Here is a 110,653-nt window from a genome sequence, read left to right on the forward strand (position 1 = left end):
GTTTGGAGACGGCCATCATCCTCATCGCCTTTGTGGTGGTGGCCTCGGTGTTCGCCTATACGGTGCTGTCGGCGGGCATCTTCTCGTCCGAGCGGGGCAAGGAGGCGGTGCACGCCGGCCTCAAGCAGGCGCGGGGCTCTCTGGAGATAGTGGGCGGTGTGATCGCAACCGCACATTCTACCGCCACCACGCCCTATGTCCGGACAATCAGTTTCACGGTGTCTAACGCACTGGGCGGGGAGCCCATTGATTTCACGGAGCCTGCCACCACCAGCCCCCAGCAGAGCGCCCATGTAGTGGTCGTCCGCTATGTAGATCAGAAAGAGGTGGTGCACAACCTCTACTGGAAAAGACAGTCCCTGGGGAAGGACGATGGGGATACCCTGTTGGAGCCGGGGGAGAAGTTCCTGGTTAGGGTATTTTTGGAGCCTCCCTCCGAGGCAATCGGTTGGCGCCCTTTGACCAACCGTCTCGAAGCCAGTCAAAAATTTAGCCTGCACGTGATGAGTCCCACGGGTGCCACCCTGGTCATTGAACGCATGACGCCAGCCCGGTTAGACTACGTGATGGACCTGAACTAGGCCTTGCTGGCCCGTCGTGGGGGGCTGTTCCCAGGGGCATCCCGGGGACAGCCCCCTAGTCACACCTGGGGAGGCCCACTATGCCCAAGAGCCTGGAAGACCTGGAAAACGAGATGCGCATCCTCAAGAGTGAGGTCCAGCAGGCCCTCCTGGACATCCGGGAGTTCCTGCTGACCTATGTGGAAAACCCCTTCCCCGCCGGGGGAGGGCGGGAGCGCTCCGCATCGGGTGGGGTGCTCTCCTCCCTTACCCAGGGGGCTAACGGTTTTTCCGCCGAGGGGAAGCACGCCGAAACCCCGTCATCGGTCAGCGGGCCCGGAGGGGGTGGGAGTGGCCCAGTCAGTGGGGGAACGGCCTCTGTGTCTGGATCGACGGGGATACAGGCTCCTCCAGCTGGAAGCGTGGCGCCCGGAGAAGTAGGAAACAGTTCGCCGAAGGCGGGAACGGTGTCCGTGCCCGTGTCATCGGAAACACAGAGACCTTCGGGCGCAACGACAGAGCAGGATTGGCGTCCCACTGGCCCGTCTGCACCCCGCGGGGGCTCGCACGGTTCTAATGACCATGACCAGGAGCCCCCGAACACGGCGGCTCGTCCCCGGGGGGCCTCACACCAGGCGTCCTCGGCGGCCCGTTACCAGCATCCCCCTCACCCTGAAGTTGAACCTGACGCGGAGGAAAAGGGTTCTATCCAGCCCCATGCTGCTCCCGACCTGGCCACCATCGCCTTGCTGGCCCCATGGGTGGAGAAGGGACAACGTCAAGTGGGGCGACAAGCCTTGCACAAGGTGGTCAACCTGTACGCCGATTTGGGGGGCCTTTCCCCCCGGGTGCAGAAGGCTATGGACCACCTGCTGGCCTTGAGCGACGGGGCCGAGGACGGGTCTGGCAAGCCTTCTCTGCGCCAATGCCTGCGCCTGTTAGCCGATCTGGATGCCCTGCTTCAGCGCGCCCGGCGGGATGCGACGGGGGCCGCGCTGTTGGCCGCCTACCTGTGCAACGGCTCCGAGGACGATACGACCTGACCTGGCTAACGTTCCCCTCCCCGTGGAAGGCTGGGAAAACGCTTCCCAGCCTCTTTCTTTGTAGATGATCCCCTAGACCGGAGGGGCCGTGTTGTGGCCCGCGCCAGGTCCCTGGCTGGATGCCTTACCGTCGGACCAGGGAGGCGACCTCACGGGCCAGGCGTGCCAAGGTGTGGATGTCCACCTCTTCCAGATCGGCGGCCAAAGCCTCTATCTCCGTATCCACGGCCTTATCCGAGGTGAAGAGGGCCCGCAGGTCGTCTGACAGGCCATTGCCGTTCTGTTGCGGTGGTTGAGCCGGGGGTGGACCGTCACTTTGAGGGGTGGGGGAAACACCACTGGGGGGATTGGGAGAGGGAGGGGATACCTCAACGGGTGGGGGGGATGCCGAAGGCACTTCGGCCGGAGCGACAGGACCCGCCCCGCTCTGCAGCCAGGGCATGGTGGCGGCCAAGGGATCGTCCCCTGCTTGAGGGGCGGGTTGCTCTGCCCGTGCCTCTAGGGGTGGATCCCCTGCCGAGGGTGGGCTACCTTTGCCCGAGCGAGGGGAGCGGCGCGAAAAGAGGCCCATACTGCACCTCCTGAGCGAATGGTGTGGTAAAGGATTGGGCGATGGTCTGCATGGCTTCGTGCTAAGAGAAAGAGGGAATGGAGCCCATAATCATGTGAGCCAGAACGGGACTGGCGATGAGGGCGGCACCCGAGGCGGCCAAAGTCAGGGATAGGGGAAACAAGAGACGGAAGGGGTATCCCCCATCGGCCAGGTGGGGGGCCAGGGCATTGACGATGGACAGGGCGATGACCACCGGCCCCGTCAGCATTTCCAGCAGGCGCATATGCGCGAAACTCAAGCTGAAAAAGGAGGTGAGGTTGATGTTGCTCTGGCCGGCCATGTCCGGCAGGCTTACTTTTTGCACCATCTCTCCGAAGGCCGAGACGATGGCGACGACGAAGGTGAGGAGGAAAGCCACAGTGGTGTGGAGGGCAAGGGTCAGCCAGGCGAAGGTGCGGGTGGTGAGTTTGCGCTTCTCCCGCAGGAAGGCGGTCTTCATCGCTAATAGGGCGGTGCGGGCCCCCACCTCCTCCGGCTCGCCCCCCATGCTGATGCCGTCTAGGAAGATGCGCACACTCCGGCGCATCAGTTCGCTTCCCGTTTCGGTCACCAGTTTCTCCCAACATAGTTCGGGAGCGGCCCCAGCCTGAAGGCGCAGGTAAAGGCGGCGCACCGCCGAGGCCAGATGCGGCAGGGCACGCAGGTCGATGCGCCCCAAGGCCTCGGAGACGGTGGTGCCGATAGCGGTGGCGGTAGCCCCTACCACGCGCAGGAACACGGCCGTCTCCCGGTCCAGTTTGGTGATGCGGGCATCGTATCTGCTGGCCAGGACGCCGACAAGCAAAAAGGCCAGGGCCACCGCCAGCAGTATCCAGCCTAGGGGCACTCCCAGCATTCCCAGAAGGGAGGCGACGATAAGGGCCCCCGGGACAAGGGTGAAGGCGGCCCTGCGTGTGCCCCGCTGGCTCGGCAGGCCCTGGGGGCCGGCGATGAAGCGTCTCTCGCTGGGGGTGGAGCGGAAGATAATCCACACCCCCAGGCCGCACAAGGCCACCGTCAACCCCACTAGCCCCAGGATAACCCCCACGCCCAGGTCGTAGATGATGGTGGAGATGACCGCCACGATAATCACCAGCACTGCCGACACCACCAGGGCGGCATAAGCGTCGGTCCACTTGCGGAGGGTCTCCAGTTTGCTTTCATACTCGTTGCTGTAGGCTTCGGCGTAGATACGGGCCTCCCGCTCCAGGAAATCCGCCTCAGGCTCGCCGGAGGTGAGGGCTCCCGCCAGGCGCAGAAAGAGGCTTTTGACGATGTCCCGCTTGCTCTTCTCCCCCACGATGCGACATGCTTCGGCATACTCATAGTTCAGGTTACCGACCAGGTGCTCTATCTCCGCGAAGTAGACGGCCGTGGAGACAGGCAAGCGGGCGGCGTGAGCGAAGATCTGGGAGCGGGGGATGCCCGCTGCCGAAATGGCCGAGAGGTAGGTCAGGTGATGGAGCAGGTCAAAGCCCAAAAGCCCGTCAGCCGAGGGCTCCTGGGGCTTGGCCGATGTTTTAGAAGAGGCCCTCCCGGCGCGCCTGCGTAAGGATACGGAAAAGGTCATAGTAGCCCTTGACCCCTTTCTCTTTGTGCAGTTTCTCCAGAACGCGGGCCCGGCGCTCAAGGAGGTTGTAAATCTCCCACTTGCGGTTGCCCACCAGTCCGCGGCGCATCGCCACCTTCTGCTCCAGAAGGAAACTGTTTTTATCCCCGACGAACTCAAAGGCGTCGCGCACCGGGTCCCAACGGAATACCTCCACGAAGGAGAAGGTGTTGGAGGGGGGGTCGTAGCCTACGATTTCGCTGATACTCAGTGCCCGTCGGCCGGTTTTGCCGTTGGGGAGGCGCACGGCGCTCATGATGACCACAGCGTTCAGGTTGTCGATGTAGGTCTTGGGGATGTTGATGGGGTGGCCGGTCAGGCGCTGAATGAGGCGCTCCACGGTGGAGGCGTGGAAGGTGGCCATCACTGCGTGGCCGGTCTGCATGGCTTGGAAGGCGATGGCTCCCTCCTCGCCGCGAATCTCGCCGATCATAATCAGGTTGGGGCGCTGGCGCAGGGCGGCCTTGAGCAGGTCCATCATAGTTACGGCCGCCCCCTTCTCGCCGGCACGGGGTGCTTTCGCCACTTCCCGCACCCAGTTCTGATGGGGCACCTGGATTTCGGGGGTGTCCTCAATGGTAACGATTTTGGCGTCCGGGGGCACAAAGATGGTAATGGCATTCAAAGCGGTGGTCTTGCCCGAGGCCGTTTCACCCGAGACGAAGATGTTCATCCCCTCCTCCAGGAGGATGGAGAGGTAGGCGGCCATGCGGTAGTCCATAGTGCCGAACTCAATGAGTTCAAAGATGCTTAGGGGAGTTTCGTTGAACTTGCGAATGGTGAAGTTGCTCCCTCGTTGGGACACCTCGCGGCCATAGACGATGTTCACACGGGAGCCGTCGGGGAGGGTGGCGTCCACAATGGGGTTGCGCAAGGTCACGGGGCGCTTTATCTGCTCGGACAGGCGCAAAACGAACTTGTCCAGTTGCTCGTGGGTGGCGAAATGGATGGTGCTCTTCATACTCTTGAAGATTTTATGCTCCAAGAACACATACCCCAGCCCACTGCAACTAATGTCTTCTATGTATTTGTCAGAGATCATGGGTTGGAGGACGCCTAATCCCACTTTGTCCCGCACCATCAGGTAGCGGACAGCGGCGAATTGCTGGGGGGTAAGGGTAACTTTGCCGTTCTCCTCCCGACGGCGCAAAAAGAACCATCCTTTGGGGCGTGTCTGGCTTGTTTTGGAGCCATTCCCCACCTGACAAACCTCATCCAGGGCCGACAGCAAGGCCTGGGTCTTTTCTTCGGGGGTCTTGGCGGCAGCGAACTTCTCCGCCTTATCCAGCAGGCGCGCCTCAACGGCAGGCAGCACCTCGTCTAGGCGCACGGCGAAGAGGGGTTCTACAGGGATGTACAGGGAGCGCTCCTCTTTAGGAGCGGTAAGCACATGGATGAACACCTCCTCGGAGACGGGGTAGAGGAGGTTATAGGGCTTCATATCCCCCAGTTTGCGGGAGAGGGTGGCATAGTACCGGGGGACCCCCAGTTGTCCTGTGGGGAGAGCGTGGATGTAGCGGAGCAGGTGCGTATTCTTCCGGCACTGCTCTTGCACCTCGGGTGTGAGGGAGCGGAACAGGGGGCACTCAAAGAGGTGCTCCTCCGTTTCGGGGGCGTGCGTGGGAATGGCGACGCTGTGGGTGGTCATAAGCTTCCCTTATGCTTTGGCCTTGGTGAAGGGGATGATGCGCATACCCCAGCCCGGTTCCACATCAAAACTGATGATGTTGCCGGTGGTTTGCTCGGCACCCCGCACTTTGGAAGCCACCAGCACTCGCACCACCCGCTCCCCCAGGTTTTCAATTCCCAAATGCAAATGGGCATCACAGAGGGAACTGATGCGCACCAGAAGGCTTTCACTGAAGGCGTGGGAGTGGGCAGCCACGACGATGCTGGTTCCGTCATTGCAGATGCTTTTACATTCCTCAAAGAAGGCGATGACCTCCTCGGGGGCGGAGTGAACGACGAAGGAGGTGATGGAATCTATGGCCACCAGGTCCCTTTTCCGCTGGGCGCGGAGAGCGGTGAGGAGGTCTTGGAGGGTGCGCTCCCAGCGAATCTTGCCCTGCATGGCTTTGATGGGGTAAACCTTCAGTTTCCCCAAGAGAAGGTAGTCCGTAACATCTTGATTGAGGCTTTGCATCTGACGCACCAGGCTCTTGACCGTGTTCTCCGTGGTCAGCAGGGTAACGGTGAAGCCCCCTTTGAGGGAGCCCCAAAGCATCTGCTGGATGAGCACCGACTTGCCCGAATCCGATTGCCCCTCCACCAGCACGAGCGAGCCGGTGGGAATGCCCCCGCCTAACTTCTTATCTATCTCCGGGTTACCAGTGGAGATGATGCGTTGGCCTTTGAGTGCGGTGGGTGCCATTAGCAGCCTCCTTGGGCAACGGTGTGGTGCGCGGCGTGCACACCCTGCCAGGGGATTTTGAAGTGTCGTCCCCTAGCATAGGGGGTGTAGGCACGCATATCGGACGGCGACTGCCACCTCCCATTAGTCGCAGCGCGGGTCTATCCCGGTGAAGAAGGTGGACACCGCCACCCCGTTGGCAGTCGCCACGACGACCTGGTTGGCGCTGGTAGTGTTTGCACTTGGGGACAAACGGAACTGCAGCTTCACCTCCTCTAGGGGGTCCAAAAGGGTGGGTTGAAAACGCTCGGGGATAGCGTTCTCCTGGTGGATGTAGATGCCCTCCACCGTCCACTGGTTGTTGCCAAGATAGGGGCCGGGGGTATAAACCAAGCGCTTTTGGTGGTAGGTGCCGGCGGTGTCGTAATACTGTACGAACACATCCCATCGGGGGAAGTGGAAGAGGGGCACCTCCCCCGTGTTCTTCAGCACCACATATACCTGGTGCCCCGTGCTGGAGGTGCATACCGCCCCCAGCCGGCTCCGCACGGTCTGGGCCATACGGGTCTGTTCCCTTTCCCAAGCATCGGCCAGTCGGTGCAGAGAGGCGAGGGCACTGTGGCCCACAAAGGCCACGCTGGCCAGCAGAAGGGCGATGCTGACCAGGCTTGTTATGGCGCTGACCATGCCGCACGGCCCCTAGTAGCTGAACCATTGCTCCGCGTGGGCTCCTGTGGGCGTGATGACCTTGACCAAATATGTGCCCGAGGGTTGGGGCTCGGCGAAATGAATGGAGATCTTGAGGGTAGCCATGCTTTTCCATTCGGTGTCGTTTTCCAGGGTGTAGGACCAGCTGGGGAATGCCCCGCCCGCATCGCCCACATAGGGGACGCGCAGGAAGGAGCCGGGCCTGCCGTAGAACACATCCACGTCGGTGATGCCCAGAATGCGACTACTCCCCACATTCTTCACCCAGAGCGTTACATCAAAGAGGCCGTCGCCGTCGGTGTCCTGCCACGTGCCGCCGGAGTCCAGTTCCCCTGTGGCGAACACAATGCTGATGTGGGTTTCAATGCGCTCGTTCATCTGTTGCGCCACATTGATGATGGCGTTGCCTCCCCGCACAACCGCAGGGTACACACTACGCATCACCACTAAGGTGGCAATGACGCCAGCAATGATCAGCAGAACAGTGCTGATGGCTTTGTCCATGCCTTATTGCTCCAGGCGACGCCATCACGGTGATGCCTCACAGAAGGCCCTCTAGCACAGCACATGCCCTGGCTCCAGGCGTGTCCATCCGTGGGGGAACGCCTTCTGGTAGGTGCGTAGGTTCTCCACAGCCACCTGTGCCAAGGCGCGATAGCGCGCAGGATGGCTGCGCAGGTAGTGCTGCAGAACATCCACCGGGATGGCGACGGCCTGCACGTCCCCGAGGGCTGTTACGGTGGCCGGATGAGGAGCACCGTCCACCAGGGAAAGGAGGCCGATGTCGGCTCCGGGTCCCAAGAAATGTACAAAAGCCCAGAAGTCTCGGGAGCCGGGCACGGGCACCTCCATCACGGCGGCGGCTCTGCCTTCGGTCAGGAAGAGCACAGCATCCACAGGGCTACCTTGCTGCACCACAACGGTCTCCATAGGGCAACGCAGCCAGTGGGCGCGGGCCAGCAGATGCTCCAACTCCTTGCTGGAGATGGAGCGCAGGAGCCTATTGGTGCGCAAAACGCGCCATCTGTGCTCCTCGTATGACTGGGAAGGAGAGTGCTGGAGGAAACCGTCGGTGGCCGGCGGTGCGGGACGGGCCTTATGCATCAGCAGTGCTCCTCTGATGACGCTGATTCCAGGATGCCCAGGAGGTAGTTGACAGAAGGAGAGGGCATCCCCTTACCTGTTCCGTCGTTATCCTTCAAAGAGGGGTGGGGAAGTCCTGGGTAGCCGAGAAGGGCAAGACCTACAAGCCCAGTAAGGTAAAGCCTGTGGTGGGGGGATGGCGGAATTGGGCGCAGTTGAACCCAGCCGCCACACTCCCTCTGGTTCTTGCCTGGACGCGGTTAGTGTGCTAAGCTGGCGGTGATGGCCACAACCCCACAATCCTTTTTCGCCCGTCTGGAGTCCTGCGCCCAGGCTCATCGCAGCCTTCTGTGCATCGGCCTAGACCCTGATCCGGCTTCGCTCCCCATACCTGACCTCACGGCCTTTCTGACGGGAGTGATAGAAGCCACTCAAGACCTGGTGGCTGCCTATAAGCCCAACCTGGCCTTTTATGAAGGGCTAGGGGCCGAGGGCTGGAAGGCCTTGGAGGCGGTGCGTCGGGCCATTCCCCCGTCCATACCCGTGATCGCCGATGCCAAGAGGGGGGATATCGCCTCCAGCGCCCGGTGGTATGCCCGTGCCCTCTTTGATGTATGGGGTTTTGACGCCGTTACCGTGAACCCCTACTTGGGCCAGGACAGCGTTGAGCCATTCCTGACATACGCGGATCGGGGCGTGTATCTGCTCTGCCGCACTTCCAATCCCGGTGCCCGAGATCTGCAGGACTTGGTGTTCACCTCGCCGTACGGTGGCGAGAGCCTCCCCCTTTATCAATGGGTTGCGCTATGCGCCCAGGCGTGGAACACCTATGGCAATGTGGGCCTTGTGATGGGGGCCACCTACCCCGAGGAGATGGCCCAGGTGCGTGCCCTCTGTCCTACCCTTCCCTTATTGGTGCCCGGTGTGGGTACCCAGGGCGGACAGGTGGAGCAAGTGGTGCAGAAAGGCTTGGCCATTCACGGTCTGGGGATGATCATCAACGTGTCGCGGGCTGTGCTGTATCCTGGGGGCAGCGGGAGTTCGTGGCAGGAAAGGGTGCGTCAGGCGGCGCAGGCATGGCGGGAACGCATCACTTCTGCTTTGGAAAAAGCAGGGCGGGGGTGGGGGGATGCGCCCTCCCCTTGATATCCGAGTGGGGGATGTGCTGGTGTTGCGCAAACCCCACCCCTGTGGGGGAAGCGCCTGGGAGGTCTACCGAGTGGGGGCGGATATCGGCCTGCGCTGTCAAACCTGTGGGCGGCGGGTGGTGCTCCCTCGTTTTCGGGTGGAGGGTCGGGTGAAACACCTCCTGCGCCCTGCTCCAGGAAAGCCTGTGCCTACCCCGCGTGAGGGTGAAAAAGGGGGTAGTTAGCTAGGGTATCTGGGTGCCAGCAAGGGGGCTTGCATACCACGGGCAAAGGCAGTATACTGCGCCCGATTGCTCCCCGGCAGAGAGGCGGGGAGTGCGGGCACGGTGCGGTTGCCCGGCAAACACCAATGGGGCAGGAGTAGGTCTCGGCCCAACACCCTCAGGAGGAGTAGCGTGCCATTTGCGGACAAGACCCTGACCTGTCGGGACTGCGGGAACCAGTTCGTTTTCACGGCGGGCGAGCAACAGTTTTACCAGGCGCACGGGCTTCTGCACGAGCCGGCCCGCTGTCCCCCCTGCCGGGCGGCGCGCCGGCAGAGCCGCGCCACGAGCGGGAACTCGGTTGAGGGCAACCCCGTGCCCCGTCGCACCTTCCCGGCCATCTGTGCCCAGTGCGGTCAGGAGACCCAGGTGCCCTTCCAACCCCGGCAGGGACGCCCCGTATATTGTAGCTCGTGCTTTGCTAACCTGCGAGGGACGCGCTAGACCCTGTGCCCATTGGGTTAGTAGGGCGTATCCCGCTCCGCCCTTTTGGCCTCCCGCCTGTGGGGCATCCTGGGGCCTAGGGTGTTCTGATGCTGCTTGGTGATGCGGCGGGCTTGGGGTCAGCCTTTTGCTGGGCCTGGGGAGGGGTGATCGGCCGCCTCTTGGCCCGCCGCCTCGGGGTTGTGGCCACCACCGGGTTCCGCTCCACTTTGGCGGCCATTCTCGCCTTCGGGGTCGCCTTCGGGTTGGGACGGGGAGAAGCCCTCCTGCATCTGCCCCTGGTGCCTTTGGCGGTGCTCCTGGGGTCTACCCTAGTCATGCTCATGGGGGAGACGAGCTTCCTCACAGGCCTGAAAGTGGACTATGCCTCCCGAGTGTTTGCCGTCGCCTCCAGCGGGTACATCTTCATCAGCCTGCTCCTGTCGGCTTTCCTCACCCCGGAGCGCCTCCATTGGGCTACTGCCATAGGCGGTGTGCTGGTGGCAGGGGGAATAGGCCTTCTGTTCAGCCCTGGGGAGTTCCGGTCCTTTTTACGCGGCATGCATCTCGGGGGGTTGGGCTATGGGCTAGGTGCGGCGCTCTTTTGGGCCATCGGGAGCCTGGGTGCCAACTGGGCGGTGGACTGGGTGGATGTGTTCCTGGCCCACGCCCTGCGGATGGCCCTCATCGGCCTGCTCCTGGTGCCCTTCTCCGTGCGTCAGCAAGGGTCGTTCTCCCGCCTGCTGGCCGACCGGGTGAGCCTGGGCCTGCTGGGGGCGGGTGCTGTGGCGGCCTATGGCTCGGGCCTGCTTTTCCTGGTGGCCCTGCGCTATACAAGTTTGGGGAATGCGGTGGTGCTCAGTTCCGTAGCGCCCATCTTCGTGGTTCCCATAGCCCGTTGGGTGGGGCGGGAGCGGGTCACCTGGAGGTTGGTGGTGGGGGTGGTAACCACCGTGGTGGGGGTGTGGGTGGCACTGGTACCTGCCCTGTAGGGTCAACCGATGGCACCTACCCGTGCTCCGGTGTAGAATAAAAACAGGGTTTCCAGCGGAGGGGGTATGGCAGGCCATTCCAAGTGGGCACAAATCAAGCATCAGAAGATGGCGGCCGACGCCCGACGGGGCCAGTTATTTACCAAACTCGCCCGGGAGATCACCATCGCCGCCCGCCAAGGAGGCGGGGATGTGCAAACCAACCCCCGCCTACGCCTGGCGGTGGAACGGGCACGGGAAGCCAATATGCCCATGGAAAACATCCAGCGGGCCATCCGTCGGGGCACGGGCCAGGGGGAGGAGCAGACCCGCCTGGAGGAGGTGGTCTACGAGGGGTATGGGCCGGGGGGGATAGCCATCCTGGTGCAGGCGGTAACTGAGAACCGTAACCGCACCGTTTCGGAGATTCGTTCGGTGCTGGAGCGGGGTGGAGGGAAGATGGGGGGCGTGGGGTCGGTCTCCTGGCTCTTTGAGCAGAAGGGTGTGCTGACCCTGGAGGAGCCCAACCCCCGGCGGGCGGAGAGCATCGCCCTGGAGGCCATTGACCTGGGTGCCGAGGACTTCGTTTTGGACGGCAGTTTCCTGGAGGTGCGGTGCCCCCCCGAGCGCTTTGAAGCCCTGCGTAAAGCCCTAGAGGAGAAGGGCATTACCTTCGCCTCGGCCGAGTTGGCCTTGGTGCCCAAGACGACAGTGCCCCTGGACCCCGCCACTAGTGAGCAGGTCGTCCGCCTCCTGGACCGCCTGGAGGACCTGGACGATGTACAAAAGGTCTATACCAATGCCGATTTCCCCAACGAGGTGCTGGAAGGCTACCGTGCGGCCTAGGGGGTGAGGTGTGCGGGTCCTGGGGATTGACCCAGGCACTCTGCGGTTGGGCTATGCCCTGGTGGAGGCCCAGGGGGACACGGTGCGCCTGGAGACCTGCGGTATCCTGACTGCTCCGCGGCGCGCTCCGTTGCCGCGGCGGTTGTCGGCTCTGTATCGTGCCCTGGTGGAGACCACTGAGCGCCTGTCCCCCCATGTGGTGGCGATAGAGGAGCCTTTCGTGCCCCGACGGGAGCAGGCCGTGGCGGTGCGCACCGCCATCGCCGTCGGGCAGGCCCAGGGGATCGCCTTCCTCGCCGCCGATGGTTTGCCGTTAGCCACCTACGCCCCCGCAGTGGTGAAGCAGGTGGTGGCCGGTCACGGGCGGGCTAGCAAGGGCGAAGTGGCCGAAGCGGTGCGGGTGGTGTTGGGATTGTCGGCCTCTCCTGCCTCTCTAGACAGCGTGGATGCCATTGCTATCGCCCTGTGCCATTGCATCCTGGTCCAGGGGCGGGAACGCCTGGGGGTGGCCCCGTGATTCGGGCGGTGCGGGGGAAACTGGAGGCGATCGGTCAGGATACGGTGGTGGTGCAAGTCGGCCCCGTGAGCCTGGAGGTGGGAGTGCCAGCCTCGGTCATTCCCACCCTGGGGCCTGTAGGCTCCGTGGTATGTCTGTACACCACTTTGTTCGTGCGGGACGAACGGCCTGTTCTGTTCGGTTTTCCGACCGAGGAGGGGAGGCGTCTTTTTGAATTGCTTCTAACGGTGAACGGGATTGGCCCGCGCCTGGGGATGGCTCTTCTCGGCCACTTATCCCCCCAGGAGATCAGCCGCGCCATCATACGGGGGGATGTGGATGCCCTGGCGCAAGCCCCCGGCGTGGGACGGAAAACGGCATCCCGCATCGTATTGGAGTTGCGGGAGAGGCTGGCCAAAAGTCTGTCCCCTGTCCCTGTTGACCTCTCTGACCAGCAGGACCTGGTTTCAGCTCTGCTGGCCCTGGGCTATTCCCGTGCGGAGGCCCAGGAGGCTCTGCGGGCCGTTCCCCAAAGCCCGGCCCTTCCCTTGGAGGAGCGTCTCCGCCGTGCCTTGGAGCATCTGGCACACAAGACCTCCTCGTGATAGGCTGGGAACATTGTCCACTGGTATACTGCTTCTAAACAGCAGGGCAGAGCCATGAGTAGCCCGGAACAGCTCCTCGCCTTGTTGGACGACGCGGCCCATCGCGCTGCGTGCGACCCTTCGGGTTTTTGGACACGTATCGCCTCTCTGCCGGACCAGATAGCCCAGGCGCGGGAGGCGGTGGGGGAGGTGGTGCTCTCCCGGGCGGTGCGGGCGAGCACGCGCATTCTGGTGGTGGGGATGGGGGGGTCGGCTATCGGGGGGGATCTTCTAGCCAGCCTGGCGGAGGCGCGCGGGGGGCCCCAGGTGGTGGTGTGGCGGGACTTCGGCCTGCCCGCGTGGGTGGACCAGCACACCCTTGTGGTCATCAGCACTTATTCCGGGGAGACGGCCGAGACCCTTTCTGCCTTCCAGAAGGCTTTGGGCAAGGGTCTGCCTATCGTGGTGATCACCTCAGGGGGGCGGGCAGCCCAGTGGGCGGTCCAGCATCGGATCCCCCTTCTGCGCATCCCCTACAAAGGGGAACCGCGCACGGCGGTGGGGTGGCTGTTCTTCGGTCTTTTGGCACTTCTGGAGCGTGCGGGGCTGTTCCCGGGCATTCCCGCCTCCCACTGGGGCGAGACCCTGGACCTGCTGCACACACAGACGCAGGCTCTCGCCTGTGCTACCCCGGCATCCCAGAACAGGGCCAAAATCCTGGCGGCCAGCCTCTACGGGAAAGTGCCGTTGGTCTGGGGAGGAGGGTTCCTGAAGGGAGTTGCCCACCGCTGGAAGACCCAGGTCAACGAGAACGCCAAACTGCCCGCTTTCGCGGAAACCATTCCCGAGATCTTCCACAACGCGGTGGAGGGAATGGCAGGCGGGCTGGAGCACTGGGGAGTGCTGGTGCTGGCGTCGGTCTTGTTGGACCCCGAGCATCAGCGCCGCGTGGAGGCGTTGGTGGACCTGTTAACAAGGCGGGGGATATGGTGCCAACGGATAGAGGGGCAGGGGGAAAGCATGCTCACGCAAGTGGCCGGTTTGCTGTTCCTGGGGGATTGGACGAGTTATTACCTCGCCCTCCTTTACGGACGAGACCCGGCACCCGTGCCCACCATCACCGCTTTGCGCCAACAGCTAGGGGTCTAGTGCCCGGTTACACGGTGGGCACAGCCAGGCACAGGCTCCATCCTATTGAGGCTCCGCTTTATTCCCCGAACCCCCGGGTTTCTGAGGGTTGCGCTTGAGAAAGCCTGGGACGAGGATCGGCCCTGTTGTCCTTTCCTCCCGAAAAGCATCGGTGATGGGATGAGACCGAAAGCCTTACGCAGCAGATTTGGCTGCTTTTCCACTCTTGGGGGGCTAGCCTGTCCCTTCCAGTTTGCCGGGGTTGAGGATGCCCTGGGGATCCAATGCCTTTTTGATGTGGCGGAACACCTGCTGCCCCTGACCCCACTCCCGTGGGAGCAGATGGGCCAACTTGATGCCGACGCCATGGCAATATTCCATAGTCCCCCCCAAGTCTTGCGCCAGAGCCAGGAGGGTGTCCACTAGGGAGGCGATTGTAGTCGGCTCGGCTTGCGGGTGGGCATCGGCACTGAACAGGACGGAGAAAAACTCGGGTCGCCCCCAAAGGGACCACTCCCGCACCACTACCGGGTAGCGCTGCAGGATGGCCTGGGCCTGACGACGGTATTCGGGGACACGCCCCGCCGGGATGGCCGTGTGCAGGTAGTCCATACGCCAGGGGCGAGGGCGGCGTTGGGAGGGGGGACGGGCCAGCACCTCTTGGCGGTAGCGCTCGGCGGAGCGGTGGCGTTGGGCCCAAAAGGTTTGGGCACGGGCACGGCCTAAGTCTTGCCCTCCTGCGGCGGTGCAAATGCGTCGTGCCCGCTGGCTTGCCCCCCGGGCCTCCTCCAGGCACCCCTCAAAGCCCAGGTACAGGAGCACCTCCGAGTGCCCCTCGTTCCAGCACTCCTGGGAGAAGTCCAGCACCGAGGGACGCAGGCCCAGGTGGAACATCTCCATCACCGCGCTATATCCCGCCTCGAAGGAGGGGAATCCCCACGCCATCAGGATGCGCTTTTCGGGGGTAGGGAAAACTTCAATGGTTGCTTGCGTGATGACCCCCAGTGTGCCTTCGGTGCCGATGAACAGGGCGTTGAAGTCCAAAGCGAGGTGTTTGGGGATAGGGCGGGTCTCCAAGACCTCCCCTGTAGCGAGGACGACTTGCAAGGCTCGCACCTGGGCGCCCATGGGGCCATAGCGCCCGGCCAGGTAGCCCACCCCATTAGTGGCGATGGCCCCACCCAGGGTGGCGATGGGCTGGCTCCAGGGGTCGTGGCCCAGGAACAGCCCATACGGTGTGAGGGCTGTGTCCAAATCGCCTAAAAGGATGCCCGCCTCGGCGCGCACCAGGTGGCTCTCCTTGTCCACCTCCAGGATGCGGGCCATGCCCTTCATATCCAAGGCGATGCCCCCCTGCACTGGCACCACTCCGCCCATGACACCCGTTCCACCTCCGAAGGGCACCACCGGCACATCCCGCTGGCTGGCCCATGCCAGGAGGATGCGCACCTGCTCCACCGTGGTGGGGCGCACCACCACTTGGGGGCGCCGCTCTAGGAGCGGGGCGGCGTGGAAGGCACGCCACGCCCCCAAGGCGTCCCCACTGTGGGCAAGGATATCCTCCCCGTCGGTGGAGACGCATGACGCCCCCAGCAAGGCGGTCAGGTCCCGTGCCAAAGAGTCGCGGACGGACATAGGACACCTCAGGCGCAAGGGGTGCTACTGAACGGGACGCCAGCGGGTGCCCTGGGGAGTATCCTCCAGGACGATACCCAAGTCCAGGAGGCGAGAGCGAATACGGTCAGCCAGAGCATACTGGCGTGTTTTGCGAAGTTCGCCGCGCACCTCTACCAGCAGGTCAATAAAGGGGCGGGCGGTCAGATCGGTTTTGACGGGCTCCCGCAGGGTCAGGCCCAGGGTGCCAGCCAACTGGCGCAAGGTCTCTATGCCGTGCACTACCGAGGCCCCCCCTTCGCGGGCGCGGTTGAGTTCCCGCGCCAGGTCGAACAGGACGGCCAAGGCTTGGGGGGTATTCAGGTCGTCATCCATGGCCTGGGTGAAGCGCTGGACAAAGGGAGTGGGGTCAAAGGGGGGGCCATCGGCGGGGCCAGGGCCTTCCCGTAGGGCAGCCCGCAGGCGCTCCACGGCGCGCTCGGAGGAGGCCACACCCTCCTCGCTCCAGGTGAGCGGGGAGCGGTAGTGGGAGGAGAGGAAGAACATCCGCAAAGCATCGGGGGAGAAGCGCGCCAACGCTTCTTTGATGGTTACCAAGTTGCCCAACGATTTGCTCATTTTGTCCAGGCCCAGGCGTAACAGGCCGTTGTGCACCCACCAGCGCACAAAGGGCTCCTTCCCCGTGTAGGCCTCCGACTGGGCGATCTCGTTTTCGTGGTGGGGGAAGATCAGGTCTTGCCCACCCCCGTGGATGTCCAGGGTCTCCCCTAGGTAGCGCAAGGACATAGCGGAGCATTCGATATGCCAGCCCGGGCGTCCCTTGCCCCAAGGGCTATCCCACCAGGGCTCCCCGGGTTTAGCGGCTTTCCACAGGGCGAAGTCCATAGGGTGTTCCTTGCCCGCTTCAGGCTCCACCCGTGCCCCTGCCATCATCCCCTCTAGGGTGCGGTGGCTCAGTTTACCGTAGTTCTTGGCCGTCAACACTCGGAAATACACATCCCCTTGCGACTCGTAGGCGTGCCCCTTCTGTATGAGGCGCTGAATCATTTCAATCATCAGGCCGATGCTTTCTGTGGCGCGGGGGTATATGTGCGCCCGTTGGACATTTAGGGCGTCCATATCCTCAAAGTACTCGGCGATGTAGCGGTCGGCCAGTTCCTGTGTGGTCAGGCCCTCCCGCTGGGCCCGCTGGATGATTTTGTCATCTATATCGGTGAAGTTTTGGACATGGCGGACCTTCCAGCCCCGGGCCTCCAGCCAGCGGCGGAGCACATCAAAGTAGACATAAGACATCGCGTGGCCCACATGGGACGGGCTATAGGGGGTGATGCCACACACGTACATCTTGACTTCCCCTTCCAGGGGGGCGAAGTCGCGTTTTTGGGCGGTTAGGGTATCGTAGAGCCTCATACCTGCTCCTCTAGCAGGGCTACAGCATAGGCAGCGATGGCCTCCTGCTGGCCGAGGGGACCAAGCCCTTCAGCGGTCTTGGCTTTGATGCTCACGTGCTGGACGGGCACACCTAAGGAGTGTGCCAACTTCTGGCGCATGGCGTCAAGGAAGGGGCGCAGGTGGGGGCGTTCGGCGATAAGGGTGCAGTCCAGGTTGCCCAGCCGATAGCCCTGGCGGTGGAGCATCTGCATCACCTGGGCCAGAAGCCCCAGGCTGTGGGCATCTTTGTAGCGCGGGTCGGTGGGGGGGAAGTGGGTGCCAATATCGCCCAGGGCGGCGGCCCCCAGGAGGGCGTCGATGATAGCGTGGGTAAGGGCGTCCCCGTCGCTGTGGCCCAGGAGCCCCCTGGGGAAAGGGATTTCCACACCACCCAGCACCAGCCGCCTCCCCTCCACCAGGCGGTGGATGTCCCAGCCGAAGCCGATACGCGTCCTCATCCCGAGGGCTCCTGCGCCGAGGCTTTGCGGGCACGCAGGACGGCCTCAGCCAAGGGAATGTCCTCCACGGTGGTTACCTTGAGGTTCCCATAGTCCCCCAGGACAACCTTGACGGGCACACCCATCTTTTCCACCATCGTGGCGTCGTCGGTAACCGTCTCGTGCACCTGTTGGTGCGCCTTCTCCAAGAGGGCGCGGCGGAACACCTGGGGCGTCTGCACCATCCACAAGCGCTCCCGCGGGAGGGTCTCCACCACCCACAGGTCGGCGTTGACCATTTTGACGGTGTCCTTGGCAGGGACGGCCGCGATGGCGGCACCGGTGGTGGTGGCGGCACCCAGTGCCCTCTCCACGAGGTCGGGTGTCAGGCAAGGGCGGGCGGCATCGTGGACGACGATCCATTGGCACCGGGTGGGGAGGGCCTGTAAACCGTGGCGCACCGAGTCCTGCCGCCGGGCACCCCCCATACAGACCCCCTGCACTTTTGCCCATCGCCCACTGCGGAGCAAGGCGGTTCCCTGCGCCAAGTTATCGGCGCTGAGGACTACCACCACCGTGTCCACGGAGGGGGCGCTCTGCAAGGCGTCTAACACCCAGGCCAAGGCGGGTTGTCCGCCGAGGGGGACGAAGACCTTGTCTACCCCGCCCATGCGCTGGCTCTGACCTGCGCCCACCACAATAGCCCCTACAGCCTCACCCTGAAACATCTGCTCCCCTGCTCTGGGCTTCCCGGGGCTGTGCAAACAGAATACGCCCCGAGGCCGTCTGATGGGTGCGCATCACCACCACATCCACAAACTGGTTGATGTAGCGTTGGCCCCCTTCAACAACCACCATTGTGCCGTCGTCCAAAAAACCTACCCCTTGCCCTGGCTCCCGGCCCTCCTGGATAAGGCGCACCTGGAGCACCTCCCCAGGCAGAATCGGGGGGTGTAAGGCGGCGGCCAGGTCGTTGATGTTGATAACGCTCAGCCCCTGCCCCTGAGCTAAACGGGCCAGGGTGCTGTCGGCGGTAAAAACCGTTGCCTTCAGGCGCTGGGCCAAGGCGAGAAAGCGGGCCTCACTGCGCTGGTCGGCAGGCCTGTTGGCGTCCACAACGGTCAAGGCGATGCGACGCTCACGGCGCAGGCGCGCCCACACCTCCAAGCCCCGACGCCCTCGTGTCCGGTGCACTGCGTCGTTTGAGGCGGCGGTGCGCCGCAACTCGTCCAGCACAAAACGGGGCACCGCCAGCGTCTCCTGGAGCACACCCGTTCCCACCAAAGAGGCGATGCGCCCGTCTATCAGGGCGCTGGCATCCAGGAGCACCACTCGTGGCGGTGTGCGCGACGCTTGGGCGAGGCGTTCCAACCGGGGGAAGGCTTCCAGGAGAGCCTTCTGCCGCGCCAGGGCGACCCAGGCTCCCGCTACCCCTAAGAGGAGAGTGATGGCTAGGGGCAAGTACACCCCCAAAGCCCCAGGCAGGCGTGCCAGGGCAGGGGTTGCCAGGGCACCCATAGCGAGGCCGAGGATACTTCCCAACAGACTCAGGAAAAGGGAAAGGGGTGGGGCGTGTATCAGCCAACGGATGCCCCGCAGGAGGATTCCCAGACCTATCCCAGCCCCCGCACCCCACACCAGGGGGGTAAGTCCCGACCACCACCCCACCACTAGGATACCAACGCCCGCCAGGAGCACCATACCCAGCCCTGTCCACCGCAGGGGACGCCTCCAGCGGACGGGCAGCTTCGGGCGGGGAGGGGCCAGTGCAGGGGTGCTCACATCCGTACCCTCAATCAGGGTGCGCTGTGGGACGGGAACAGTGCATCGGGGATTTGAGGCACCACTGGGAGGTGGTGGGGCATGAAGGACACCCCCATTCCCTCGCCGCGCGGAAGGTACTTACTCTGCCAAGCGCACACTAAGGATAGAGATGAGCAAAAACAGCACCACTAAAACGATGGTGAACTGGAACAACACCCGCTCCAGTCCCCGCCGCACCCGAAAAGTGGACTCCGCCGAAGCGAACAGGCCTGTGCCTTGGCCCCGCACCTGCAGGAGCACAGTGAGGATAAGCAGGACCGAGACCAAAATTTCAGCAATGGCTAGGGTCGTTTGCACATTCCCACTCCTGAAGAGGCGGATGGGGCAGAGGCGCTCTCCACCCCCCTAGGCTTATCATACCACTCTGCTCCGAAGCGTTCGAGGCCCCACCGTCTACACCTGCACCTGGCGATGGGGAATACGGCGTTTCTCAGCGCAGATAATGGCCTCCACGGCAGCCACCGCCTCGTCCACGCGCCCGTTCTCATTGAGGACCAGGTAGTCAAACAAGGGGAGAGAAGCCATCTCTTGGCGAGCGGTCTGCAGACGGCGTTGCAAGGCTTCCGGGGTATCCGCACCCCGCTGATACAGCCGGCGCTCCAGTTCCGCCAGGGAGGGGGGTGTAACGAAGATGAACACCGCCTGGGGCACCAGACGGCGCAGGGTGGCCGCCCCCTGCACATCCACCCGCATCAGCACATCCCGCCCCGCTTGCAGGGCCTGGCGCACCTGCTCCCGCGGCACCCCGTAGTAATGCCCATACACCTGCGCCCATTCCAGGAAGCCCTGTCGGGCGCGGATACGCTCAAACTCCTCCTGGGATAGGAAGAAGTAATCCACCCCCTCCTGCTCATGGGGCCGTTTGGGACGCGTGGTGGCTGTTACAACAAAGTGGTAGGGGCGCCCCAGTTCCCGCATGCGGGCCAGGATGGTGTCTTTGCCGGCTCCAGACGGGCCCGAGAGCACCACCAGGAGGGGTTTGGGTTGGTAACAGGTCTGCAGAAGGGTCTGGGCCAGGAAGTCGTCAGCCACGCCCCTGTGCTCCGGTCAGTAGCGCCAGGTGCTTCCAAAAAGTGGGATAGGAGACGGCGGCACACTCGGCCCCCAAGATGGTGGTCTCGCCGCGGGCCAGCAACCCCGCCACCGCCAATGCCATAGCAACCCGATGGTCGCCATAACTGCGGCACACCGCCCCCTTCAAGGGCCGCGGCCCGCGGATACGCATGCCGTCGGGCAGTTCCTCTATATCTGCCCCCATCCGTCGGAGCTCCCGTACCATCGTGGCGATACGGTCGGACTCCTTCACCCGCAGCTCCTGGGCATCCCGAATGAGGGTGGTGCCTCGGGCATAACAGGCCGCAACGGCCAAAACAGGGAGTTCGTCAATCAGACGGGGCACCAAAGCGCCCTTGACCTCTATAGCCTCAAGGGTGCTGGTGGAGACCGTGATGTCCGCCACCGGCTCGCCTCCCTCTTCCCGCAGGTTGGCCATCTCCAGGCGGGCACCCATCTGGCGCAGGGCGTCCAGGATGCCCGTGCGGGTGGGGTTGACCCCCACACCGTGCACGGTAATACGCCCCTGGGGATGGCAGGCCCCCGCCACGAGCCAGAAGGCCGCCGAGGAGATGTCCCCCGGCACGACCACATCTTTTGCGGTCAAAACACCCGGCTTCAGGCGCACGGTGAGGCCGTCCCGCAAAATGGCGGCCCCCATGACCTGGAACAGGCGCTCCGTATGGTCGCGGGTGGGGGCGGGCTCCACCACCACTGTCTCCCCCTGGGCGAAGAGGCCGGCCAGCAGGATGCACGATTTGACCTGGGCGCTGGCCACGGGCAGGGTGTAGATGATGCCTTGCAGATTGCCTCCCCGAATGGCCAGGGGGGCCAAGCTGTCGCCGTTGCGCCCCCAGATCTGTGCTCCCATAGCGCGGAGGGGGGTAATGACGCGATCCATAGGACGGGAGCGCAGGGAACGGTCGCCGGTGAGGATACTCAGGAACGGCTGGCCGGCCAGCACCCCTGCCAGCAGGCGCATCGTGGTGCCGCTGTTGCCGGCATTGAGCACATCGGCCGGCTCCTGCAGGGCGCCGGCGCGCCCCTGAATAGTCAAGGAGGTGGGGTCGGCCTTGTCTATCTCTACGCCTAGCGCCCCCAGGCACGCCAGGGTGGAGGCGCAGTCCTGGCCGGGGGCATAGTTGGTGATGCGTGCCGTGCCCCGAGCCAAGCCGTTGAAGATAGCGACCCGATGGGAAATAGATTTATCCCCTGGGGGGGTGATCTCACCCTCCAGGCGCAACGGGGGAGAAACAATCTGGCGCATATGTTATGGACGGCTTCCCGGATAGGGGGTCTTGTCCTTGCCTCGCTCCCGCTCCTGCAGTTCGCGCATCCGCTTGGCCAACCGTTCTCCCACGAACAGGGAGAGCATGGCATCCGAGGCGGTGGGGAGAGAAGGCCCCTCCTTTTGGCCAGGGGTTACCCCCGCCAACCATTTGGCCCGCTCCTGCCAGGCGGTGATGAACGCTTTCTCCAGGGCGTCGGGGGCGGTGGCGCTGTCCTTCACCAGATTGCGCAACTCGTATAGCCCTTTGATGAACTCGTCTAGCCAGTGCACGATACCGTCGCGGTTGGTGAGGCAGATATCCCGGTGCATTTGGGGGTCGCCCGAGGCTAGGCGGGTGATGTCGCGATAGCCAGTGGAGGCGACCTTGCTCATCTCCCGCCAACCGGGGCTGCGCGTGGTAACCCCCACCAGGGCTATAGAGAGCAAGAAGGGCAGGTGGCTCACCGCTGCCACATAGGAGTCGTGCTCGTAGGCGTCAATGAAGAAGGGGGTCGCCCCGATGGTTTCGGCCAAACCTGCCACACTCTTGACGGCATCGGGGTTGGCCCCCTTGCCGGGGATGATGCAATAGGGGACGCCCCTAAACAGGTCGGGGGTGGCGGCGTCGGGGCCGCTCTCCTCTTTCCCTCCCAGGGGATGCCCTCCCACGAAGGAGACGGTATCGGGCAACAATTCCTGGGCCCATTGGAGCACCTGGCCTTTGGTGCTCCCCGTGTCGGTGATGATGGTGCCGGGGGCGACACTGGCTGCGATGGTTTCCAGCACATCCCGAATGGCCATCACGGGGGTTGCGATGATGACCATCCGCGCCCCTTCAATGGTGGCGTGCAGGTTGTAATGCGTCTTGTCGACGGCCCCCCGTTTATGGGCGCGGGAGGCGTGGTGGGGGTCCTTATCGTGCCCCACAATTTCCACTTTGGGCAGTTTGGCCTGCTTCAGGGCCAGCCCCAGGGATGTGCCAATCAGCCCCAGGCCGATGATAGCGATACGCTCCACCGACTATCCCTCCTCGTCCCCACAGGTGTTTAGCCTTATGATAGCAGAAAGATGGGCGCGGGGGTATGATAGCCCCCAGGAGGGTGTGGTATGCTGGCCAAGCTCTGCACCAGCGCTGTGCTGGGACTGGACGGCCTGGTGGTATGGGTGGAAGTGGACATCGCCCCTGGGTTGCCCTCGTTCACTGTGGTGGGATTGGCCGACACGGCCGTGCAGGAGGCGCGCGAGAGGGTGCGGGCGGCCATCCGCAACTCGGGGTGCGAGTTCCCTCTGCGCCGGATCACTGTGAACCTGGCCCCTGCCGATTTGAAAAAGGAGGGGCCCTCCTATGACCTCCCCATTGCTGTGGGAATCCTGCTGGCTTCGGGGCAGGTGGGAGGGGCTGTGGACGGGATGGCCTTCCTGGGGGAACTGTCCCTGGATGGGAGCCTGCGTCGCACTGCCGGCGTCCTGCCCATGGTGGGGGTGTTAAAGGAGGCCGGTATCACCCGCGTGGTGGTGCCCCAGGAGGATGCCCGGGAGGCGGGCTTGGTGCCGGGGGTGGAGGTGCTGCCCGCCGCCAACTTGAGCCAGGTCGTCCGCCATCTGCGGGGGGAGCAACCGCTTCGTCCGTTTCACCCCACGGAGACGTATGCGTCTGGTGAGGCGGTTGCCCCGTCCGTGGATATGGCCCACATCAAGGGACAGGAGCACGCCAAGCGGGCTTTGGAAATTGCCGCGACGGGGGGCCACAACCTCCTGATGATCGGTCCCCCGGGAAGCGGCAAGACCCTTCTGGCTCGTGCGCTGGTGGGCATCCTCCCTCCCCTGACGCCCGAGGAAAGCCTGGAGTGCACACGCATTCACAGTGTCAGCGGGCTGCTGCCCCCCGACAAACCGTTGGTTACCCAGCGCCCTTTCCGCTCCCCCCATTACACCATCTCCCACGCCGGCATGGTGGGCGGGGGACGCTGGCCGCGCCCCGGCGAGATCACTTTGGCCCATCGGGGGGTGCTGTTCCTGGACGAGTTGCCCGAGTTCCCGGGTCACGTCTTAGAGGCGTTGCGGCAGCCTTTGGAGGACCGGGTGGTAACCATTAGCCGTGCCCAGGGGAGCGTGACCTTCCCTGCCAACTTCATGCTGGTGGCAGCCATGAACCCCTGCCCGTGTGGCTACGCAGGGGATGGGGCGCGGCCGTGCACCTGTCCCCCGGGGGCAATTGTGCGCTATCAGAGGCGTCTGTCAGGTCCCCTGCTAGACCGCATCGACCTCTTCGTAACGGTGCGTCGGGTGGATTACGAAAAACTGGTGGATCCGACGCCAGGGGAGGCCTCTGAGGTGATACGACGCCGTGTGGCTGAAGCACGGCGGGTGCAACAGGGACGTTATAAGGGCACATCCATGCTCACCAATGCAGACTTGGGGCCTGTGGATGTGTGGGCGATGGCGGACCCAGAGCCGGAGGCCCGCACCCTGCTGATGGCGGCGGCGCGCAAGGAGAACCTGACGGCGCGCGGGTTTCACCGCATATTGAAGGTGGCGCGCACCATTGCGGATCTCGCTGGGGCAGAGCGGGTGGGGTTGGTGCACATGGCCGAAGCCTTGCAGTATCGGCCGCGAGGATTAGGGTAGGCACCTGCCCTGTAGGTGCGGGATGTGAGAAGGCTTCTGGATCAGGATGCACAATATCTTGTCGGTGAGCGGGAAAGCCATTGGCAACAGAAACACTTGCCCCGCCGGGGATGACGGTTTCTGGGCAAGGGTTTCTAGGGTGCCACAGGAAAAACGCCCGATCAAGGATCGTGCACACATAGGGCCTGCCCGCACAGATCCGCTTTCACACTGGGCTGTAAAATGTAAAGACACCCTTCTCGGGTCTACGGGTGGGGTAGTGAGGCACGGGGAGAAGAGCAGAGGGTTTGACAGGGTGCCGTCTAAAGGCTATGAGGTGCACACCTATGAGGATAAGGGCTATGCGGAGGATGATGTTGCTTGGCCTTATCCTGATGCTTGTGCTCACTTGTGGGGCCATGGGTTGTGGGCGCGCCGCCCAACCTCCGCCTACTCCCACCCCCACGCCCGCGCCGGCGGTTGCCCCCGCGCCCGTGAAACGCTGGAGCGCTCCGCCCCCCATGCAGATCGACCCCTCCAAGCGCTACCAGGCTGTCATCACGACGACCGAGGGGGACATTGTGGTAGACCTGTTCCCCCAAGAGGCCCCCAAGACGGTCAATAACTTCGTGTTCCTGGCGCGCCAGGGGTTCTACGACGGGGTCAGGTTCCATCGTATCATTAGGGGGTTTATGATCCAGACAGGAGATCCCACCAGCACAGGCGCGGGCGGCCCCGGATATACCTTTGAGGACGAGCCTGTGCGTCGGGATTACACGCCGGGCATTGTGGCTATGGCCAACGCCGGTCCCAACACCAACGGAAGCCAGTTCTTCATTATGCATGGTTTCGCTCCCCTTCCCAAGGCTTACACCATTTTCGGCCAGGTGGTGCAGGGGATGGAGGTGGTGGACCGCATCGCCAATACACCCGTCACGGCTGGCCCCGGGGGTGAGGTGTCGCGCCCCCTGCGGGATGTGCGCATTGTAAGGATTACCATCCGCGAAGGATGAGAGAGGTGGCACGATGACCCCACAACAGGTGCGGCTCTATATACGCCCAGGCTGATTGCAGTGCAAGCGAACGAAAGAGTTTCTTTCGTCTAAAGGTGTCGCCTTTGAGGTGCGGGATGTGAAAAACGATCCCCAGGCACGTGAGGAGCTCATGCGCTTGGGCTATCGGAGGGTGCCCGTGACGGTGGTGGGCGACCAGGCGGTGGAGGGGTTCAACAAGGCGAAGTTGGAGCAGTTGTTGGGTTTGCGCCAGTAGACCCTTACCTTCCAGAATTCCGGGCAAGGCGTGGGGTGGATGGAAACGGTGCTGGGAGGGTGCGGGGGGAAATGCTCTCAAGTGTGTGTGGGGTGCTCTGTGCCCCCTGAGGGGGAGATACCCTTGATCACACCCACGTCTGTATCCTCTGACCTCCGATCGTCTGCGGGAAGGTGGTTTCGGTGCAGAACGGGGGTAACCTCTGACTGTGTGGCCCCCCGCTTGAAATGATGCTCCAGGTTCAGGGGCGCTCGCCCCGCATCCTAGGATTGAAGGGATTATGTGCGTTATATCCCTGTGGGGGGACGCAGCGCCAACCCCAGCAGGCGCTCGGCGGTGCGGGTGATGGCCTCCCAGCAAGGCGTGCACCACGGGCACCCGTCCTCCAGGGGATGGTAGCCCCCACGGCTCACCAGGTAGGCGCCGTCTTCTGCGACCACCACCGTCTCCTCATACCGCCGGGAGCATAAGCGGCACTGGGTGATGATAGTGTGGGTCATGTTCCCCCCGCTGGGCTAGCCCTAGCGTGCGACGGGGCGCCAACACCCGCTAGGAGCCACGCCCCCACTGCTTTGGGACTGCCCCCCATTCGGGGTGAGGGGATATCCCTAGAGGCCGTCCTCCCCGCCCTCCACCATATCCACCACCAAGGTCGTCCAGCCAAAGTCGTGGGCCCCCATACCTTTCCCCGTGAGGGGGTTGTAAAACTCACGGAAGCCCTCCCGCTCCACCAGGGCTACGGACTTTTCCGTGATGGCATCGGCCTCGTCTCGATAGCCGTGGCGACGGAGGGCTTTGACCAGGAACCAGTTGGTATTCATCCAAGTCGGCCCCCGCCACAGGAGCCAATCCATATCGGGGGCAAAGGAGGGTTCGGCCATGCTCACCGTGGGCAATGGATAGGGTGCCCAGAAGGCTTGGGGGTCTTTCACGTGGCGCTCGACCTGACGGCGCACGCGCTCCGGGGGAATGGAGGGGAGAATAAGGGGGAACAGTGCGGTAATGGTAAGGGTGCGCAAAGGTTTCTCTGCACGGCCCGCCAAGTCAAAATAGGCTTCGGTAGAGGGATCATAGCACTTTGTGAGAATGGCTTGCTCCACTCGCTGGGCCTGGGCCCGCCACTGCTCCGCCGCGCGGGATTCCCCCAAGGCGCGGTGCAGGTCAGCCACGGCGTAAAGGCCCTGGGCGTAGATAGCGTTGACCAGCACATCCTCCACTTCAAAACGCCCCCACTGCGCAGCGCGCCGTGCGGAGAACCTGAGCACCAGGTTCACCAGGTCGGTGAGGCGGTAGCGCCACTCCACCGCGGTGCGGCTGGGGGGACGGGGATTGCGGATGCCCAGCAAAGGGTCATAGGCGGGCTTGTGATCCAACCCCGATTCGTAGGGGGAGATGATGCTGATGAGGCCGTCGCCATCCGGGTCCCGCTCGCGGGCCAGCCAGCGGTAGTAGCGGTCCAGCGGGGGCACCATCTCCCGCAGGAATGCCCTATCTCCACTGCGCTGGAAAACCGTCTTCACGGCCTGGGCCAACACAGGAGGCTGGATGTAGCGGGTATGGCGGGGGCGCAGGGAGGGACTGCTTTGCAGGTATGCCCAGGGTTCTAGCAACCGCTTGGGCCCCCAGTAGAGCACATGCCCGATGAAACCGTCCCCCTCTTGCAAGGAGACCAGGGAGACCAGTTCGGCCTTGGCCTGCTCCAAGTCCCAATGGGAGAGGACGATGGCGTGGAAACAGGAGTCCCAGAACCACTGCCACCGATAACGGCCAGGGGAGGGGCAGGTGTAGCGATAAGTTCGGCGGGAGCGGCGGTCATAGCCCTGGCGGCGATTGGACAGGAGGAGGGCTTGGGCCTGCGAGCGTATGCGCCGATAGACTGCGTTCATGTGCCCTGCGGGTCAACTGCCTGCCCCCCTGGCGTTAGGGTATGCCCAACTCGGCTTTGATCTCTTGGACGGCTGTAACCATCACCCGCAACTTTGCCAGGGCCTCCTGGGTGGTGCGGGTCTTCAGTCCGCAATCGGGGTCAATCCATAGGCGCTCCGGCGGGAAAATTTCCAGGCCTTTCCGAATGCCCGCCTTGACTTGGTCCACCGTCTCAATGCGGTGGGTGTGCACATCAATCACCCCCATGGACAGGATTTTGTCTGTGGGGTGCTTGCGGAACAGTTCCAGGAGGTCATAGTTACTGTTGGCCATCTCCAAATCCAGGACGTGCACCGGCAAGCGGACCAGTTGGTCAAAGACGGCGGCGAAATCCCCATAGCACATATGGGTGATGACGATGCAATCCAGGCCCTTGGTCACGATCCCCAAGGCTCGGGAGGCCAGTTCCATCTCCTCGGGGCGTGTGGAGACGGCGGGTTCATCTATCTGGATGTATTTGGCGCCCGCCTTCACCAGGTCGAACGCCTCCTCCCGCACCACCTGGGCCATCGCCAGGACAAAGTCGGTGAAGGTGGGATAATACTCATTGAATGACCAATCGGCCATGGTGTAGGGGCCGGTGAGCATACCTTTGACGGGCTTGCTGGTAAGGCTTTGGGCGTACTGCCACCACTTGACGGTGATGGGGCCGCGCCGCCCCACAGGGCCAACGGCGATGGGTTTGCGGTAGTAGCGGTTGCCGTAGGAGCGCACCAGCCCGCTGATTTTGAACCCCTCCATGTTCTCGGAGAAATAGGTAACCATATCACCCCGGTATTGCTCCCCGTCCACCAGGATGTCCATGCCCAGGTCCTCCTGGGCGCGAATCCAGAAAGCGGTGGCCTCGCGCTCCAGGCGTTCCAGGTCCTCCAAGCTCATCTCGCCCCGGGCCACCTTATTGCGGGCCTGCTGAAGGGCCTCCGACTTGGGGTAACTGCCCACGGCGGTGGTGAGGAGCCCTCGGGTCATGCCAGCACCTCCTGGGCCTTGCGCGCCCCGTCCACCAGGCGCACCAGTTTCTCGTACGCCCGGTCACGAGGTAAGTATTCCAATCCACACGACGGCGACAGATAGAGGCGATCCAGCCCCACCAGGGGCTTTACCCGCCGCACACAGTCCACCACGTCGTCCACCGTTTCCAGTTTGGTGTTGCGGGCATCCACACACCCCAGCCCCAAAATCTTATCCGAGGGGAAGGAGCGGATGATCGTGTAGTTCGCCTTTCCCAGCACAAAGTCCAGACCAAACACCTGGAAAGGCAGGCGGAAGAAGTCGGGATACAGGCCGTTGAGATCACGAAACCATGTTTGCAGCGCCAACGGAACGGTAACACCCCGCGTCAAGCGTTGCATGGCCTTCTGGAAAAGGGGGAAGTCGTCCTTCCATTTGAGGATGGCGGGCTCATCCACTTGGATGAGGGGGGGATTCTCGGCCTGAAGGGTCAGGAGTTCCTGGTTAAGGATGTCGGCCAGGTGGAGCACAAAGGTCTCCAGATCAGGATAGGCGGGATACAGGGAGAGGCGGGCCAGGGTGTAAGGGCCGGTGACCACAGGTTTGACGGGCTTGGGGCTGTGCTGACGAGCAAACTGATAGTCACGGACGCTGATAGGGCCTTGCCACGACAGACGCTTTTCGGCTACGGGTTGGCGGTAGTAGGTGTTGGTATCAAAGTAGCGCACCAATCCGTTGATACTGAAGCCCCCAATGCGGCGGGCGAAGTAGGTTTGGCCATCCTCCCAGCGGATTTGGCCATCGGTGAGCAGGTCAATACCCGCCTGGGCCTGTTCCGCCAGCACCTCTTTGGTCACCTCGTCCTCAACCCGGTGCAACTCCTCCAGGGAGATTTTGCCCGCGTCGTAGTTGGCGATGGCGGTGCGTAGGTTGGGGGCGCGGCTGCGCCCGCCGATCTTCGGGTAGTGGCCCACCACAGTGGTCAGCACGCTTCCACCTCGCTGTGTAGAGATAGGGACAGCCCACGCGGGGCTTTTGCTATAGTAGCGGAAAAAGGCGTTTTTCCGCAACCGTCTCATCACGGCCGCAAAGGTGTGGGGGGCTTGGGCTTACGGTTGCATTGCCGACGCGCGCAGGGGATAATAGCGTCAACTCCTTTTCTGACAGTGTGGCAAGGGGGCTATGTGAGTAGCCAGGTGTGGATGACCATTGAGGACATCATCTTAGACCAGGACCGGAGGGGGGTGTCGGCTCTGCGCCCCTACCTCCCCCGCCACTTTTGCACCCAGGCAGCGGCCTTCATCCTGGCCCATCCGGGAACGGTTTTTCTTGCTACAGGCTTCTACATCGTGACGGCCGGCGCGCCGGAGACCGATGGCCCCCCGGGGGCAGTGGTGTTGGGGAACGCCTTGGAGGCGCTAGGCTATCGGGTGGTGTATGTCTCCGACAAGTATTGTGTGCCCATTCTGCGGGGGCTGGCGTCGCCGTCTGCACGAGTGGAGGAGTTCCCGATCACCACACCTCAGGAGAGCCAGGCCTTTGCCCAGCGCCTTCTGGAAACCTATCAGCCCGCACTGCTAATCTCCACCGAGCGGTGTAGTCTCACCCGCCAGGGTGTGTACCGCAATATGCGGGGGGTAGACATCACCCCCTACACGGCGCGCCTGGATTACCTGTTTTTGGCCCATCCCGCCAGCGTGGGAGTGGGGGACGGCGGTAACGAAATCGGGATGGGGAAGGTGGCCGAAATTATCCCCACTGTCCCCACGCTGCCGAAGGACCCCGCTGCCACACCCACCACCCACCTGGTCATCGCCAGCGTCTCCAACTGGGGGTGCTATGGGCTCGTGGGGGCATTGTCGGCTCTGGTGGGGCGCAACCTTTTGCCCACCCCGGAGGAGGAGATGGAGCGCATCCGGGCCACAGTGCGCCTGGGCGCCGTGGACGGCATAAGCGGTCGCCCTGAGCCGTCAGTGGACTCCTTCCCCTTAGAGGTGCATGGCCAAATTGTTCTCCGTTTGCACCGTCTGCTGGAGGCACGAGGGATGCCCCGCTAGGGGCTAGCGGGGTGTTTGCTCACCCGCCGTAGCCCGACGCAGGATGAAGGGCAGAGGCCCCCGGACCTCGCTATGGATAACCTGACGGGGGGCGATGACGACGATACCGACGCGCGGGCCTTGCGGGGTAGCAACCACCACAGGGTCGTCTACCGCTAGGTCCAGGTCGCGGGGGTCAACAAAGTGCACCGGCCCACTGCGCTCGAAACGGACACCCGCCACACGATAAAGGAGGAAAGGTGTTGCCACGCCTACCTCCCGGTGGGCGTAGATGCGGCGGCCGGCACAACCAGATGGGGTAAGTGGAGCATAGCGTACTCCAGGGCCAGGCTGGGGTTGACCTGAGCTTCCAAATGCATCCGTAAGGTCAAGATACACCGCACCCCTTGGGCGAAGGTTCTCCCCTCCCCAGTCTGGGCCAGGGCCTCCAGGAAACGGAGGGCGTCAGTGTTGACCACCCCCTGGGGGAAGCGCAGCCGCAAATACAGCAGGTCGCGCCACCATAAAGCCCACAGGTCGAGGGTGTCCAGCACCCATTGGCGGTCCCTGCGCCACCGCTCGGCCAACTGCTGGGCAAAGGCGAAGCGCTCCCGCAGGCTTGCCCCCGCCAGGCGGGCGAACTCCTCCAGCAGCCCCTCCCGCTCGGCTTGGGTGAGGGGGTGGGAATGGATAGTGTCCTGGTCGGAGACCTTTCCCAGGAACCGCAAGGCCCATCCCAGGCGTCCCTGGGCCAGGCGGGCGGCCAGGTGGGCCTCCTCAGCACTTGCCCCCCAGCGCTCCTGCAAGGCTTGCACCAGCGTCTCGGGGGCGAGCAGGCCCAAGCGCACCTCCCCGCATCGCGAGCGTAGGGTGGGCAGAAGGGCTTCAGTATTACACGAAAGGAGGAAGAACACAGTGGCGGAGGGCGGTTCTTCTAAGGTCTTGAGGAGGGCGTTGCTCGCCTCTTCGCTCAGGTGCTCTGCTCGGTCTATGATGATGGCCCGTAGGGCACCCAAGCGGGGGGTGAGGGTGCAAAGGGCCGTGAGACGGCGCACATCCTTGATAGAGATCTCCCTCCTCTGGGCGCCCTCCTGCACCCGTTTCACCTCCTCCTCATCCACAGGGTGGGTCAGGGAGAGGTAGAGGATGTCCGGGTGGGTTCGTGCCAGGGCCAGTCGACAGGAGGTGCACACGTCACAGGGCGGAGTGCCCAGACCTTCGTGGGGGCCGGAGCACTGGGCGGCGCGGGCGATCTCCCGTGCGAAGGTCTCCTTGCCGATGCCCGCTGGGCCCGTGATCAGATAGGCGTGGCCCAGAGAGCCCCGAGCCAAGGCGTGCTGGAACAGGGCCAGCGCCCGTTGGTGCCCGACCACCCGCCACATTCCCTCACGCCCTAAGGGAAGATGTCCAGGCTCATCATATCCTGGGGGGTCTCCCGACGGCGCATCAAACGCGCCGTTCCGTTGCGCACCAGCACCATCGCCGGCCGTCCGTTGAGGTTGTAGGTGCTGGCCATCGCCGGGGCATAGGCCCCTGCACAGGGCATGGCTATAAGGTCGCCCGGCTCCAGGCGCGGGAGCAGCACATCCCGCGCCAAGATGTCCCCGGACTCGCAGTATTTCCCCGCAATGGTAACGGGGGTATCGGGGGTCTGGAACAGTTTGGTGGCGGCCACAGCCTCGTATACCGCCCCATACAGGGCGGGGCGGATGTTGTCCCCCATGCCTCCGTCCACGGCCACATAGGTGCGCACACCGGGAATGACCTTCACCACGCCGACCCGATACAGGGCCACAGCGCTGGGGCCCACGATAGCCCGTCCGGGTTCCACCACAAGGCGAGGAAGGGGCAGAGCGTGGCGAGCGCAGGCTTCCCGTAGGGCTGCAGCGATGGCGCGGGCGTAGTCGGCTGGTGTGGGGGGCCTCTGCTGGCGTGTGTAGGCTATAGCAAAACCTCCCCCTGGACTGAACTCCTCCAGGGGGGCACCACTCTGGACGGCGAAGTCCACGGCGATGGCGATGGCCTGCACATAGGGCTCCACCTCAAAGATGGGGGAACCGAGGTGGAAGTGCAGGCCCTTCAGGGCCAGGTGGGGACTGGCCCGCGCGCGGCGCACCGCCTCTCGGGCCTGCCCGTCCACCAAGGGGAAGCCGAACTTGCTGTCCACCACCCCCGTGGTGGTGTGGGTGTGGGTATGCGGATCCACCCCAGGGGTAATGCGGAGGAGGATGGGTTGCACCCTTCCCCGCTCTGCCGCCAGGCGCTCCAGCAGAGCCAACTCCTGAAAGTTGTCCACCACAATGCGCCCGATGCGGTAGTCCAGGGCCTCCCGCAGTTCCTGGGGGGTCTTGTTATTGCCGTGGAAGTAGATGGTGTCGGGGGGAAACTCCACAGCCCGAGCCACGGCCAGTTCCCCCCCAGAGACCACATCCAATCCCAACCCCTCCTCCTGGAAGAGGCGGGCTAGGAGGGGGGTGATGTAGGCTTTACAGGCGTAAATCACCAGGGAGTTGGGGTAGGCCTCCTGGAAGGCGGTGCGGAAGGAGCGGCACTGGTGCCGCAGGGTCTCTTCGTCAAAGATGTAGAGGGGGGTGCCGAAGCGCTCGGCCAAATCTGCCACATCGCACCCGCCCACGGCAAGGTGGCCCGCGGGCGTGGCCTGGGCGGTCAGGGGGAAAATGTGGCGGAGGGGCTCTAAAGCGTTCATAGGCGCGCTCTTTAGGGAAGGGTCTCCAGAGGTTCCTCGCGGAACAAGAACAGGTTCTCGACGCGGGGGTCGCGCAGGGCCAATCCCTGATCGATCACCTGGTGCATGGGGATGGGGTAAATCGCAGTGCGGGAGAGGGCGCTGTCCACGCGGGTCTCCCGCAGGCGACGGGTGCCGTCCTCCAAGGTCTCCTCATAGGCGAACTCCCAGGCCAGCAGAAGCACCCGTACACCCAAGCCCTGGACTTTGCGCACCAGGGGCACGAAGTCGCCATCACAGGCGATAAGGGCGATGACATCTACCCGCCGCTGCACTGCCAGGTCATAGGCCTCCAAAGCCAACCACACATCAATGCCCGTCTCTCGGGGGCGCTCGCCGCGCTCCTCCCGTAAAAGATAGTGGGGGGTGATGCCTTCGTTGATGAGGACCTCATCGAACACCCGGTCGGAAAGGAGCCGGTTGCGCGCACTGGCGGTGGCGGCCGAAAACCGCCCCCGAAAGTAACGGGCTTCGGTGATCAGGCAGAAGTCCACCGGGACCCGCTCCCGCTGTGCCACCAGGTGTCGGATGAACTCCTGCAATCCTCGGAGGGAGATGCGGCTGCGGCGAGGGTGACCGAACTTGTAGTAGTTGGAGACCTCGGTGAAATATCCGCCGTCATAGAACACGGCGATGCGGGTGAAGGTGGTGCCGGCGCGACCGACAGGGCCTATGGGGGTGGGGCCTTCGGATGGGGGGAACTGGTTGCCCATAGCACCTCTTTTCTTTCCGTGTGTTGTCTGGGTAGATGGTATACACGAGTTAGCCTACGAGGCGGTAGGTGTCTCCCTGACGGGCGACGCGCCCCTCTTTCTCCAGTTTGATGAGATGGGTGCGCAGTTGGTTGCGGGCCAGGGTGTGCAAACGCGCTTCCAGTTCCGGGTAGATCTCCTCCCGCAGGGCTTCCAGGGTTTTGGGGGCGTTGCGTAAAGCCGAGAGGATTTGGGCCTCCCGCTCCAGACGGTGGTGCAGGAGTTCCTGGATTTTGGCCTTCGGGTTGCGCACCAGGGGGCCATGCCCAGGGCAGATGACGGTGGCGGGGTAGTCCAAGAGCCGACGCAAGGTGTGTAGATAGAGAGCCATGTCGCCTTCATCGGGGTTGATTACGGTGGTGCCCATCCCGAGGACAGTATCTCCCGTGAAGAGGGCTCCATCGGGACGCAGGAACACGCTCAGGCTGCCCAGGGTATGTCCCGGGGAGTGGATGAACTCCACCTCTTTACCCCCCAGGTCGAGGCGCTGGCCGTGGGCTGGGGTGTGGTGAACGCGGATGCTGACGCCCTGCTTTTCCAGGGCCTGGTCAATGGCAGGCTTCTCAGCCGGGGCGCTATAGATAGGTGCTCCCGTGGCTTGGGAGAGGGCGGCCGCTCCCCCCATATGGTCTGGATGGCGATGGGTAAGGATGAGGGCGATGAGAGGGGGCGGTTTGAGGGTCTGGATGTAGTCCAGGCGTGCCTGAATGTGCTCGGGCTGGTTCCAGCCGGTGTCCACCAGGGCGCTGGCGCGGGTGCCGACGATCAGGTAACTATTGGGAGGGAACAGACCGGGGCCTGGGCTCTGCCCCACAGTGATAGCGTGGACACCGGGCACGATCTCCATTGCTTCCTTACACACAAAGGTGTGGGGGTGCTCCGAGATATATGCCGTCTGCGCAATGCTCAAGAGACAGGAGGGCGTTTTGCGCCCAATTTTCTGCCCAGGAGGAGGCGTTACGCCGGCTAGACAGGGCTTAGCGCGCCGTTCACACCTTCCAGTGCATCCTCCCTTTTATTGTAATGGCCCTGGGGGAATGGTGCAAGGGGCATATGGGGACGCCCTAGCGCCCTTGCCCTGTCCCTGAAGTTGGGCTAGGATGGTGCCCAAGAAAGCGTATGACGACCTTTGGTCTCTCCACCCGGTTGGGTGAGGCCCTCCCGGTGCGGACTTTGACCACCGTGCTGGCCCTTGCGCTGGGCTGGGTGGTGCTCTACATGGATCGGACGACCCTGTCCCCCCTTTTGCCTGTCATCGGGAGGGAGTTCAGCCTGACGGGCACTCAGCAGGGGGCTATCGCCAGCGCCTACTTCTTCACCTATGTGGCGTTGCAGGTGCCGTCGGGTCTGCTGGGTGACCGCTTCGGCCTGAAACGGGTGCTGATGGTGATGTATACCCTGGCGGGATTGGGGATGGTCGGTGTGGGCCTATTTGCACGCTCGTATCTGCTGTTCATGGCGTTCATCATTGTGCACGCTATCGGGGCGGGGGCCTATTATTCCACATCCTATGGCATTACGGTGAGCAGTGTACCTCCCCAGCGGCGGGGGATGAGTAGTGCCATCGTAACGGTAGGGATGGCGTCGGGGTTGGCTTTGGGGCTATCCCTGTCGGGGGTGCTCTACCAAGCATGGGGAACGTGGCGTGCGCCCTTTTTGGTGTGGGGCATCTGCACGCTAGCGATGGTTCCCCTTTTTGCGCTGGCCGTCCAGGGTCAGAGGTTCACCCCGCCATCGCCCGGGGGTTTGGGGCGCGTGGTGCGCCATCGGGGTCTCGTGCTGTTGGGCATCGCCAACTTTTTTATCCTTTGGAGCCAATGGGTTACCCTTACCTGGGCACCCAGTTTCCTTTATCAGGAGCGGGGGCTGAACTTGCGCCAGGCGGGGCTGTATACGGCCGTGGTGGCCTTGCCGGGAGTGGTGGGGGCATTACTGTGGGGGCGTCTCTCGGACCGAATCGGTAGACGCCGTCTCTTGACCCTGTTGCTTCCATTCACGATGGCCAGCCTGGTGGGGGTCGCCCTTGTTCGGCACCCGGGCCTGCTGGCTCTGGCCTTGGGGGTATACGGCTTGACGGGGGCCTTGGCCCTGAACCCCCTGATGGTCGCCTGGGCGGGGGACATGGCTCTCAAGCGCTCGGACCTGGGGGTAGGCACGGCTATCGCCGGCCTTAACGCTCTGGCGGTGGGGAGTTCTATTGTGGCGCCAGTGGTGAGTGGACGCATTCTTGACATAACCCGTTCCTTGGAAGGGGCTTTTTTGTTGGGGGCTGTGTGGGTGGTGGTGGGATGGGCCATCCTGTGGATGGTGCCGGAGGAAAGGTCCCCAAAACCTGCAACACACTAAGCAAACACCAGGGTGCACAGGCGGTTTGAGCAGAGGTGTTGCAGTGAGATAATGGAAAGGGGCTGGCCTCTCGGTAGCCCCGACGCCCCGTGATGTCTGGCAGTCTGTGGGTGAGCATGGTGCCATGCTCTAGGAGAGAGATATGGACGGTTCCCGCTGGCCCGATGTGCGCCCCTGGCGGTGCTCCTTTTTCGGTGCGCCTATCTGCGAGGATCTGGAGCGCTTGGACGCACAAGTGGTTTTCATCGGCGTCCCCTTTGACCAGGGGACGACCAACCGCCCCGGGGCCCGGTTCGGCCCTCACGCCGTGCGGCAGGCCCGCGTCTACGACTATTTTTCTCTGTTCGAGCCGGAGCCCCCTCCCGCCGGGGGCCTGTATGAGGTGGACGTGGGCACCGAAATCCTCAAAGGCGTGACGATGGCCGACCTGGGGGATATCAATGTGGCCCCGTCCAACTGGGAGTTGGCTTTGGAGCGGCTGACACGGGTGGTGTCCCGTGTGATAGAGAAGGGGGCTTTCCCTGTGGTGGTGGGGGGCGACCATACCATCACTTTCCCCGTGGTGCGGGCTTTGGAGCGGTTTGCCCCCCTGGGCATTGTGCACCTGGATGCCCACTTGGACTATACCCACGACTACCAAGGGGTGCGCTACTACCACGGAAGCCCCATACGGCGGTGTGCGGAGTTGCCCTTCGTGGGGCCGATCAGCCACATTGGTATCCGAGCGGTGCGGCGCAAGCCCGTGGAGGAGGCGCGTCAGCGGGGAAACCTCATCATCTCTGCCGACCGCTTCCGCGCCCTGGGACCGAAGGGTGCCGCAGCCCTCGTGCCCTCTTCTGCTTTCCTTTACATCAGTTTGGATATTGATGTGCTTGACCCCGCTGTTGCCCCAGGCACGGGCACACCCGTGGTGGGGGGCTTGACCTACCTGGAGGTGCGGGATTTCCTGCGGGAGGTGGCGCGGAAAGGCAAGGTGGTGGGGTGCGATGTGGTAGAGGTGGCGCCGGAATACGACCACGCCCAAATCACAGCCCTGGCCGCCAGTCGGCTCATCGTGGACATCCTGGCGGCCGTTTTCCCACCTCACCCGCAACCGTAGGAGGGGCAGATGGCGTTGCGCACTGTGTGGCGTCCTCAGCGGGATGAGGTGGTGGCCGTTCACGGGGCGGTGGCTACCAAAGACCCCCTAGCCACGGAGGTGGGTCTGGAGGTGCTCAAGCAGGGGGGGAACGCCGTGGATGCGGCGGTGGCCGTGGGCTTCTGCCTGTGCGTGGTGGAGCCGATGATGACTTGCATCGCCGGGGTGGGGTATATGCTCATTGCCCTGCCCGGCCGGGGGGAGGAGGTGGTCATTGATTATGGTCCCCGCGCCCCTATGCGCGCACGTCCTGATATGTACCGCGTCCTGGGGGAGGCCCCCGCCCTTATTGGTCTGTACCAGGTAGAGGGGCGTGCCAACGAGGTGGGCTACCTCTCCATCGGCGTGCCTGGCACGGTGGCCGGTCTGTGCCTGGCCCACCGCCTTTACGGCTCTTTGCCCCTCCCCTTTTTGCTGGAGCCGGCTATCCACTACGCCGAGCAGGGTTTTGAAGTCAACTGGTATCTGGCTCTGTGCATTAGCAACGCTATGTCCGATTTCCAAGTGTCGCCCGCAGCCTGTGCCGTGTTCCTTCCCCGAGGGCGTCCTCCCATCAGTTCACCCAAGCCTGCCGAGCGCCTGGTGCAACGGGACCTGGCCGAAGTGCTCAAGGCCATCGCTCGCCACGGCTCCGACGCCTTCTACAAGGGCGATATCGCCGACGCCATTGAGCAGGATATGCGCGCCCACGGCGGGCTGATGACCCGCGCCGATTTGGAGCGCTATGAGGCGGTCGTGCGTGCCCCCTTGCGGGTTGCTTGGCGGGAAGTGGAGGTGCTTGCCCCCTGGGGGGCTAACGGCGCCATCACCGCGTTGGAGACCCTGAATATCTTGGAGAACTTTGACCTCAGGGCTTTGGGCCACAACACCATAGATTACCTGCACACCTACGCCGAGGCGGCGGGACACGCCTTCGCCGATCGTTACGCCTACCTGGGCGACCCGGAGGCGGTGGCGGTGCCTATGCGGGGCCTATTGTCGAAGGAGTATGCACGCCACATCAGTCAAACTCTCCGCCCCGACCGCACAGTGCTCCCCCTTCCCCCGGGACAGGTGCCCTGGGCCTATTACGACAGTCGTCCCCTCCATGACCCCTGGGCCTACGAGGGGCACCCGCGCCCGGCAACAGCGCCTGTCCCCTCGGCCCATGGCGGGGGCGATTGCACCACCCACTTCTGTATCGTGGATCGGGAGCGTAACCTGGTCTCCTGCACCCAGACGGCCGTCAGCTTGTTCGGTTCCAAAGTGGTTACCCCAGGGACGGGCATCCTGTGGAATAACGCCATGCTTTGGTTCAACCCCAAGCCGGGCACGGCCAACTCCGTCGCCCCGTGGAAGCGCCCCTTGGTGAACATGACGCCCCTTTTGGTGAAGCACGGGGGACGCCCCGTCATGGCCATCGGTGCACCAGGCGGGAGGCGCATCATTGACTGCAATACCCAGGTGTTCCTGAATATGGTGGCCTTCGGGATGGGGCCGCAGGAGGCGGTGGCCCAGCCCCGTGTAGATGTGAGCAGTGGGGAGGTGCTCCTGGACTCCCGTCTTGGGGAGGAGGTGGCCCAGGGCTTGCGCCAACGGGGACATCGGGTCGTGGTGGCCGAGGAGACCCCCGCCGATGTCAACTTCGCCACGCCCCTGGCCATCCAGGTGGATGTTCAGAACAACCTGGTGCGGGCGGGTGTGGATGTGTTCCGGCGCGCAGAAGCGATGGGGTACTAGCACCGTTGGGGGGAATAAACCTTACGAACGGCTCCCTCGCCCAGTAACCGGGAGCCAGGGAAGGAGCGGCATGGCCACATCTCCAGCCACACGGGAGGCCCTGATGGAATCCTTTGACCGGCGCGTGCAAGAGGCGATTCGTTGGTATGAGACATCGGCATCCACAGCTTCTGGGAAGGTGGGCACTTGGGGGCCTAAAGAGGTGCTGGCCCACTGTATCTTCTGGCATCAGGTTACCGCCGAAGGGATGGAATCGGTTGCCCGAAACGGACCTCCACGCCGCACCACCGCCCCAACCGATGATCTGAATGCGCAAGCTGTGGCTCAGCGGGCGGGGAAGACCCTAGCCGACCTGGTGGCCGAAGCGCGCCAGGTGCACCAGCGCCTCGTGCAGGCGGCGCGCTCCATCTCCAACTGGGACAGCATCGTTTTGGTGCGGGTGGATGGTACCACCCAAACCGTTCGCCAGCGCCTGGAGCGTATCCCCAACCACTGGTGGGAGCACATCGCCCAACTGGAGGGCAAGGCGAGTTAGGAGGCTGTATGTCCCGCATCCCTGACTTGCAGGAGAAATATGAGCGCCTCGACCGCAAACTGCCCATGAAGGGCGAGGAGGCCATAGACAGCGCCAGCCTTCTGGCCTTTGACTACGCGTATCCCGACCAGCCCGCTGAGGTGACCATTGAAACCGATGAGTTTACGGCGGTGTGCCCCTGGACGGGCCTCCCGGATTACGGCAAACTGACTATTACCTATGTGCCACGCTACGCATGCGTGGAACTTAAGTCCTTGAAGTACTACCTCCTGTCCTTTCGGGATGTGGGCATCGTTCAGGAGCACGCCGCCAATCGCATACTGCGCGACCTGGTGGCTCTGTGTCGGCCGCGCTGGATGCGGGTGCGCCTAGACTACAAGGTGCGCGGGGGCATCCACACCACCGTCACGGTGGAGTATCGGGAGCCAACCGCCTAGGCACGCTTCAGGCTGTGCACGGCGGGCAGCCACCTGTACCCATTCCCCTTGATGCTATGGGGTAGGAGACGATGCCCTCCTCTCCGCGCTTCCTAGTGGTGGCTGGGCTTTTCCTGACCGCCCTTATCACGGCCAACATCACCGCGGTGAAGTTATTCCAGGTGGCCTCGGTGTCCCTCCCCTGGGGGGGACAGGTGCTGGTGGTTCTGCCCGCGGGGGTGCTGGTGTTCCCCCTGAGTTACATCGTCAACGATGTGCTCACGGAGGTCTATGGCTACCGTAGCGCGCGGGCGGTCATCTGGCTGGGCTTTTTGTGCAATGGGGTGGCGGTGCTGTTCATCTGGCTCGGGGGCCTTTTGCCCCCCGCTCCCGGCTGGGAGGGGCAGGAGGCGTATCAACGCATCTTGGGCTATACGCCTCGCCTGGTGGCCGCGTCCTTCGCCGGCTACCTGGTGGGGGAACTGGCCAACGCGCGTGTGCTGGCGCGTCTGAAGGTGGCCACGCGGGGGCGGTGGCTGTGGTTTCGCACCATCACCTCCACCCTGGTGGGGCAGGGCCTGGACTCCCTGGTATTCATCACCATCGCCTTTGTGGGCACGGTGGGTGCGGGCCTGCTGGTGCAGATCGTCATCACCCAGTGGCTAGCCAAAAGCCTCTATGAGGCTCTAGCCACCCCCTTGACTTACCTGGTGGTGGGCTACATCAAACGCCGTGAAGGGGTGGACACCTACGACTACGGTCTTACCGTGAACCCGCTGCAGGTTCTGCGGGGGGGGCAAAAGTCTCCAGGTTCCCCCACCCGATAGCCCGTGTAACTTCTACGGCAATGAGGGGTGGTGTCCCCAAAGGCAGGTGGCGGTATTGGGGATACTTGTCCTGCAAAGCCGTTACGGCTGCGGAGTAGTCCTCCCCCTGTGTCTGCAGGGAGGCGTGCCCCAGAAGGAGCACATAGGCCAGCCGCTCCCAATCCTCATCCCAGTGGTCCACCAGAAAGGCCACGCGCGGGTTGGCGCGGATGTTGCGCACCCGCTTGAGGTCTAGAGGGTTGACCCGCTTGGGCTTGGTGTCCAGGGGGATGAACAGGCGTCGCCCTTGCACCACGAACACCACGGGCACCAGGTGGGGCTGGCCGTAAGCATCGGCTGTGGCCAAGAACCCTCTGCGGGCCGACGCTACCACCCGCCACAGGACGTCACCGTCCCCTAGAGGCCGAGATCCTCCAACCACTTCAGCACCAGGAGGTTGAACAGGTCCGGTTGGTCAATATTGGAGCCGTGCCCTGCTTTGGGGATGAACGAAAGAAAAGACCCCTTGATATGCTGGGCCATATAGTAGGATGCGGCAATGAAAGGCTTATCGCGGGTGCCGCACAGGATAAGTGTGGGGGCGGTGATTTTGTCTAGGGGGAGCATGGGGATGTTGGCCATCACTCGGCGGGCTACGTGGGCCAGCCCGATGGGGTTCAGGCGACGCATCACCTCTGGGGGCGTGTAGTAGTCGTCCACAGCGTAGGGGCTGCGCATGAAAGCCTCCATCCCCCCCGTCTCCAATAGACGTGCGCGCTCCTCGCACTCCGTGTTCCAGTCCGCCAGGCGTTGGGGGTTGCGGAAGCCGGGGCCCGTGTCCATCAGAATAAGGCTTTTGACCATCTCCGGGCGGGCCAAAGCGAACTCCATAGAGATGACACCCCCCAGGGAGAGACCCCCCACCACCGCCTCCCGCACCCCCAAGTAACGCAGGAGTTGGTACAAATCCTCTACGGCAATGCTTCGGGAATAGAGGGAGGGGTCGCGGGGTGCCTCGGTTTGACCGTGTCCGCGCATGTCGTAGATAATGAAGCGGTATTTTTGGGAAAGGGCGGGCACCTGGGGCTTCCAGGAGACTGTGGTGCCTGCATATCCGTGGGTAAATACCACGGGATATCCGCTTCCGTGCTCCTCATAGTAGAGGCGGATACCGTTGATGCTGGCGAAGGGCATGCGTCCTCCTTAGCCCGCACGGGGGCGGGGTGCGCTATCATACTACTCTGTAAGCTGTCGCCCAGCAAGGAGGAGTATGACCAGCCCGCGTTTTCGTGTGGTGCACTTGGGGCCGATGAACGATCGGCATGTGGTGGTGGAGAGGGAGGTGTTGAGTGCCATCGGAGCGGACTTGATCCCAGCGCCCCGTCCCCAAACCGAGGATGACATTTTGCGCCACGCTGGCGATGCCGACGCCATTATAGCTGTCACAGGGCCGTTCACCCGGCGGGTGTTGCACAACCTCAAGCGATGCAAGGTGGTGGTGCGCACCGGTGTAGGGGTGGACACCATTGACATCCCCGCTGCCACCGAGGCGGGTATTGCCATTGTGAATGTGCCGGACCTGTGGACACGGGAGGTGGCCACCCACGCGTTGGCCATGCTTCTGGCCCTTGCACGCCGACTGAAGGCACTCGACCAGGCGGTGCGGGAGAACCGCTGGCGCTCGGTTCTGGAGCCTCCCGTGCCCCACTTCTACGGCCAGACGGTGGGCATCGTGGGGTTAGGGCGCATCGGCCGTGCCTTCGCCCGACGGGCCAGGGGCTTTGAGTTCCGCATCATCGCCTACGACCCCTATATCCCCCGCTCGGTCTTTGACGAGGAGGGGGTGGAGCCTGTCGCCTTCCCCGACCTTCTGCGCCAGTCGGATTTCGTCACTATCCACACCCCCTTGACGCCCGAGACGCGCCATATGTTCAACGCTTCCACTCTGCGCCTGATGAAACCCAACGCCATCCTGGTGAACACCGCTCGGGGCGCCGTCATAGATGAAAAGGCCCTCATCCGCGCTTTGCAAGAGAGGTGGATCGCCGGGGCGGCGTTGGATGTGTTGGAGCAAGAGCCTCCCGCCCCCGACAACCCTCTGCTCCAGATGGACAATGTGCTCCTCTCCCCCCATGCGGCCTATTACTCGGACAAGGCGGTGGAGGGCTTGCCCCGCCGTTGTGCCGAAGAGGTGGCGCGGGTGTTGCAGGGGCGGATGCCTCTGCACCTGGTCAACCCTGCTGTGGGCGAGCGGTTAGCCCTGCGCCCATAGGAGGGCCTGTGCCCCCCACGTTAGAGGACATTGTCCGCCGACGCATTCAAGAGAAAGGGCCTATCCCCTTCGCCGAGTTCATGGAGATGGCCTTGTATCATCCCGCGGGTGGGTATTACCGGCGGGGGAAGGGGCGCGGGGCGAGAGGGGATTATTTCACCAGCCCCCAGGCTCATCCCGCTTTTGGGGCCCTTTTGGCTGTGCAAGTGTACCAGGTGTGGGAAGTGCTGGGGAGGCCGTCGCCTTTTGTGGTGGCGGAGCAGGGAGCGGGGGATGGCCTTTTGGCCCTCGCCTTTATGGACTTCGCTGAGCGCCTGACTGCCTCTTTTGCCCAAGCCCTGCGGTATGTGGCCATAGATCTGGACACCCCTCCCAGTCCTGACTGGGCACGGCAGAGGGGAGGGCAGCGCCTACGCAGCGCCGCGTTGCCTCTGCGGGGCGTGGTGGGGTGTCTCATAGCCAATGAGATGGTCGACGCCTTCCCGGTGCATCGCTGGCGTGTGAAGGGCGGGTCGCTGGAAGAGGCGTATGTGGCGCTCCGGGGGGACGGTCTGGGTGAGATGTGGGGGCCTCCGTCCACCCCTGCTCTGGAGGCGTGGGTGCGGGCTTTGGGGATCCCTCTTGTGGAGGGAACGGAGGGGGAGGCGTGCGTGCGGTTGCCAGCCTGGACAAGGGATCTGGCAACTGCCCTGGGACAGGGCTTGGCTATCATCATAGACTATGGGGGTATGCCAGCGGAGCTTTACCGCACGGGGCGTGGGGGCACCGTGAGGGCCTTCCGCCAGCACATGGCCACGGGCGATCTGTATCGGCATGTGGGCCAGCAGGACATCACCGCCTCGGTGGACTTTGCGTCCCTGGTGCGCTGTGCGCGGGAGGCAGGCTTGGAGGTGATGGGGTGGGTGCGTCAGAGGGTGTTCCTACGCAACTTGGGGTGGGATGCCTTGCGGCGCGCTCTTGTGGCGTCCCGTTTGCCCCCAGCCGAAGCCGAAGCCAACCGCTTCGGTCTGCAAGCCCTGGTGCAGGAGGAGGGGCTTGGGGGGTATGGAGTGCTCCTGCTGGGAAAAGGGGTGCCTTCGTTCCCCGTGTGGGGGGTAGATGGTCTATCCCCGGACGGGGTAACCCTCGTGCAGGGGGCATTGGCGGGTGGCGTTCCTCTGCTCACCCCTGCCCATGCCCCCCTGCTGCAGGGGCGCTACCCCCATCAGGCCGTTGGGGCGCAGGCGTTGGAGGTGTGGACACCGTCTTGCACCCGCCAGAGGGGCGCCGTATCATGAGCGTTGACGGTGAGGAGTGTGGGCCATGCAGGAGATGGTGATAGACAGCATCCGGGTCAGCCTGATGAACTACCAGCGGGTGGTCATTCTCAAAGAGAAGGGGGCGGACCGTTACCTGCCCATCTGGATTGGCCCTGCGGAGGCGGACTCCATCGCCATCAAGTTGCAGGATGTGCAGGTGCCCCGTCCCCTCACCCATGACCTTCTGCGCAACATTATTTACGCGCTCGGGGCGCGGGTGGCTTATATCGTGGTCAACGACCTGAAGGACGACACCTTCTACGCCAAAATCGTTTTGGAAGTGGATGGGAAGTCTTTGGACATCGATGCCCGTCCCAGCGATGCCATCGCCATTGCAGTGCGGGTGAACGCCCCCATCTATGCCGAGGAGTCGGTGCTGGAGAAGGCCGGCATCCCTGGCACGAAGGAGGGAGAGGCCGAGGGTGAGGTGCGTTCCAAAGGGGAGAAAGTGGAGAAAGTGACCGAGGAGGAGATGCGCAAACTGGGTGCCTTCAAGGAGTTCATTGAGGGCTTGAACCTGGAGGACCTGGGCAAGGGGAAGACCTCTTGACCCGAGGGGACACGGGCTCGACGAGTTCGGAGGGGGCGGGTGGTATTGACCTGCCCCCTCCCTCTGTGATAAACTGCACAAGCGTGGAGGAGGGGGTGTGGCCTGGTGGGTTCCTGCCCTGCGCGTTGCTGGGATAGGCTTCTATATAGCCCTTTCCATCGTGGGGGGAATCGGGGGGGGCTGGCTCCTAGATAAGTGGTTAGGGACAAAACCGTGGCTCACCTTGGGGGGAGTGGTGCTGGGGAGTGTGGTGGCCTTCTACGGGGTCTACCGGATGGTGGCACCCCTCCTCCGAAACGGTGCGCCCAAGAATTAGGGAGGACGACACTCCGTGGGTCGGGGCACACGCTGGCTGGTGCTAGCGGCCCTGGTGGTGGGGGCCCTGGGTCTGGGCGGTTTGCTGACCGGGGCCATCGGCTCCGCTTTCCTGGGGCGGGAGCCGTTGCTGCATCGTCCTCACGTGCACCTGGCGGCCGATATTTTGCCCTGGAGCATAGGCCCCTTCCCGCTACGGAACACCCTCCTCTCGGCGTGGTTGGCCACCCTGGTGATTGTGGTGCTGTTCGTTGGGGGGGCGCGCACGCTGAAGATGGTGCCTGGCCGGTGGCAGAACCTGATTGAGGTGTTCATTGAGAGCCTTTACCGCTTCATTGAGAGCGTCGTGGGCACTAAATACGCCCGCGCCTTCTTCCCCGTCATCGCCACTATATTCATCTTTGTGGCTTTCAACGCCTGGCTGGCCCTTCTGCCTATTTATCCCTCCCTGGGCTTCAAAGAGAAGGTGGTCAAAGAGGGGCACGTTGAGACGGTATTCGTCCCCCTTCTGCGCAGTGCGGGGACGGATCTGAATATGCCCCTGGCCCTTGCGCTGGTATCCTTCGTTTTTGTGGAGTTTTGGGGCTTCCGCGCCCTGGGTTTGGCGTACTTGGGGAAGTTCATCCGATTGGGCAACCTCCTACGGGGCAAGATTTTTCAGGGATTTGTGGATCTTTTCGTAGGTGTCTTGGAGCTGGCTAGCGAGTTCATTCGCATTGTGAGTTTTACTTTCCGTTTGTTTGGGAACATGACCGCTGGGGAAATTCTCCTCCTCGTGTCGGCCTTTTTGGTGAGTTTTGTGTTCTCCGTGCCCTTCTACGGGCTGGAAATCCTGGTAGGCTTTGTGCAGGCGCTGATCTTTGCCGGCCTGACCACGGTATTCGTGGCCCTGGCGGTGGCCGAGCATGGCGAAGGGGAGCATCATTAGGAGGGATATATGACGTTCGTTCTTTTCCTTACCTTCGGATTGGTGGTGTTGGCAGTGTTGGGGGCAATGCTGGCGGTAGTGTTCGCTTTGTACACTAAAGATTAGGGCCCCACGAAGGGCCACCACAAACATAACCAGGAGGTTCGCTCTATGCCTGAAGCACTCAGCCCCGAAGCGGTCAAGATGCTGGCGGCCGGTCTGGCTATCGGGTTAGGATTGTTGGGGCCGGGGTTGGGGATTGGCCTGCTGGGGGCGGCGGCCATGAACGCCCTGGGGCGCAACCCCGAAGCGCGGGGCGCTATCTTGACCAACATGATTTTGGCCATCGCCTTCGCCGAGGCTTTGGGCATCTACGCCCTTATCGTGGCGGTCATCCTCGCTATGGTGGCCTAGCAACCCGAGCGTTCGGTACATTCCTGCCCACCAGGAAGGAGCGGTATGGCCCAACTGGGGTTTGATATCCCCAGCCTCGTCGCATACCTGATTAACTTCTCCATCCTCCTGGCCATCCTGTACTTCTTTGTCTACAAGAGGGTGCTGGGGATGCTGGATGCCCGCTCCCAGCGTATTAAGGAGGCCATGGAGGAGGCGGAGCGGGTCAAAAAGGAATCGGCCCGCGCGCAGGAGGAGATGCAGAGGCAACTGGAGCAGGCCCGCCGGGAGAGTCAGGCTATCTTGGAGCAGGCCCGCCAGATGGCCGAGCGCTACCGGGAGGAGGAGCGTCAGCGCGCCCGCCAAGAGGTGGAGGCTACTTTGGAACGTGCCCGCCGTGAAATCCAGGCGGAACGGGATGCGGCCATTGAAGAGGTCCGCCGCCACTTCGCCGACCTTGCCGTCCGGGCGGCGGAGCGTGTCTTGGAGCGCAGTCTCGACCGGGAGGCGCACCGCCACCTGGTGGAGCGGGTGCTGGACGAGGCCGAAACCCTGCGGAGGACCTAGTCCGTGCCGGGACGCAGCCTTCCCTCCCCTAAACGGTATGCCCAAGCCGTCTGGGACATCGCCAGGGAGCAGGGCACGGTGGACACCTGGCGGAGGGATCTGCAGGCGATGGCCGAACTAGCCCGCCGCGAGGAGGTGGTGGCTTTTCTGGATAACCCCAGTATCCCCGTGGCGGAGCGAGTGGCTCTGGTGCGCCAGATGCTTCCCGACTTGGGGCCGTTGGCGTACAACCTGGGAGCACTCCTGGCGGAGCGGCAGGGCTTCCGCACTTTGCCCCTTCTTTTCCAGGAGTTTCAGCGCTTGGCCGACGAAGCGGAGGGTATCCTGCGGGTGGAGGTAACGGCAGGGGCACCCTTGACCGATAGCGACCAGCAAGACCTGGCCGAGCGCCTGGGGCGCACCCTGGGGAAACGGGTTGTCCTGTCGGTGCGCACTGACCCCTCCCTCCTGGGGGGTGTGGTGCTCCGCATCGGCGACCGGGTGCTGGACGGCAGTGTGCGGGGACGTCTCCAGGCCCTGCGCAAGACCCTGGTGGAGGTCGGGTAACACTTCGGCTGTGGAGGAAGCCCATGACCATCCGTGGACAGGATATCGTCAGCGTTCTGCGCCGACAAATTGAGGGCTACGAGGCCCGAGTGAGTATGGTGGAGGTGGGGACGGTGGTGGAGGTGGGAGACGGCATCGCCCGGGTGCACGGCCTGGCGGGATGCCGCTACAGCGAACTGGTGGAGTTCCCCGGCGGGACCCTGGGGATCGCCCTCAACTTGGAAGAGGATAGTGTGAGCGTCGTGCTCCTGGGGGGCGAGGCGGAGGTGAAAGAGGGAGACACCGCCCGCACCACCGGCCGCATCATTGAGGTGCCGGTGGGGGAGGCCCTCTTGGGGCGTGTGGTGGACGCCTTGGGCCGCCCCCTGGACGGCAAAGGCCCTATCAAGACCTCCCGCTTCCGCCCCGTGGAACGAGTCGCCCCCGATGTTACCAAGCGCAAGAGCGTGGACACCCCCGTCCAGACGGGCATCAAGGCCATTGACGCCATGATCCCCATCGGGCGCGGCCAGCGGGAGCTCATTATCGGCGACCGTTCCACAGGAAAGACTGCCCTGTGTCTGGACACCATCATCAACCAGAAGGGACAGGACCTCTACTGCATCTATGTGGCCATCGGTCAGAAGGCGGCTAAGGTAGCCCAGGTGGTGGGCATCCTAGAGCAGTATGGAGCCTTGGAGCATACCATCGTGGTGGTGGCCAGCGCCGCGGACTCCGCCGCCCTCCAATACCTGGCACCCTACGCCGGGTGCGCCATGGGCGAGGAGTTCATGGAGCAGGGCAAGGACGCCCTGGTGATCTACGACGATCTGACCAAGCACGCCTGGGCCTACCGCCAGTTGTCCCTGCTCCTGCGCCGGCCGGCGGGACGGGAGGCCTACCCAGGGGATGTGTTCTACCTGCACAGCCGCCTTTTGGAGCGCGCCGCCAAACTCCACCCCGACTATGTGCGGGAACTGGCCGCCCAGCAGGGAATCCATTTGCCCCCAGACCACAACCGAGGCTCCTTGACGGCCCTGCCCATTATTGAGACCCAGGCAGGGGACATCTCCGCTTACATCCCCACAAATGTCATCTCCATTACCGACGGGCAGATCTATCTGGAGACCGACCTGTTCAATGCGGGCATTCGCCCCGCCATCAACGTGGGGTTGTCGGTGTCCCGCGTGGGGGGGGCTGCCCAGACCCGCGCCATGAAGCGCGTCGCAGGACGCCTGCGCCTGGACCTGGCCCAGTACCGGGAGTTGGCCACCTTCGCCCAGTTCGGCACCGCCGACTTGGACCCCACCACCCGCCGCCAACTGGAGCGGGGCCAGCGCATCACCGAGGTGCTCAAACAGCCCCAGTTCCAGCCCGTCCCCTTGGAGCACGAGGTGATGGTGATTTACGCCGTAGTGAACGGCTACCTGGACGATGTGCCCATCCCCCAGGTGCAGCGGTGGGAGGCCGAGTTCCGCCGCTTCATGGACACCGCCCACCCCGAGGTGGGGCGCGCCATCCGAGAGAGTAAAGACCTGACCAAAGAGACCGAGGAGGCCCTCAAGAAGGCCATCACCGAGTTTAAGCAGGGCTTCAAGGCATAGGGGGCGGTATGGGGACACCGTTGGTGGTCCAATTGGTGGTAGTGTTGGCAATTATCGGGGCGGTGGCCCTTTTTGCAGCCGGCGTGGTGATGGGGAATACGGCCTTGGCCGCGGGGTCATTTGTTGGGGGGCGCTCCTGGCGGCTTTTTTCGTGTTCGCCCTCCGACGCTAACACGTGAACCCCAATGGAGCAGAAGATAACTTGGACGATGTTGATTGTCATGACCCTCGCCCTTTTAGGGTGCAGTCTCTTTATCTTGCTCTCCAAGACTTTTACGGCTGATAGAGAGAAGTGGGCCACTGGTGTGATCGGGGGCCTCATGGGCTTCTGGTTCAACGAGGCTCCCAGGGTGAAGAGGTAGCATGCCTACCCTACGGCAAATCCGCCGGCGCATCCGCAGTGTCCAGAACACGGCCAAGGTAACAAAGGCCATGGAGATGGTGGCCGCCGCCAAGATGCGGCGCGCTCAACAGGCCACCCTGGCTGGCCGCCCCTATGCCCAACGCATTTTGGAACTTCTGGGGCACCTGGCAGCCCAGCCAATGGAGGAGGAGAACATCCCTCCCCTCCTCCAGCGGCGGCCTGTGCAAAGGGTGGAACTGGTGCACATCACCCCCGACCGGGGTTTGTGTGGTGCGCTCCCCAGCAACCTCAACCGCACCGCGCTACGCTTTATGCTGGATCAGCAGGTGCCGGTGAGCGTCATCGCTGTGGGACGCAAGGGGCGGGACTTCATGGCCCGCTACGGGCGCGACCTGCGCGCCGTGTTCACCAACTTGGGCGACCGCCCTACCATCGCTGACCTGCGCCCCCTCCTACGCCTAGTGATAGATGACTTCACTTCCGGCTACGCCGATGCCGTTTACCTGGTGTATGCCCAGTTCGTGAATACCGTCGTGCAAAGGCCCGTGGTGCAACAACTGCTCCCCGTGGTGCCGGCCCGTCTGCCCCCCGGCACGACCGTGGGCTACATCTACGAGCCGCGCAGTCTAGAAGTGCTGGAGGCCCTCCTGCCCCGCTATGTGGAGATGGAGGTCTACCACGCCGTTCTGGAGAGTTTGGCCAGTGAGCATTCGGCCCGTATGGTGGCTATGCGCAACGCCACCGATAACGCCAAATCCCTGGTGCGGGAACTGACACTCCTGGCCAACAAGGTGCGCCAAGAGACCATCACCAAAGAGTTGCTGGACATTATCGGCGGCACGTTGGGGTTGAGGACCCGCTAAAGCCTCACCTGCCGCTTGAGGAACAAAGGAGGTGTCGCCATGGGGAAGGGAACCAAAGGGAGAGTGGTGCAGGTTATCGGCACGGTGGTGGATTGCGAGTTTCCCCCCGGGGACCTGCCGAAGGTGATGAATGCCCTGGAGGTAACCTTTGATGGGCGCAAACTGGTGCTGGAGGTCCAGCACCACATCGGGAACAACCGGGTGCGCTGCCTGGCCCTGGGGCCCACCGACGGCCTCGCCCGAGGGGTGGAGGTGGTGGACACCGGCGATGCTCTTAGGGTGCCGGTGGGGCGTGGGGCCCTGGGACGCCTGTTCAATGTGCTGGGGGAGCCTCTGGACGGTCTAGGCGAGGTGCGAGCCGAGGACTACTGGCCCATCCACCGCCCTCCTCCCCCCATCCAGGAGCAGCAGACCCGCACCGAGATGTTGGAGACGGGCCTGAAGGTCATTGACCTTATCACTCCCTTCACCAAGGGGGGCAAGATTGGGGCCTATGGCGGGGCAGGCGTGGGCAAGACCGTCATTATTATGGAACTGATTCACAACATCGCTACCTACCATAAGGGCTTCTCGGTGTTTGCGGGGGTGGGGGAGCGCTCCCGGGAGGGCAACGACCTGTGGTATGAGATGCGCGCCTCGGGGGTGCTGAAGAACGCTACCCTGGTATTTGGCCAGATGAACGAGCCTCCGGGGGTGCGCGCGCGGGTGGCCCTGACGGGCCTCACCATGGCCGAATACTTCCGGGATGTGGAGGGGCAGGATGTGCTCCTGTTCATTGACAACATCTACCGCTACATCCTGGCGGGGATGGAGGTGTCGGCTCTGCTGGGGCGCATGCCCTCGGCGGTGGGCTACCAGCCCACCTTGGCCACGGAGATGGGTGCCCTGGAGGAGCGCATCACCTCTACCAAGCGGGGGTCCATCACCTCCTTCCAAGCCATCTATGTCCCTGCCGACGACTATACAGACCCGGGCATTGTGGCCACCTTCGGCCACCTGGACGCTGTCATCGCCCTGGAGCGCTCTATCGCCGAGCAGGGCATCTACCCGGCGGTGGACCCCCTAACCTCCACCTCCCGCATTCTGGACCCGGCTATCGTGGGGCAGGAGCATTATGAGGTGGCGCGGGGTGTGCAGCGTGTCCTCCAGCGCTACAAGGACTTGCAGGACATCATCGCCATCCTGGGTGTGGAGGAGTTGTCGGAGGAGGACAAACTGACGGTAGCCCGCGCCCGCAAGATTCAGCGCTTCCTTTCCCAGCCCATGTTCGTGGCGGAGCCGTTTACGGGGCGCGAGGGGCGGTATGTGCCGGTGAAGGAGACAGTGCGGGGCTTCAAGGAGATCCTGGAGGGGAAGCACGACGACCTGCCCGAGCAGGCCTTCTATATGGTGGGCACCATTGAGGAGGCACGGGAGCAGGCCAAGAAGATGGGGGCGATCTAAGGGGGGTGGTCTATGCCCAAGATGCGTTTGGAGATTGTTACGGCCGAACGGGTGGTGTTTAGCGACGATGTGGACCTGGTGGTGGCCCCCGGGGTGGAGGGGGAACTTGGCATCCTCCCCCATCACGCTCCTCTGTTGACCATTCTCCAGCCCGGAGAAATTCGGGTGGTCAAGGAGGGTAAGGAGCAGTTTATGGCGGTGAGCGGGGGGTTTCTGGAGGTGCTGGGGAATAAGGTTACTATCCTGGCCGACGCCTGCGAATACGCCGAGGAGATTGACTTAGAGAGGGCTCGGCAGGCCATGGAGCGGGCCCAAAAGGCCCTGGCCACCCGTCAGGCTGATGTGGACCTGGCCCAGGCGCTGGCTGCCTTGCGCCGAGCCCAGGTGCGGATGGCTGTGGCGCGTCGGCGGCGTGCCGCTGGCGGACCACCCCCCGGTGCACCCCTGCCTGGGGCGGGCCCTTAGCGCTGCGGGGTTGTGGGGACCTTGTGGGACGCGCGGGCCTCGGCGGTCAGGTAGTAGGTCATGGCCTGGAGGGCCAGCACAGGGTCTATGGTCTGCACCCGCACGCCGGGGGGCACCTTAGGGGTAATGGGGGCGTAGTTCAGGATGGCCCGAATGCCCGCCTGCACGAGCAGGTCAATCACTTCTTGGGCCTGGTCCCGCGGCACCGCCACAATGGCTATCTGAATATCCTGCTGTTTCACTATGCGGGGGAGTTCGCTGATGGGCTGAACCATAAGTCCCCCGATGACTTGCCCAATCTGGCGGGGGTCGTTGTCTAGGGCCGCTACAATCCTGAAGCCCTCCGGGGCGAAGCCGGGATAACTAATAATGGCCCGCCCCAGCCGTCCCACACCGACCACGGCTACATACCAGTCTCTATCTAATCCCAAAATGCTCTGTAAGGCGGTCAAAAGGGTTTGCACATTGTATCCGCTCCCCTGTTTGCCGAAGCGTCCGAAGGCGCTAAGGTCTTTGCGGATTTGCGCAGGGGTGGTATGTAAACGCTCCCCCAAATCCCTGGAACTGACTACCTCTATTCGGCGCTGGGCCAGTTCCTTCAGCGCCCGCACATACAGGGGCAGGCGCTCCACCACCACTTCCGGCACTTCTAATCGTCCTTCTTGTTTGGGCATCCTTGTGCTCTCCCGTGTTCTATTGGCTTCTCTTCCCCTGTGCGCCCTGGGCGAAAGGTATAAGCAGGGATATTCCCCTGGGCAGATCCACATAGGGATCCCCAGGCAGGGGATTGTCTGCACTTATGATATCTGTCTCTAGGCGTGCGGTCAACGCAAATGCTCTGGGTGGGTTCTTTTTCTGTCGTTGACACCCCTTCAACCCCTCTGGTAGCCTGAGGACAGCGTGCCCCGATCCCCAGAAAGGAGACCCCTCACGATGGACTATCGGGAGGCGTTGCGCTATCTGCTGGGTTTAGCCGATTGGGAACGGGTCGCCGTTCCCCGCGGGCAGCGCCCTCGGTATGACCTCAGGCGGATGGACGCTTTGGTGGAGTACCTCGGCTCGCCGCATAAGGCTGTCCCCGCTATCCACATCACAGGCACCAAGGGCAAGGGGAGCACCTCGGCTATGCTGGCGAGCATTCTCACCGCTGCCGGCTATAAGGTGGGGTTGTATACCTCGCCCCACTTGCACACCTTCTGTGAGCGTATCCGCTTCGGCCTGGAGCCCATCGCCCCCGAAGCCTTCGCCCGCTTGGTGGAGAAGGTCCGCCCCGCCGCCGAGGCCCTGGCCCAGGAGGGCACCTGGGGACGGGTGACGACCTTTGAGTTCCTGACCGCTATGGCCTTCGTGGGCTTCCGCGACGCGGGGTGTGAGGTGCAGGTGGTGGAGGTAGGCTTGGGTGGTACCCTGGATGCTACCAACGTCATACCCCCACCGTTGGTGAGCGTGATCACCTCCATTAGCCTTGACCATACGCAGATTTTGGGAGATACGGTGGCCCTTATCGCCCGGGACAAAGCGGGGATTATTAAGCCGGGGAGCCACGCCGTAACAGCACCCCAGGCCGAGGCAGCTATGGAAGAAATCCGCCAGCGCGCCCAGGCCGTGGGGGCACCCCTCATCGAGGTGGGGGCGACCTATCGTTGGGTGCGGGGACCTTGGACACTGGAGGGCCAGCATTTCATCTTGGAAGGCCCTCAGGGGCGGCTGGAGGCATGGCTTCCTTTGCTGGGTGCATACCAGTTGGAGAATGCGGCGTGCGCCCTGGCCGCTATCCAGATTGTGCGCCAGAGGGGTCTTGTCATCCCCGATGCTGCTGTGGTGGAGGGGTTCCGGCGGGTGCGCTGGCCGGCCCGCATGGAGGTGTTACGGCGCCGCCCCTTGGTGGTGGCCGACGGGGCCCACAACCCCTATTCGGTGCAACGGCTGGTGGAGGCGGTGCAGGAGTATTTCGGCCCCCGTCGCGTGCTGGTGGTCTTTGGAGCCTCCTCGGATAAGGATATCGCGGGCATGGCCCAAGCCCTGGTGCCCTTGCGTCCCCTGGTGTTGGCTGCCCAGTCGCGCCACCCCCGCTCGTTAGAGGCGGACGCTTTGCGGAGGGTGTTGGAATCGCAGGGGCTGATGGTGGTGCATGGGGGACGGGTGCAGGATGCTCTGTCCCAAGCCCTGTTCCAGGCGGGGGAGGATGACCTGGTGCTGGCGACGGGCTCCCTGTTCGTGGCGGCCGAGGTGCGGGAGGCACTGTTGGGCATCGCGGCTGAGGTGTATCCCGAAATTCCTCCGGTGCGAGTGAGCGCCGAAGTTCGGTGAGGCGTGTGGGCACGGGACGGCCGCAGCGTGGGTTTCCCCACATAGGACCTTTTGCCAAAATGCAACAGGATTCAAGGAGATGGACAGTATGGACAGGCGACGGCGCGTGGTGATCACCGGGATGGGAGCGATGACGCCCTTGGGGCACTCGGTATCGGCCTTTTGGGAGGGGTTGGTGGCGGGGAAGTCCGGGGTGGGGCCCATTACCCTGTGTGATGCCTCCGAGTTCCCTTGCCGTATTGCCGGGGAGGTCAAAAACTTCAACCCGGACGAGTATATGGATCGGCGGGAGGCACGGCGCATGGCACGCTTTAGTCAACTGGCCGTGGCCGCCGCCTACCAGGCGGTGAAGGATGCGGGGTTAGACCTGTCCCGGGAGGATACCACCCGCTGTGGGGTGCTGTTGGGTAACGGCAACGGGGGCTTCCCCACCACTGAGGAGCAGTGTCGGATTCTCGTGGCCAAAGGGGGGATGCGGGTCTCACCCTTCTTTATCCCCATGATTCTGCCTAACATGGCAGCGGCCAATGTGAGCCGTCTCCTGGGCTTGCGGGGCTACACCAGCACCTGCATTACTGCGTGCGCCGCTTCCACCCAGGCCATCGGGGAAGCAGCAGAGGTCATTCGGCAAGGGCGCGCCGATGTGATGCTCACCGGGGGCACGGAGGCGGGCATTAGCCCCCTGGGGCTGGCCGGGTTCTGTGTGATGAAGGCCCTTACCACCCGCAACGAGGAGCCCGAGAAGGCCAGTAGGCCCTTTGACGCCCAGCGGGATGGCTTCGTGCCCGCGGAGGGGGCGGCTATCCTGGTGCTGGAGGCTCTGGAGCACGCTCAGCGGCGGGGTGCACGCATCTTGGCAGAGGTGGCCGGCTACGGAGTTACTTCGGACGCTTACCATTTGGTCCAGCCCGACGAGCAGGGGGATGGGGCTGCTCGGGCGATGCACTTGGCCCTGGCCGATGCGGGCGTTTCCCCCCAGGAGGTGGACTACATCAACGCCCACGGCACCTCCACGCCCTTGAACGACGCCCTGGAGACCCTGGCCATCAAGAAGGTCTTCGGGGAGTATGCCTATCGGGTGCCCATCAGTTCCACCAAGTCCATGGTGGGGCATGCATTGGGGGCATCGGGGGCCTTGGAGGCGGTGGCATCGGTGCAGACCATCCTTACAGGCATCATCCACCCCACCATCAACCTGGAGTTTCCCGACCCGGCCTGCGACCTGGATTATGTGCCCCGTGTGGCGCGGCACAAGGAGGTGCGGGTCGTGCTCTCCAACTCCTTTGGCTTCGGCGGGCAAAACGCCTGCGTCGTGTTCCGCCGGTGGGAGGGATAGCCCCCGGGGCGTTAGGCGGAGGAGGGGGAGGGGAGCATCTCCCCCAGGATCTGCTCCAAGGCCCTCGTATGGCTACAGGTGTTTTGCCTTTGGAAGAAGGGGCAGGTGCACGCCCAGCGCCCGGCATCGTAGGTCACGGTGTAGGTGTCGTGTTCGCCGCGGAAGGTGGCGGTGAACTGCTGAAAGGTTACCCGCTCCCGCTCCTGGGCATAGAGCCTGGCCTTTTCTATCTTGCTGATCAGGCTGGAGTGCATTCCGCCCCCTTGCAAGAGGATAAGGGTTTCCCCCACATCCTAATCCGCTTCCCAGGCGGGGGTCAACAGGGGAATCCGACCACTCCGCGGCAGCGCAGGGCGTCCAAGTCCTGGGGGGAAAGGCCCAGGTCCCCGCAGAGAACCTCGTGCGTGTGCTCGCCTAGGAGGGGAGGGCGGAAACGCACAGTGGGAGGGGTGGCCGTGAGGCGGGGCACCAGACCGGGGTAGAGGATGTCCTTGCCCAGTTCGGGGTGATGCACACGGATGAAGAAGCCCCGTTCCACTAGGTGGCGGTTCTCGGTGAGATCGCGCATAGTGCTAATGGGGTAAAGGATGATGCGGTATTTCAAGGCCCCTTCAAACAGTTCGGCCTTGGTTTTGCTCTTGAAGAAGCGGGCGATAGGCTCCTGGAGGAGGTCAATCTCCTCCTGGGGCATGAGGCGGATGTCTTGAGTCTCAAAGGGGTAGAGGACGAGGAAATCGGGGGCGGCTCCCTCCTCTTGCATCCAGCGCACCAAGTTGCGGGTGGACTCGCCGCCCACAGGGCCAGCGCCTATAGAGAAGCAGACATAACCGTCTTTGCACTCCCAGTTGAGGCGGAAGCGGGTGCCGGCGGCTCCGGCCAGTAAACGCTCGGCTCCCTGGCGGGTGATGTTCACCCGGTTCAGGTCCCAGGTCACGGTGGCGTTCATAAGCGACCAGATGACGCCTTGCTGGGCAGAGACATCCACCTGCTGCCCCTGGCCGGAGCGGTGGCGCTCCCACAGGGCTATAAGGGTGGCCACGGCGGCATCCCCCGCGGCGTGAAGATAGGCCTGGGGGAAACTGATGCGCAAAGGCGGGCGGTCTGGGTCGCCGGTGATGAACATCAAACCGCCCATGGCTTGGAGGACGATGTCCGGTGCCTGGGAGGAGGCATAAGGGCCGTCCTGGCCGAAGCCGGTGATGCGGGTGTAGATGAGGCGGGGGTTGAGGGCCGACAGGTCCGCATAGCCCAGGCCCCACTTTTCCATCGTGCCGGGAGGATAACTCTCCAGAAGGATATCCGCTCGGCTCACCAAGCGGCGCAGGAGGGCGCGCCCGTCAGCAGTGGTGATGTCCAGGGCGATGGCGCGCTTATTGAGGTTGTAAAACCAAAAGGTGAGGCTACGGTTGGGGTGGGGTGCCTGCCCATAAAAAGGGGGGCGACGACGAGCGGGGTCGCCGTGCAGGGGCTCCACTTTCACCACATCGGCGCCCATATCTCCCAGCAGGCGGCCAGCCAGGCTGGCGTGCTCGGTGGTCAAGTCCACCACGCGGTACGGAGCGAGAGGCATGTCCCTCACCATAGGCACCTCCTCCCCAAAGGGTGAACAATCGTGCGGAATCTGTCAAGAGGGTGGGGCGGATGTCCTATACCAAGAAGCGTAGGGGCTTCCGTTTCCCTTTTGAGCTAGCCCATTGCGTGGCGCCCCTCAAAGGCACGCTGGAGGGTGAGGGCGTCGGCGTATTCCACCTCGGCGCCGGCGGGCAGGCCACGAGCCAGGCGGGTGATGCGCAAGCCCAGGGGAGCCAGCAGGCGGTGCAGATACATGGCTGTCGCCTCCCCCTCCAGGGTGGGGTTCGTGGCGAGGATGACCTCTTGGATAGGGGCCGTCTTCACGCGTTCCACAAGTTCGCGGATCTTCAGGTCCTCGGGGCCGATACCCTCCAGGGGCGAGAGGGCCCCGTGGAGCACATGGTAGAGGCCCTTGTACACCCCGGTGCGTTCCAGGGCGAGCACATCCAGGGGTTGCTCCACCACGCAAAGAAGGGCGGTGTCCCGTTTAGGGTCGGTGCAGAGGGCGCAGGGGTTCTGGTCGGCCAGGTTCTGGCAGAGCGAGCACCAGACCACCTGCTCCTTGACGGCCAGGATGGCTTCGGCCAGGGCACGGGCCTCCTGGACGGGGATGCGCAGAAGGTGATAGGCGAGGCGCTGGGCGGTCTTGGGGCCAACGCCAGGCAGTTTGTTGAGCTCTTGGATAAGGCGGGCGATGGGTTGAGGGGTGGTGGAGGGGAGAGCGCGGTTGGTCATATCCTTCCGCTGTGCGTCAGCCCACTGTGGAGCGTCGTGGAACGGGCGTGCGTTGTGAGGTTGTGGTGGTGAAAAGGCGCTGTTGCATCCCCGCGCACGAAGGGAACATGTGCTAACACTCCTACGCTCATTATAGTCCGGGAATTTTGAGGCCCCCCGTTACCTGGCTGATGCGCTGGGCGGCCATCTCCTCGGCTTTCTGGAGGCCCTCGTTCACCGCTGCCTGCACCATCTCTTCCAGCAGGCTGGGGTCTTGGGGGTCCAAAGCGGAGGGATCTATGGTAACCTTCTGGATGCGCAGTTTGCCCGTTACCACCACCTTGACCGCTCCTCCACCTGCCGAGGCCTCCACGGTGGCTGTCTCTAGCTCCTCTTGCACCTTGGCCAGACGGGCTTGCATCTGTTGTAACTGTCGGAGCATATTGCGGTTCACGGCTTTTCCTCCTGTGGGGAGTCGGCGGGGTGCTCGCCCACGATGCGCCCTCCCAGTTGCAGGGCAGTGCGAAGTAGGTGGCCCTGGGGGCGGAGTGTGGAGGGGCTTTCCCCTTCCGCCAGTTCCAAACGCACTGTATAGGGGTGGCCGAAGATTTTGGCCACCGCCTCGTCCAAGGCGGCTTTACTGGCGGGATGTTCCAGTTCGTCTCGCAGGCGCTCCCAGTGCGTCCTGTGGCGGAAAAAGATGGTGAGGATGTCGCCTTCGAGCGTGTAGCGCTCGTAGCCGCGCAGGAGGGGGCCCAAGGGGAAGCGCTTGTTGCGCACACGCTCCAGGGCACGACACAGGTCGCGCCAGCGGGGATCGGCGCGTTCCGCAGATGGTGGGGGTGGTGGGGACGGGGATGCTGGGGTAAGTGGGGGCGGGCGCACGGGAGGGGTTGGGTACAGGGCGGGGGCAGAGGGCGGTGGTGTGGAACGGGGTGATGGGGAGGGGCTAACCGTCGGCGCAGGGGACGGCTCCGCCAGAACCTCTACCACCGCCAGTTCCAAGGGTAGGCTGGAGAAGGCGTCGCCGCGGAAGGTCACGCTCCCCAGTGCCCGCACCGCCCCCAGCAGACGCTCCCACGTCCAGGCAGACGCCAGAGAGCGTAGGGCCTCCACGGTTTCGGGGGGGACATCCTCCACAGGTGCGCCCGCCTTAAGGCGTAGGGTATTCTGCAGCAAAGTCATCACGACACGGTGGAAGGCACGGGGGTCGCCCTCGCTGGCGGCCACTCCCTGGGCAATAGCCGATAAAGCACCCGCAACATCCCCCTTACTGAGACTATGCAAAAGGGCGAGGGCAAAGGGGTTGTCCCGCAGGCCCAGAAGTTCTGCTACCTGTTGGGGGCCAATCTCGGGGCCATAGGTGGTAACCACCTGCTCCAAAAGGTTACAGGCATCCCGCAGGCTTCCCCGGGCGGCCGTGGCGAGAAGGTGCAGGGCCTCTGTCCCTATCTGCCACCCCTCCTGCTGGGCGATGTGGGCCAGGCGCTGGGCAACGGCCGAGGGGGATAGGCGGTGAAAGTCGTAGCGCTGACAGCGGGAGACCACGGTAGGGGGGAGGCGGTAGGCTTCGGTGGTGCATAGGATGAACAGCACATGGGGCGGAGGCTCCTCTAAGGTCTTCAGGAGGGCATTGAAGGCCTCGTGGGTGAGCATGTGGGCCTCGTCCAGGATGTACACCCGGTAGCGCCCGCTGCCTTGGCCCATAGTGAGCACTGCCTCGCGGATGGCGCGCACATCCTCAATGCCCCGATGGCTGGCGGCGTCCAGTTCCACCACCAGGAAGGGGTCGCCTTGCTCTACGGCCCGACACTGGGGGCAGGTGGTGCAGGGTTCCCCCTCCTGGGGGGCTTGGCAGTTGACCGCTTTGGCGAGGATGCGGGCGATGGTGGTCTTTCCCGTGCCCCGGGGGCCCGCAAACAGATAGGCGTGCACGATTTTGCCCTGAGCCACGGCGCGGCGCAGGGCCTGCACCGTCCATTCCTGCCCGACAACTTCACTGAAGCGGCGGGGGCGATACTTACGGTACAGGACGAGCCCTTGCGATGCCATGGTTACCCCCGCAGGGAAAGGCCCAGCATCTCCAGTGCTTGACGTTCCAACTTCTGCATGACGATCTCTTGGGCAGGCTCCTGATGGTCATAGCCTAGCAGGTGCAGGACTCCGTGAATGATGAGGTGGGCGACCTCTGCTTGCACCGGACGACCGGCCTGCTGTGCCTGGCGCACCGCTTGGGGATAGCAGAGAACCACCTCCCCCAGATGGCGTATGCCGGGGGGTTGGGGCCAGGGGGTTGGGTCGTAGGGGGGAGGCTCTCCCTCCCCTTCGTACGGGCCGGCGTGGGTAAAGGCGAAGGCGAGCACATCGGTCACCTCGTCCAGGCCCCGATAGGTGTGATTGAGCCGGCGCACCGTCTCGTCGTCGGCGATGACCACGTCGACGCTGGCTGCCCCCTCTTCGGGGTGGACGGCAAGGGCAGCCGAAACCACCTGGGTGAGCCACCACTTGGCAAGGCGGCGACGAAACGGGGGAAAGAGGGTAACGGATACCGTGTGCGTCTGCATACCTTCTCAGGCCAAGGTAACACACGGCAAGAAGGCCTTCAAGGAGCGGCTGTTACAGTGTGGGCAGGCGCCGCAGGTACTCTTCTGCGAAGCGCTGGGCTTCCCGCAGGTGGGCCTCATAGAGAGGACGCCACGGGGCAGGCATATGGGTGCGGAAGTAATCGGCTGTCAGGAGGGGGCCCTCTCGGAGGGGGGCGCACTCCACCGCATGCCCCAGGAACAGGGTGCTGGGCCCCGTGTCCAGGGTCGCTTCCACCCGGCAGTCAAAAAAGGCCAAAGCGTCCTTCAGAATGGGGCTGCCGGTGCGGCGCACCTCCCACTCGTCGGGGCGCAGTTTCTCCCCCTCCCGACGGGAGAAGAAGCCGAAGCGCCACACCAACTCCATTTGGTCGGTGCGTAACAAGTGGAGTGCGAAGGCCTTGCTGTGGAGAATGAGGTCATGGGTGAAGGCGCGTTTAGAGATGAGCACCAGGACACGGGGATACGCCGGGGTAAGGGAGGCGCGCAGGGCGGAGTTGGAGATCATGGCGTTGGGGATGCCCTCCCAGGCGCTGGTAACCACCACCACGGGCGATGCCAGGTGGCGCAGGAGGCGGTAGGTGGTGTCGGCATCCATGCCTGCACTCCGGGGACGGGGGTTGGCCCTATCCTACCATACCCTTACTCGGGGCGCAGGGACCGCAACCGCTGAAAGAGGCGGCGCTCCTCATCGGTGAGGGCTGTGGGCAGGCGCACCTTCACTGTTACCAGCAGGTCGCCCCGGCGGGCTGGGTTGTTCAGGTGGGGCATCCCCTGGCCGGCCAGGCGGAAAGTGGCTCCGTTCTGAGTCTCGGGTGGGATAGTTAGCGCGACGCGCCCCTGGAGGGTGGGGACAATAACTTCGCCACCCAAAAGGGCGGTATAGAGGGGCACCTCCACCTCAGTGCGCACATCGGCCCCCTGGCGCTCGAAGCGCGGATGTGGGCGCACGACAATGCGCAGGAACACTTCCTGCCCGCCCGGAGCCACCCGCACTCGGGAACCCGTGTCTACACCGGGGGGGATTGTAACCTCCACACGCATGGGACGGGTCAGAAAACCGCGCCCGCCACAGAGGGTGCAGGGTCTGCGCCCGCTTTGCCCACGCCCCTGGCAGGTGGGGCAAGGCTGATCCGTCGAGAGTTCCAACAGGCGGCGGGTGCCGCTGAAGGCCTCCTCTAACGAAATCTCGACCTCTTGCTCCACGGCACGGCGGCCGGGGCGGGTGCCTACACCGAAGAAGCGCTCCCACACGTCCTCGCCCAAGAGGTCGGAGAATACGTCTTCTGGGGCGGTGGTTTGCGAGCGCCACACCCACGCGAAGGGGCCCTGAAAAGGTGTGCCTGTGGAGGGGCCATACTGGGTGAAGGGGCCCTGGGCAGTGGCCCCCGCCGCTGCGGGGCCATACTGCTGAACCAACCGCCACTGATGCCCATACTGGTCGTACAGGCGGCGCTTCTCCGGGTCCGAGAGGACTTCGTAGGCCTCGTTGATCTCCTTGAAGCGGGCCTCGGCCTCTTTATTGCCGGGGTTACGGTCGGGATGGTAGCGTAAGGCCAGGCGCCGATAGGCGGCGCGAATATCCGCCTCGCTGGCACTGCGGGAAACCCCCAGAACCTCGTAGTAGTCCCTAGGCATGGTTGCCACCCCCAAGGTGATGCTACAGGATGATACGATGCGTGTCAAGATATCTGCGTTTCTTCCAGAAAGACCTCTTGACACAAAGCGTCATATGTGCTATAGGGAAAATTGAGCCAGGCACCACCTGGCACCCCATGAGGAGGTGGAGCATGACCCTGCGGCGTTGGGAACCCTTCCGCGAACTGGAGGCCGCTGCGCGGCGGATGGAGCGGATGATGGACGAGTTGTTCGGCCCCTCGCGGCTTCTGGAGCCGGCCCGAGAAGTGTGGGCACCCCGGCTGGATGTGTTCCAAGAGAAGGACAAGGTGGTGGTGAAGGCCAACCTGCCCGGCGTGCCACCTGACAAGGTGGAGGTGAGTTTCCAGGAGAATGTCCTCACTATTGAGGGGGAGGTGAAGGAGGAGCGGGAGGTCAAGGAGGAGGACTACCTGCTCCGGGAGAGGGCCTACGGCTCCTTCTACCGGAGTGTTACCCTGCCCGCCGGGCTGGACACGGATAAGGCCGAGGCCCACTACGAGAACGGGGTACTGACCATTACCATTCCCCGTCTGCCGGAGGCCCAGCGCAAGACCATTCGGGTGCGCACGGGCAAGACCGTGGAGGGGAAGACTGTCTAACCGCTCTGGGCGCAGCGGGCTGGGGCCTGGGGCACTCCCCCAGGCCCCAGTGTTTATCCTATCCATGCCATAGCCGGTGCCACTGGGGCGTGGCCAGCAGACGGGCCACCTGGCATCGGTAGGGCACGCCAGCCAGCCCCACCCTCCCCACGCACAAGGCCCCAGCGGCCGCCGCCCATCGCACCGCCTCCCACGCTGATCCCGTCTCCCACAGGCGGAGCAGGAACGTGGCGGCGAACACATCCCCCGCCCCTGTGGGATCCACTTCTTCCCTCGGGACAACGGGCACCGAGTAGGCTTGACCCCTCACCCACAGCACGGCGCCATCCCGTCCACAGGTCTTGACCACCAGAGGCACCTTTTGGGCCCACACCGGGAATACGCTGGGATCCTCTACATCCTCTTGGGAAGCGATAAGGACGTCCAGACGCGCCAAGGGGAAATCGGAGGCAAGGGCACAGGGGAAAATCACTCCGTCACCGCTCCAGTGGCGCAGCCAGCCTTGGAGCGCTGCGCCGATAACGGCTTTGGGGAAGCAGTCCACAAAGGCGGGGGAGACCTCCTGGGCAACCGGAGCAAGAAGGACAAGGGACGCATCCCGCCAGGACGGGGGGAGGTCGGCCGGCTCTAGCAACGGGGCACGGCTCAAAAGGCGCTGACGGCGTGTTCCTCCCTCTTGGTAGCGGTTTTCAAAGGCGGTGCACAGGGGGCCGGGCTTGCAATGGACCTCTACCCCCCGTAGGGAGGGGGCACGGTCGCCGGCGGTGAGCAGAGCCGCGGACACCCCCCAGCGGGCAGCCGTCAGGGCGGCGTACACGGCTGCGCCACCCCAGCGCCAGCGGCGGGGGGTGCGATCCCGCACGGCGTGGCCGATGGCCAGGAACTGGGGGGCAGGCACGGCCCTAGGGGGAGGGGGTGTTGGACGCAGGGGGGAGGGGTTGAGGCGTGCCTTCCTGCCCCGGGCTGTGCCGCGCTGGAGCGGGGCCCTGAGGACGCCCCTGGCGGGGACGATGGGGGGCCCGCCCCTTGGGCACCACCACCACCTTACGCTTTTCCCCTTCCCCTACGCTTTCGGTCTTCACGGCCGGGTGGTTGGCCAGGGCCAGGTGGATGATGCGCCTCTCGGCGGGGGGCATAGGCTCCAGCGACACCGGGTGCCCCGTTTGGGCGACCCGTTCGGCGACCCGAAGGGCGAGGTTCTGCAAGGCTTTGGTGCGGCGCTCCTTGTAGTGCTCCACATCCAGCAGGATTGGGGTATCACTCCCACCCAGGCGGTGGGCCGTGATGAGGTTGACCAAAAACTGTAAGGCGCGCAGGGTCTCCCCTTTGCGCCCAATAAGGAGGCCGGCGTCTTCCCCGGTGATTTCAATGACGGTGGCCTTGGGGCTATCGGAACGGGGCTGGCCCAGGGTGGCAGTGGCCGACACCCCCATGCTTTTCAGCAGGGTGTCTACCACCTCTTTGGCTGTTGCAGCGGCCGGGGGAAGGGATACTTTGGGAACCCTGCGCACCCGCACCCGAGCCAACTCGGCCCCAAAACCCAAGAAGCCCGATTTCCCCCGGGAGAGGATTTCCACCTCCACCTCGTCCCGTGTGGCTTCTAACTGCCGTAAGGCCAGTTCGATGGCCTCCTCCACCGTTCGGGCAGAAACCTCAACCTGCTGCTGCTCCTGCATGAGGGGCTGGCTCCTTACGAGGGGGGGGCCTTTTTGGACTTGGCGCTAGCCTCTTGGGCAGGTGGAGGCGCAGAAGCCTCCGCAGCCGGAGCCTCCCGAGGCCGGCGCTTCCACAACTCCTCTAGGCCACCCCAGCCGGTTACGAAGTATTGCATCACAATCCCCACCAGGTTGGATACCACCCAGTACAGGGCCAGTCCACTGGGGAACTGAAAGGTGAAAAAGGTGAACATCAGGGGCATCATCCACAGAAGGATTTGGTTGGTTTGCTGTTGGCGCGGGTCTTGGGTCGGGTAGGTGGTCATCTTCTGCTGCACCCACATGGACAGGCCCACCAGGAGGGGAAGCACAGGGGTGGGATCCGGGCGTCCCAGGTCAAGCCACAGGAAGCGGTTGGCCAACGGGATTTGCTGGTGGGCCAGGGCCAGCCAGGAATAGAGGCGTTTGGAGAGGGCCAAAAGGGACTCGGGTGTAGACGGAACAGCTTCTACGAGGGCCTGGTACAGGCCGATCCAGATGGGGAACTGGATCAGCATAGGGCCTAAACAACCCAGGGGGCTGATCCCCGCCTGCCGATACAGGCGCATGGTCTCTTCCGAGCGTTTGCGAGGGTCTTTAGCGTAGCGCTTCTGAATCTCGGCCAGTTTGGGTTGCAGGTCGGCCATGGCTTTGGTCTGGCGCAACTGCTTGAGGGTGAGGGGGAAAGTAACAAGGCGGATAAAGATGGTGAACAGGATGATGGCGATGCCCAGGTTGTGCCCTACGAGGGCATACAAGGCTACCAGGGTGTTGACCATGGGCCTCAGGATGCCCTCGTTCCACAGGAGTCCAATGAACTCCACTGGACAGTCCTTCCGTTGCCGTGAGCGGGGGCCAGGCCCCCTATGGGGCCGTTAGTTTCGGCCGCTGAAAACTATGGGATGAAAAAAGGCCTGCCCCTTTCCTTTGTCATACTTGACGATACCAAAAGAGGCCTGGGGCGTCAATGGGCGATGTCGGGCGCCGAGGGACGGTTTCTTACCTGGGCCTCCAAGGCTTGCAGGCGCTCCAGCAGTGCCCGCTCCCGTTCCCAGCGGGCCGTGACATCCCGCATCAGGGCCCCGATGCCCACCACCTGCCCATCCCCCCCTTTGAGCAAAACGATGGTGAACTCTAGGGAGATGCGGGAGCCGTCTTTACGGAGGGCAGGTACCGCCAGCACCGTGTGGCCGTATTTGGTTACCCCCGTTTCCATCACCCGCCGATACCCCTCCCAATGGCGTGGGCGATGGCGCTCGGGGATAATGAGGTCTAGGGAGTGCCCTACCGCCTCCTGGGCCGTCCAGCCGAAGGTGGCCTCTGCGCCACGGTTCCAGAAGCGAATCCTCCCCTCCCTATCCGCCACGATGATGGCGTCCATGCTCTGGTCTAGAATCTGCTGGCCGAGCCACGCTCTATCGTCCAGGGTCAAAGATGCCTCCTATGGGATGGCTGTCAAGCCTTGCAGGGCTGCCGCACGGAGGCGGGCCAACGCCTGGGCCACCGTCTCGCCTGGGTGGAAGATGGCCGAGCCGGCCACCAGCACCCGCGCCCCCGCCTGCACCGCTTGTGGTGCTGTCTGGGGGTTGATGCCCCCGTCTACCTCCAACTCGATGGGGAGGCCCCGGGTGTCCAGCATCCTTCGCAGGCGACGCACCTTCTCCAGGGTGGAGGGGATGAAGGCCTGGGCGGGAAAGCCGGGGTTGACCGACATCACCAGAACCAGGTCCACATCGGGGAGGAGTTCCTCTATAGCCGAGAGGGGTGTGGCGGGGTTGAGGGCGACACCCGCCCGTTTGCCCAGACTTTTTATCTGATGCACGACCCGATGCAAGTGAATGCACGCCTCGGCGTGGACAGTGAGGATGTCGGCGCCGGCCTGGACGAACAAGGGAATGAACGCCTCGGGGCGCTCTATCATCAGGTGCACATCAAAGGGCACGGGGCTGTAGGGGCGCAGGGCTTCCACCATACGGGGACCAAAGGTGAGGTTGGGGACGAAGTGCCCGTCCATGATGTCTAGGTGGATGTAATCTGCGCCTGCCCGCACCGCCTCGGCCACCTGCTCGCCCAGGCGGGCGAAGTCAGCCGAGAGCACCGACGGGGCGATTTTGAGGGTACTAAGGGGGGCGCTCATTTTTCCGCAACGGGATCCGTAGCCTTGCCCTGCTCCCAACAGCGGCGGGCGTGCTCCCACTGGGCGCGCACCTGGGCGGGGGCCGTTCCCCCGGGCACGGCACGGGCGTGCACCGAGGCCAGGGCATCCAGGCGGAGCACATCCTCAGCAAACAGGGGCGAAAAACGCCGGAGTTCCTCGACTGTCACATCGCGCAGTCCTTTGCCCTGGGCCAGGGCATAGCGGCAAATCTCGGCGACGAGAGTGTGGGCTTGGCGGAAGGGCATCCCCTTACGCACCAGGTAATCGGCGAAGTCGGTGGCCAGCAGGGTGCCCCCCTCCGCCGCCTGGCGCATCCGCTCCGTGTTCACCTCCATTCCTTGAAGCATCGCAGTCATGACCTCTAGAGAGGGCAGGAGGGTGTCCACCGTGTCAAAGAAGCCCTCCTTATCCTCCTGCAGGTCGCTGTTGTAGGTGAGGGGAAGACCCTTGAGCACTATCAGCAGGCCCACCAGGTGCCCTACGACCCGTCCTACCTTGCCCCGCATGAGTTCGGCGAACACAGGGTTGCGCTTTTGGGGCATAATGCTGGAGCCGGTGGTATACGCCTCGGCGAGACGGATGAAGCCGAACTCCTCCGACGACCAGATCACCAACTCTTCGGCCAGGCGCGATAGGTGCACCATGCACAGGGCGGCGGCAGAGAGGTAGTCCACGAAGAAGTCTCTATCCGAGACGGCGTCCATGCTGTTCTCGCTGATGCGGGAAAAGCCCAGTTCCCGTGCCACAAACTGCCGGTCCACGGGGTAGGGAACGCCCGCCAATGCACCGCTCCCCAGAGGGAGCGCATCGGTGCGCTCGTACGCTTGGCGGAAGCGCTGGGCGTCCCGCTCCAGCATCCAGAAGTAGGCCAGCAAATGATGGGCGAGCACGACGGGCTGGGCGCGCTGTAAATGGGTATAGCCGGGGAGAACGGTTTCGGTGTGAGCTTCAGCCTTCTGAAGGATGACACCCTGGAGGGCGCGCACCCGCCGAAGGGTCTCCCCGATGACCTCTTTGGCGTACAGGCGCATGTCCGTGGCCACCTGGTCGTTGCGGGAGCGAGCAGTATGGAGACGCCCTGCCGTTTCCCCAATAAGGTCGTGCAGGCGCGCCTCAATATTGATGTGCACATCTTCCAGGTCCTCGCGCCAGGGGAAGGTGCCCGCTTCAATCTCCCGCCGAATGGCTCCCAAGCCCATCACGATGAGTTCAGCGTCTTTAGGGGAGATGATGCCCTGCTGGGCCAGCATACGGGCGTGGGCGATGGACCCGGCGATGTCCTGCCGGTACAGGCGCCGGTCAAAGCGCAAGGAGGCGGCGTAGGCGATGTGGGGCTTGCTTTTGCCGGCTTCAAAGATGCTCATAGCCCTACACCTTATACCTCTGCAAAAGTTGACGGGCGATGACCAGGCGCTGGATTTCGTTGGTGCCCTCGCCGATGATCATGAGGGGCGCGTCCCGATAATAGCGCTCCAAAGGGAGGTCGCGCAGGTAGCCCACGCCTCCGTGGATGCGCAGCGCGTTCAGAGTAACCTCGGCGCACACCTCGCTGGCCAGCAGTTTGGCCATGCCCGCCTCCAGGTCAGCACGTTCCCCGGCGTCCTTTTTGCGCGCCGCCTCATAGGTGAGTAAGCGGGCGGCTTGGATTTTGGTATACATATCAGCCAGCATCAGTTGCACCGCCTGGTGCTCGGCGATGGGTTTGCCGAAGGCCTTGCGCTGTTGGGCATAGCGGATGGCGCGTTCAAAGGCGGCGGTGGCCACCCCCACTGCACGCGCTGCCACATTAATCCGTCCCCCCTCTAGCCCGCTCATCACCTGCTTGAAGCCTTCCCCTTCCTTACCGCCCACCAGGTTCTCGGCGGGGCAGCGGTACTCGGTGAAGATCAACTCCACCGTGTCCACACCCCGGTAGCCCATTTTGTCCAGTTCCCTGCCCACGCTGAAGCCTGGCCCCTTCTCCACGATGAAGCAGGACATGCCCTTATAAGGCGGTTGAGCGGTGGGGTCAGTCTTGGCTAACAGGGCAAAGGTGGTGCCGTGCAGGCCATTGGTGATGAACATCTTGGTGCCGTTGATGATGTACTCCTCCCCGTCCCGCCGGGCGGTGGTCTGAATGGACTGGACATCGCTTCCGGCGTTAGGCTCGGTAAGGGCCAGGCCTCCCCTCTTGTCGCCCCGCGCCAAGGCGGGGAGGAACCGTCGCTTCTGGTCCTCGGTGCCGTAGTGCACTAGGATGTGGGTGAGAATATGATGGGAGCCGATGATGCCACTGACAGCCATCCACCCCCGAGAGATCTCCTCAAAGATCATGGCGAAGGTGGTGTAGTCCAACCCCAGCCCGCCATACTCCTCGGGGACATTCAAGCCGAAAAGCCCCATCTCCTGCATCTGGGGAATCAGTTCGTGGGGGTAGATGGCCTCGTGCTCGTACTTGTCGGCGAGGGGGATGACCTCTTTCTCCACCCACTCCCGCACTGTGCTGACGATTTGGCGGCGGGCCTCCTCTTTGGTCACCTGGGCCATCACACACCTCCTCACATCTGGGGCGGTTTTTTGCCCCTCACAGGCGCAGCTTGGGTCTTGGCGATGCCTTGTACCTCAGCCTGGGTACGCACGGGCAGGCCGTACACCCGAATGAAGCCCACCGAGGCGCGATGGTCAAAGGCGTCTTTGCGCCCGTAGGTGGCCAGGTCGTGGCGGTAGAGGGAGTAGGGGGATTTGCGCCCCACTACCTGGGCAGTGCCTTTGAATAGACGCAGGCGCACCGTGCCCGTAACGAAGCGTTGGGTGCTGTCCACATAGGCGTCCAGGTCTTGGCGGTGGGCGGTGAACCACAGGCCGTTGTAGACCAGGTCGGCATATTGCTGGGCTACGATGTCCTTGAAGCGCACCTGCTCCTTGGAGAGGGTGGCGGTCTCCAGGGCGCGGTGGGCGGTGTGCAGGACGACCGCTGCGGGAGCCTCATACACCTCCCGGGATTTGATGCCCACCAGACGGTTCTCCAGGTGGTCAATGCGCCCGACGCCGTGCTCGCCCGCCAGGCGGTTGAGGTGCTCCACCAGGGCCACTGGCCCCAGGCTCTCCCCATTGATGGCGACGGGGATGCCCTGCTGAAACTCGATCTCCACATAGAGGGGAGTATCAGGGGCTTGGGAGGGGTGCTTCGTCCAGGCGAAGGCGTCCTCGGGGGGCTCGTCCCAGGGGTCCTCCAGGTCTTCGCCCTCAATGGCACGGCCGAAGAGGTTCTCGTCCACGCTGTAGACCCGCCCCTTCTGCTCGGGGATGGGGATGCCCCGGGCGCGGGCGTATTCCTTCTCCTCGTCGCGGGTCATGCCCCACTCCCGCACGGGGGCGATGACCTCCAGGTGGGGTGCCAGGGCCATGACGCTCACATCAAAGCGCACCTGGTCGTTGCCCTTGCCTGTGCACCCGTGGGCAACGGCGTCGGCCCCCTCCCGCAGGGCCACCTCGACCAGATGTTTGGCAATGAGGGGGCGTCCCAGAGCGGTGGTGAGGGGATAGACGCCCTCGTACACGGCGCCGGCCTTCAGGGCGCGCCACACATACTCCCGGATAAACTCCTCACGGGCATCCACCACCAGGGCCTTGGAGGCGCCCGTCTTCAAGGCCTTTTGGCGGATGGCGTCTAGGTCGCGCCCCTGGCCCAGGTCCAGGGTCAGGGCGATGACCTCCGCCTGATACTTCTCCTTCATCCAGGGGATGGCCACCGAGGTGTCCAACCCCCCGCTGTAGGCTAGGACGATGCGCTTGGGCATGGGGAGACCTCCTTACTGGTTTACGGGCACGCCCAGGGTTGTCAAAAGGGGTATCGCTTCCAGCATATCACGCCGTACTAGGTCTAAATACAGCGCTAAAGCCCCATCAGGGGAGCGTTGCTCCCAGTAGGAGAAGTTAATGGATGCGCACAGGGAGGCGAAGGACGACAATGCGGGGTTATGGCGCGCCCCCAGGTGCAGCGAGACGGACAGGTCGTGCTTAGGGCACAGGCCCCAGCCTCTAGCCCGGAGAAACCCTTTCAGAGCTTTTTCCCACGGCTTGTTGGAGGGGGAAACCCGTTTCCTCAGGCGTCGCGCCCCCTCTAAGAGCCCTTGGGCAACCCTCCAGTCGCTCAGCGCTTTCGTCAATCACCTCGGCCACCGAGACCTCTCCCGGCGCATACAGGGTTTTCCCATAAGTAAGAATGTTGCGAATAAACGGGTCGCCGCTTTGCTGGCGCTTCTCTAGTTCCCGTGGGGTAAGTACCATCACCTCCACTTGGATGCGTCGGGTCGGGTCAAGGAGACGGGATTCCACCTTCTTCCTGCGTGCATCCGCCTCTAGGGGGGTGTCTTTGATGACCAGAAGTTCTAGGGCACTGTCGCGGTCGGGCTGGCCTTGGGCGTAGGCACCGGAGGGGATGATGCGTCGGGGCTGATAGCCGCCCTCAAGCCGACAGAGGATGCCCTTTAAGTCCTTAGGGCTTGTTGGGGGTGATCACAACGCAATATATCTCTCCAATTTGCCCAATCGGAAAGAGCACCCCCTTGCCCAGCGCCCCGTCTGCAAGGCCTGCCTCTTTTTCCACATCGCGCAGGAAAGCAGGAAGTCTTACTTTGAAATCGTCCTTTTTCCCTGCTAGGCACAGGGCCACCACGCCCCATTGGTTAGGGGAACAAGAGATATCGCGGGCATGGCAGAGCGCCTCCAGCAGACTGGGCTTCCTTCGCTCCCAACGCCACTCCCATTCTTTGGTTAGGAAGCCCACCTTCAGTTCCAGGTAGTACTGTTGGTCACCAACAGCGAGGTAGATATCACAGCGTTTCCCAGTATGCGATTGCTGTTTTTCTTCCTTTTATTGCTCCCCCTCTTGTTCTTTCCCCTTTTGTTCTTTCCCCTTTTGTTCTTCCCCCTCTAGTTTCTCCACTTCCACTGCAAGCCCCTGCCCGTGCAGGGCGGCCGCCAGTTCCCACTTCAGCCACCCCTCAAAGCCCTTTTGCTGTGTGAGGGCAAAGGTCAAGATGTCCTGTCGCTTTGTGCAGATGTCTCGGAGGACGTCTTGAATGCGTTGACATAACTGGGACATAACCGTTACCCCTTTACCTGTTGTAATGCCCGCACCAGGCCCCGCTCAAAGCGGGCCACCCCCTCGTCCACCTCCGAGGCGGTCAGGATGAGGGGGGGCATGAAACGGATGGCGGTGGGGCGCACGGGGTTGAGCAGGATGCCCTCCTCGTTGCAGGCACCCACCACCTGCGGTGCGATGGGATTGTGAAACTCCACCGCCACCAGCAGGCCCACCCCACGCACCTCTTTGATGACCCCCTCGTGACGCGCCTTGACCTGCTCTAAGGCGTTCTTCAGGCGCTGGCCCATGCGTGCAGCATTCTCGTAGATGCGCTCCTCCAGGAGGGTCTTGAGGGTGGCGTAGCCGGCGGCGCAGGCCAAGGGGTTGCCCCCGAAGGTGGAGCCGTGGTCGCCGGGCTGAAACAGGTTGCACCGCTCGGTGCACAGGAACGCCCCGATGGGCACACCATTCCCCAAACCTTTGGCCAGGGCGAGAATGTCGGGCTGGACGCCGTAATACTGGAAGCCGAACACGGTGCCGAGGCGTCCCATGCCCGTCTGCACCTCGTCAAAGATGAGCACCAGGTCGTTGCGGTCGCACCAATCCCGCACCCCTTTGAGGTAGGTGGGGTCGGCGGGGATGACGCCCCCCTCCCCCTGCACCGGCTCCAGGAGCACCCCCACTGTGCGGTCGGTGGTGGCGCGCTTGAGGGCCTCCAGGTTGTTGAAGGGCACCTGCACAAAGCCGGGCGTCAGAGGGGTGAAGGGGTCGCTGTAGTGGGGGTTGCCGGTGGCGGTAACGGCGGTGAGGGTGCGCCCGTGGAAGGCGTTCTGGGCGGTAATGATTTCGTAGGCGCCGTTCTTTTTGACCTTTCCGTACTTGCGGGCCAGTTTGATGGAGCCTTCTATGGCCTCGGCCCCGCTGTTACAGAAGAACACCTTGCTCAGGCCGCTGGCCTCCACCAGCAGGCGCGCCAACTGCAGTTGGGGGAGGGTGTAGAACTGGTTGGAGGTCTGGAAGAGGGTGGCGGCCTGCTCCTGCACCGCCTTCACCACAGCGGGGTGGCAATGGCCCAGGTTGTTGACGGCCCAGCCCGCCGTGAAGTCCAGGTACTCTTTGCCGTTCACATCCCACACCCGCGTCCCCAGCCCGCGCACGATGACCACCGGCTGGCGGCGAGCGCAAAACATGTAGTATTGCTTCTCCAGAGCGATCCAGTCGGTCATCTCTGCCTCCGTGCGTGTGTTAGCCGATCAGGGTGCCTAAGGATGCTCCGTGCACCACCTCCACAAGGGTATGGGGCCGTCGGCCGTCGGCGATGACGGCCTTGGGGATTGTGGCCAGGGCGTCCAGGCACGCTTCTATCTTGGGAATCATCCCCCCGGCCACCACACCGCTCTCCATAAGGGCACGCGCCTGTTGAGGTAGCAGACGCGGCAGAAGGCGTTTGGCCCCGTCCAAAACGCCCTCCACATCCGTTAGGAACACCAGCAGGCGGGCGTGAAGGGCTTTGGCCAAGGCTCCCGCCGCCGTATCGCCGTTGATGTTCAGGAGAAGGCCATCGCACCCACCGTCGGCCCTCACACCGATCCCGATGGGGGCCACCACAGGCAGGTACCCTTGCTGGAGGGCACCCAGCACCGGTGCGGGATTCACCGCCACAACTTTCCCCACCAGGCCCAGTTCAGGATCCGCCTGTTGGGCCTGCAGAAGAAGCCCGTCTGCCCCACTGAGGCCCAGGGTTTGGACACCCTTGGCCTGCAGGGCGGCCACAATCTGTTTGTTCACCAGGCCCGCCAGCACAGCCACCACCACCTCCAAGGTCGGGGGGTCAGTTACCCGCAGGCCCCGGATGAAGCGGGGCATAGCGCCGGAGCGCTGCATCCATTGGGAGATGACCACGCCCCCGCCGTGCACCACCACCAAGGGGATACCCTGCTGGAACAAGGTGGCGATGTCGTCTAGGGAGGTGTCGGTGGTGGCCAGGGCGGCCCCGCCGATCTTCACCACCACGGGGCGCAGGGCTCCGGCACTGCTCACTCCTGGTCCCCCGCCACGTCCAGTTCCATGGCGATGATATCCCGCCACTGGCCGTCGAGCATGCCGTGGTGCTTATAGATGCCGACGGTGCGAAAGCCCATCTTGCGATACAGGCGGAGGGCGCGGGTGTTAGAGGGGAAAGCGTAGAGGACGACCTTGTGCACACCCACTTGGGCTGCCCGCTTCAGAAGGGCGTCCAGGAGAAGGCTCCCCACCCCCTTCCCACGCCACTCACGCCGCACATAAATGGACAGTTCTTTCACGCCGTCGTAGCACCGGCGGGGTTTGTAACGCGACAAGGAGGCCCAACCCACCACCATACCGTCCACCTCAGCCACCAAGATGGGTTCCGTCGGCCCATGATCGCGGAACCAGGCCAAACGCTCCTCCACAGGATGGGGTTCCCCCTCTAAAGTGGCGATGCGGTCCTCTATCCCTTGGTTGTAAATCTCGGTAATGGCGGGCACATCCCCCTCAAAAGCGGGGCGCACTGTGATAGAGACGAAATGCTGGGAAGGAATAATCTGTTGCTGTGTGGCCATGCCTGTGCCTCCCCTTCCAAGGATGCGATCGCTGTCAGGAAGGGGCGTCGCCAGCGCCGGCGAAGCAAGTATCCGGGAGTAATGGGCATGGGTGCACACCCTTATGTGGTGTAGGCGCTGTTGAGGGTAACATAGGCTTCGCTTAAGTCCGAACCCCAGGCGGTGGCCTGAGCATTCCCTAGCCCCAGGCGCACCCGAAAACGCACCTCAGGGGCCTTCATGCTGGCAGCAAGGGCCTCCTTGAAGTAGGGGATGGGCACACCCCCCTCCATCACACAGATGCCGTTGATGTAAAGGGCGACCTTACTCTCGTCCACCTGGGCACCGCTCTTGCCGATGGCCATCATCACCCGCCCCCAGTTGGGGTCGCCCCCGTAGACAGCTGTCTTCACCAGGTTGGAGGAGACGATGGCGCGGGCTGCCAGGCGGGCGTCCTGCAGTGTTGAGGCCTCCTCTACCGTCGCCTCGATCAGTTTGGTGGCACCTTCGGCGTACCGCACCATGTCCTTCGCCAAGGTCGTGCATACCTGGGTAAGGGCCTGTTGGAAGGTCTCGGCTTCGGGGGAGTGGGGACGCAGGGGGGGAGCACCCGCAGCCCCGTTGGCCAAAAGGAGCACCGTGTCGTTGGTGCTCTGGTCGTTGTCCACATCCACCATGTTGAAGGAGGCATCTACCGCCTCTTTCAGAAGGGTGCGCAGGAGCGGGGGGTCAATGGTGGCGTCGGTGGTCAGGAAAGCCAGCATGGTGGCCATCTGGGGGTGAATCATCCCCGCCCCTTTGACACACCCGCCGATGTGCACCCGCTTGCCCCCAAGAGTCAACCCTATCGCCACCTCTTTGGGACGGCTATCGGTGGTAAGGATGGCGCGGGCGAAGGCGTGGCCCCCCTCGCGGGAGAGGCTAATCTTGGGAATGGCTTCCCGAATCAGCCCCATGGGGAGTTCCACACCGATAATGCCTGTGGAGCAAATCAGCACCTCCTCTGGGGGGATGGCCAGTTTGCGTCCCACCAGGGCGGTGGTCTCCAAGGCGTCCTTGACCCCCTGCTCGCCTACACAGCAGTTAGCGCATCCGCTGTTGACCACCACCGCCCGGGCGATGCCCCGACTGATATGGCGCTGACACACCCGCACCGAGCCGGAGACGATGGTGTTGGTCGTAAAGGTGCCGGCGGCGCTGGCGGGGCGCTCCGACACCAAAAGGCCCAGGTCTAACTTATCTTCCCCATAGGTCTTGATGCCGGCATACACAGCGCCCGCCAGGAAGCCCAAAGGCGTGGTAACACTCCCATTGGCGATGACCTCAAACTCCAGGGCCATGCTCCCTCCCTTGGGTGTGCTGGGATTGGGCATTGGAGGCTGGGTGCAGTATAGCACGCTCCCCTTCGGGCTGGGGAGCCACCCCATCCGTCTGCAGGGCCAGGCGCAGAGCAGTGAGGGCCACATCTATCTGCTCCCTGTCCGGAGGGCGGGTGGTGAGGGCCTGGAGGGCCAGGCTGGGAGCCAGCACCCACCGCACCAGGGGGCGATGGGCATGCCGCCCGCCCCAGCGAATGACTTCGTAGGAGAGGCTGGCAATAAGCGGTACAAACCCCAGGCGCGCCAGCAATCCTTGCCACACGGGTAGGTCACCCAGAAAGACGAAAACGAGGATGCTGATGACCCCCACCACCAGCAAAAAGGCGGTGCCACAACGGGGATGAGCAGTGGGGAAGCGGGCAACGGCCTCCGGGGTGAGGGGCTGCCCGTGCTCGTAGGCGTGGATGGCCATATGTTCCGCCCCGTGGTAGGCGAACACCCTCTGGATGTCCCGCATGCGCCCGATGAGCCACAGGTAGCCCAGGAAGAGCCCCAGCCGAACCAAGCCCTCTGCCAGGTGGGCCAGCACCACGGGCAGGCCTGCGCCGATAAGGGCCTTCCCCCCCACCAAGGGCACCAGGAGGAAAATGCCCACCGCTATCACGAGAGCCAGCAGAACAGCGCCCCACATTGCCGGGGCTGAAGGGCACTCCTCCTCCCCGCTTGCCACCTGGGCGGAATAGGAGAGGGCGCGCAGGCCCACAACCAGGGTCTCGGCCAGCACCACAGGCCCCCGCACCAAAGGGTAACGACGCCAGCGGCCCTGAAATAGGGAGGCTAGGGGCCAGACCTGGGTGGCCAGGCTCCCGTCGGGCCTGCGCACCGCCAGGGCCACCCACCGCTGGCCCCGAATCATGACCCCCTCAATGAGGGCCTGCCCACCGTAGGCGAAGGGTTGGGACATGGGCCTCCAAAAAGGCACGGGGGTGAGACCCCTCACCCCCGTGGCCGGGTTGAGCGCCTACTGCAGTTTGAACTTGCGCTTCAGGCGCTCCACCCGGCCCTCGGTGTCCACAATTCGCTGCTCCCCGGTGAAGAAGGGGTGGCACTTGTGGCACACCTCAATGCGCAGTTCGGGCTTGGTGGAGCCAGTGGTAAAAGTGTTACCGCAGATGCAGATGACACGCGCCTGGGGATACCACGGGGGGTGGATTTTCGCCTTCATGCTAGCCTTCCAGGGGGTAGACGCTGACCCGCTTCTTTGTGGGGGAGACGAACTCAAAGGCGACCCGTCCGTCGGCGACGGCGTAGAGAGTGTAATCCCTGCCCAGGCGCACATTTACGCCGGGGAGGATACGCGTCCCCCGCTGGCGCACGAGGACAGCGCCCGCCCGCACCACCTGTCCGGCGTATTCTTTCACCCCCAAGCGTTTGCTCTGACTATCCCGTCCGTTACGGGATGCGCCGCCCGTCTTCTTATGAGCCATAGTGGTGCACCTCCCCCTCTAGGCCTGGGATGATGGCTGGGATGGGGGCGTCTGCCCCACCAGGATGTCCTTGATGAGGAGCCGCGTATACCACTGGCGATGCCCGCTTTTGCGGCGATAGCGCTTCTTGGGCTTGTATTTAAAGACGATGAGTTTGGGGCCGCGGAAGATGTCCCGCACCACCGCCCGCACCCGTGCGCCGTTGAGGGAGGGTTGGCCGATTAGCACCTGTCCGTCCTGCTCCACCAGGAGCACGAGGTCCAAGTCCACCTCGGTGCCCGGCTCGGCCTCCAGGCGCTCCACATCAATGATGTCACCGGGCCTGACCCGGTACTGCTTGCCCCCGGCCTGGATGATCGCGTAGAGAGCCACGCTTGTCCTTCATCACTAGGATTAGCCCTTTTATTATAGCATGGGTCGGGCGTCAAGGGGTGGGGGCCCCTGTTACAATACCCCTGAACGGGACGACCATGCGAACGCGCACCGTGTGGCGTGTGCTGATGTCCCCCGGGGCCCTGGCCCTTCTCCTTCTGGTAGCCCTGGGCCTGCGCCTGTTCGGTCTCAACTGGGATGGGGGCCACTTGTTCCATCCGGATGAGCGCGCCATCCTGTGGTGCGTCAACGATTTGGGGCGCGACCCTTCCTACTATACTACTCGCCGTTTCTGCGGCACCGCCGACGCCCCGTGGAACCCCCAGTGGTTCCCTTACGGCAGCCTCCCGCTTTACCTCCTGAAGGTTATCCAGGTGGCCCTATCCCCGTGGAAAGACCTGGGGATGGCCGACCTACGCATCCCGGGGCGTGTCCTCACGGGCTTGGCCGATACCCTGATTGTGCTGGGGGTTTTTCTGCTGGGGAGGCGTCTGTTCGGGATGCGGGAGGGGGTGCTCGGGGCATTCCTGGCCACCTTTGCAGTGATTCACATTCAGTTAGCCCACTTTTTCACGGCTGATACCTTCCTGGCCCTGTTCTCCCTTTATGCCATGCTGTCTCTCATTCCTGTGGCCCAGCGGGGGAGCCTGTTATGGGCAGGTGTGAGTGGGGTTTGGGTGGGGTTTGCCCTGGCCTCTAAGTTTGCGGGGGCACCTTTGTTATTGCCTTTAACTGTGGCGCCTTTGCTCTACCTGCTGGGAGGGGTTGGCGAGCGGGTGGGGTTGTCCCGTCCGGATGGACGGCGGTGGAAGTGGGCGCTGGGTGCCCTAGCCCTGGGCTATGGGATGGTGGGGGTGTCCACGTTCGTGGCGCAACCCTACGCCTTTTTGGACTGGCCCAAGTATCTCGCCGATGTGTTAGAGCAGAGCGAGATGGCGCGGCGCATTCGGGATTACCCGTACACTCTGCAGTATGTGGGGACGCCGGCCTATTGGTATCCCGTAGAGCAGTTGGCCCGTTGGGGTTTGGGGTTGCCGGTGGGTGTGGTAGCGTGGATGGGGCTGCTGGCTGCCCCCTTCTGGGCGTGGCGCTCCCGCCGTCGGGCCGAGGTGCTGGTGATGGGGTGGGTGATTCCGTATTTCCTCATCGTGGGTGGCCTGCCGGTGAAATATCTGCGCTATCTCTTGCCCATCGTGCCCTTCCTGCTGGTCTATGGGGCACGTCTGCTGGTGGTGCTGGTGGAGTGGGTGCGCCAGATCAGGCTCCCCCCCATGCCCCAGCGCATTGTGGGAGTAGCGGTGTGGGGTGTAGTAGCGGGCGCGCTCCTGGGGGGAGTGTTGTATGGAGTGGCCTATGTCAGCATGTATCGCAAGCCCCACCCCGCCATTCTGGCCTCCCACTGGTTGGGGGGGCACGCCCGCCCCGGCTCCCTCATCCTCAAGGAGCACTGGGAGGAGGGCCTGCCCAACCTGTGGGGCTTCCGGGTGGAGGAACTCCCCCTCTATGAGCCCGACTCTTGGGATAAAGCCGACCGCTTGGCCCAGCGCCTGGCCCAGGCCGACTATCTGGTCTTCTACAGCCAGCGCCTGTATGGGACGATTCCTCGTCTCCCACACCGCTACCCTATGTCCAGCCACTACTATCGCCTTCTGTTCGCTGGGGAGTTGGGGTATCGTCTGGTGCACTGGGAGGGGCGCTGGCCGTCGCTCCCTGGCCTGGCCATTATGGACGATACCTTCCGGCGCGCCGGCGTCCCGGTGCCCGAACCGCTGCGCACTTGGAAGCCGGCACCTCTGCCTCTGCGCCTGGGTTTTGCCGACGAGTCTTTCAGTGTGTACGACCATCCGTTGGTGCTCATTTTCCAAAGGGTGGAAGGTGTATCCGCCGAGGCGTTGCGAGAGCGTTTGTGGGAAGGCTTGACCCTGACGCCGTCGCCCCCTGTCCGCTCTACGCCCATGCTTACCCCTCGGGAATGGGCCGACCAGCAACGCGGGGGAACCTGGGCGCGCCTTTTCCCAAAAGGGGATATCCTGGGGCGGCAGCCGGTGTTGGGGTGGCTGGTGGTGCTGTATGGGGTGTCGGGAGCGGGGGTTCTGTGGGGCTTTTGGGCCTTCCGCTCCCTTCCCGATGGGGGATGGCTCCTGGGACGCACCCTGGGCTTGCTGGCGACAGCCTACCTTGCTTGGCTGTGCGCCAGCCTAAAACTCGTCCCCTTCGGACGGGGAAGCATTGCGGTGTTTCTCGTCCTCTTGCTGGTGGGCGGGGGATTGCTGGCCTGGTGGGGACGTAAGGAGTGGGGGAAGTTCCTGCGGGAGCGGTGGCGCTTGTTGGCGGTGGAGGAAGCCCTCTTCCTATCGGCCTTTGGGGCCTTCGTGCTCATTCGGATGGCCAACCCGGACCTGTGGCACCCCTTCCGGGGAGGCGAGAAGCCCATGGATTTGGCCCACCTGAACGCTGTGGTCAAGTCCACCTGGTTCCCCCCCTATGACCCCTGGTTTGCAGGGGGGGCGCTGAACTACTACTACTTTGGACAGGTGCTGGTGGCCACACTGGTGCACCTTACAGCGATTCCCACACCCACGGCTTATAACCTTGCAGTGCCCACCTTGTTCGCTTTGGCGACGGGGAGCGCCTTCAGCATCGCCTACACCCTGGGTGGAGGGAAGGGAGGAGTGGAGAGAGGGGCCATAGGGGTGGGCATCGCTGGGGCGAGTTTCGCCTTCGTCCTGGGCAACCTGGATGGGGCCGTGCAACTCCTCCAGGGGGTGGGGGCAACCCTGAGCGGCAGGTCTTTTCCCCCCTTTGACTACTGGCGCTCTAGCCGCATGATGCCACCCGACCCCCCCGGTTTTGAGATTACCGAATTCCCCTTCTTCACCTTCCTGTTCGCGGACCTGCACGCCCATCTGTTGGCAATACCTTTATCCCTGCTGGTGCTGGGGGGTGTGCTGGGGCTGGTACGGGCTGTGCCCGAGCAGGGGTTGAAGCCGATACTGCCTATTCTAGCTCTCCTGGGCTTGGCCGTGGGTTCTCTTTACCCCACCAACTCGTGGGACTTCCCCACCTTTGGGGCGATCACCCTGGCAAGTGGGGTCTTGGGGGGGTTGGTGTGGTGGCGGGCAATTCACGGGCGGGCGGCGGGAGGCACCGCCCAGGCGGTGCCCACACCCAACGGTATAGACGGCTGGGTAGTGCCCTCACGCACGCTGGAACCGGGAGCGAAAGTGCTCGGCACGAGGCGCACTGTGGGTCTGCGGGCGGGGCATCCGTGGGCTTTCGCTGTCGGTGGAGGGGTCGTGGGGTGTGGCGTGGTGCTGGCGGGGATACTCCTGTTCCTACCGTTCCATGTGCGGTTTGCCCCACCGGTAGCGGGTGTGCAACCCACCGTTGCCAAGACCATGCTCATCCACTATCTGGCCATTCACGGCCTATTCCTGTTTCCGTTGGTTACCTGGCTGGTGTGGGAGGGTGTACCCGTGCTGGGGAGGGTGGTTCGGGGGAGTGTCTGGGGTGTGGGGGCTGTTGGCCTGGGGGGCGGAATCCTACTGGCTCTGGTGGCCGGGGGGTATGCGACGGTGGCCATGCTTCTGGGACTGGGGGTGCTGGGGGTAGTGGTAGGGTGGAAGGCCTGGGAGCGGGGGAATCGGGAGGCCCTTATAGCCGTGCTGATGGCGGAGGTGGCGTTCGCTTTGGGGATAGGTGTGGACTTCCTGCGCCTGCGGGACGATATTGACCGCATGAACACGGTGTTCAAGTTTTACATTCACGGGTGGGTGCTCCTCGCACTGGCGTCGGCGTATGGCTTGGGGCAGGTGCTCCCCCGACTGGTGAGGCGGGCGGGTGCACCGCCACCCGAGCCCACGCTTCCAAATCTGGCTGGATGCCCACCCGGGGCAGGGGGTTGGCCTTTGAGACACCAGACCCTCCGCCCGCGCCTGACGGGGTGGGGTATGGTGTGGCTGGGTGTCTTTGCCCTGTTGCTCCTTAGTGCAGGTATATATCCCCTTTTGGGCACGCGCGCCCGGTTGGCCGACCGTTTCACTATTCTACCCTTCACCCTAGACGGCACCGCCTATATGGAGTGGGCGGTGTATCGGGATGAGCGGGGGCAGGTGGCCTTGCGTTGGGACAGGGAGGCCATTCGCTGGCTGTGGGAGTATGTGGAGGGGACGCCTGTCATCGCAGAAGCCAATACCCCGCTCTACCGCTGGGGCGGTCGCATCTCGGTCTACACGGGGTTGCCGTCGGTGGTGGGGTGGTCGTGGCACCAGATGCAACAGCGGTGTGGCGGGCCCCACTGTCCTCCGGTGGAGGAGCGCCTGACCGACCTGCAACGCCTGTATACCACCGTTGACATAAAGGAGGCGCACGATATCCTGCGGCGGTATGGGGTGGGCTATGTATATGTAGGGGAGACGGAGGCCCTCTACTATCCCCCACAGGGGCTGGCAAAGTTTGCCGAAATGGAGCGTCAGGGGCTCCTACAAGGGGTGTACCGTAACGAGAAGGTTACCATCTACCGTGTGCTGACCTGGCCGTAGCCTCTGGGGTATGGTATGCTGGAAATGGGTACTGCGTATGGCCCTGTATCCGTGTGCCCTCGTCGTGGACTTTGACGGCACCATCACCCTGCAGGACACGGGGGATATCCTGTTCGCGCGGTTTCAGGCTGGGGGATGGGGGGATATTGACCCCTATTGGGAGCAGGGGCTGCTGAGCGGGCGGGAGGCTTTGGCCCTCTACTTTGCTCGTCTGCCAGCCGACCGAGAGGCGTTAACGCGCTGTGTGCAGGAGGAGCATCGCTTGCGCCCGGGCTTTACCGCGTTGGTGATGTGGTGTCGGGAGAAGGGTATCCCCCTGACCATCGCCTCCGGGGGGTTGGACTTCTACATTCAGGCGGTGCTGGAGCGGGAGGGGCTGCAAGTGCCGTTTTACAGCGCCACGGCCGATTTCAGTGGCCCCCGTTTGGGGATGCGCTTCACCAACGGGGTGCGGAGTTGTCCCGATGTGGGGGTGTGCAAGTGCTGGCTGGTGGAGCGGATCAAGGGGCAAACGGAACGGCTGGTGCTGGTCGGCGATGGGCTGACGGATGCCTGCGCAGCGCGCCGTGCGGACCTGGTGTTTGCCCGCAAGTGGTTGCTGGATTACTGCCGGCGGAACAATTTGCCTCATCTTCCTTTTGAAACCTTCCACGAGGTGCACCAGGCTTTGGCTGAGTGGGTGCACATGCGTGGGGAGCGCTCCTCCCCTTCCCCCGTCGCCGCCGCCTCTTGACAGAAGAGGGGAATTAGCGTATATTGCAATCAACAATTCATCTAATTCTGCCCCAACGGGGTGATGGCGTTCTGCCGCAGTGGGGCAGAGAGAGGAGAGCAAAGGTGCGCCACCGCTGGATGCTGCTCCTGATTGTGCTGGCACTGGTGGTGGGAGCAGGGATGGGCGGGTTCCTCATAGGCGGGCGGAGCCGGGGGGGAACCTCACCCGCCCAGGAGACACCCCAACGGGTGGTGATCGCTATCCAACCCACCATGTCCGCCGCTGAGATGCTGGAAAAGGCCCGTCCTCTGGAGCAGTTCCTGGAACAGCAGTTGGGCGGGAAGGTGGATGTGCAGATTTATGTCCCCACCAGTTATGCGGCGGTGGTGGAGTCCCTGCGCTTTGGGCAGGCGCAGGTGGCCTTCATGTCGGCCTGGCCGTCCTATCTGGCAACCCAGATGGCGGGGGCTGAGGTCGCCCTGGCGGAGGTACGGGAGGTGGTCATCGGCCAAGAGAAGAGGGAGGCTCCCTTTTATTACTCCTACTGGGTGGTGCGTGCCGATAGCCCCTACGAGAACCTCCTGTCTCTCAAGGGGAAGCGGGCCTGCTTCCCCAGCCCTATCTCCACCTCCGGGTATGTCGCCCCCATGGGGCGCCTGGTGGAACTGGGCTATCTCACCGTGGAGGCCGGCCGCGAGGCGGACCCTAAAGCCTTCTTCGGGGATGTGCTGTTTGGGGGGGGCTACGCCCAGTGCTGGCAAGCTCTGCAGCAGGGGCAGGTGGATGTAACCATTATCGCCGGGGATGTGTCGGAGCGGTTGTATCGGGAGGTTTTGGCCAATACACGCGTGTTAGAGCAGCAAGGGCCTATCCCCTCCCACGCCGTAGTCGTCAGCAAAGACCTGGCGGAGCCGTTGCGCAGTCAGGTTCTTCAAGCCATTGAAGGCTTGGGCGCTCCCGAGTATCGCCCGTTAATGCGCTCCTTCATCTCCAGCATCTTCGTGCGCTTTCAGTCCACAACGGCCCAGGAGCACCTGGCCACCCTCCAGCGCTACTTGCGCCTGGCGGGTTTGAAGTTCACCGAGCGCCTGGGCTAGTGGAGCGATGGACGACAGCCTTACCTACCCACTCCAGGCTGAGGGGGTCTGGTTCGCCTATCGGCCACGGGTTTGGGTGCTGAAGGATGTGTCCCTGGCCGTTCCCGAGGGTGCCATGGCCATGATTATGGGCCCTTCGGGCGCCGGCAAAACCACCCTGCTGAAGGTTCTGGCAGGCCTTGTGCGCCCCCAAAAGGGCGTGGTGCGCATCTTGGGGAGGGAGGTGCATAAGGGGATGCCTCGGGCCCTGCGCCCCCGTGTGGGATATATTCCCCAGCAACTAGGGCTGGTGCGCAACCTGACGGCCTTGGAGAATGTGCTGATGGGGGCTTTGGGGCGCAGCCCAGGGCTTAGGGTCTTCTTGGGCATCTTCCCCAAGCAGGAGGTGGAGAGGGCACGCACGGTTTTGGAGTTGCTGGGTATTGGGCACAAGGCTCACGAAAAGGTGTTCCGCCTCAGCGGGGGCGAGCGCCAGCGGGTGGCCATCGCCCGCACTCTTCTGCAACGCCCCAAAGTGGTTCTGGCCGACGAGTTCGTCTCTGATCTGGACCTGCCTCGGGCGGCCGAAATTTTGCGCCTGATGCGCCAGGTTACCCAGCGGGAGGGGATGACCTTCTTGATGAATATGCACGAGGTGCAACTGGTGCAGGAGTTCGGGGACCAGGTGTTCTTGGTCAAGGATGGGGTAGTGCGCCACCAGTGCAGCGGCTCCCAAGTAACCTGGAACCTGCTCCAGGAGGTGCTGGGGTGAGGCGGGATTTGCTGGTGTTGGGGGGTGTGGCGGTGGCGCTGGGGGTGGTGCTGGGGCACCTGGGCTTCTTTGACGGCCAGCGCCTCGGACGGGGTCTGGTAAACGCGGGCATTTTCGTGCGCGATATGGTGCCCCCCGATGGGGCGGTCTTGGCGGTGGCGGGCCAGGCCCTGCTGGAGACGGTGCAGATGGCCTTCGCGGGGACCCTGTTGGGTTTCCTCCTCTCCCTGCCCCTGGGCATCTTGGGGACGCGCTCCCTGTTTCCTTTGCCGATCACATCCCTGGCCCGCCTCGTGAGCGCTGTGGTGCGTACCATCCCGGTTCTGTTGTGGGCTATCCTATTCGTGATCATTGTGGGCTTGGGGCCCTTGGCGGGCACTTTGGGCATCGCCTTTTACACCGTAGGGTATTTGGCCAAACTTTACGCCGAGTTGTTTGAGGGCACCGACCCCGAGATCATGGAGGCGGTGCGGGGTGTGGGGGCGTCGCGTCTGCACCTGGTGCGGTTCGTGGTGCTTCCCGAAGGGGCTAATGCTATCTTGGCGCAACTGCTGTTCATGCTGGAATACAACATTCGCGCGTCCTCTATTTTGGGGTTCGTGGGGGCGGGCGGGGTGGGCTTTGTGCTGCAGGTCTACTTGCAGACCATGGAGTATCAGCGCCTGGCGACGGTGCTCCTGCTGGTTCTCGGGGTGGTGTTGGCTATGGATGCGGTGAGCGGGTGGGTGCGGCGGCGCTTCCTCCTAACACCCCGCTAGGCTAGGGGCCGAGCACGGTTGCGCAGCACCTGTTCCACCCATTCAATAACCCGATACAGTTCCCTATCGTGGGGGTCTAGGTGGCGGTAAGGTTTGACCCACACCCCCGAATACTTCTGCACCAAGAAGTCGTCGTCGTCCACCACCATATCGGGGCGGATGGGGCAGTCGGCGTCCTTGTCCAGGCAGGCGGTAACCCAACGGGCCAGGCCAAAGGTGTGCACCACCCGCTCGGCGTGGGGTCGGCCAGTGGCCGTCCATACATAAATTTCGCACCCCAGATCCCGAAGGCGGCGGAACACCTCCTCCGTCCCGGGGCGCAAGGCCCATTGGCTCCCGTCGGCGTACAGAATGGTGAGGTCCACATCAAAGAAAACCCGCATCCAGCTCCTCCCAGTGTAGGCTACGCTCATGGGCACCGCGGGTCAAGGGGGTATGGACAAACAGTCCACATCCCCGATAGGATAATTGAACGAGGCGCGTCGCTTTGGAAACCGAGGGTAACCTTAGCGAAGGGCTCGTATTCCGTCCTGGAGACCAGGTTCTCCTGGTAGACAGGAAGGACCGCCGTTACCTTTTTACCCTTGTCCCCGGCCACACCTTTCATACCCATCTGGGCGCTCTCCCCCACGACACCATTCTGGGCCAGGCACCTGGCGCGCGCATCACTGCGGGCGGGCACACCTTCCTTGCTCTGCGCCCCACTTTAGCCGACTACATTCAGGAGTTGCCCCGGGTTACCCAAATTATCTACCCCAAAGACCTGGGGGCCATTTTGGTCTACGGCGACATCTTCCCTGGGGCGCGGGTGCTGGAAGCGGGGTTGGGTTCGGGGGCCTTGACCTTGGCCTTATTGCGCGCCGTGGGGCCTCAGGGGTGTGTGATCTCTTACGAGGTGCGCCGCGACTATATCCCCCGAGCCCGCCAGAATGTGCAGGCCCTCTTCCCCGAGCCGTCCAACTGGGTGATTCGCGAAGCGGATGTGTATGCCGGTATCGCCGACAGAGGGTTGGATCGGATTATTCTGGATGTGCCCGAGCCTTGGCGGGCAGTGCCCCACGCAGCACCGGCCTTACTCCCTGGCGGTATCCTGCTGTGCTGGCTTCCCACGGTGCTGCAAGTGCATCGTTTGTGCATGGCCCTGGAAGCCCATCCCGAGTTTGACCTCGTGGAGACCTTTGAAGTGCTCCTCCGCCCGTGGCATATGAGCCCTGTGAGCGCCCGCCCGGTCCACCGCATGGTGGCCCACACAGGCTTCATCACCACAGCCCGCCGGTGTGCCCCTGGCAAGTTGCGGGTAGGGGAAAGACACTTGGCCGAGCCGGAGGGGGAGGGATATGAACCGCAATGAGGCCCTGGCCATTGTCAACGAGTTTGTGAAGAGCGAAAGTTTGCGGAAGCACCTCCTCTCGGTGGAGGCGGCTATGCGCGCCTATGCCCGCAAGTATGGGGAAGACGAGGAGACCTGGGGCATAGCGGGCCTGCTCCACGACTTTGACTGGGAGATTTGTCCCACCCCCGATCAGCACCCCACCTACGGGGCCGCTCTCTTGCGCCAAAGGGGGGTGCCCGAACCGATCGTGCGGGCGGTGCTGTCCCACGGCGACCATACCGGCATCCCTCGGGAGACCCTCATGGAGAAGGCCTTGTTCGCTGTGGATGAACTGTGCGGGTTCATTATCGCCGTTGCCCTGGTGCGTCCCACCAAAAGCCTGGCGGAGGTTACACCCGAGGCCGTCCGCAAGAAGATGAAGGACAAGGCCTTCGCCCGTGCTGTGCGGAGGGAGGACATCACGAAGGGGGCAGAGGAACTGGGAGTGAATCTGGACGAGCATCTCGCCTTTGTAACCCAGGCTTTGCGGTCAGTGGCTCCCAGTCTGGGTCTCAACCCGTGAAAAGGAAGGAGGCAATCTATGCTTCGCTACGCCAAAATAGAGGACTTGCCCCGCCTTGTGGCTTTGGAGCGGGAGGGTTTCCCCCCCGAGGAGACCTTTTCGGAGGGGCGATTGCGTTATCTCCTAACCCGCGCCCAGGGCCGTATCGTGGTGGCGGAGGAGAATGGGGAAATTTTGGGCTTCGTGGTGCTTCTGTGGCGCTACCGCTCTACCATCGGGAGGATTTACGACATCGTGGTCTCTCCCGCGGCGCGGGGCAGGGGAATCGGAACCGCCCTGTTGCGGGAGGCGGAGCGCATCGCCCGTCAGAGGGGCCTCACCGCTCTCGCCTTGGAGGTCCGTGCTACCAATCGGGAAGCCCGCTGCCTCTATGAGCACAACGGGTTTGTCCCCGTTGTTGACCTGCCCAACTACTACGGCGAGGGTGTGCACGCCATCCGCTACCGCAAGACCCTGGACACCACCGCCGCTACGGCTAAGGCGGGCTGACGCGTCACACTTGGACGAACCGCCCCGCCATCACATCCACCAAACCCCGGTCGGTCAGTTTCAATTCGGGGATGACGGGTAGCGCCAGGAAGGAGAGCACTGCGAAGGGGGATGCCACACGACACCCCAGGTCGCCAGCCAGGCGCTCCAACTCCTCCACCGTCTGGGCGACCTTCTCCAACGGCTCGGGCGACAGTAAGCCGGCGATGGGCAGGGCCAGGGATCCCAACACTTTCCCCTGGGCCACGACCGTGAGGCCTCCCCGCAGGCGCTCAATCTCCCGCACGGCGGTCAGGATATCCTCGTCGCTTACCCCCACCACCACGATGTTGTGGGAGTCGTGGGCCACGGAGGTGGCCAATGCCCCCCTCTGCAGGCCGAACCCCTTCACCAGGCCCAGGCCGATGTTGCCCGTCGCCTTGTGCCGCTCCACCACAGCCAGTTTAAGGAGGTCGCGCTGGGGGTCGGCGACAATGGTGCCGTTGCGTCGTAGGGGGCGCTCTTCCACCCAACGGGTGATGATTTGACCGGGGACGATCTCCATCACGGGGACGGTGTCCCGCTCCCCCCAGCGGATGGCCAAATCTGCAGGGGTGAAGGGTTTGATGTGCACTGTGTCCCACATCCAGGGGGCTTTGGGCATTGTGGCTGTAAACAGGGGCCGTCCCTGGTGCGCCACCAGGCGCCCACGGTAGTAGACCCTTTCCACTCGGAAGGCCCGCAAATCGTCCAACACGAGCAGGTTGGCCCAGTAGCCGGGGGCGATGCCGCCCAACCCCTCCAGGCGGAAGTAGGTGGCGGGCACCAGGGTAGCCATAGTGATGGCCATCACGGGGTCTAGCCCCAAGCGGATGGCCTTGCGGACCACCGCATCCACATCCCCGTCCTTATAGATATCTTTGGCGGTGCGGTCGTCCACCACGAGCATGCACCGGCGGTAGGTGTGCTCATTGACCAGGGGGAGGAGGTCCTCCAAGTTCTTCTCCGAAGAGCCTTCCCGAATCATCAGGTACATGCCCCGCCGCAGTTTCTCCTTGCCCTCCTCCCGGTGGGTGGTTTCGTGGTCGGAGCCGATGAGGGGGGCTAAGTAAGCGTTCAGAGCCTTGCCGGTAACCCTGGGGGCGTGGCCATCCCGCACCCGCCCACGGGCGGCGGAAATTTTGGCCAGCACATACGGGTCGGCTTGAATGACGGCGGGGAAGTTCATCATCTCTCCCAAACCCAGCACCTCTTTCCAGCGCAAGGCCTGGCGCACCTCGGCCGGTCCGAGGGTGGCCCCGGAGGTCTCCATATGAGTGGCGGGGACGCAGGAGGGAGCCATGAAGAACATGTCCAAGGGCACGCGACGGGCACAGGCCATCACCCAACGCATGCCCCTCAACCCACAGACATTGGCAACCTCGTGGAGGTCGGTTACACAGCCCAGGGTGCCGCGCGGCACCACAGCACGGGCATACTGGTCCACTGTAAGGTAGGTGCTCTCTAAGTGATAATGGCCGTCAATGAGGCCCGGGGCCAACCACCGCCCCTGCAGGTCAAGCACTTCGTGGGCGTCCTGATAGTCGCCAATGCCGGCGATACGCCCCTCGGCGATAGCCACATGGCCCTCTTCAATCTCGCCGGTAAAGGTGTTGACGATACGGGCGTTGCGCAGGACCAGATCCGCAGGGGCATCACCCCGTGCCACGGCGATGAGGCGCTGCAGGTTCATGGTCTCCCTCCTCCAGGGCGTAAATGGCGGGGAGCCAGCGGTAGGCCTCCCCTTTGTCCAGGCCGTATCCCACCACGAAGCGGTCGGGCAGGGTGAAGCCCAGGTAATGGATAGGCACCTCCACACGGCGACAAGAGGGTTTGTCCAACAGGACGCAGGTGCGCAGGGTGAGGGGTGAAAAGCGCTTGAGGTAGGTAAGGACAGCTTGGGTGGTGAACCCGGTGTCCACGATGTCCTCCACCACGAGCACGTGGCGTCCCCTGGGGGAGAGGCGTACGCCTGAAAGCACCCGTGCGGGGGCGGAGGGGTGGGTGGCAGCGCCGTAGGTGGCTACCCGCACGAAGTCGATTTCGAGGGGGATGTGCAAAGCGCGCACCAGGTCGGCCAAAAAGATGAAAGCCCCTTTCAGCACCCCGACCAGAAGGGGGTTGCACCCCTGGTAGTCCTCCCGTATGTGACGCGCCAGGCGCTGGATGCCTTGAGCCAGGTGCTCCTGAGAGAGGAGAAGGACGAGGTGTGCACTGGTGGCTGGGTCGTGCCCGTGGGTGCTTGTAGCCATCCTTCCTGCCCGAAAAAAGAGGGCACTCCCATTATACCTGGGAGTGCCCGATCTGTGATCAGGACGGGCCGGGCCGTTACCGCTTGCTGTATTGGGGGGCGCGGCGTGCCCGTTTGAGGCCGTATTTCTTGCGCTCTTTGACCCGTGGGTCGCGCGTGAGGAGACCCTTCTGGCGCAGGGGGGCTTTGAAGGCGGGGTCGGCCACCACCAGGGCCCGGGCGATGCCGTGGCGGAGGGCGTCGGCCCATGCGGAAATGCCTCCGCCGCGCACCTTGGCGACAACGGCGAACTTGCCCAGGGTCTCGGTGACCCGAAAAGGCTCTAACACGGTGGCCTGCCAGGTTTGCAGGGGGAAGACCGTTTCAAAGGGCTTATCGTTTATGAGAAAAGTGTTTCCCCCCGGGTAGAGGCGCACCTGGGCTACAGCCGTTTTGCGTTTGCCGAGGGCGTAGAAGTAGCGGGGGGCCTCGGCCTGTGCCCCCGCCGAAGATGGAGCGGGAGAAGTAGTGGTCATGCGCTGTTCACCTCCTCAGAGGTGTTCTGGGCGGGGAAGCCGGCGATTTGCGCCTGGTGGGGATGCTCGGGCCCGGCGTAGACCTTCAGGCGGGAGAGCATCTTCCGTCCCAGGTTAGACTTGGGGAGCATGCGCCGCACTGCCAGTTTGATGACCCGTGTGGGGTCCCGCTGGAGCATCTGCTCCAGGGTGAACTCCCGCAGGCCGCCAGGGTAACCGCTATGGAAGTAGTAGATCTTCTGACGCATCTTCTTACCGGTAACGACCACTTTGGCGGCGTTGATCACCACCACGAAGTCCCCGGTGGGCAGATGAGGGGTATAGGTGGCCTTGTCCTTGCCTTGCAGGATGCGGGCGATGCGGGTGGCCAGCCGTCCCAGCACCTGCCCTTCGGCGTTGATGAGGTGCCAGCGGGGCTGAATCTCCTGGGGGCGGGGCACATAGGTCTTAAGGGTTCGTACTCTTGTCATGGTGCCTCCGAGACAGGGGGGAAAGTGGGGTAGGCTATGCGGGTCAGGAACAGGCCGTGCGCTGGCACGGCCGGGCCAGCCGCCGAAGGTCGGGGGGACTCCAGCAGGGCGTGCACCGCGTGCACGGACAGTTTCCCCAGTCCCACCTCCAGCAGGGTGCCGACCATCCGCCGCACCTGCCCCGGCAGGAAGGCGTTCCCCTCGATGGTGAATACGAGGAGGTCGCCTTTGCGGGTGATGCCCGCCTGGGCTATGGTCCGCACGGTGCAACGCCGGCCTGCAGGGCCTGCGAAGGAGGCGAAATCCCGAGTCCCTTCCATAAGGCGGGCGGCCTGTTCCATGCGGGGGAGGTGTAGGGTATGGGGGCAGTGGTAGGCGAAGCGTCGCCAAAAGGGGGACGCCTCCCGCCGGTTCCATACCAGGTAGCGATATTGGCGGGCACGGGCGTGGCGACGGGGGTCAAAGGCTAGGGGGACTGTGTACGCCTCCACCACGCGCACATCAGGGGGGAGGGTGGCATTCAAGGCGTTGCGCACCGTGGCCGGCGTGTAGCGGGCGGGAGCGGTGAAGGCGGCCACCTGGTAGAGGGCGTGGGCACCGGCATCGGTGCGGCTGGCCCCTTGCAGGCGCAGGGGTTGACCATACAGGGTGGCCACGGCCTTACTCACTTCCCCTTGCACGGTGCGGGCGCGGGGTTGGATTTGCCAGCCCGCAAAGTCGGTGCCGTCGTATTCCAGCACCAGGGCGATACGATGCAGGCTGGGGACAGGATCGGTCGGCATACCCCACGGATTCCCCCCTTACACGAGTTCCAAGATGGCCACATGGGCCGCATCGCCACGACGATAGCCTACCTTGAGAACACGGGTGAACCCGCTGGTGCGGTCCCGGTATCGGCGGGGCATCTGCTCAAAAACCTGGGCCACCACATCCTTATCGGGCAAAGCGGCCAGGGCCAGACGACGGTAATGGAGAGCTTTGGCACGGTTCTCCGGGGTGTCGCCGGCATCCAGGGCTTTCTGGGCGTGCAGCGCCCAGGTGATGATGCGGTCGGCCAGTTTGCTGGCAGCCCGTGCCTTGGGGAGGGTTGTCTGTATGCGCTGGTGCAGGAAAAGGGAGCGCACCAGGTTGCGCAGCATGGCGCGCCGCTGTTCGGTGGGGCGTCCCAGTTTTGCAGTAACGACCTGGTGGGGCATAGGTAACACTCCTAAGCGGACGGATCAGGGGTGGGGCCGGCAGTGCTCTGGGGCGTGTCGCTTTCGGGGGTGGGGCGTGTCTCCGCCCTCGGGGGGGAGGGTGGTGGGGCGTCGGGCTTACGCAAATGGGCGGGGATGGTGATGCCCTTGGCCGTGAGTTGTTGCATGACCTCCTCGTAGGAGCGCTCGCCGAAGTTACGAATCTGCATCAACTGCTCGCGGGTGCGTTCCAGCAGTTCCCCCACTTTGCTGATACCCCCGCGGCGCAGGCAGTTGAGGGTGCGGGTGGAGAGGTCCAAACGCTCCACGGGCATATGGTAAATCTCTGGGGGCACTTGCACGATGGGGACAGCCCCATCCCCAGGGGTCTGAGCTGCCTGGGGAGCAAGAGTGAAGATGCTGAAGTGGTCGAGGAGTTTTTGTGAGGCCTTTTTGACCGCCTCCACTGGGGTGATGGTGCCGTCGGTCCACACCTCCAGGATGAGGCGCTCGTAGGTGAGGCGCTGGCCTATGCGGGACTGCTCCACCAGGTAGTTGACCTTGAAGACCGGGGAGAAGATGGCGTCTACGGCCAGAGTGCCGATGGGGAGACCTTGCCCCTGCTGGGCGGGGAGGTAGCCCACACCGGGCTCCACATTGAACTCTACCTCCAGGCTTCCCTCCGGCGACTCGATAGTGGCCAGGTAATGTTCGGGATTGACGATTTCCATATGGGCGGGGGCGATGATGTCGCCGGCGCAGACCTGGCCTGGGCCGTGCACGGCCAGATGCATCCTGCCCCCCTCGCCGGAAAGGCCCCGAATGCGAATCCCCTTCACATGCTGCAGGAAAGTGAGCACGTCCTCGCGGATGTGGGGCAGAGCGGTGAACTCGTGGGGCACATTGTTGATGCGTACCCAGGTTACCGCTAGCCCCGGCAGGGAGCGCAGGAGCACCCTGCGGAGGGGGTTACCCAGGGTGGGGCCATAGCCTTCCTCCAGGGGCTCCAGGATCAACTTGGCATAGGTATCTGTGGTATCCACCACCCGGAGGACAGGCCTCTGCCCTTCCGTTTTCTCTGGCTGACTGATGATGCTGGGAAAATCCACCGTAACCACACCTCCTCAGGCTCGTGATGCGTGCCCTCTAGTCATACCGTGAACCAGGGTGGTTTGAGTGGTATGTGTAGAAGGCTAGCGCGAGTAGAACTCCACAATTAGGCGGGTGTCAATCTGCACGTCCAGGTCCGCTGGCTGGGGGAGGGAGAGCACCTTGCCCGTGAGGTGCTCCCGCTCCAGGGAGAGCCAGGCGGGCACCGTGCGTTTCGGGCCGTTCTGGAGCAGGGCCTGGGCCAAGGGCATGCCACGACTGCTCTCGCGCCAGGTAACGGTGTCCCCGACTTTTACCAGGTACGAGGGGATGTCTATGGGTTTGCCGTTGACGAGGATATGGCCGTGGCGCACCAGTTGGCGGGCCTGGCGGCGGGAATCCGCAAATCCCAGGCGGAAGACCACGTTGTCCAGGCGACGCTCTAACAGGCGCAGAAGGGCCTGGCCGGTTTCCCCCTTTTGACGGCGGGCGGTCTCCACATATTTGCGGAACTGGCGCTCCAGCAAGCCATAGAGGTATTTGGCCTTCTGCTTCTCCCGCAGGCGCAGGCCGTAGTCGGAGAGCTTCCGCCGGCGGGCGATGTGCATGCCGGGGCTACGCCGCCGGCGCTCCACGGGGCATTTGGGGGTATAGCACTTGTCCCCCTTCAGGAACAGCTTTTCGCCGATTTGACGGCACAGGCGACAGACTGGCCCAGTGTAACGGCCCATAAGGAACTCCTCTCGTTGACTTTAGACGCGCCGGCGTTTGGGCGGACGGCATCCGTTGTGGGGGATAGGGGTAACGTCCCGGATGGCGGTCACGGTGAGGCCGGCGGCTTGCAGGGAGCGGATGGCCGCCTCGCGCCCGGGGCCGGGGCCTTTCACCCACACCTCTACTTGGCGCAGGCCGTGTTCCATCCCCTTACGGGCGGCGTCCTCGGCTGCCCGCTGGGCGGCGTAGGCTGTCCCCTTGCGGGAGCCTTGGAACCCCACCGTCCCTGCGCTCCCCCAAGCCAGCACATTCCCCTGCAGGTCGGTCAGGGTAACGATGGTGTTGTTAAAGGTGGCGTGGATATAGGCACGCCCCACCGGGACCACTTTGCGTTCGCGGCGACGACCTTTGGCTTGAGGCATAGTGAAGCACCCTCCGCACTGGACGAATGGTGGTTATTTCTTGGCCGTGGCACGGCGCCGACCGGCCACTGTCTTGCGGGGGCCCTTGCGGGTGCGGGCGTTGGTGCGGGTGCGTTGGGCGCGCACGGGCAGGCCCCGCTGGTGGCGCAAGCCCTGGTAGCAGCGGATTTCTATCTTGCGGCGGATGTTCATCTGCACCTCCCGCCGCAGGTTACCCTCCACCTTATAGTTCTTGTCAATGATGTCCCGGATGCGGGCCAACTGCTCTTCGGTGAGTTCCCGCACGCGGGGGTTGCCGGTGATCCCCGCCTGGCGCACGATGCGCTCCGCCAGGGTGGGGCCGATGCCATACAAGGCGCGTAAAGCAATGGTTACCCGTTTGTTGTCGGGGATATTGACGCCCGCCACAAGAGCCATATGCCCTCCTTGGCCCTAGCCCTGGCGCTGTTTGTGCTTGGGGTTGGAGCAGATGACCCGCACCACCCCCTTACGCCGAATGATTTTACACTTTTCGCAGCGCCGTTTCACCGACGGCTGGACTTCCATAGTGCTCCCTCGTTACTTGAAGCGGTAGGTAATCCGCCCGCGGGTGAGGTCGTAAGGAGACAACTCCACGAGCACTCGGTCGCCCGGCAGGATGCGGATGAAGTTCATGCGGATTTTGCCCGAGGCGTGGGCCAACACGGTGTGGCCGTTGGCCAGTTTCACCCGAAAGGTTACATTCGGGAGCGCCTCCTCCACGATACCCTCCACCTCTATCGTCTCTTTTTTGGCCATACCCTCTCCCACTCTAACGCCCATGATATCGTGTGATCACCTCGCATCCTGTAGCGGTAATGATAACGGTGTCTTCAAAGTGGGCGGACAGGGTGCCGTCGGCGGTTACCACTGTCCACCCGTCCTCTTGCACCCTGGTCAGGTAGGTGCCCATGTTCACCATGGGTTCGATGGCGATGGCCATGCCGGGCACCAGAAGCGGGCCCTCTCCGGGCTGGCCGTAGTTGGGAACGGCGGGGTCTTCGTGCAAAGCCCGACCGATGCCATGCCCCACATACTCCCGCACCACCGCATAGCCGCGGCTCTCCACATAGCGCTGGATGGCCGAGCCGATATCGCCGATGTGGGCACCCGGACGCGCCTGGCGAATGCCCACTTCCAGGGCAGTGCGGGTTACCTCTATAAGGGCGTGGACGCGGGGATGCACCTTCCCAACGGGGAAGGAGCGGGCAGCATCCGCATACATGCCGTCCACTATGGCCCCGGCGTCAATCTTCACCAGGTCGCCCTCCCGAATGATACGGTCGCCCGGGATGCCATGCACGATCTCCTCGTTCAGGGAGACGCAGATAACGGCGGGGAAGCCCCGATAGCCCAGGAAGGCGGGCTGTGCACCCGCCTGGCGAATCATCTGGGCGGCCAGGGCGTCCAGGTCACGGGTGCGCATCCCCGGGTGCAAGGCTTGGCCTAACCGCTCCAGCACCAACGCCACTACCTGCCCCGCACGGCGCATAGCCTGCTGTTCCTCCGGCGTTTTGAGGGTGATGCCGGAGGCGGAGGCCGCCACGCGGGCAGGGCGGTTCTTCACACGGGTGGGGCGGAGTGTCTGCATCTTGGGAGAACCGAGATACTATTATAGCAAGGACGGGGCGGAATCTCCACCGCTAGCGCGGGGCGGAGCTTTGAGGTGGCGCAGGAGCCAGTCTTTCAGCAAAGTGTGGAGGGCTGAGGCCGCCTCGCGCAGGCTGTGGCCCGCCCCCGGGAGCAGGACCAGCTCTTTAGGCTCCTTCGCCCAGGCATACACCCTGTGGGAGCAGGTGGGGGGAAGGTGAGTATCGGCCTCGCCGTGCACCAGGAGAAGGGGACGGGGTGACACCTGCCCTGCCCCCTGCGCTCCATAGGTCTGGGTGGAGAGGGCTACCACACAGACGGCGATATCGCTGAAGGGGGCAGCGGCGATGACCACCGCCCCGCCAAAGGAGTGGCCCACAAGGGCCGCCCGCAGAATACCCATCCCTTTTAGGAAGGTGAGGCCTGCCAGGGCATCCAAAACGCATTCGTGGAAAACACCGGGGTGTCGGTAGTCCAGACGCAGGGAGGCGATGCCGTGCTGGTGGGCCAACTGCTGGGCTAGAACCCGGTAGCATCCGTTGGCCGGGCCATCCACCCCGCCCCGCACGCCCCAGACCCACAGCACCCCCTCCTGCGCCCCCGGGACGGGGTGATAGATGCCCACGACGTCCCCCCGTGTGGTGTGGAGGACGAGCCCGCGCCCACCCTGGTCGGGAGGCGCAGGACGAAAGGTGAAACCCACCACCTGGATGGTGAGGATCGCCTCGCTGTCTTGGGCCGAGGGCATGCGCGTTGTGGGTTTTGTAGGGGATGGTTTCAGTGTAGCACAGTAAGGTTGCCAGGGGAGGGGAAACGCGCTACCATCGTGCACAGACCCAGCCAACGGGAGGGGGCTTATATGGAACAGGTGAGTGCGCCACCACGCACGGGTCTAGGGGCGGGGCGTGTCTTTTTGTTGGGCGGGCTGACTTTAGGGCACGCCATTATCCACTGGTATCAACAGTCCTTTGTCATCCTGTTGCCAGAGATCAAGCGCACCCTGGGGTTAGACCCGGTGCAGGTGGGTGCCCTCTCTAGCGTGCGGGCCATATCAGGGGGCGCGGCGAATCTGCCTGCTGGCTTCATCTCCGATCTGTTCCGACGGCAGGGGGCGTTGGTTCTGGCAGTGAGTATGGCGTGGATAGGGCTGGCGTATCTGCTGGTAGGTATCGCCCCGACGTATGCCCTCTTGTTACCAGCCGTGGCTTTGGTGGGGATGGGTGGGGCCATCTGGCACCCGCCGGCCATTGGGCTGTTGTCGCGCCGCTGGGCCGACCGTCGGGGTTTCGCGGTGGCCGTGCACGGGGTGGGGGGGAGCATCGGCGATACCCTGGCACCCCTGGCGGTAGGGATATTGTTACTCGTCTTTTTCTGGCGCAATCTCCTCCATTTCTATGCTATTCCAGCGGTGGTGTTGGCGTTGGGTGTGTGGTGGTTCCTACGCTCCGCCTATCAGGAGGGCGGGGAACGGCCCACGCTTCGAGGCTATTTTGGGGCCGCGGGGAAGGTGTTGACGAATAAGGTGATTCTGGTGCTTCTGGTGGTGGCAGGTGTGCGGGCTATGGGCCAGCAGGCCATCCTGACCTTCCTGCCCATTTATTTGCGGGAGGACTTCCAGTATTCCTCGGCCTTCGCCGGCCTCATGCTGAGCGTGCTCACCCTGATGGGGATAGCGTCCCAGCCGGCTTTGGGGTGGCTATCCGACCGCTTCGGGAGGAAGGCGGTGCTTGTGCCGGGGCTGGCGTTGCTGGCTCTCTTCGCCTTGCTGCTGGCGTGGGCACGGCCCGGCTGGGAACTGGTAAGTGTTGTGGTGATTTTGGGGCTATTCTTCTACGCTCTACAGGCCACCATCTTGGCGGCGGCCATGGACGCCACGGCGCAGGGTGCCGAGGCCACCTCCGTCAGCCTCATCTTTGGTGGAACTTTCATCTTCTCCTCGGTGTCGCCGGTCATCGCGGGGGCGGTCGCCAAGGCGTGGGGCATCACCAGCGTGTTCTACTATGCGGCGGCCCTGTATGTGCTGTGTGTGGTGTTGACCCTCCCCTTGCGCCTGCGGCGGGGAACATAGGGGCCATCGCTACGGGGAAAGGGCCGCCCGCAGGTGCTGGGCGACGATGGCGTCTTCGCCCTCCCGCAGGGTGTGCACCGCGATGAGGAGGTTATTTCCCTCGGCACGGATGCGGATGCTGGGATTGCCCTGGCGCAGGGCCTGCTGCACAGCAACGGCCGTCTTCCCCAGAGGCTGTTCGTTCAGGGTTACCATCAGGCGCATCCAGGGCCCTTGGCGCTCCCAGAGGCGTTGGGTGGTAATGTGAGGGATGCCCTCCAACGCCTGCAGTATGGTGTGGATGCGTCGCTCCTGCTGGGCGAACCGCTCCTCGTGGTTCATTTGGAACCACTCCTGCAGAGCTACCACGGTGGCCACCACCTCTTGGCGGTCCACCTTGTAGCCCCGTCCGATAGCGTGGTTATCGTGGGTTTCATAGGCGATAAAGTTGTTGAGGGTGGCTGCCTCCACTGCCCCCTTCTTGCCGCACAGCACCCCTGTGGAATGGGTGGAGCCGAAGTATTTGGCTCCGAAGCACACCAGATCGGCCCCGCTCTGGCAGAGCCAGCGCATGCGCTCCAGCGGATAGACCTCTGCGGCGGCGTCGATCAGAACGGCCACTCCCCGGCGGTGCGCGATACTCACCACTTGGGGGATAGGGAGGATTCCCGGGTCGCCCTCCATGCGCGCCAGGTAGAGGATGCCGGCCGTGCGGGGGCCGATGGCCCGCTCCAACTGGTCGGGGGTGGTGCCTTGCTCGTCCCCCACCTCCACCAGCTGTCCCCCGGGCACCGTGACACAGCGGTCGTAGTGATAGCGCATGCGCTTCTGGATGAGGAACTCGTTGTTCATCCCTGTGGTGTCGGGCAGGCGGGCGATGCGGGCGGGGTCGGTGCCGGTCATGATGCCGGCTGCCCCCAGCACCAGGGCGGCATAGCACCCTGAGGTAACCAGAGCCGCCTCGGCCCCCAGAATGCGGGCGATAACCTGTCCCGACTTCGTCAGCAGTTCCTCCATATCCACGAAGGACTCGTTGGCCTCCTCCATTGCGGCCAGCACCCGGGGACTGAGCATGGATCCGCCGAGAATGGTCATGCTCCCGGCGGCGTTAATGACCCGACGGACGCCCAATGCCTCGTAAATACCTGCGGTCTGCCTGGCGCACATGCCTACCCCCCTTCTCAACTGGGGCGATTATAGGAGGGGCCTTTAGGGAGGTCAAGACGCTCGCCAATAAGCACTATGCTCTGCTGCACGGCAGTGGTAACCTGGGGGCCAGAGGGGCTAAAGAATACATCTATCTCCGAGCGCACGCCAAACTCCGGGAGGTAGATGCCCGGCTCAATGGTGAAGCCGATCCCAGGGATGATGCAACGGGTGTCCCGTGTTTCCCAGGAATCCAGGTTGACGGCGTCCCCGTGCACCGTGCGCCCCAGACTATGTCCCAGGCGATGGGTGAAGTACTTGCCATAACCTGCCTGGGCGATCAGGCGGCGGGCGACCCTGTCCACCTGCCATCCCTGGAGCACCCGCCCCTTTTCCCACGCCTTCTGAAGTGCGGAGAGGGCCGCATCCCGCGCCTGGCAGACGACGCGGAACACCTCTTGCTGCCGGGGAGGGGCTTCAGGGCCAGCGTATCCCACCCATGTGATGTCGGCATAGATGGTGTCTTCCCCCTTCAGACGCCCCCATAGGTCTATAAGCACCCAGTCGCCGCGGCGCACGGGTGCCGCTGCGGAGGGGGTCGGCTCGTAGTGGGGGTCGCTGGAGTGGGCGTTGACAGCCACGATGGGGCCTTCGGGGCTTTCCAGCCCCAGGTCGGCGAAGCGTGTGCGGATGAACTGGGCCGTGTCCCACTCGGTCAAGGCCCCCGACAGGTCCTGCCCCAGGAAGGCGAACGCCTCCAGAACGATGGCCGACAGCAAGCAGGCTGCCTCCCGGTGGGACTGCTCCTGGGCGGGCGTCCAGAGGAGGGCGGACTCCTGGAACAGGTCGCCCGAGGGGAGCACCTGCAGTCCCCATCCCCGCACCAGTTCCACTGTCCCCGCGTCCACTCGCCCCACCCGCGGGAGGGCCCCCTGGGGGCTATATTCCATAGCCACACGCTGCAGTCCCGTGAGCCATCGGCGCAGATGGCGGAGCATCTGGGCACGGTTGGCGAACACGGTGAGGGGCAATCCCAGGCTCCGGAACTTGCCGGCATCTACGGCGTGCACTAACAGGCGGGGCTGACCACGCGCTGGGACGAACAGCCAGCAGGGGCGGGTTACCATGCCCAGTTTGCCGACGACCGCCCAAAACACGGGGTTGGCCCCCAGGTAGTCGTAGAGGAGCCAGGCGTCCACACGGTGGCGGCGCAGCCACCCTTGGGCCTTCTCCACGGTGGACAACATAGTGGTTTCTCTCTGTCGGTGCTATGGTAGCCCACTTTCTTCCCGATGGCAACGGCGAGGGGAGGAACAGGGCTGACTTGCGCCAGGCACGGGGATATAATGAGACTAAAACCCCCTGATTGTGCAGGGGAACTCCTTGTACCTTTGCAGAGAGAGTGCACACCGTGACACGCCGGCACCGGGCCTGCGGGGCTCGGGGCGTGGGGGGTGAGCCTGTGCAGAGGGGAGCAGAGCACCAGCGGGAGGCATGGGAACTGTTCCAGAGGGGCTACGCACTCCAAAAGCAGGGGCGCTTGGAGGAGGCGGTGCGCGCCTACCAACGTTCCTTGGACATTTACCCAACGGCGGAAGCCTATACCTTCCTAGGCTGGGCACTCTCCCACATGGGCCGTTTGGAGGAGGCCATTGAGTATTGCCGGAAGGCCATCGCCTTAGACCCGGACTACGGCAATCCCTATAACGATATCGGGGCGTACCTGATTGAACTGGGGCGGTTAGACGAGGCGATTCCCTGGCTGGAACAGGCCTTGCGTGCCAAACGCTACGACCACTACTGCTTCCCCTGGATGAACCTGGGGCGCATTTGGGAGCGCAAAGGGCTGTGGTATCGGGCGCTGGAATGTTATAAGAATGCTCTCCAGTGCGACCCCCACTACCAGCCCGCCGCCCGGGCCCTGGCCCGTCTGCGGGGCCTGTTGAACTAACCCCGCCTCCACCGGGGACACACACCCGAGGGTGTGGTATATTCGGCAGGGGAGGTCTACCCATGAGCATCGGTATCGAGTCCTTGGACGCTGTGATTCCTGTGGCGGAGGAGGTGGCACGGACGGCGCGCCGCCTGCGGGGGTGTCGGGAGTGCGAAATTCGCCTGGGGGCGTGGGAGGTGCGCACCTGCACCGCCGAGAACGGCGTGGAAAAGGTCAGCACCGCCGACTGCCACATGGGGCTGGGGGTGCGGGTGGTGGCCGAGAACGGCTCCATAGCCGCAGGTTTCTGCGGCAGGGTGCTGGGGGGAGCCGATCTGTCCCGTAGCATGCAGGTGCTGCAGGATGCGGTTCGTCACGCCCACGCGCGCGCCGTTGCCAACGCCCGGGAAAAACACCGTGTCGCCACCCTTTATGGATCCCTGGGGGCGAGTTTCACGCCTTTGGCGTTGCTGCCGGCCCCTGTGGTGCGGACGCGCATTCCCCCCGTGTTTCGGATAGACCCCCGCTCTGTGCCCTTGGAGGAGGTGGTGCGTCTGGTCACCCGGGCCTCCCGGGCAGCGGCGGGCGTCAGCCCACAGGTGGCTTTCAACACCGTCATCGGAACGACGGCTTTGGTGCGGGATGTGTTTGTGAGCGCCGCCGGCTCGTCGATTGACCGCATCTATGCCTTATCGGAGGGCCTGGTGTTCGTGGCCTCTCGGGGGGAGACGGGCCCCCTGGACCTTTACGATTTCACTGGCCATCAGAGGGGTTGGGAGGTGCTCACCGAAGGCTACCGCAACGCCCATATCCATTTGGAGCCGCTGGAGGAGTTCGCCCGCCGCCTGGCTTCTACGGCGGTGGAAGTCTCCAATGCCCCCCACTTGCGCCCGCCCGAGGGGGAGGTGGTGGTGGTAACCGATCCCCACTTCAACGCCCTGGTGTGCCACGAGGTGGTGGGGCATCCCTCGGAACTGGACCGGGCTTTCAAAATGGAGACGGCGTACGCAGGGCGCTCCTGGCTGTTCAAAGACCTGCAGGAGAACATGCTGGGCAAGCAGGTCGCTTCGCCGTTGGTGAGCGTAGTGTCGGACCCGACGATGGAGGGGTTTGGCTCGTATCCCTATGACCACGAGGGCACTCCCGCCCGGCGGGTCTACAACATCCGAAATGGCATTTACACCGAGTTCCTCTCCAGCCGGCAAACGGCAGCCCTCCTGGGCTTGGAAAGCAACGGACACTATGTGGCTACCGAGCCTTTCCGTGTGCCCCTTATTCGCATGTCCAACACGGCTTTCCTGGGAGGGGACCGGGATCCTCAGGACATCATCGGCGACGTGGAGCGGGGGTGGTATGTGGTGGGGCACCGCATCCCCTCGGTGGCCGAGAGCCGGGAGAACTTCCGCATCTCGGCGGTGAAGGTGTATGAAATCCGCAACGGTCAGATAGGGCAACTCTATCGGGACGGAGCGGTCATGGCCGATACTCGCGACTTTTTTATGCACATTGACGCGGTGGGGAACGACTTCCGCCTGTTCCCCATCCCCAACTGCGGGAAGGGGCAGCCCATGCAGGCCAAGCGGATGAGCAACGGGGGCCCCACCCTGCGCTCGGTGGCCCGTCTGACGGGAACTTCCCGCTGACCCTCGCAGTGCATTGGAAGGAGAGTGGGTTATGATCCCCCTGGCAACTTTGAAGCGGACGGTGCAGGAGGGGCTGGCTTACCTGCACGCTCAGCCCGATGTGCAGGAGGCGGAGGTGTTTGCCGCCTCCAATGGCGCTTTGTTCGCCCGCCTTAACTACACCTCCCACCTGCCCTGCAACGGGGTGGAGGAGCCCAAGTCCCAAGAGTCCTATGGGGTGGCGGTGCGGATCCTGTTCCGAGGGGAGGGGGGTCTCCGCTACGGCGCAGGCTCGGAGCCGAGCGACCTGTCTCTGGAGGGGGTGAAGCGGGCCCTACAGAAGGCGCGGCGGGCAGCCGTGTTGGACCCCGACCGCACCTCCCTCCCTCGTCCCACGGGGGAGAGGCGTCGCCTGCGCCGGTACCACGACCCTTTGGTGATGCGCATGCGCGATGACGATTTGGTGCGGGTCGGGTGGACGGCTGTGGAGGGGGCACTGGGAGCATTCCAGTCGGCCGAGGATCTGGTGTCCTTAGTGGAGCGCCCCGACCAGTTGCCCCGCCTGGGCCTCATTCTGGGGGGGGATGTTACCGTCTTGCAGGAGCGCATCGCCGTCGGCTCCACCCATATCCCCGTGGATACGGACCAGTCCACCCTGGTGATGGCCTTCTTGACGAGTATGGTGGAGGCACGGGTCAGCAAAGGCTCGGCGTGGATGGTGGGAACTCGCCTGACCGACTTTTCCCCTGAGCCCGGGGCGGAATGCGCCCGTAACGCCGTCCGCGCGATGGACGGGGTGCGGGTGCCCGATGGGGAATATGCGTGTGTGCTCGGCCCCCAGGCTGTTACCGACCTGCTCAACCACATTATCCTCCCCAGCCTGAACCTGGGGGTCTTTTATGCGGGGGCGTCGGCCTTCCAGGGGAAGATGCTCCAGCCCATTGCCTCGCCCCTGCTGGATATGTGGGACGACGGCGCGGCGCCGGGCTTGGCGGGGAGCAAGGGTATCACCTGCGAGGGTCTCCCTACCGGGCGCACCGATTTGGTGCGGCAGGGGCGCTTGGTGGGCCTGCTGACCGACTACTATCGTAGTCAGCAAATCCTGCGCGACCCCCAGGCTCGGGCTAAGTTAGGTGTTGACCCCGCACAGGTGCGGGATGGGCTGGTGCCCCGCAACGGCTTCCGCTTCTTCTTCGGCGGGGGACGCCACCCTGAGGCGCCCGTGGGCATTTTCGGCACCAATGTGATCATCTCCACCAGCCAGCCCTGTACCCACGAGGAGCTGCTCCGCCGGGTAGGCAACGGCCTCTACATCGGGCGCATCTGGTATACCTACCCCATCAACGGGCTGGCGGCGGGCGACTTTACGTGCACAATAGTGGGGGACTCGTACCTGATAAAGGACGGGCGATTGGATAAGCCTATCAAGCCCAACACGGTGCGCATCAACGACAGCATCCATCGTGTCTTGCGGGGGATTATCGGCATCGGGGACAAGCCGCGGGGCACCCTCGTGTGGGCGGCCGATAGCATTATGTATGTGCCGGAGGTGGCCGTCCAGCGCCTTCAGGTGCGAGAGATTGCCGGCTTCATCGAGACGGTCTACCCGACGCGAGAGTGAAAGGGGGAGCGGCGTAGGGGTGGTCTCTTGGCCCGTGGGGGATACGAGAAGGGGCCTGGGATTGCCAGGCCCCTTTGGTCTTGCTAGCCGGATACTGGGCCAGCCCCCAGGCCGGGCTGGGTCATCTTCTCGGGGTCTAGGATTTTCCGCAGGTCCTCTTCGGTGAGGGTGGTGCGCTCCCGGGCCACCTCCCGAATCGTCTTTCCCGTGCGGGCGGCCTCTTTGGCGATGTCGGCGGCCTTATCGTAGCCGATGACGGGTGCCAGGGCGGTGGCCAGCATGAGACCCTTTTCTACCATCTCGGGACCTTTGGAGGTGGCCTTGAGGCCCTTGACGCACTGCTCGGTGAAGTTGCGGGATGCGGAGGCCAGAAGGGAAACGGACTCCAGCAGGTTGCGGGCGGCTAGGGGCATCATCAGGTTCAACTCCAAGTAACTGCCCAGGTTGGCCATCACCAGAGCAGTGTCGTTGGCCACCACCTGCCCGCACACCTGAATGAGGGACTCGGCGATGACGGGGTTGACCTTACCGGGCATGATGGAACTGCCAGGCTGGACCTCGGGTAGGAGCAATTCCCCGAGCCCCGCCCGCGGCCCTGATCCTAGCCAACGGATGTCGTTGGCTATCTTATGGAGGCTCAGGGCTACGGTGCGCACGGCGCCTCCCGCCGCCACCACATTGTCCAAGGTGGCCTGGGCCTGGAAGTGGTTATCCGTCTCGCGGATGGGGTAGCCGACCACTAGTGAGAGAAGGGTGCACACCTTGCCCGCAAACTGGGGATGGGTGTTCACCCCCGTTCCGACGGCGGTGCCCCCCAGGGCCACCTCTGCCAGCTCCTCCATGGCCCCCCGTAGGCGGCGGATACCCCGCTCCACCTGGCCGGCATAGCCTAGGAACTCCTGTCCCAGGCGAATGGGGGTGGCATCTTGAAGATGGGTGCGTCCCGTCTTGATGATGGGCCAGAACTCCTGGGACTTGGCCAGCAGGGCTTGGTGGAGCCCCTCCAGGGCGGGGATGAGGTCATCCTTGATGGCCATAAGGGACGAGAGGTGGATGGCGGTGGGGATCACATCGTTGGAGGACTGTCCCAGGTTGACGTGGTCGTTGGGGTGCACCTTGCGGGAGCCTCGGGGCAGGCCCAGCAGCTCGCCGGCGCGGTTGGCGATGACCTCGTTGGCGTTCATGTTGGTGGAGGTGCCCGAGCCGGTCTGGAAAATGTCCACCACAAACTGGTCGTCCCATCGCCCCTCCGCCACCTCCCAAGCTGATTGGACGATGGCGTTGCCGATGGAGGGGTCTAGCAGGCCCAGTTCCATATTCGCTTTGGCGGCTGCCCATTTGATGAGGCCTAGGGCGCGGATGAACCGCCGGGGGAAGCGCTGTCCGCTAATGGGGAAGTTGAGCACGGCCCGTTGAGTGGATGCTCCGTAGTAAGCATCGGCGGGCACCTCCATGGGGCCCATCGAATCCCGCTCTATGCGCGTGGGGCGGGCTACCGTCATCCTTCACCTCCCTTGCGGAGTACACCTTCCCTTATCTTACCCCTTCTGTGGTGGGATGGGGAGGGCGAAGAAATGGGGGGTTGCTTGTAGGGGTTGCCTGAGGCGTCCCTGCACGCTACCATAGGACAGTCGGAGCAGCGGATGGAGACAGTTGCGGCGTCTTTAGGGGGAAGCCTGGCGGCTCTCACCGAGCCTGCCTTGCTGGACTGGGGAGAGGGGGCCCTGCGCCGCCGGGTGGAGGAGGTGCTGGCCCGTCTGACAGGGGCGCGCAGAGTGTGGTTCGTCGCCCCAGGGGACTCCCCTCCGGCAGACGCTTACGCCCTCACCTTAGAGGTGCACGGACAGGCGCTGGGTTGGCTGGTTCTGGAGGGGGTGAGTGCCCTTGCCCCCTCTATTCGGGAGGAGGTTCGGGCAGTGGCGCTGGTGGGGCTTGCCCTTCTACGGGCCGTCCAGGCTCTGCACCGGGAAGAGCGTCTGCAGCGCGAGGCGCGCGCCCGCCAGCGTCGCCTTCAGGCTATCATAGACGCCATCCCCGAGGCCCTGGTCATCGTGCGGGCACCCACGGCCCACATCACTATGGCTAATCGCTGGGCACGCCACATGCTGGGAACAACGGAGGATGGGCGTCTTTCCATCGGCTCACTTTATGACCTACGCCTTTTCACGCCCGAGGGGGTGCCTCTGCCCTTTGACCAACGCCCCGTTACCCGCTGTTGGCGGGGGGAGGTGTGTGAGGGGTTGGAGGTGCTGTTGGAGGTGCGGCCAGGGCAGCGCATCCCTCTGCTGGTGAACGCTGCCCCTTTGACCAACGAGCAGGGGCAGGTTACCGGGGCGGTGGTGGTGTGGCAGGACATCAGCCGCCTCAAGCGGATGGAGCGCTTGCGCTCGGACTTCCTGTCCATGGTGAGCCACGACCTGCGCACACCCCTGGCCAGCATTAAGACCGCTATCTCCGCTTTGCGCACCGCCCCCGCTCTGGAGCCTGCGGCGACGGCCGAGTTGTTCCAGGCCATAGACGAGGAGACGGAGCGCCTGGTGCGCATGGTCAACGACTTGCTGGACCTGTCTCGCCTGGAGGCCGGGGCCTTGCCCATGGAGCCCGAGGAGTGTGGACTGGGGGACATCGTCCAGCAGGCGGTGCGGGAGGTGGAGCGGTCGGGACTGACGCAGGGGCGGACCCTGCAGGTAGACATCCCTCCCACCCTTCCGTCCCTATGGGCCGATGTCTCCCATATCCAGCGGGTGGTGGTGAACCTCCTGGTGAATGCTTTGGCGCATACACCGGCCTCTAGCCCTGTGCGCCTCTCGGCATATCACGATGACCGCCGCAACGAGGTCGTGGTGTGTGTGGCCGATCAAGGGCCGGGCATCCCTCCCGAAGACCTCCCCCACCTGTTTGAGCGTTTCTACCGTTCCCCCCACAAAAGCGGTCGGGGGTATGGCATCGGGCTGGGGTTGGCCATCTGCAAGGCGTTGGTAGAACTGCACGGGGGGCGTATTTGGGCTGAGAGCGCCTTAGGGCAGGGTTCTACCTTTTATTTTGCCCTTCCCCTTGCCAAAACGGATGCCCAGAGGTAACCGTGCAGTCTCCCAAGCCGTATCGCATCCTGGTGGTGGAGGACGACGCCCGCCTATGCCGTTTCCTGGCAGACCTGTTGCGTCGCCAGGACTATCAGGTGGAGAGCGCCACGGACGGCCTGCAGGCCCTCCAACAGGCCGAGGTTTTTCAGCCCCATCTGGTCCTACTGGATTTGCTTTTGCCGAATCTGAACGGCTTGGAGGTCCTCCACCGCCTGCGCCAGTGGAGCAACGCCGTGGTGCTGGTTCTCTCTGGGCGGGGGGAAGAGGCCCTTAAGGTGCGGGCGCTCGACCTGGGGGCCGACGATTACCTGACCAAGCCCTTCAGTCCGCCAGAACTTTTGGCCCGTGTGCGGGCGCTCCTGCGCCGAGCAGAGCACTCCCCATCACTGACCACTCCTCACCCTGTTCTCACGTTCGGGGATCTCACTATAGACCTCTCGGCCCGTATCGTGAAGCGCAGCGGCCAGGAGGTGCCCCTCACCAGGACCGAGTTCGCCCTCCTGCAAGTCCTCGTGGCCAATGCGGGGAAGGTGCTCACCCATAAGGAACTGCTCCAGCAGGTGTGGGGACCTGAATACGGTCAGGAGACCGAATACCTACGCACCTTCATTAAGCAACTGCGGCGCAAACTGGAGCCTGATCCCGCTCGCCCCCGCTACATTGTGACCCAAGCAGGGGTGGGGTATCGCTTTCAGCCCCCAGGCAACGCCGAGAGCAGGTGAAACGATTTTCTTCACGCTTTTTTCACACCGGCGCTCATTTCTTTCACGCCCGTTTCACACGCCTGGATTACCTTAGGTTGTGGTTGAGGGTAGTCAGAGGAGGGACAGGTATGGGGCTCCCCCTCACGGTTCTCCTGGTGGAGGACGACCCTACTCTGCTCCGCACTTTGCAGGTGGCCCTGGGGGCCCGGGGGTACCGGGTTCTCACGGCGCAGTGTGTGCGCGAAGGGCTGGCTGTGGTGATGGGAGCGACGAGTGTGGATGCGATGGTGATAGACCTGCGCCTGCCCGACGGGTTGGGATGGGACTTGGTGGAGCGCCTACGCCAAATTGGGCGTATACCCCCTCCCGCCGTGCTCATTAGTGCCTCTACCCTTTCCCGACGAGAGGTGCGGGAGCACGGTCTGGAGGGCTACCTGCCCAAACCGTTCAGTGTGGATCATTTGGTGGAGATGGTCTCCCTGGCCCTGAAAAGGGCCGGTCGGGGACTACCCTCCACCCGCAAGGAGGTGCTACTATGATCTGGTTCCGCGCATGCCCACGCTGCCATGGGGATCTGCGGGAGGTGGTGGATCAGTGGGGTAGAACGGTGCTCTGCCTGCAGTGCGGGTATGAGCTGACCCCCGCTCAGGAGGCCCGTTTGCGCTTGGAGACCGTCGCGCGCAAGGGGCAGGGGACGCATCGGGACCTGGTAGCCACGGGGCGATAAGCCCGCCCCAACGGGAGGCACACCGTGAAGACCATTCTTGTCGCCTTGGACGGCTCCCCTATTGCCGAGCAGGTCCTTCCCTGGGCGCGTCTTTTGGGGGAACGGCTCCCCGCTCGGTTAATCCTGTTCACGGCGGTGCCTCCCCTAACCCCAGAGGTCCGACAGGCCTATGCTCACCTGCGCTTGCCCCTAGAGGCGGCGGTGCATGTGGCCCGGGCGGAGGAGTACCTTTCCCTGACCGCCCGCCCCCTGCGGGAGGTGGGTTTGGAGGTGTTCATCAAGGCTCAGGAGGGCGAGCCGGTTAGCCAAATCCTTGCCTATGCCCAAGAGGTACATGCCGATTTCATCGCCCTGACCACCCATGGACGCACCGGGTTGACCCGCCTGATGCTGGGGAGTGTGGCCGACCGTCTCGTGCGCACTGCGTCTATCCCCCTTCTGTTGGTGAAGGCCCGTCCTCCCACGGCGCGGCCGACACCCCCCCAGGTGCAGAGCGTCCTTGTCCCCTTGGATGGCTCCCCTTTGGCGGAGACGGTTCTGCCCCTGGCCCTCGACCTGGCCACCGCTTTACAGACGGAGGTGATTCTGGCGCGCGTGGTCAGCACCCCTGCCGTGGTCAGCATGTGGCCCGAGGCGTCCTCGTACGTGACGGAGACTCTGGAGGCGTTGCGCCAGGAGGCTTTGGCTTATCTCTCCACCCATCAGACGCGTCTGCAGGCTCAGGGGCATAGGGTGCGGGTGGAGGTGCGGGAGGGCCAACCAGCGGAGGAGCTGGTGGCTCTGGCCCGCCGCCATAAGTCCCTGGTGGTCATGGCAACCCACGGCTACGGGGGGGCGCGGCGTTTGCTCCTGGGGAGCGTGGCCCAGCGGGTCGTGCTCACCCTGGGGGGGCCGGTTGTGGTCGTGCGCCCCAAGGAGGCCTAGCCTGTGGAGTTCCTGGTGCACGTGCTGGTCAGTTTGAAGCCTACGGTCAATGACCCTCAAGGTGTCACGGTGCAGAGTGCCCTGCAAGCCCTGGGCTTTTCAGGCGTGCGGCGGGTGCGGGTGGGCAAATACCTGGAGGTGCACCTGCAGGCGGAGAGCCTCCAGGATGCCCAGCGCCAGGCGGAGGAGATGTGCCGGCGCCTTCTGGCCAACCCCGTGATAGAGCAGTTCCAGTTCACGGTGCGCGAGGCCAGTCCTGCTGCCTAGCCTCCCAACTCTGGCCAAAAGCGCTCCTCGCGCCAGGGGTCACCCCGCATGTGGTAGCCCCGCTGTTCCCAGAAGCCGGGCTCCTCGCGATCCGTGAACTCTAACCCGTTGACCCACTTGGCGCTCTTCCAGGCGTAGAGGTGGGGCACCACCAGGCGCAAAGGCCCCCCGTGCTCGGGGGCGAGGGGTTTGCCGTCGTGGCGGTCGGCGAACAGGGTGGTCTCGGCCAGCAGGTCCTCCAGGAGCAGGTTGGTGGTGTACCCCCCGTAGCAGTGGACCATCACAAAGCGGGCTTCGGGCTTGGGACGGGCCAACTCGACCAGGGTGCGGGCTTGCACGCCCTCCCAAAGGTTGTCCAGACGGCTCCACTGGGTGACGCAATGGAAATCGGCCG

The 110,653-nt window shown here is 63.8% G+C and carries 127 protein-coding genes (1 of these 127 cut by a window edge); 54 read left to right on the plus strand and 73 right to left on the minus strand.

The window, feature by feature from the left end:
• Nucleotides 1-581: hypothetical protein (locus tag NZ951_02885; GenBank protein ID MCS7206865.1), on the plus strand; the 581-nt coding region annotated here is incomplete at its 5' end.
• A gap of 80 nt (nt 582-661) precedes the next feature.
• Nucleotides 662-1,603 (plus strand): hypothetical protein, encoded by a 942-nt coding sequence (locus NZ951_02890; protein ID MCS7206866.1) that lies wholly within the window; start codon nt 662-664, stop codon nt 1,601-1,603.
• Between the two features lie 124 nt (nt 1,604-1,727).
• Here NZ951_02890 and NZ951_02895 read toward each other — a convergent pair whose 3' ends face one another.
• The 7 genes from NZ951_02895 to NZ951_02925 all read right to left on the minus strand — a co-directional run bounded on the left by NZ951_02895 (nt 1,728) and on the right by NZ951_02925 (nt 7,966).
• Nucleotides 1,728-2,174 (minus strand): hypothetical protein, encoded by a 447-nt coding sequence (locus NZ951_02895; GenBank protein ID MCS7206867.1) that lies wholly within the window; start codon nt 2,172-2,174, stop codon nt 1,728-1,730.
• A gap of 61 nt (nt 2,175-2,235) precedes the next feature.
• Nucleotides 2,236-3,765 (minus strand): hypothetical protein, encoded by a 1,530-nt coding sequence (locus tag NZ951_02900; GenBank protein ID MCS7206868.1) that lies wholly within the window; start codon nt 3,763-3,765, stop codon nt 2,236-2,238.
• A complete protein-coding gene (locus NZ951_02905) occupies nt 3,716-5,452 on the minus strand; it encodes a type II/IV secretion system ATPase subunit (protein ID MCS7206869.1) in 1,737 nt (578 codons plus the stop codon). Before NZ951_02905 ends, NZ951_02900 begins: the two co-directional genes overlap by 50 nt.
• A 9-nt stretch (nt 5,453-5,461) precedes the next feature.
• Entirely contained in the window at nt 5,462-6,175 is a 714-nt protein-coding gene (locus NZ951_02910; protein MCS7206870.1) for a flagellar accessory protein FlaH, read from the minus strand.
• Between the two features lie 123 nt (nt 6,176-6,298).
• A complete protein-coding gene (locus NZ951_02915; GenBank protein MCS7206871.1) occupies nt 6,299-6,841 on the minus strand; it encodes a hypothetical protein in 543 nt (180 codons plus the stop codon).
• A 12-nt stretch (nt 6,842-6,853) separates the two neighbouring features.
• Complete coding sequence (locus NZ951_02920; GenBank protein MCS7206872.1) at nt 6,854-7,366, minus strand: flagellin; 513 nt, start codon at nt 7,364-7,366, stop codon at nt 6,854-6,856.
• A gap of 51 nt (nt 7,367-7,417) precedes the next feature.
• Nucleotides 7,418-7,966 carry a cyclic nucleotide-binding domain-containing protein gene (locus NZ951_02925; protein ID MCS7206873.1) on the minus strand — a complete coding sequence of 183 codons (549 nt, stop codon included), beginning with the start codon at nt 7,964-7,966 and terminating at the stop codon, nt 7,418-7,420.
• Between the two features lie 261 nt (nt 7,967-8,227).
• Between NZ951_02925 and pyrF the strand changes: the two genes are divergently transcribed.
• The 8 genes from pyrF (at nt 8,228) to NZ951_02965 (ending at nt 13,825) form a co-directional block, all read left to right on the plus strand.
• Complete coding sequence (pyrF, locus tag NZ951_02930; GenBank protein MCS7206874.1) at nt 8,228-9,091, plus strand: orotidine-5'-phosphate decarboxylase; 864 nt, start codon at nt 8,228-8,230, stop codon at nt 9,089-9,091.
• The gene (locus NZ951_02935) at nt 9,075-9,317 is read left to right on the plus strand and encodes a DUF951 domain-containing protein (GenBank protein MCS7206875.1); all 243 of its coding nucleotides are present in this window, start codon (nt 9,075-9,077) and stop codon (nt 9,315-9,317) included. Before pyrF ends, NZ951_02935 begins: the two co-directional genes overlap by 17 nt.
• A gap of 171 nt (nt 9,318-9,488) precedes the next feature.
• Nucleotides 9,489-9,800 carry a zinc-ribbon domain containing protein gene (locus tag NZ951_02940; GenBank protein MCS7206876.1) on the plus strand — a complete coding sequence of 104 codons (312 nt, stop codon included), beginning with the start codon at nt 9,489-9,491 and terminating at the stop codon, nt 9,798-9,800.
• A gap of 89 nt (nt 9,801-9,889) precedes the next feature.
• A complete protein-coding gene (locus NZ951_02945; protein MCS7206877.1) occupies nt 9,890-10,771 on the plus strand; it encodes a DMT family transporter in 882 nt (293 codons plus the stop codon).
• 66 nt (nt 10,772-10,837) lie between these two features.
• On the plus strand, nt 10,838-11,596 hold the full coding sequence (locus NZ951_02950; GenBank protein MCS7206878.1) for a YebC/PmpR family DNA-binding transcriptional regulator: 759 nt from the start codon (nt 10,838-10,840) through the stop codon (nt 11,594-11,596).
• 10 nt (nt 11,597-11,606) lie between these two features.
• Nucleotides 11,607-12,113, plus strand: coding sequence for a crossover junction endodeoxyribonuclease RuvC (locus tag NZ951_02955; GenBank protein MCS7206879.1), 507 nt, complete (start codon nt 11,607-11,609; stop codon nt 12,111-12,113).
• A complete protein-coding gene (gene ruvA / locus NZ951_02960) occupies nt 12,110-12,697 on the plus strand; it encodes a Holliday junction branch migration protein RuvA (GenBank protein ID MCS7206880.1) in 588 nt (195 codons plus the stop codon). The genes NZ951_02955 and ruvA overlap by 4 nt, the downstream gene beginning before the upstream one ends.
• Before the next feature lie 54 nt (nt 12,698-12,751).
• Complete coding sequence (locus NZ951_02965; GenBank protein MCS7206881.1) at nt 12,752-13,825, plus strand: bifunctional phosphoglucose/phosphomannose isomerase; 1,074 nt, start codon at nt 12,752-12,754, stop codon at nt 13,823-13,825.
• A 213-nt stretch (nt 13,826-14,038) separates the two neighbouring features.
• On the opposite strand, the gene NZ951_02970 is transcribed toward NZ951_02965, so the two are convergent.
• The 9 genes from NZ951_02970 to NZ951_03010 form a co-directional block, all read right to left on the minus strand.
• Nucleotides 14,039-15,439: an FAD-binding oxidoreductase gene (locus tag NZ951_02970; protein MCS7206882.1), complete on the minus strand. Its 1,401-nt coding sequence runs from the start codon at nt 15,437-15,439 to the stop codon at nt 14,039-14,041.
• Between the two features lie 24 nt (nt 15,440-15,463).
• Nucleotides 15,464-16,828: a cysteine--tRNA ligase gene (cysS, locus tag NZ951_02975; GenBank protein ID MCS7206883.1), complete on the minus strand. Its 1,365-nt coding sequence runs from the start codon at nt 16,826-16,828 to the stop codon at nt 15,464-15,466.
• Nucleotides 16,825-17,307, minus strand: a complete 483-nt coding sequence (gene ispF / locus NZ951_02980; GenBank protein ID MCS7206884.1) for a 2-C-methyl-D-erythritol 2,4-cyclodiphosphate synthase — start codon at nt 17,305-17,307, stop codon at nt 16,825-16,827. The genes cysS and ispF overlap by 4 nt, the downstream gene beginning before the upstream one ends.
• Entirely contained in the window at nt 17,304-18,014 is a 711-nt protein-coding gene (gene ispD / locus NZ951_02985; GenBank protein ID MCS7206885.1) for a 2-C-methyl-D-erythritol 4-phosphate cytidylyltransferase, read from the minus strand. Before ispD ends, ispF begins: the two co-directional genes overlap by 4 nt.
• Nucleotides 18,001-19,068 (minus strand): PIN domain nuclease, encoded by a 1,068-nt coding sequence (locus NZ951_02990; GenBank protein ID MCS7206886.1) that lies wholly within the window; start codon nt 19,066-19,068, stop codon nt 18,001-18,003. Before NZ951_02990 ends, ispD begins: the two co-directional genes overlap by 14 nt.
• Nucleotides 19,069-19,188: 120 nt before the next feature.
• Nucleotides 19,189-19,407, minus strand: a complete 219-nt coding sequence (secG, locus tag NZ951_02995) for a preprotein translocase subunit SecG (protein MCS7206887.1) — start codon at nt 19,405-19,407, stop codon at nt 19,189-19,191.
• 96 nt (nt 19,408-19,503) lie between these two features.
• The gene (locus NZ951_03000) at nt 19,504-20,142 is read right to left on the minus strand and encodes a guanylate kinase (GenBank protein MCS7206888.1); all 639 of its coding nucleotides are present in this window, start codon (nt 20,140-20,142) and stop codon (nt 19,504-19,506) included.
• Nucleotides 20,135-21,430 (minus strand): 3-phosphoshikimate 1-carboxyvinyltransferase, encoded by a 1,296-nt coding sequence (gene aroA, locus NZ951_03005; GenBank protein MCS7206889.1) that lies wholly within the window; start codon nt 21,428-21,430, stop codon nt 20,135-20,137. Before aroA ends, NZ951_03000 begins: the two co-directional genes overlap by 8 nt.
• Nucleotides 21,431-21,433: 3 nt before the next feature.
• A complete protein-coding gene (locus tag NZ951_03010; protein MCS7206890.1) occupies nt 21,434-22,450 on the minus strand; it encodes a prephenate dehydrogenase/arogenate dehydrogenase family protein in 1,017 nt (338 codons plus the stop codon).
• Between the two features lie 90 nt (nt 22,451-22,540).
• On the opposite strand from NZ951_03010, the gene NZ951_03015 reads away from it, so the two are divergent.
• The 3 genes from NZ951_03015 to NZ951_03025 all read left to right on the plus strand — a co-directional run bounded on the left by NZ951_03015 (nt 22,541) and on the right by NZ951_03025 (nt 25,309).
• Nucleotides 22,541-24,061 (plus strand): YifB family Mg chelatase-like AAA ATPase, encoded by a 1,521-nt coding sequence (locus tag NZ951_03015; protein ID MCS7206891.1) that lies wholly within the window; start codon nt 22,541-22,543, stop codon nt 24,059-24,061.
• A gap of 500 nt (nt 24,062-24,561) precedes the next feature.
• The gene (locus NZ951_03020; GenBank protein MCS7206892.1) at nt 24,562-25,053 is read left to right on the plus strand and encodes a peptidylprolyl isomerase; all 492 of its coding nucleotides are present in this window, start codon (nt 24,562-24,564) and stop codon (nt 25,051-25,053) included.
• A 55-nt stretch (nt 25,054-25,108) separates the two neighbouring features.
• Entirely contained in the window at nt 25,109-25,309 is a 201-nt protein-coding gene (locus NZ951_03025; GenBank protein ID MCS7206893.1) for a glutaredoxin family protein, read from the plus strand.
• Nucleotides 25,310-25,596: 287 nt separating this feature from the next.
• Here the strand turns inward: NZ951_03025 and NZ951_03030 are convergent, their stop codons facing one another.
• From NZ951_03030 to NZ951_03045, 4 genes are all read right to left on the minus strand, one after another.
• Nucleotides 25,597-25,809, minus strand: a complete 213-nt coding sequence (locus NZ951_03030) for a hypothetical protein (GenBank protein MCS7206894.1) — start codon at nt 25,807-25,809, stop codon at nt 25,597-25,599.
• A 108-nt stretch (nt 25,810-25,917) separates the two neighbouring features.
• Nucleotides 25,918-27,195 carry a trehalase family glycosidase gene (locus NZ951_03035; protein ID MCS7206895.1) on the minus strand — a complete coding sequence of 426 codons (1,278 nt, stop codon included), beginning with the start codon at nt 27,193-27,195 and terminating at the stop codon, nt 25,918-25,920.
• Between the two features lie 34 nt (nt 27,196-27,229).
• Nucleotides 27,230-28,204, minus strand: a complete 975-nt coding sequence (locus tag NZ951_03040) for a methionine synthase (protein MCS7206896.1) — start codon at nt 28,202-28,204, stop codon at nt 27,230-27,232.
• On the minus strand, nt 28,201-29,175 hold the full coding sequence (locus tag NZ951_03045; GenBank protein ID MCS7206897.1) for a methylcobamide--CoM methyltransferase: 975 nt from the start codon (nt 29,173-29,175) through the stop codon (nt 28,201-28,203). The genes NZ951_03040 and NZ951_03045 overlap by 4 nt, the downstream gene beginning before the upstream one ends.
• A gap of 195 nt (nt 29,176-29,370) precedes the next feature.
• Here NZ951_03045 and NZ951_03050 point away from each other — a divergent pair, with 195 nt between their 5' ends.
• Complete coding sequence (locus NZ951_03050) at nt 29,371-30,243, plus strand: DUF4392 domain-containing protein (protein MCS7206898.1); 873 nt, start codon at nt 29,371-29,373, stop codon at nt 30,241-30,243.
• A 3-nt stretch (nt 30,244-30,246) separates the two neighbouring features.
• Here NZ951_03050 and NZ951_03055 read toward each other — a convergent pair whose 3' ends face one another.
• Genes NZ951_03055 through NZ951_03075 form a run of 5 tightly spaced genes read right to left on the minus strand, consistent with a single transcriptional unit; the run spans nt 30,247 to nt 34,567 of the window.
• Nucleotides 30,247-30,492, minus strand: a complete 246-nt coding sequence (locus NZ951_03055; protein ID MCS7206899.1) for a hypothetical protein — start codon at nt 30,490-30,492, stop codon at nt 30,247-30,249.
• 2 nt (nt 30,493-30,494) lie between these two features.
• Nucleotides 30,495-31,604 (minus strand): hypothetical protein, encoded by a 1,110-nt coding sequence (locus tag NZ951_03060; protein MCS7206900.1) that lies wholly within the window; start codon nt 31,602-31,604, stop codon nt 30,495-30,497.
• Nucleotides 31,605-31,615: 11 nt separating this feature from the next.
• Nucleotides 31,616-32,929, minus strand: a complete 1,314-nt coding sequence (lysA, locus tag NZ951_03065; GenBank protein MCS7206901.1) for a diaminopimelate decarboxylase — start codon at nt 32,927-32,929, stop codon at nt 31,616-31,618.
• A gap of 11 nt (nt 32,930-32,940) precedes the next feature.
• Nucleotides 32,941-33,681: an NYN domain-containing protein gene (locus tag NZ951_03070; protein ID MCS7206902.1), complete on the minus strand. Its 741-nt coding sequence runs from the start codon at nt 33,679-33,681 to the stop codon at nt 32,941-32,943.
• Nucleotides 33,682-33,730: 49 nt separating this feature from the next.
• A complete protein-coding gene (locus NZ951_03075) occupies nt 33,731-34,567 on the minus strand; it encodes an MBL fold metallo-hydrolase (protein ID MCS7206903.1) in 837 nt (278 codons plus the stop codon).
• A 272-nt stretch (nt 34,568-34,839) separates the two neighbouring features.
• Here NZ951_03075 and NZ951_03080 point away from each other — a divergent pair, with 272 nt between their 5' ends.
• The 6 genes from NZ951_03080 to NZ951_03105 all read left to right on the plus strand — a co-directional run bounded on the left by NZ951_03080 (nt 34,840) and on the right by NZ951_03105 (nt 40,701).
• A complete protein-coding gene (locus NZ951_03080) occupies nt 34,840-36,066 on the plus strand; it encodes an MFS transporter (protein ID MCS7206904.1) in 1,227 nt (408 codons plus the stop codon).
• Between the two features lie 142 nt (nt 36,067-36,208).
• Nucleotides 36,209-37,165: an agmatinase gene (speB, locus tag NZ951_03085; protein MCS7206905.1), complete on the plus strand. Its 957-nt coding sequence runs from the start codon at nt 36,209-36,211 to the stop codon at nt 37,163-37,165.
• Nucleotides 37,166-37,174: 9 nt separating this feature from the next.
• Entirely contained in the window at nt 37,175-38,923 is a 1,749-nt protein-coding gene (ggt, locus tag NZ951_03090; GenBank protein ID MCS7206906.1) for a gamma-glutamyltransferase, read from the plus strand.
• Nucleotides 38,924-38,993: 70 nt separating this feature from the next.
• Nucleotides 38,994-39,458: a DinB family protein gene (locus NZ951_03095; protein MCS7206907.1), complete on the plus strand. Its 465-nt coding sequence runs from the start codon at nt 38,994-38,996 to the stop codon at nt 39,456-39,458.
• A gap of 26 nt (nt 39,459-39,484) precedes the next feature.
• Entirely contained in the window at nt 39,485-39,895 is a 411-nt protein-coding gene (queF, locus tag NZ951_03100) for a preQ(1) synthase (GenBank protein MCS7206908.1), read from the plus strand.
• A 71-nt stretch (nt 39,896-39,966) separates the two neighbouring features.
• Nucleotides 39,967-40,701 carry a queuosine precursor transporter gene (locus NZ951_03105; GenBank protein MCS7206909.1) on the plus strand — a complete coding sequence of 245 codons (735 nt, stop codon included), beginning with the start codon at nt 39,967-39,969 and terminating at the stop codon, nt 40,699-40,701.
• Here NZ951_03105 and NZ951_03110 read toward each other — a convergent pair.
• Nucleotides 40,637-41,122 carry a TIGR03668 family PPOX class F420-dependent oxidoreductase gene (locus tag NZ951_03110; GenBank protein MCS7206910.1) on the minus strand — a complete coding sequence of 162 codons (486 nt, stop codon included), beginning with the start codon at nt 41,120-41,122 and terminating at the stop codon, nt 40,637-40,639. The genes NZ951_03105 and NZ951_03110 overlap by 65 nt on opposite strands.
• Entirely contained in the window at nt 41,098-41,874 is a 777-nt protein-coding gene (locus NZ951_03115; GenBank protein MCS7206911.1) for an alpha/beta hydrolase, read from the minus strand. The genes NZ951_03110 and NZ951_03115 overlap by 25 nt, the downstream gene beginning before the upstream one ends.
• 76 nt (nt 41,875-41,950) lie before the next feature.
• Between NZ951_03115 and NZ951_03120 the strand changes: the two genes are divergently transcribed.
• The 13 genes from NZ951_03120 to NZ951_03180 all read left to right on the plus strand — a co-directional run bounded on the left by NZ951_03120 (nt 41,951) and on the right by NZ951_03180 (nt 52,246).
• Nucleotides 41,951-42,952 (plus strand): C-terminal binding protein, encoded by a 1,002-nt coding sequence (locus NZ951_03120; GenBank protein MCS7206912.1) that lies wholly within the window; start codon nt 41,951-41,953, stop codon nt 42,950-42,952.
• Nucleotides 42,953-42,960: 8 nt separating this feature from the next.
• Complete coding sequence (locus NZ951_03125; protein ID MCS7206913.1) at nt 42,961-44,229, plus strand: SAM-dependent methyltransferase; 1,269 nt, start codon at nt 42,961-42,963, stop codon at nt 44,227-44,229.
• 25 nt (nt 44,230-44,254) lie between these two features.
• Nucleotides 44,255-44,800, plus strand: coding sequence for a bifunctional nuclease family protein (locus tag NZ951_03130; protein ID MCS7206914.1), 546 nt, complete (start codon nt 44,255-44,257; stop codon nt 44,798-44,800).
• 97 nt (nt 44,801-44,897) lie between these two features.
• Nucleotides 44,898-45,116 (plus strand): AtpZ/AtpI family protein, encoded by a 219-nt coding sequence (locus tag NZ951_03135; protein ID MCS7206915.1) that lies wholly within the window; start codon nt 44,898-44,900, stop codon nt 45,114-45,116.
• Nucleotides 45,117-45,131: 15 nt separating this feature from the next.
• Complete coding sequence (locus NZ951_03140; GenBank protein ID MCS7206916.1) at nt 45,132-46,043, plus strand: F0F1 ATP synthase subunit A; 912 nt, start codon at nt 45,132-45,134, stop codon at nt 46,041-46,043.
• Nucleotides 46,044-46,193: 150 nt separating this feature from the next.
• Entirely contained in the window at nt 46,194-46,436 is a 243-nt protein-coding gene (locus NZ951_03145; GenBank protein MCS7206917.1) for an ATP synthase F0 subunit C, read from the plus strand.
• A gap of 45 nt (nt 46,437-46,481) precedes the next feature.
• Nucleotides 46,482-46,982, plus strand: a complete 501-nt coding sequence (gene atpF, locus NZ951_03150; protein ID MCS7206918.1) for a F0F1 ATP synthase subunit B — start codon at nt 46,482-46,484, stop codon at nt 46,980-46,982.
• A gap of 3 nt (nt 46,983-46,985) precedes the next feature.
• Nucleotides 46,986-47,528, plus strand: coding sequence for a F0F1 ATP synthase subunit delta (locus NZ951_03155; protein MCS7206919.1), 543 nt, complete (start codon nt 46,986-46,988; stop codon nt 47,526-47,528).
• A gap of 23 nt (nt 47,529-47,551) precedes the next feature.
• Complete coding sequence (gene atpA / locus NZ951_03160) at nt 47,552-49,111, plus strand: F0F1 ATP synthase subunit alpha (protein MCS7206920.1); 1,560 nt, start codon at nt 47,552-47,554, stop codon at nt 49,109-49,111.
• Nucleotides 49,112-49,296: 185 nt separating this feature from the next.
• Nucleotides 49,297-49,473 (plus strand): hypothetical protein, encoded by a 177-nt coding sequence (locus tag NZ951_03165; GenBank protein MCS7206921.1) that lies wholly within the window; start codon nt 49,297-49,299, stop codon nt 49,471-49,473.
• A gap of 1 nt (nt 49,474) precedes the next feature.
• Nucleotides 49,475-50,338: an ATP synthase F1 subunit gamma gene (gene atpG / locus NZ951_03170; protein ID MCS7206922.1), complete on the plus strand. Its 864-nt coding sequence runs from the start codon at nt 49,475-49,477 to the stop codon at nt 50,336-50,338.
• A 39-nt stretch (nt 50,339-50,377) separates the two neighbouring features.
• A complete protein-coding gene (gene atpD, locus NZ951_03175; protein ID MCS7206923.1) occupies nt 50,378-51,781 on the plus strand; it encodes a F0F1 ATP synthase subunit beta in 1,404 nt (467 codons plus the stop codon).
• A gap of 12 nt (nt 51,782-51,793) precedes the next feature.
• Nucleotides 51,794-52,246 (plus strand): F0F1 ATP synthase subunit epsilon, encoded by a 453-nt coding sequence (locus NZ951_03180; protein ID MCS7206924.1) that lies wholly within the window; start codon nt 51,794-51,796, stop codon nt 52,244-52,246.
• Here NZ951_03180 and NZ951_03185 read toward each other — a convergent pair.
• The gene (locus NZ951_03185) at nt 52,243-52,920 is read right to left on the minus strand and encodes a redox-sensing transcriptional repressor Rex (protein MCS7206925.1); all 678 of its coding nucleotides are present in this window, start codon (nt 52,918-52,920) and stop codon (nt 52,243-52,245) included. The genes NZ951_03180 and NZ951_03185 overlap by 4 nt on opposite strands.
• A gap of 259 nt (nt 52,921-53,179) precedes the next feature.
• Here NZ951_03185 and NZ951_03190 point away from each other — a divergent pair, with 259 nt between their 5' ends.
• Nucleotides 53,180-54,556: a bifunctional folylpolyglutamate synthase/dihydrofolate synthase gene (locus NZ951_03190; GenBank protein ID MCS7206926.1), complete on the plus strand. Its 1,377-nt coding sequence runs from the start codon at nt 53,180-53,182 to the stop codon at nt 54,554-54,556.
• A gap of 88 nt (nt 54,557-54,644) precedes the next feature.
• The gene (fabF, locus tag NZ951_03195; GenBank protein ID MCS7206927.1) at nt 54,645-55,892 is read left to right on the plus strand and encodes a beta-ketoacyl-ACP synthase II; all 1,248 of its coding nucleotides are present in this window, start codon (nt 54,645-54,647) and stop codon (nt 55,890-55,892) included.
• Nucleotides 55,893-55,903: 11 nt separating this feature from the next.
• Here the strand turns inward: fabF and NZ951_03200 are convergent, their stop codons facing one another.
• From NZ951_03200 to NZ951_03235, 8 genes are all read right to left on the minus strand, one after another.
• Nucleotides 55,904-56,146 carry an SWIM zinc finger family protein gene (locus NZ951_03200; GenBank protein MCS7206928.1) on the minus strand — a complete coding sequence of 81 codons (243 nt, stop codon included), beginning with the start codon at nt 56,144-56,146 and terminating at the stop codon, nt 55,904-55,906.
• Nucleotides 56,147-56,208: 62 nt separating this feature from the next.
• Entirely contained in the window at nt 56,209-57,474 is a 1,266-nt protein-coding gene (locus tag NZ951_03205; GenBank protein ID MCS7206929.1) for a CoA transferase, read from the minus strand.
• A 104-nt stretch (nt 57,475-57,578) separates the two neighbouring features.
• Nucleotides 57,579-58,199, minus strand: coding sequence for a recombination mediator RecR (gene recR, locus NZ951_03210; protein ID MCS7206930.1), 621 nt, complete (start codon nt 58,197-58,199; stop codon nt 57,579-57,581).
• A 130-nt stretch (nt 58,200-58,329) separates the two neighbouring features.
• The gene (locus NZ951_03215) at nt 58,330-58,620 is read right to left on the minus strand and encodes a YbaB/EbfC family nucleoid-associated protein (GenBank protein ID MCS7206931.1); all 291 of its coding nucleotides are present in this window, start codon (nt 58,618-58,620) and stop codon (nt 58,330-58,332) included.
• Nucleotides 58,621-58,628: 8 nt separating this feature from the next.
• Entirely contained in the window at nt 58,629-60,230 is a 1,602-nt protein-coding gene (gene dnaX, locus NZ951_03220; protein MCS7206932.1) for a DNA polymerase III subunit gamma/tau, read from the minus strand.
• 2 nt (nt 60,231-60,232) lie between these two features.
• Nucleotides 60,233-60,742 (minus strand): rRNA maturation RNase YbeY, encoded by a 510-nt coding sequence (gene ybeY, locus NZ951_03225; protein MCS7206933.1) that lies wholly within the window; start codon nt 60,740-60,742, stop codon nt 60,233-60,235.
• 52 nt (nt 60,743-60,794) lie between these two features.
• A complete protein-coding gene (locus tag NZ951_03230; protein MCS7206934.1) occupies nt 60,795-61,358 on the minus strand; it encodes a flavin reductase family protein in 564 nt (187 codons plus the stop codon).
• A 44-nt stretch (nt 61,359-61,402) separates the two neighbouring features.
• On the minus strand, nt 61,403-62,398 hold the full coding sequence (locus NZ951_03235) for a J domain-containing protein (GenBank protein MCS7206935.1): 996 nt from the start codon (nt 62,396-62,398) through the stop codon (nt 61,403-61,405).
• Between the two features lie 152 nt (nt 62,399-62,550).
• On the opposite strand from NZ951_03235, the gene NZ951_03240 reads away from it, so the two are divergent.
• On the plus strand, nt 62,551-63,018 hold the full coding sequence (locus tag NZ951_03240) for an Hsp20/alpha crystallin family protein (GenBank protein ID MCS7206936.1): 468 nt from the start codon (nt 62,551-62,553) through the stop codon (nt 63,016-63,018).
• A gap of 58 nt (nt 63,019-63,076) precedes the next feature.
• Here the strand turns inward: NZ951_03240 and NZ951_03245 are convergent, their stop codons facing one another.
• From NZ951_03245 to rplU, 18 genes are all read right to left on the minus strand, one after another.
• Nucleotides 63,077-63,916, minus strand: a complete 840-nt coding sequence (locus NZ951_03245; GenBank protein ID MCS7206937.1) for a PfkB family carbohydrate kinase — start codon at nt 63,914-63,916, stop codon at nt 63,077-63,079.
• 4 nt (nt 63,917-63,920) lie between these two features.
• Nucleotides 63,921-64,694 (minus strand): protein jag, encoded by a 774-nt coding sequence (locus tag NZ951_03250; protein MCS7206938.1) that lies wholly within the window; start codon nt 64,692-64,694, stop codon nt 63,921-63,923.
• A 14-nt stretch (nt 64,695-64,708) separates the two neighbouring features.
• Nucleotides 64,709-65,536 (minus strand): YidC/Oxa1 family membrane protein insertase, encoded by an 828-nt coding sequence (locus NZ951_03255; protein ID MCS7206939.1) that lies wholly within the window; start codon nt 65,534-65,536, stop codon nt 64,709-64,711.
• Between the two features lie 140 nt (nt 65,537-65,676).
• A complete protein-coding gene (locus tag NZ951_03260) occupies nt 65,677-66,138 on the minus strand; it encodes a PAS domain S-box protein (GenBank protein MCS7206940.1) in 462 nt (153 codons plus the stop codon).
• Nucleotides 66,139-66,153: 15 nt separating this feature from the next.
• On the minus strand, nt 66,154-66,849 hold the full coding sequence (rpe, locus tag NZ951_03265; GenBank protein ID MCS7206941.1) for a ribulose-phosphate 3-epimerase: 696 nt from the start codon (nt 66,847-66,849) through the stop codon (nt 66,154-66,156).
• Nucleotides 66,846-68,234 (minus strand): argininosuccinate lyase, encoded by a 1,389-nt coding sequence (gene argH / locus NZ951_03270; protein MCS7206942.1) that lies wholly within the window; start codon nt 68,232-68,234, stop codon nt 66,846-66,848. Before argH ends, rpe begins: the two co-directional genes overlap by 4 nt.
• A 4-nt stretch (nt 68,235-68,238) precedes the next feature.
• Nucleotides 68,239-69,396, minus strand: coding sequence for an acyl-CoA dehydrogenase family protein (locus NZ951_03275; protein MCS7206943.1), 1,158 nt, complete (start codon nt 69,394-69,396; stop codon nt 68,239-68,241).
• Nucleotides 69,397-69,407: 11 nt separating this feature from the next.
• Nucleotides 69,408-70,649 carry an argininosuccinate synthase gene (locus NZ951_03280; protein ID MCS7206944.1) on the minus strand — a complete coding sequence of 414 codons (1,242 nt, stop codon included), beginning with the start codon at nt 70,647-70,649 and terminating at the stop codon, nt 69,408-69,410.
• A gap of 698 nt (nt 70,650-71,347) precedes the next feature.
• A complete protein-coding gene (locus tag NZ951_03285) occupies nt 71,348-71,638 on the minus strand; it encodes a hypothetical protein (GenBank protein MCS7206945.1) in 291 nt (96 codons plus the stop codon).
• An 87-nt stretch (nt 71,639-71,725) separates the two neighbouring features.
• The gene (locus NZ951_03290) at nt 71,726-71,956 is read right to left on the minus strand and encodes a hypothetical protein (GenBank protein ID MCS7206946.1); all 231 of its coding nucleotides are present in this window, start codon (nt 71,954-71,956) and stop codon (nt 71,726-71,728) included.
• Between the two features lie 5 nt (nt 71,957-71,961).
• Nucleotides 71,962-73,164: an aspartate aminotransferase family protein gene (locus NZ951_03295; GenBank protein MCS7206947.1), complete on the minus strand. Its 1,203-nt coding sequence runs from the start codon at nt 73,162-73,164 to the stop codon at nt 71,962-71,964.
• 19 nt (nt 73,165-73,183) lie between these two features.
• On the minus strand, nt 73,184-73,978 hold the full coding sequence (gene argB, locus NZ951_03300; GenBank protein ID MCS7206948.1) for an acetylglutamate kinase: 795 nt from the start codon (nt 73,976-73,978) through the stop codon (nt 73,184-73,186).
• Nucleotides 73,975-74,520, minus strand: coding sequence for an arsinothricin resistance N-acetyltransferase ArsN1 (locus NZ951_03305; protein MCS7206949.1), 546 nt, complete (start codon nt 74,518-74,520; stop codon nt 73,975-73,977). The genes argB and NZ951_03305 overlap by 4 nt, the downstream gene beginning before the upstream one ends.
• A gap of 101 nt (nt 74,521-74,621) precedes the next feature.
• Nucleotides 74,622-75,839 carry a bifunctional glutamate N-acetyltransferase/amino-acid acetyltransferase ArgJ gene (gene argJ, locus NZ951_03310; protein ID MCS7206950.1) on the minus strand — a complete coding sequence of 406 codons (1,218 nt, stop codon included), beginning with the start codon at nt 75,837-75,839 and terminating at the stop codon, nt 74,622-74,624.
• Entirely contained in the window at nt 75,823-76,782 is a 960-nt protein-coding gene (locus tag NZ951_03315) for a DUF1385 domain-containing protein (protein MCS7206951.1), read from the minus strand. Before NZ951_03315 ends, argJ begins: the two co-directional genes overlap by 17 nt.
• Before the next feature lie 57 nt (nt 76,783-76,839).
• Nucleotides 76,840-77,043 (minus strand): 50S ribosomal protein L31, encoded by a 204-nt coding sequence (rpmE, locus tag NZ951_03320; GenBank protein MCS7206952.1) that lies wholly within the window; start codon nt 77,041-77,043, stop codon nt 76,840-76,842.
• A gap of 1 nt (nt 77,044) precedes the next feature.
• Nucleotides 77,045-77,305, minus strand: a complete 261-nt coding sequence (gene rpmA, locus NZ951_03325; protein MCS7206953.1) for a 50S ribosomal protein L27 — start codon at nt 77,303-77,305, stop codon at nt 77,045-77,047.
• A gap of 18 nt (nt 77,306-77,323) precedes the next feature.
• Nucleotides 77,324-77,677, minus strand: a complete 354-nt coding sequence (gene rplU / locus NZ951_03330; protein ID MCS7206954.1) for a 50S ribosomal protein L21 — start codon at nt 77,675-77,677, stop codon at nt 77,324-77,326.
• Nucleotides 77,678-77,775: 98 nt separating this feature from the next.
• Here rplU and NZ951_03335 point away from each other — a divergent pair, with 98 nt between their 5' ends.
• From NZ951_03335 to phnE, 5 genes are all read left to right on the plus strand, one after another.
• Entirely contained in the window at nt 77,776-82,218 is a 4,443-nt protein-coding gene (locus NZ951_03335; GenBank protein ID MCS7206955.1) for a DUF2298 domain-containing protein, read from the plus strand.
• A gap of 37 nt (nt 82,219-82,255) precedes the next feature.
• Entirely contained in the window at nt 82,256-82,951 is a 696-nt protein-coding gene (locus tag NZ951_03340; protein ID MCS7206956.1) for an MtnX-like HAD-IB family phosphatase, read from the plus strand.
• Nucleotides 82,952-83,055: 104 nt separating this feature from the next.
• Nucleotides 83,056-84,030, plus strand: a complete 975-nt coding sequence (locus tag NZ951_03345) for a phosphate/phosphite/phosphonate ABC transporter substrate-binding protein (GenBank protein MCS7206957.1) — start codon at nt 83,056-83,058, stop codon at nt 84,028-84,030.
• A 7-nt stretch (nt 84,031-84,037) separates the two neighbouring features.
• The gene (locus NZ951_03350) at nt 84,038-84,781 is read left to right on the plus strand and encodes an ATP-binding cassette domain-containing protein (GenBank protein MCS7206958.1); all 744 of its coding nucleotides are present in this window, start codon (nt 84,038-84,040) and stop codon (nt 84,779-84,781) included.
• Nucleotides 84,778-85,539 (plus strand): phosphonate ABC transporter, permease protein PhnE, encoded by a 762-nt coding sequence (phnE, locus tag NZ951_03355; GenBank protein ID MCS7206959.1) that lies wholly within the window; start codon nt 84,778-84,780, stop codon nt 85,537-85,539. Before NZ951_03350 ends, phnE begins: the two co-directional genes overlap by 4 nt.
• Here the strand turns inward: phnE and NZ951_03360 are convergent.
• Nucleotides 85,536-85,922 (minus strand): hypothetical protein, encoded by a 387-nt coding sequence (locus tag NZ951_03360; GenBank protein ID MCS7206960.1) that lies wholly within the window; start codon nt 85,920-85,922, stop codon nt 85,536-85,538. The two genes, phnE and NZ951_03360, sit on opposite strands and share 4 nt — an antisense overlap.
• Nucleotides 85,923-86,026: 104 nt before the next feature.
• On the opposite strand from NZ951_03360, the gene NZ951_03365 reads away from it, so the two are divergent.
• Genes NZ951_03365 through NZ951_03375 form a run of 3 tightly spaced genes read left to right on the plus strand, consistent with a single transcriptional unit; the run spans nt 86,027 to nt 87,923 of the window.
• Nucleotides 86,027-86,890: a tRNA (adenine-N1)-methyltransferase gene (locus tag NZ951_03365; protein ID MCS7206961.1), complete on the plus strand. Its 864-nt coding sequence runs from the start codon at nt 86,027-86,029 to the stop codon at nt 86,888-86,890.
• A complete protein-coding gene (locus NZ951_03370; GenBank protein ID MCS7206962.1) occupies nt 86,877-87,434 on the plus strand; it encodes an HDIG domain-containing protein in 558 nt (185 codons plus the stop codon). The genes NZ951_03365 and NZ951_03370 overlap by 14 nt, the downstream gene beginning before the upstream one ends.
• Nucleotides 87,435-87,452: 18 nt before the next feature.
• Nucleotides 87,453-87,923: a GNAT family N-acetyltransferase gene (locus NZ951_03375; GenBank protein MCS7206963.1), complete on the plus strand. Its 471-nt coding sequence runs from the start codon at nt 87,453-87,455 to the stop codon at nt 87,921-87,923.
• 4 nt (nt 87,924-87,927) lie between these two features.
• Here the strand turns inward: NZ951_03375 and ade are convergent, their stop codons facing one another.
• The 14 genes from ade to NZ951_03445 all read right to left on the minus strand — a co-directional run bounded on the left by ade (nt 87,928) and on the right by NZ951_03445 (nt 96,933).
• A complete protein-coding gene (gene ade / locus NZ951_03380; protein MCS7206964.1) occupies nt 87,928-89,634 on the minus strand; it encodes an adenine deaminase in 1,707 nt (568 codons plus the stop codon).
• A complete protein-coding gene (gene hpt / locus NZ951_03385; GenBank protein MCS7206965.1) occupies nt 89,597-90,193 on the minus strand; it encodes a hypoxanthine phosphoribosyltransferase in 597 nt (198 codons plus the stop codon). The genes ade and hpt overlap by 38 nt, the downstream gene beginning before the upstream one ends.
• A gap of 76 nt (nt 90,194-90,269) precedes the next feature.
• The gene (rpsI, locus tag NZ951_03390) at nt 90,270-90,707 is read right to left on the minus strand and encodes a 30S ribosomal protein S9 (protein MCS7206966.1); all 438 of its coding nucleotides are present in this window, start codon (nt 90,705-90,707) and stop codon (nt 90,270-90,272) included.
• The gene (gene rplM / locus NZ951_03395; protein MCS7206967.1) at nt 90,704-91,177 is read right to left on the minus strand and encodes a 50S ribosomal protein L13; all 474 of its coding nucleotides are present in this window, start codon (nt 91,175-91,177) and stop codon (nt 90,704-90,706) included. Before rplM ends, rpsI begins: the two co-directional genes overlap by 4 nt.
• Nucleotides 91,174-91,959, minus strand: a complete 786-nt coding sequence (gene truA, locus NZ951_03400) for a tRNA pseudouridine(38-40) synthase TruA (protein MCS7206968.1) — start codon at nt 91,957-91,959, stop codon at nt 91,174-91,176. The genes rplM and truA overlap by 4 nt, the downstream gene beginning before the upstream one ends.
• An 18-nt stretch (nt 91,960-91,977) precedes the next feature.
• Nucleotides 91,978-92,373 (minus strand): 50S ribosomal protein L17, encoded by a 396-nt coding sequence (gene rplQ / locus NZ951_03405; GenBank protein MCS7206969.1) that lies wholly within the window; start codon nt 92,371-92,373, stop codon nt 91,978-91,980.
• 11 nt (nt 92,374-92,384) lie between these two features.
• Complete coding sequence (locus NZ951_03410) at nt 92,385-93,461, minus strand: DNA-directed RNA polymerase subunit alpha (GenBank protein ID MCS7206970.1); 1,077 nt, start codon at nt 93,459-93,461, stop codon at nt 92,385-92,387.
• Nucleotides 93,462-93,545: 84 nt separating this feature from the next.
• Entirely contained in the window at nt 93,546-94,172 is a 627-nt protein-coding gene (rpsD, locus tag NZ951_03415) for a 30S ribosomal protein S4 (protein MCS7206971.1), read from the minus strand.
• 21 nt (nt 94,173-94,193) lie between these two features.
• Nucleotides 94,194-94,577 (minus strand): 30S ribosomal protein S11, encoded by a 384-nt coding sequence (gene rpsK, locus NZ951_03420; protein MCS7206972.1) that lies wholly within the window; start codon nt 94,575-94,577, stop codon nt 94,194-94,196.
• A gap of 33 nt (nt 94,578-94,610) precedes the next feature.
• A complete protein-coding gene (gene rpsM / locus NZ951_03425; protein MCS7206973.1) occupies nt 94,611-94,994 on the minus strand; it encodes a 30S ribosomal protein S13 in 384 nt (127 codons plus the stop codon).
• A gap of 15 nt (nt 94,995-95,009) precedes the next feature.
• Nucleotides 95,010-95,123: a 50S ribosomal protein L36 gene (rpmJ, locus tag NZ951_03430; protein ID MCS7206974.1), complete on the minus strand. Its 114-nt coding sequence runs from the start codon at nt 95,121-95,123 to the stop codon at nt 95,010-95,012.
• 12 nt (nt 95,124-95,135) lie between these two features.
• Nucleotides 95,136-95,354, minus strand: a complete 219-nt coding sequence (gene infA / locus NZ951_03435) for a translation initiation factor IF-1 (GenBank protein MCS7206975.1) — start codon at nt 95,352-95,354, stop codon at nt 95,136-95,138.
• A 13-nt stretch (nt 95,355-95,367) separates the two neighbouring features.
• Nucleotides 95,368-96,186, minus strand: coding sequence for a type I methionyl aminopeptidase (gene map / locus NZ951_03440; GenBank protein MCS7206976.1), 819 nt, complete (start codon nt 96,184-96,186; stop codon nt 95,368-95,370).
• Nucleotides 96,187-96,207: 21 nt separating this feature from the next.
• Nucleotides 96,208-96,933: an alpha/beta hydrolase gene (locus NZ951_03445; GenBank protein ID MCS7206977.1), complete on the minus strand. Its 726-nt coding sequence runs from the start codon at nt 96,931-96,933 to the stop codon at nt 96,208-96,210.
• 111 nt (nt 96,934-97,044) lie between these two features.
• Here NZ951_03445 and NZ951_03450 point away from each other — a divergent pair, with 111 nt between their 5' ends.
• The gene (locus tag NZ951_03450) at nt 97,045-98,253 is read left to right on the plus strand and encodes an MFS transporter (protein ID MCS7206978.1); all 1,209 of its coding nucleotides are present in this window, start codon (nt 97,045-97,047) and stop codon (nt 98,251-98,253) included.
• Between the two features lie 9 nt (nt 98,254-98,262).
• Here the strand turns inward: NZ951_03450 and NZ951_03455 are convergent, their stop codons facing one another.
• On the minus strand, nt 98,263-99,399 hold the full coding sequence (locus NZ951_03455; GenBank protein MCS7206979.1) for an aminotransferase class V-fold PLP-dependent enzyme: 1,137 nt from the start codon (nt 99,397-99,399) through the stop codon (nt 98,263-98,265).
• Nucleotides 99,400-99,413: 14 nt separating this feature from the next.
• Nucleotides 99,414-100,625, minus strand: coding sequence for a M24 family metallopeptidase (locus NZ951_03460; GenBank protein ID MCS7206980.1), 1,212 nt, complete (start codon nt 100,623-100,625; stop codon nt 99,414-99,416).
• Nucleotides 100,626-100,789: 164 nt separating this feature from the next.
• On the opposite strand from NZ951_03460, the gene NZ951_03465 reads away from it, so the two are divergent.
• The 3 genes from NZ951_03465 (at nt 100,790) to NZ951_03475 (ending at nt 104,554) form a co-directional block, all read left to right on the plus strand.
• On the plus strand, nt 100,790-101,329 hold the full coding sequence (locus NZ951_03465) for a tetratricopeptide repeat protein (GenBank protein ID MCS7206981.1): 540 nt from the start codon (nt 100,790-100,792) through the stop codon (nt 101,327-101,329).
• A 62-nt stretch (nt 101,330-101,391) separates the two neighbouring features.
• The gene (locus NZ951_03470) at nt 101,392-102,954 is read left to right on the plus strand and encodes a TldD/PmbA family protein (protein ID MCS7206982.1); all 1,563 of its coding nucleotides are present in this window, start codon (nt 101,392-101,394) and stop codon (nt 102,952-102,954) included.
• A 31-nt stretch (nt 102,955-102,985) separates the two neighbouring features.
• The gene (locus NZ951_03475) at nt 102,986-104,554 is read left to right on the plus strand and encodes a metallopeptidase TldD-related protein (protein ID MCS7206983.1); all 1,569 of its coding nucleotides are present in this window, start codon (nt 102,986-102,988) and stop codon (nt 104,552-104,554) included.
• A gap of 83 nt (nt 104,555-104,637) precedes the next feature.
• Here NZ951_03475 and NZ951_03480 read toward each other — a convergent pair whose 3' ends face one another.
• Nucleotides 104,638-106,056, minus strand: coding sequence for a class II fumarate hydratase (locus NZ951_03480; protein ID MCS7206984.1), 1,419 nt, complete (start codon nt 106,054-106,056; stop codon nt 104,638-104,640).
• 141 nt (nt 106,057-106,197) lie between these two features.
• Here NZ951_03480 and NZ951_03485 point away from each other — a divergent pair, with 141 nt between their 5' ends.
• From NZ951_03485 to purS, 6 genes are all read left to right on the plus strand, one after another.
• Complete coding sequence (locus NZ951_03485) at nt 106,198-107,634, plus strand: ATP-binding protein (protein MCS7206985.1); 1,437 nt, start codon at nt 106,198-106,200, stop codon at nt 107,632-107,634.
• 2 nt (nt 107,635-107,636) lie between these two features.
• Nucleotides 107,637-108,359 (plus strand): response regulator transcription factor, encoded by a 723-nt coding sequence (locus tag NZ951_03490; protein ID MCS7206986.1) that lies wholly within the window; start codon nt 107,637-107,639, stop codon nt 108,357-108,359.
• A 110-nt stretch (nt 108,360-108,469) separates the two neighbouring features.
• Nucleotides 108,470-108,880 carry a response regulator gene (locus tag NZ951_03495; protein ID MCS7206987.1) on the plus strand — a complete coding sequence of 137 codons (411 nt, stop codon included), beginning with the start codon at nt 108,470-108,472 and terminating at the stop codon, nt 108,878-108,880.
• Entirely contained in the window at nt 108,877-109,068 is a 192-nt protein-coding gene (locus NZ951_03500) for a hypothetical protein (GenBank protein ID MCS7206988.1), read from the plus strand. The genes NZ951_03495 and NZ951_03500 overlap by 4 nt, the downstream gene beginning before the upstream one ends.
• Before the next feature lie 24 nt (nt 109,069-109,092).
• Complete coding sequence (locus NZ951_03505) at nt 109,093-109,992, plus strand: universal stress protein (protein ID MCS7206989.1); 900 nt, start codon at nt 109,093-109,095, stop codon at nt 109,990-109,992.
• A gap of 3 nt (nt 109,993-109,995) precedes the next feature.
• Nucleotides 109,996-110,259 carry a phosphoribosylformylglycinamidine synthase subunit PurS gene (gene purS, locus NZ951_03510; protein MCS7206990.1) on the plus strand — a complete coding sequence of 88 codons (264 nt, stop codon included), beginning with the start codon at nt 109,996-109,998 and terminating at the stop codon, nt 110,257-110,259.
• On the opposite strand, the gene NZ951_03515 is transcribed toward purS, so the two are convergent.
• Nucleotides 110,256-110,653 carry the 3' portion of a sulfite oxidase-like oxidoreductase gene (locus tag NZ951_03515; GenBank protein ID MCS7206991.1) on the minus strand. The gene runs 193 nt beyond the window's last position, so the window shows 398 of its 591 coding nt (coding positions 194-591); the start codon falls outside the window, past its right edge; its stop codon occupies nt 110,256-110,258. The genes purS and NZ951_03515 overlap by 4 nt on opposite strands.

The organism is Dehalococcoidia bacterium (assembly GCA_025060295.1).
Taxonomy (GTDB): Bacteria; Chloroflexota; Dehalococcoidia; order Lucifugimonadales; family HRBIN23; genus HRBIN23.

Bases quoted from the DNA above. Each gene is read 5' to 3' on its own strand.
- NZ951_03030 (MCS7206894.1), bottom strand. From the start codon at position 25,809: ATGACCCACACTATCATCACCCAGTGCCGCTTATGCTCCCGGCGGTAT.
- NZ951_02910 (MCS7206870.1), bottom strand. From the start codon at position 6,175: ATGGCACCCACCGCACTCAAAGGCCAACGCATCATCTCCACTGGTAAC.
- NZ951_03165 (MCS7206921.1), top strand. From the start codon at position 49,297: ATGGAGCAGAAGATAACTTGGACGATGTTGATTGTCATGACCCTCGCC.
- recR (MCS7206930.1), bottom strand. From the start codon at position 58,199: ATGACCAACCGCGCTCTCCCCTCCACCACCCCTCAACCCATCGCCCGC.
- lysA (MCS7206901.1), bottom strand. From the start codon at position 32,929: ATGAACGCTTTAGAGCCCCTCCGCCACATTTTCCCCCTGACCGCCCAG.
- NZ951_03200 (MCS7206928.1), bottom strand. From the start codon at position 56,146: ATGCACTCCAGCCTGATCAGCAAGATAGAAAAGGCCAGGCTCTATGCC.
- NZ951_03035 (MCS7206895.1), bottom strand. From the start codon at position 27,195: ATGAACGCAGTCTATCGGCGCATACGCTCGCAGGCCCAAGCCCTCCTC.
- NZ951_03485 (MCS7206985.1), top strand. From the start codon at position 106,198: ATGGAGACAGTTGCGGCGTCTTTAGGGGGAAGCCTGGCGGCTCTCACC.
- NZ951_03460 (MCS7206980.1), bottom strand. From the start codon at position 100,625: ATGTTGTCCACCGTGGAGAAGGCCCAAGGGTGGCTGCGCCGCCACCGT.
- NZ951_03115 (MCS7206911.1), bottom strand. From the start codon at position 41,874: ATGCCCTTCGCCAGCATCAACGGTATCCGCCTCTACTATGAGGAGCAC.
- NZ951_03470 (MCS7206982.1), top strand. From the start codon at position 101,392: ATGAGCATCGGTATCGAGTCCTTGGACGCTGTGATTCCTGTGGCGGAG.
- NZ951_03305 (MCS7206949.1), bottom strand. From the start codon at position 74,520: ATGGCCACACAGCAACAGATTATTCCTTCCCAGCATTTCGTCTCTATC.
- NZ951_03495 (MCS7206987.1), top strand. From the start codon at position 108,470: ATGGGGCTCCCCCTCACGGTTCTCCTGGTGGAGGACGACCCTACTCTG.
- NZ951_03240 (MCS7206936.1), top strand. From the start codon at position 62,551: ATGACCCTGCGGCGTTGGGAACCCTTCCGCGAACTGGAGGCCGCTGCG.
- pyrF (MCS7206874.1), top strand. From the start codon at position 8,228: ATGGCCACAACCCCACAATCCTTTTTCGCCCGTCTGGAGTCCTGCGCC.
- NZ951_03205 (MCS7206929.1), bottom strand. From the start codon at position 57,474: ATGGTGAGGGACATGCCTCTCGCTCCGTACCGCGTGGTGGACTTGACC.
- rpe (MCS7206941.1), bottom strand. From the start codon at position 66,849: ATGAGCGCCCCCCTTAGTACCCTCAAAATCGCCCCGTCGGTGCTCTCG.
- NZ951_03480 (MCS7206984.1), bottom strand. From the start codon at position 106,056: ATGACGGTAGCCCGCCCCACGCGCATAGAGCGGGATTCGATGGGCCCC.
- truA (MCS7206968.1), bottom strand. From the start codon at position 91,959: ATGCCGACCGATCCTGTCCCCAGCCTGCATCGTATCGCCCTGGTGCTG.
- NZ951_03275 (MCS7206943.1), bottom strand. From the start codon at position 69,396: ATGGCCCAGGTGACCAAAGAGGAGGCCCGCCGCCAAATCGTCAGCACA.
- NZ951_03145 (MCS7206917.1), top strand. From the start codon at position 46,194: ATGCCTGAAGCACTCAGCCCCGAAGCGGTCAAGATGCTGGCGGCCGGT.
- NZ951_02920 (MCS7206872.1), bottom strand. From the start codon at position 7,366: ATGGACAAAGCCATCAGCACTGTTCTGCTGATCATTGCTGGCGTCATT.
- NZ951_03250 (MCS7206938.1), bottom strand. From the start codon at position 64,694: ATGCAGGAGCAGCAGCAGGTTGAGGTTTCTGCCCGAACGGTGGAGGAG.
- NZ951_02935 (MCS7206875.1), top strand. From the start codon at position 9,075: ATGCGCCCTCCCCTTGATATCCGAGTGGGGGATGTGCTGGTGTTGCGC.
- atpG (MCS7206922.1), top strand. From the start codon at position 49,475: ATGCCTACCCTACGGCAAATCCGCCGGCGCATCCGCAGTGTCCAGAAC.
- NZ951_03335 (MCS7206955.1), top strand. From the start codon at position 77,776: ATGCGAACGCGCACCGTGTGGCGTGTGCTGATGTCCCCCGGGGCCCTG.
- NZ951_03080 (MCS7206904.1), top strand. From the start codon at position 34,840: ATGACGACCTTTGGTCTCTCCACCCGGTTGGGTGAGGCCCTCCCGGTG.
- rpsD (MCS7206971.1), bottom strand. From the start codon at position 94,172: ATGGGCCGTTACACTGGGCCAGTCTGTCGCCTGTGCCGTCAAATCGGC.
- NZ951_03215 (MCS7206931.1), bottom strand. From the start codon at position 58,620: ATGCTCCGACAGTTACAACAGATGCAAGCCCGTCTGGCCAAGGTGCAA.
- NZ951_03360 (MCS7206960.1), bottom strand. From the start codon at position 85,922: ATGCGGGTTTTCTTTGATGTGGACCTCACCATTCTGTACGCCGACGGG.
- NZ951_03070 (MCS7206902.1), bottom strand. From the start codon at position 33,681: ATGGGCAACCAGTTCCCCCCATCCGAAGGCCCCACCCCCATAGGCCCT.
- atpA (MCS7206920.1), top strand. From the start codon at position 47,552: ATGACCATCCGTGGACAGGATATCGTCAGCGTTCTGCGCCGACAAATT.
- rpmA (MCS7206953.1), bottom strand. From the start codon at position 77,305: ATGGCTCATAAGAAGACGGGCGGCGCATCCCGTAACGGACGGGATAGT.
- NZ951_02900 (MCS7206868.1), bottom strand. From the start codon at position 3,765: ATGACCTTTTCCGTATCCTTACGCAGGCGCGCCGGGAGGGCCTCTTCT.
- NZ951_03280 (MCS7206944.1), bottom strand. From the start codon at position 70,649: ATGCCCAAGCGCATCGTCCTAGCCTACAGCGGGGGGTTGGACACCTCG.
- aroA (MCS7206889.1), bottom strand. From the start codon at position 21,430: ATGCGCCAGATTGTTTCTCCCCCGTTGCGCCTGGAGGGTGAGATCACC.
- ybeY (MCS7206933.1), bottom strand. From the start codon at position 60,742: ATGCAGACGCACACGGTATCCGTTACCCTCTTTCCCCCGTTTCGTCGC.
- NZ951_03095 (MCS7206907.1), top strand. From the start codon at position 38,994: ATGGCCACATCTCCAGCCACACGGGAGGCCCTGATGGAATCCTTTGAC.
- NZ951_03190 (MCS7206926.1), top strand. From the start codon at position 53,180: ATGGACTATCGGGAGGCGTTGCGCTATCTGCTGGGTTTAGCCGATTGG.
- ggt (MCS7206906.1), top strand. From the start codon at position 37,175: ATGGCGTTGCGCACTGTGTGGCGTCCTCAGCGGGATGAGGTGGTGGCC.
- atpF (MCS7206918.1), top strand. From the start codon at position 46,482: ATGGCCCAACTGGGGTTTGATATCCCCAGCCTCGTCGCATACCTGATT.
- NZ951_03040 (MCS7206896.1), bottom strand. From the start codon at position 28,204: ATGACCCGAGGGCTCCTCACCACCGCCGTGGGCAGTTACCCCAAGTCG.
- NZ951_03370 (MCS7206962.1), top strand. From the start codon at position 86,877: ATGAACCGCAATGAGGCCCTGGCCATTGTCAACGAGTTTGTGAAGAGC.
- NZ951_03445 (MCS7206977.1), bottom strand. From the start codon at position 96,933: ATGCCCTCGGCCCAAGACAGCGAGGCGATCCTCACCATCCAGGTGGTG.
- speB (MCS7206905.1), top strand. From the start codon at position 36,209: ATGGACGGTTCCCGCTGGCCCGATGTGCGCCCCTGGCGGTGCTCCTTT.
- NZ951_03315 (MCS7206951.1), bottom strand. From the start codon at position 76,782: ATGTCCCAACCCTTCGCCTACGGTGGGCAGGCCCTCATTGAGGGGGTC.
- rpsI (MCS7206966.1), bottom strand. From the start codon at position 90,707: ATGACCACTACTTCTCCCGCTCCATCTTCGGCGGGGGCACAGGCCGAG.
- NZ951_03455 (MCS7206979.1), bottom strand. From the start codon at position 99,399: ATGTGCGCCAGGCAGACCGCAGGTATTTACGAGGCATTGGGCGTCCGT.
- NZ951_03295 (MCS7206947.1), bottom strand. From the start codon at position 73,164: ATGACCGACTGGATCGCTCTGGAGAAGCAATACTACATGTTTTGCGCT.
- ade (MCS7206964.1), bottom strand. From the start codon at position 89,634: ATGAACCTGCAGCGCCTCATCGCCGTGGCACGGGGTGATGCCCCTGCG.
- rpmE (MCS7206952.1), bottom strand. From the start codon at position 77,043: ATGAAGGCGAAAATCCACCCCCCGTGGTATCCCCAGGCGCGTGTCATC.
- NZ951_03180 (MCS7206924.1), top strand. From the start codon at position 51,794: ATGCCCAAGATGCGTTTGGAGATTGTTACGGCCGAACGGGTGGTGTTT.
- NZ951_02925 (MCS7206873.1), bottom strand. From the start codon at position 7,966: ATGCATAAGGCCCGTCCCGCACCGCCGGCCACCGACGGTTTCCTCCAG.
- hpt (MCS7206965.1), bottom strand. From the start codon at position 90,193: ATGGCTACAAGCACCCACGGGCACGACCCAGCCACCAGTGCACACCTC.
- NZ951_02965 (MCS7206881.1), top strand. From the start codon at position 12,752: ATGAGTAGCCCGGAACAGCTCCTCGCCTTGTTGGACGACGCGGCCCAT.
- NZ951_02950 (MCS7206878.1), top strand. From the start codon at position 10,838: ATGGCAGGCCATTCCAAGTGGGCACAAATCAAGCATCAGAAGATGGCG.
- dnaX (MCS7206932.1), bottom strand. From the start codon at position 60,230: ATGGCATCGCAAGGGCTCGTCCTGTACCGTAAGTATCGCCCCCGCCGC.
- NZ951_03130 (MCS7206914.1), top strand. From the start codon at position 44,255: ATGCAGGAGATGGTGATAGACAGCATCCGGGTCAGCCTGATGAACTAC.
- NZ951_03075 (MCS7206903.1), bottom strand. From the start codon at position 34,567: ATGGAGATCGTGCCCGGTGTCCACGCTATCACTGTGGGGCAGAGCCCA.
- rplM (MCS7206967.1), bottom strand. From the start codon at position 91,177: ATGACAAGAGTACGAACCCTTAAGACCTATGTGCCCCGCCCCCAGGAG.
- rpsK (MCS7206972.1), bottom strand. From the start codon at position 94,577: ATGCCTCAAGCCAAAGGTCGTCGCCGCGAACGCAAAGTGGTCCCGGTG.
- NZ951_02970 (MCS7206882.1), bottom strand. From the start codon at position 15,439: ATGTCCGTCCGCGACTCTTTGGCACGGGACCTGACCGCCTTGCTGGGG.
- NZ951_03230 (MCS7206934.1), bottom strand. From the start codon at position 61,358: ATGGATGCCGACACCACCTACCGCCTCCTGCGCCACCTGGCATCGCCC.
- NZ951_03450 (MCS7206978.1), top strand. From the start codon at position 97,045: ATGGAACAGGTGAGTGCGCCACCACGCACGGGTCTAGGGGCGGGGCGT.
- NZ951_03290 (MCS7206946.1), bottom strand. From the start codon at position 71,956: ATGTCCCAGTTATGTCAACGCATTCAAGACGTCCTCCGAGACATCTGC.
- NZ951_03340 (MCS7206956.1), top strand. From the start codon at position 82,256: ATGGCCCTGTATCCGTGTGCCCTCGTCGTGGACTTTGACGGCACCATC.
- cysS (MCS7206883.1), bottom strand. From the start codon at position 16,828: ATGAGGCTCTACGATACCCTAACCGCCCAAAAACGCGACTTCGCCCCC.
- NZ951_02895 (MCS7206867.1), bottom strand. From the start codon at position 2,174: ATGGGCCTCTTTTCGCGCCGCTCCCCTCGCTCGGGCAAAGGTAGCCCA.
- NZ951_02905 (MCS7206869.1), bottom strand. From the start codon at position 5,452: ATGACCACCCACAGCGTCGCCATTCCCACGCACGCCCCCGAAACGGAG.
- argH (MCS7206942.1), bottom strand. From the start codon at position 68,234: ATGAGCATCTTTGAAGCCGGCAAAAGCAAGCCCCACATCGCCTACGCC.
- fabF (MCS7206927.1), top strand. From the start codon at position 54,645: ATGGACAGGCGACGGCGCGTGGTGATCACCGGGATGGGAGCGATGACG.
- NZ951_03350 (MCS7206958.1), top strand. From the start codon at position 84,038: ATGGACGACAGCCTTACCTACCCACTCCAGGCTGAGGGGGTCTGGTTC.
- NZ951_03500 (MCS7206988.1), top strand. From the start codon at position 108,877: ATGATCTGGTTCCGCGCATGCCCACGCTGCCATGGGGATCTGCGGGAG.
- rpmJ (MCS7206974.1), bottom strand. From the start codon at position 95,123: ATGGAAGTCCAGCCGTCGGTGAAACGGCGCTGCGAAAAGTGTAAAATC.
- NZ951_03060 (MCS7206900.1), bottom strand. From the start codon at position 31,604: ATGTGGCGGGTGGTCGGGCACCAACGGGCGCTGGCCCTGTTCCAGCAC.
- NZ951_03235 (MCS7206935.1), bottom strand. From the start codon at position 62,398: ATGCCTAGGGACTACTACGAGGTTCTGGGGGTTTCCCGCAGTGCCAGC.
- map (MCS7206976.1), bottom strand. From the start codon at position 96,186: ATGCAGACACTCCGCCCCACCCGTGTGAAGAACCGCCCTGCCCGCGTG.
- NZ951_03475 (MCS7206983.1), top strand. From the start codon at position 102,986: ATGATCCCCCTGGCAACTTTGAAGCGGACGGTGCAGGAGGGGCTGGCT.
- infA (MCS7206975.1), bottom strand. From the start codon at position 95,354: ATGGCCAAAAAAGAGACGATAGAGGTGGAGGGTATCGTGGAGGAGGCG.
- argJ (MCS7206950.1), bottom strand. From the start codon at position 75,839: ATGGCCCTGGAGTTTGAGGTCATCGCCAATGGGAGTGTTACCACGCCT.
- ispF (MCS7206884.1), bottom strand. From the start codon at position 17,307: ATGAGGACGCGTATCGGCTTCGGCTGGGACATCCACCGCCTGGTGGAG.
- NZ951_03120 (MCS7206912.1), top strand. From the start codon at position 41,951: ATGACCAGCCCGCGTTTTCGTGTGGTGCACTTGGGGCCGATGAACGAT.
- NZ951_03185 (MCS7206925.1), bottom strand. From the start codon at position 52,920: ATGCCCAAACAAGAAGGACGATTAGAAGTGCCGGAAGTGGTGGTGGAG.
- NZ951_03015 (MCS7206891.1), top strand. From the start codon at position 22,541: ATGCTGGCCAAGCTCTGCACCAGCGCTGTGCTGGGACTGGACGGCCTG.
- NZ951_02890 (MCS7206866.1), top strand. From the start codon at position 662: ATGCCCAAGAGCCTGGAAGACCTGGAAAACGAGATGCGCATCCTCAAG.
- NZ951_02945 (MCS7206877.1), top strand. From the start codon at position 9,890: ATGCTGCTTGGTGATGCGGCGGGCTTGGGGTCAGCCTTTTGCTGGGCC.
- NZ951_03105 (MCS7206909.1), top strand. From the start codon at position 39,967: ATGCCCTCCTCTCCGCGCTTCCTAGTGGTGGCTGGGCTTTTCCTGACC.
- rpsM (MCS7206973.1), bottom strand. From the start codon at position 94,994: ATGGCTCTTGTGGCGGGCGTCAATATCCCCGACAACAAACGGGTAACC.
- NZ951_02915 (MCS7206871.1), bottom strand. From the start codon at position 6,841: ATGGTCAGCGCCATAACAAGCCTGGTCAGCATCGCCCTTCTGCTGGCC.
- rplQ (MCS7206969.1), bottom strand. From the start codon at position 92,373: ATGCCCCACCAGGTCGTTACTGCAAAACTGGGACGCCCCACCGAACAG.
- NZ951_03375 (MCS7206963.1), top strand. From the start codon at position 87,453: ATGCTTCGCTACGCCAAAATAGAGGACTTGCCCCGCCTTGTGGCTTTG.
- NZ951_03020 (MCS7206892.1), top strand. From the start codon at position 24,562: ATGCAGATCGACCCCTCCAAGCGCTACCAGGCTGTCATCACGACGACC.
- ispD (MCS7206885.1), bottom strand. From the start codon at position 18,014: ATGTTTCAGGGTGAGGCTGTAGGGGCTATTGTGGTGGGCGCAGGTCAG.
- atpD (MCS7206923.1), top strand. From the start codon at position 50,378: ATGGGGAAGGGAACCAAAGGGAGAGTGGTGCAGGTTATCGGCACGGTG.